The organism is Streptomyces sp. NBC_00887 (genome assembly GCF_045207585.1).
Window position 1 is genome coordinate 5260828 of record NZ_CP108788.1, and the last position, 111475, is coordinate 5372302.

The window sequence follows — 111475 nt, forward strand, 5'->3', positions numbered from 1 at the left end:
ACCGGGGAAGCCGATGATCGCGAGGTAGCCGAGGCCGAAGGTGACGAAGGTGACCGGCATGTACTTCCGCAGGCCGCCGTACTTCCGCATGTCGACCTCGTCGTTCATGCCGTGCATGACCGAACCGGCGCCGAGGAAGAGACCGGCCTTGAAGAAGCCGTGCGTCACCAGGTGCATGATCGCGAAGACGTAGCCGATCGGGCCGAGACCCGCGGCCAGGACCATGTAGCCGATCTGCGACATCGTCGACCCGGCGAGGGCCTTCTTGATGTCGTCCTTGGCGCAACCGACGATCGCACCGAAGAGGAGCGTGACCGCACCGACGACCACGACGACCAGCTGGGCGTCGGGCGCGGCGTTGAAGATCGCGCCGGAGCGGACGATGAGGTAGACACCCGCGGTCACCATGGTGGCGGCGTGGATGAGGGCCGAGACCGGGGTCGGACCCTCCATGGCGTCACCGAGCCAGGACTGCAGCGGCACCTGGGCGGACTTGCCGCAGGCCGCGAGGAGCAGCATGAGGCCGATCGCGGTCAGCTTGCCCTCACTCGTCCCGTCGACCGCGGCGAACACCGGTCCGAAGGCGAAGGTGCCGAAGGTGGTGAACATCAGCATGATCGCGATCGACAGGCCCATGTCGCCGACCCTGTTGACCAGGAAGGCCTTCTTGGCGGCGGTGGCCGCGCTGGGCTTGTGCTGCCAGAAGCCGATGAGCAGGTAGGACGCCAGACCGACGCCCTCCCACCCGACGTACAGGAGCAGGTAGTTGTCGGCGATGACCAGCAGGAGCATCGCCGCGAGGAACAGGTTCAGGTAGCCGAAGAAGCGGCGGCGGCGCTCGTCGTGCTCCATGTAGCCGATCGAGTAGATGTGGATCAGCGTGCCCACACCCGTGATCAGCAGGACGAACGTCATCGACAGCTGGTCGAGCTGGAAGGCCACGTCGGCCTGGAAGCCCTCGACGGGAATCCAGCTGTACAGCATCTGGTGCAGGGCGCGGTCGTCGGCGCCCTTGCCCAGCATGTCGATGAACAGCACCACGCCGACGACGAAGGCCGCGGCGGAGAACAGCGTGCCGAGCCAATGGCCGGCCCGGTCGAGCCGGCGGCCCCCGCACAGCAGGACCACCGCTCCGAGCAGGGGCGCCGCGACCAGCAGCGCAATCAGGTTTTCCACGATTCCGACCCCTTACAGCTTCATCAGGCTGGCGTCGTCGACCGAGGCCGAGTGGCGGGAGCGGAACAGCGACACGATGATCGCGAGCCCGACGACGACCTCAGCGGCGGCGACGACCATCGTGAAGAAGGCGATGATCTGGCCGTCGAGGTTTCCGTGCATCCGGGAGAACGCGACGAACGCGAGGTTGCAGGCGTTGAGCATCAGCTCCACGCACATGAACACCACGATGGCGTTCCGCCTGATCAGGACTCCGGAGGCACCGATCGTGAACAAAAGGGCCGCGAGGTAGAGGTAGTTGACCGGATTCACTTGGCGACCTCCTCCCCTTCTTCTTCGTGGTCACGGCCCAGCCGCTCCCCGGAGCGCTGTTCCAGCGCCTTGAGGTCGGCGAGCGACTCGGTCGACACGTCCCGGATCTGGCCGCGCCGGCGCAGCGTCTGCATGACGGTGAGCTCGGAGGCGGTGCCGTCCGGGAGCAGTCCGGCGATGTCCACCCCGTTGTGCCGGGCGTAGACGCCCGGGGCGGGGAGCGGCGGAAGGTGGTTGCTGCGCACCCGGTCCTCGGACATCTCCCGCTGCGTCTTGGCGCGTTCGGTGCGCTCGCGGTGCGTCAGGAGCATCGCGCCGACCGTCGCCGTGATCAGCAGGGCGCCCGTGATCTCGAACGCGAAGACGTACTTGGTGAAGATGAGGTTGGCGAGGCCCTCGACGTTTCCGCCGTGCTGGGCGTTCGCCGCGCCGAGGCCGTTGAAGCTGGCCAGGGAGGCCTGGCCGATACCGGCGATCAGCAGGACACCGAAGCCGAGGCCGCAGCCGGCGGCCAGCCAGCGCTGGCCCTTGATGGTCTCCTTCAGCGAGTCGGCCGCCGTGACACCGACGAGCATGACCACGAAGAGGAACAGCATCATGATCGCGCCCGTGTAGACGACGACCTGGACGATGCCCAGGAAGTACGCGCCGTTGGCGAGGTAGAAGACCGCCAGCACGATCATGGTGCCGGCGAGCGACAGTGCGCTGTGCACCGCCTTCTTCATCAGGACGGTGGAGAGCGCGCCGATGACGGCGACGGTGCCGAGCAGCCAGAACTGGACGGCCTCGGGGGTGGAGGTCATGGAGGCCGCGACGGCCGGACCGGAGGTCATACGTCCACCTCCTTGTCGGCTTCGCCCTTGGAGACGGCGGTCTGACGCTCCGTGCCGGGCGCGGCCTCGCTCACCAGACCGCGGTAGTAGTCCTGCTCGTCCATACCGGGGTAGATCGCGTGCGGGCTGTCGACCATGCCTTCCTCCAGCCCCGCGAGCAGCTCGTCCTTGGTGTAGATGAGGCTCTCGCGGGTGGTGTTGGCGAGCTCGAACTCGTTCGTCATCGTGAGCGCCCGGGTGGGGCACGCCTCGATGCAGAGCCCGCACAGGATGCAGCGCGCGTAGTTGATCTGGTAGACGCGGCCGTAGCGCTCCCCCGGGGAGTAGCGCTCCTCCTCGGTGTTGTCCGCGCCCTCCACGTAGATGGCGTCCGCCGGACACGCCCAGGCGCACAGCTCGCAGCCGACGCACTTCTCCAGGCCGTCGGGGTGACGGTTGAGCTGGTGCCGGCCGTGGAAGCGCGGCGCCGTCACCTTCGGCGTCTCCGGGTACTGCTCGGTCAGCCGCTTCTTGAACATGGCCTTGAAGGTCACGCCGAAGCCGGCCACAGGATTCTGGAACTTCTCCCCTGAGGGTTCTGATGACTCAGACACCGTCAGCCTCCTTTCCGTCACTCGCGTGCTCGTCACTCTGAGTATCGGGTCCGCCACTGACAATGAGCTCCCGCTCACGGCGCGGCCTGCGGCGCGGTACCGGCGGCAGGCTCTGGCCGGGCAGCGGCGGCACCGGGAATCCGCCGGCCATCGGGTCGAACGCCGGCTCCGGCTCGGCAGCCGCTTCGGTTTCCTTCGCCTTGCGGTCGCGGAAGATGTCGACGACGAAGGAGATCAGCAGGATCGCGATCACGGCCCCCGCGACGTACAGCACGATCTTCGAGAAGTCGTAACCCTCGTTGCGCAGCGCCCTGACCGTGGCCACCAGCATCAGCCAGACCACGGAGACCGGGATCAGGACCTTCCAGCCGAGCTTCATCAGCTGGTCGTAGCGGACCCTGGGCAGGGTGCCGCGCAGCCAGATGAAGAAGAACAGCAGCAGTTGGACCTTGATGACGAACCAGAGCATCGGCCACCAGCCGTGGTTCGCACCCTCCCAGAAGGTGCTGATCGGGTACGGAGCCCGCCAGCCGCCCAGGAACAGGGTCACGGAGACCGCGGAGACGGTGACCATGTTGACGTACTCGGCGAGCATGAACATCGCGAACTTGATCGAGGAGTACTCGGTGTTGAAGCCGCCCACGAGGTCGCCCTCGGACTCAGGCATGTCGAACGGCGCGCGGTTGGTCTCCCCGACCATCGTGACGACGTAGATGATGAAGGAGACCGGCAGCAGGATGATGAACCAGCGGTCCTCCTGCGCCTCCACGATCTTCGAGGTCGACATCGACCCGGAGTAGAGGAACACCGAGGCGAAGGCGGCGCCCATCGCGATCTCGTAGCTGATCATCTGCGCGCAGGAGCGCAGACCGCCGAGCAGCGGGTACGTCGATCCGGACGACCAGCCGGCCAGCACGATGCCGTAGATGCCGACGGAGGCGACCGCGAGGATGTACAGCATCGCGATCGGCAGGTCGGTCAGCTGCATCGTCGTGCGCTGGCCGAAGATCGAGACCTCGTTGCCCGACGGGCCGAACGGGATCACCGCGATCGCCATGAACGCCGGTGCGGCGGCGATGATCGGGGCCAGGACGTAGACGACCTTGTCGGCCCGCTTGACGATGACGTCTTCCTTCAGCATCAGCTTGATGCCGTCGGCGAGCGACTGGAGCATGCCCCAGGGGCCGTGCCGGTTCGGGCCGATGCGCAGCTGCATCCAGGCGACGACCTTGCGCTCCCACACGATGGAGAAGAGCACGGTCACCATCAGGAACGCGAAGCAGAAGACCGCCTTGACGACGACGAGCCACCACGGGTCCGTGCCGAACATCGAGAGGTCCTCGGCGGCGAGTACGGCGCCGTTCGGTGCCGCGGCGAGTTGAGCGAGGCCAGTCACGCTCGCACCTCCGGTGTCTCTGCGGGGCTTCCGGCGGCCGGACCGATCCGGACCAGTCCGCCCGGCTGTACTCCGGTGTCGGCGGGAACGCCCCGGCCGACGGAGTTGAGCGGCACCCACACCACCCGGTCCGGCATGTCGGTGACCGCCAGCGGGAGTTCGGTGGTGCCGGCGGGTCCGGTGACGGCCAGCAGGTCGCCGTCCTTCACCCCGGTCTCGGCCGCGGTGGCGGCGGAGAGCCGTGCGACGGCCGCGTGCCGGGTTCCGGCCAGCGCCTCGTCGCCCTCCTGCAGCCGGCCCCGGTCGAGCAGCATCCGGTGGCCCGCGAGTACGGCTTCGCCGTCACCGGCGCCGGGCACCGGCCGGGAGGTCGCCCGCGGGTCCTCGGCGTGGGTGCCCTGCCAGCCGCCGAGGCGGTCGAGCTCGCGCCGCGCCGCCCTCAGGTCCGGCAGTGCGAGGTGCACGTCGAGCGCGTCGGCGAGCATGTGCAGGACCCGTGCGTCGGTCGGGCAGAGGGTGCGCGGCAGCTGCTCGGGCTTCAGCGCGGCTTCGAACATCCGCGCCCTGCCTTCCCAGTTGAGGAACGTGCCGGGCTTCTCCGCGACCGCGGCGACGGGAAGGACCACGTCGGCCCGCTCGGTGACCGCGCCGGGGCGCAGCTCCAGCGAGACCAGGAAGCCGACCTCGTCCAGCGCCCGGAGGGCACGGGCCGGGTCGGGCAGGTCCTCGGGGTCCACGCCGGCGACCAGCAGAGCGGCCAGTTCGCCGGTGGCCGCGGCTTCGACGATCTGGCCGGTGTCGCGGCCGAAACGGGACGGCAGTTCGGCGACGCCCCATACGGACGCCACCTCCTCCCTGGCCCGCGGGTCGGTCGCCGGACGGCCGCCGGGCAGCAGCGACGGGAGCGCGCCCGCCTCCACCGCGCCGCGTTCGCCGGCCCGCCGCGGAATCCACACGAGCGTGGCACCGGTGGCGGCGGCGGTCCGTACGACGGCGGTCAGTGCTCCGGGGACGCCGGAGAGCCGTTCGCCCACCACGATCAGGGAGCCTTCACCGCGCAGCGCCTCGGCGGCGAGGGCACCGTCACCCTCCAGTCCGACTCCGCCCGCGAGCGCGTCAAGCCAGTCGGTCTCGGTGCCGGGGGCGGCGGGGAGCAGGGTGCCGCCCGCCTTCTCCAGTCCGCGCGTGGCGTGCGAGGCGAGCGCGAACGTCCGCTGCCCGTGCTTGCGGTGGGCCTTGCGCAGCCGCAGGAAGACGCCGGGCGCCTCCTCCTCGGACTCGAAGCCGGCCAGCAGGACCGCCGGAGCCTTCTCCAGCGAGGTGTACGTGACTCCGCTGCCGTCCAGGTCGCGCCCGCGTCCGGCCACCCGCGCGGCCAGGAAGTCGGCTTCCTCGCTGCTGTGGATCCGGGCGCGGAAGTCGATGTCGTTCGTGCCGAGGGCGATCCGCGCGAACTTGCTGTAGGCGTAGGCGTCCTCGACGGTGAGCCGGCCGCCGGTGAGGACACCGGTCCGGCCGCGGGCGGCCGAGAGTCCGGTTGCCGCGGCCGCCAGTGCCTCGGGCCAGCTCGCCGCTTCGAGCACACCGTCCGCGTTGCGTACGAGCGGAGTGGTGAGCCGGTCACGCTGCTGGGCGTAGCGGAATCCGAAGCGGCCCTTGTCGCAGAGCCACTCCTCGTTGACCTCGGGGTCGTTGGAGGCGAGCCGCCGCATGACCTTGCCACGGCGGTGGTCGGTGCGGGTCGCGCAGCCGCCCGCGCAGTGCTCGCACACCGACGGCGTCGACACGAGGTCGAAGGGCCGGGAGCGGAAGCGGTACGCCGCCGAGGTGAGCGCTCCGACGGGGCAGATCTGGATGGTGTTCCCGGAGAAGTACGACTCGAAGGGGTCGCCCTGCCCGGTGCCGACCTGCTGGAGCGCGCCACGCTCGATGAGTTCGATCATCGGGTCGCCCGCCACCTGGTTGGAGAACCGGGTGCACCGCGCGCAGAGCACGCACCGCTCGCGGTCCAGCAGCACCTGGGTGGAGATAGGGACGGGCTTCTCGAAGGTGCGCTTCTTCCCGTCGAAGCGGGAGTCGGCGCCGCCGTGCGACATCGCCTGGTTCTGCAGGGGGCATTCGCCGCCCTTGTCGCAGACCGGGCAGTCCAGCGGGTGGTTGATGAGCAGGAGCTCCATCACACCCTTCTGGGCCTTCTCCGCGACCGGCGAGGTGATCTGCGACTTCACGACCATGCCGTCGGTGCACGTGATGGTGCAGGACGCCATCGGCTTGCGCTGGCCCTCGACCTCGACGATGCACTGCCTGCAGGCGCCGGCCGGGTCGAGGAGCGGGTGGTCGCAGAAGCGCGGGATCTCGATGCCGAGGAGTTCGGCGGCCCGGATGACCAGGGTGCCCTTGGGGACGCTGATCTCGATGCCGTCGATGGTCAGCGTGACCAGGTCCTCGGGCGGGATGGCCGCCTCGCCGCCCCCGGAGGGCGCACTCGTGGTGACTGTCATGCGTTCACCCCCCGGTGAGCGTTCTTGTCGTCTTCGTCGTCGGCCCAGAGGGTCGACCTGGCGGGATCGAAGGGGCAGCCATTGCCCGTGATGTGCTGCTCGTACTCCTCGCGGAAGTACTTCAGCGAGGAGAAGATCGGCGAGGCGGCGCCGTCACCGAGGGCGCAGAAGGACTTGCCGTTGATGTTGTCGGCGATGTCGTTCAGCTTGTCGAGGTCGGACATCTCGCCCTTGCCGGCCTCGATGTCGCGGAGCAGCTGGACGAGCCAGTAGGTGCCCTCACGGCACGGCGTGCACTTGCCGCACGACTCGTGGGCGTAGAACTCGGTCCAGCGGGTGACGGCCCGCACCACGCAGGTGGTCTCGTCGAAGCACTGCAGCGCCTTGGTGCCGAGCATGGAGCCGGCGGCGCCGACGCCCTCGTAGTCCAGCGGGACGTCGAGGTGTTCCTCGGTGAACATCGGGGTGGAGGAGCCGCCGGGGGTCCAGAACTTCAGGCGGTGTCCGGCCCTGATGCCGCCGCTCATGTCGAGCAGCTGGCGCAGGGTGATGCCGAGCGGGGCCTCGTACTGGCCGGGGCTGGTGACGTGCCCGCTGAGCGAATACAGCGTGAAGCCCGGGGACTTCTCGCTGCCCATCGACTTGAACCAGTCCTTGCCCTTGTTCAGGATCGCGGGAACCGAGGCGATGGACTCGACGTTGTTCACCACAGTGGGACAGGCGTACAGACCGGCGACCGCGGGGAAGGGCGGACGCAGCCGGGGCTGGCCGCGGCGTCCTTCGAGCGAGTCGAGCAGCGCGGTCTCCTCACCGCAGATGTACGCGCCGGCACCGGCGTGCACGGTCAGTTCCAGGTCGAGCCCGGGGCCGAGGGCGTCCTTCCCCAGGTACCCCGCCTCGTACGCCTCGCGCACGGCCTCGTGCAGGCGTCGCAGTACGGGGACGACTTCGCCGCGCAGATAGATGAAGGCGTGGGACGAGCGGATCGCGTAGCAGGCGATCACGATGCCCTCGATGAGGCTGTGCGGGTTCGCGAAGAGCAGCGGGATGTCCTTGCAGGTCCCCGGTTCCGACTCGTCGGCGTTGACGACCAGGTAGTGCGGCTTGCCGTCGCCCTGCGGGATGAACTGCCACTTCATCCCGGTGGGGAAGCCGGCGCCGCCGCGCCCGCGCAGACCGGAGTCCTTGACGTACGCGATGAGGTCGTCCGGCGACATGGCCAGCGCCTTGCGCAGACCCTCGTAGCCCTCGTGACGCCGGTAGGTCTCCAGCGTCCAGGACTCCGGCTCGTCCCAGAAGGCGGAGAGGACCGGTGCCAGGAGCTTCTCCGGGCTGGTCCCGTTCTTGTCGATCTCGGCTGCCAAGGTCATCACTCCCCCTCCTCGGCTGCGGGCCCGGCCGGGTGCTCCGGGTCGGAGGCCGAGGTCTGCTGCGGCGCGTCGTGCGAGCTGAGGTGCTCGGCACCCTTCTGCGGCTGGTCGCTCGGGGCCTCGCCCCGCGGGGCGACGACGCGCGGCTGCGGGGCGGCCTCGCCCTTGGCCAGCTTCAGCCCGACGAGTGAGGCGGCCCCCGCTCCGCCGGTCGCCGCGACGGCACCGGGGCGCTCGTCGGGGAAACCGGCCAGGATGCGGGCGGTCTCCTTGTACGTACACAGGGGGGCGCCGCGGGTGGGTTCGACGGTCCGGCCGGCGATCAGGTCGTCGACGAGCTGCGTCGCGCTCTCCGGCGTCTGGTTGTCGAAGAACTCCCAGTTGACCATCACGACGGGCGCGAAATCGCAGGCCGCGTTGCACTCGATGTGCTCGAGGGTGACCTTGCCGTCCTCGGTCGTCTCGTTGTTGCCGACACCGAGGTGGTCCTTGAGCCGGTCGAAGATGGCGTCGCCGCCCATGACCGCGCACAGGGTGTTGGTGCAGACCCCGACCTGGTAGTCGCCGCTCGGCCGGCGCCGGTACATCGAGTAGAAGGTGGCGACCGCGGTGACCTCGGCGGTGGTGAGGCCGAGCAGTTCGGCGCAGAACGCCATGCCCGTACGGGAGACGTGCCCCTCCTCGGACTGGACGAGGTGCAGCAGCGGCAGCAGCGCGGAGCGGCTGCCGGGGTAGCGGGCGATCACCTCCTTCGCGTCCGCTTCGAGCCGGGTGCGCACCTCGGCCGGGTACGCGGGGGCGGGGAGCTGCGGCATCCCCAGGCTGACTTCTTGGTTGGATGCGGTCACCGGTCGACGCCTCCCATCACGGGGTCGATGGACGCGACAGCGACGATGACGTCGGCGACCTGGCCGCCCTCGCACATCGCCGCCATGGCCTGCAGGTTGGTGAAGGACGGGTCGCGGAAGTGGACCCGGAAGGGGCGGGTGCCCCCGTCCGAGACGGCGTGCACGCCGAGCTCGCCCTTGGGGGACTCTATGGCGGTGTACGTCTGCCCGGCCGGGACCCGGAAGCCCTCGGTCACCAGCTTGAAGTGGTGGATCAGGGCCTCCATGGAGGTGCCCATGATCTTCTTGATGTGGTCGAGCGAGTTGCCGAGTCCGTCGGGTCCGAGCGCGAGCTGCGCGGGCCAGGCGATCTTCTTGTCGGCGACCATGACGGGGCCCGGCTCCAGCCGGTCCAGGCACTGCTCGACGATCCTGAGCGACTGGCGCATCTCCTCCAGACGGATGAGGAAGCGGCCGTAGGCGTCGCAGGTGTCCGCGGTGGGCACGTCGAACTCGTAGTTCTCGTAGCCGCAGTACGGGTCGCTCTTGCGCAGGTCGTGCGGGAGTCCGGCGGACCTCAGGACCGGGCCGGTGGCGCCGAGCGCCATGCAGCCGGTCAGGTCGAGGTAGCCGACGTCCTGCATGCGGGCCTTGAAGATGGGGTTGCCGGTCGCGAGCTTGTCGTACTCCGGCAGGTTCTTCTTCATGGTCTTCACGAACTCGCGGATCTGGTCGACCGCGCCCGGGGGCAGGTCCTGCGCCAGGCCGCCGGGCCGGATGAACGCGTGGTTCATCCGGAGGCCGGTGATCAGCTCGAAGAGATCGAGAACGAGTTCACGATCGCGGAAGCCGTAGATCATGATCGTCGTGGCGCCGAGTTCCATGCCACCGGTGGCGATGCACACCAGGTGCGAGGAGATCCGGTTGAGCTCCATCAGGAGCACGCGCAGGACGGTGGCCCGGTCGGGGATCTGGTCCTCGATGCCGAGGAGCTTCTCCGTCCCGAGGCAGTACGCCGCCTCGTTGAAGAACGGGGTCAGGTAGTCCATGCGCGTGACGAAGGTGGTGCCCTGTGTCCAGTTCCGGAACTCGAGGTTCTTCTCGATGCCGGTGTGGAGATAGCCGATGCCGCAGCGGGCCTCTTTGACGGTCTCGCCGTCGATCTCCAGGATCAGCCGCAGCACGCCGTGCGTGGACGGGTGCTGGGGGCCCATGTTGACGATGATGCGTTCGTCGTCCGCCTTGGCCGCGGACTCGACGACCTCGTCCCAGTCGCCGCCGGTGACCGTATATACAGTCCCCTCGGTCGTGGCACGGGGTGTTGCATGGGGAGTGGTCATCAGCTGTACGACCTCCGCTGGTCCGGAGCCGGGATCTGGGCGCCCTTGTACTCGACGGCGATGCCGCCGAGCGGATAGTCCTTGCGTTGCGGGAAGCCCTGCCAGTCGTCCGGCATCATGATCCGGGTGAGGGCGGGGTGCCCGTCGAAGACCAGCCCGAAGAAGTCGTAGGTCTCACGCTCGTGCCAGTCGTTGGTCGGGTAGACCGCGACGAGGGACGGGATGTGCGGATCACTGTCCGGGGCGGACACCTCGAGGCGGATCAGCCGCCCGTGGGTGAGCGACCTCAGGTGGTAGACCGCGTGCAGCTCGCGGCCCTTGTCCCCGAGGTAGTGCACGCCGCTGACGCCCGTACAGAGCTCGAACCTCAGGGCGGGGTCGTCGCGCAGGGTGCGTGCCACGGTGAGCAGATGCTCGCGGGCGATGTGGAAGGTGAGTTCGCCCCGGTCGACGACCGTCTTCTCGATGGCGTTGGCGGGCAGCAGGTCCTGTTCCTCCAGGGCCCCTTCCAGCTCGTCGGCCACTTCGTCGAACCAGCCGCCGTAGGGGCGGGACGAGGCACCCGGCAGGGTCACGGTGCGGACGAGTCCGCCGTAGCCCGAGGTGTCGCCGCCGTTGTCGGCACCGAACATGCCCTTGCGTACGCCGATGACGTCACCGGTGTCCTCGCGCGGTGCGGGCACGCCGTTGCTCTTCTGCTCGTCGCTCACCGCAGCAGCCCCTTCATCTCGATCAGGGGCAGTGCCTTGAGGGCCGCCTCCTCCGCCTCGCGGGCGGCCTCCTCCGCGTTGACCCCGAGCTTGGAGCCCTGGATCTTCTGGTGGAGTTTGAGGATGGCGTCGATCAGCATCTCGGGACGCGGCGGGCATCCCGGCAAATAGATATCAACCGGCACAATGTGATCAACACCCTGCACAATGGCGTAATTGTTGAACATGCCGCCCGATGATGCGCAAACCCCCATGGAGATGACCCACTTGGGGCTCGGCATCTGGTCGTAGACCTGCCTCAGGACGGGCGCCATCTTCTGGCTGACCCGTCCCGCGACGATCATCAGATCCGCCTGCCGCGGCGATCCGCGGAAGACCTCCATCCCGAAACGGGCCAGGTCGTACCGCCCGGCTCCGGTCGTCATCATCTCGATGGCGCAGCAGGCGAGGCCGAAGGTGGCAGGGAAGACGGACGACTTCCGTACCCAGCCGGCGGCCTGCTCGACAGTGGTCAGCACAAAGCCGCTTGGCAGCTTCTCTTCGAGTCCCATGGTGTGCCCCTCAGCCCCTCAGTCCCATTCCAGGCCGCCCCGGCGCCACACATACGCGTAGGCGACGAAGACGGTGAGCACGAAGAGCAGCATCTCGACGAGCCCGAAGATCCCCAGGGCGTCGAAGGTGACCGCCCAGGGATAGAGGAAGACGATCTCGATGTCGAAGACGATGAACAGCATCGCCGTCAGGTAGTACTTGATCGGGAACCGGCCGCCTCCAGCTGGAGTGGGGGTGGGTTCGATACCGCACTCGTACGCTTCCAGCTTTGCTCGGTTGTATCGCTTTGGCCCGATAAGCGTGGCCATGACCACGGAGAAGATCGCAAAGCCTGCCCCGAGGGCGCCGAGCACGAGGATGGGCGCGTAGGCATTCACGCTCCTCGCTCCTTCCAGTCGTCCTTGACCGTTGGACCGCATCGGGCGACCGGCTCGCCACCTCACCAAGATCGTGCACATGTGAGGCAGTTCACAAGCCCGACTGCCCCGCATCCTATGCCTGCCGTCCTGTGATCTGCGACACGGGGTGCGTCACCGTCTTTGTGATCTCCACCACCTGGCGAACGATCATGAAGTCGGATGAGCGGTGATCTTCGTACGCGAAGCGGCCGAGTAGCTACCAGACGTGACATTCAGTGGCGTTACCGCTGGTCAAAGGCGCGCGGCTCTATCAATCGACAGCCACTACAAGCAAATTGGCGATGGACGCTCCGCCGGTGATAGGGGAATGGGCCGCATCCGGAAGCCACCCGGACGTGGGGTCCGGGGTACCGATGTGGACAATGCGCACGCATTCACGAACTTCCGGACGCACGGCCCCCGAACAGAGTGCTGACCGCGGACGGGACGCCGGCGACCCCGCGCCGAACACCGCCGACCGAGGCGCGGGCGCCGTCATCGCGAGCGGGCACCGCGGATCGCGGGCGCGACATCGGGGATCACGAGCGGACCGCCGACGAGCCGCCCCCGGTTGGGGCCACCGGACGCCGACCGGACCCGGATCAACCGGACATGACTCTCCAATAGGTCATGGAGCCGGGAAGGGTCGGCCGATTCCGCCCCCCACTCGGGACGCGGTCGCGCGGTTGCCTCTCACGCAGGAGTCACGCTGTGACCTGTGTCACTCCACCAACGCTTCAACAAAAGCGGGCTTGGCCATCGGTGTGAACGGATGGTAAGCGACGGGCAATTCGGGCGTATTACTGAAACTCGGTGATCACGGCCGTGATGACGGGTGCCCGTTTTGCCCGTTACGGCGTCAATAAAGGCCTCAAATAAGCGGATTCACAGATTCCGAACGTAACTGTGTCGCAACACACGTTTCTTGATGGGACCCCTACAGCCCTGATAGCGCTAGTACCCATGTCCCACACCGCTCACATACCCAGCCACCGGAAGCCCCGCCAAAGCGCCTCCAAGACGGCGCTGCGCGCCGGAGTTGCCGGTGGCGTCCTCAGCACCATCGCGGTCGCAGGTGCCGCCGGCCCGGCGCAGGCCGAGCCGGTGACCCAGACCATCGAGATGCCCACCATCACCGCCGGGCTCTCCACCGCCGTCGCCGCGTCCGCCCAGGCCACGCAACAGGTCGCCCTCGACCTCGAGACGCAGGCCAACGAGGACGCGGCAGCGGCCACCGCGGCCAAGACCGCCAAGAAGGCCAAGGCCGAGGCGATCCGCAAGGCAGAGGCCGAGAAGAAGGCCGAGGCTGCCGCCAAGGCCAAGGCGGAGGCCGCCGAGCGCGCCTCCCGTACCTCCGAGCGCACGACGCTCAGCGCCTCCTCGGGCTCCTCGGAGACCCCCTCCTACTCGTCGAACGCCACGGGCTCCGCGGCGTCCGTCGTCGCGTTCGCACAGTCGCAGATCGGTGACGCGTACGTCTCCGGCGGCACCGGCCCGAACTCGTGGGACTGCTCGGGCCTCGTCCAGGCCGCGTTCCGCACGGTGGGCGTCGACCTGCCGCGTGTCTCGCAGAGCCAGTCGACGGCCGGTACCCAGGTCTCGCTCAGCAACCTGCAGCCCGGCGACATCCTGTACTGGGGCGGCGCGGGCAGCGCGTACCACGTCGGGATCTACGTGGGCGGCGGCCAGTTCGTCGGTGCGCAGAACTCCAGCACCGGTGTGGTGCAGAAGTCCCTGGACTACGACCCGCCGTCGGGCGCGGTCCGCGTTCTCTGATTCACAAGCTCCGGTAGACCGGACGCCTGAGTACGGCCGCGGGCCGTCACTCCCCCGCTCGGGAGTGGCGGCCCGTCGGTGTGCGGCGGTGCCCGTCAGTGCGAGGCGGCCGGGATGTCCGCCCCCGCGTCCGTCACGGCGTCCTCGGGCCTGCGCTGCAACGGCACCCGGGGCAAGTCCCGCACGGCGGCCTCACGGCGCAGGAGCCACACCCCGGCCACGCACGTGAGGGCCGCCAGCACGAAGCCGTACACGGGCGTCGAGCCGGAGGGCTGCGTCTCGTACACGAGCGCCGCCGACAGCACGGTCACCACGTTCCGGATCCGGCCCTCGCACGCGGTGGCGGCGAGCACGGCCGTACCCCACAGCAGGTACCACGGCTGCACCATCGGGGAGAGGGCCACGAGGGTCACCAGGGCGACCCCCAGGGCGTGGACCGGTTCCGTACGGCCGGCGGCTGCGCGCCACGCGAGGCGGGCGATCAGTACGAGGGCCACCAGCAGACCCAGGTTCTGCACGGCGGACTTCACCGGGTCCGGGTCGGTGCCGACGGTGAGCCGCAGCAGTTCACCGAGCCCGAGGCCGAGGTCGCTGCTGGCCGACAGCGCGGTGTGGATGCGCCCGGCGACGCCCTGGGTGCCCAGCCAGCCGAAGCCCGTGCCGCCCAGGAGCGTCACCAGGGCCACGACCGCCCCGGCGACGAGTCCGGGCGCCAGCAGCCCCTTCGCGGCCCGGCGTACGAAGGATCCGGTCGCCGCCCGGCCCACGACGACGCCGACGAACAACAGCGCCACGGCCGCCGGGGACTTCACCATCATGGCGAGTCCGATGAGCGCGGCGCCGGTGATCCATCTCCCGCGCAGGGCGAGCACCGCGCCGGCCAGCATGAGGCCGATCATCAGTCCGTCGTTGTGCATGCCGCCGACGACGTGCACGAGCAGCAGCGGGTTGAGCGCCCCGAGCCGCAGGGCCGCGCTCTCGCTGCGGCCGTGCTCCCGGGCGAGGTGCCGCAGGCTCCATACGATCAGCGCCAGCGCGCCCAGGGCGATGATCCGCATGCCCAGCACGGCGGGGACGATCGTTCCGCCCGTCGCCCATGCGACGCCCCGCGCGAGGACGAGGAAGAACGGACCGTACGGGGCCGGGGTGTCGGTCCAGTGGCCGCCGACGCTCGCCGCGGCGTCGCCGCCCGGCCCGGCGGGGTCGAGTACCGACGGCCCGGCGCTGTAGACGTCGTGGCCTTCGAGGACCATCGCACCCTGGGCTATGTAGCTGTACACATCGGCACTGTGGAGCGGTGGGGCCAGAACGAGCGGGGCAGCCCAGCAGACGAGGGTGCGGAGCGTGTCGCGTACCGAGGCGCCGGCCCTGCCGTACCGCCACCAGGCGACGACGAGCAGGGTGAGCCCGCCGTACGCCAGGAAGTGGCCCACGGCGCCGACCGCGGCCCCGTGAGGCACCCACAGCCCCCACGGGTCGCGGGCCGGCAGTGTGCCGACGGCCCAGCCGCCGAGGGCGACCCCCGCCGATCCGGCCGTACCCAGCCGACGGCACGCGTCGGCGCTCCACTCCCCCATGGCACGCATGGTGCGCAACCTACACCGGGCCGGCGGCCGGTCGCAGGGTCCGGGTCACACCCTCCGGCGCACCCCGGTTCAGGCCTTCGGTGCGACCTTCGAGAGGCCGTTGATGATGCGGTCCATCGCGTCGCCGCCCGTCGGGTCGGTGAGGTTGGCGAGCATCTTCAGCGTGAACTTCATCAGGAGGGGGTGGGTCAGCCCCCGCTGGGTCGCGATCTTCATGATCTTCGGGTTGCCGATCAGCTTCACGAAGGCGCGGCCCATCGTGTAGTAGCCGCCGTAGGTCTCCTTGAGCACCTTCGGGTAGTTGTTCAGGGCCAGTTCGCGCTGGGCGGGGGTCGCACGGGCGTGGGCCTGGACGATGACGTCCGCGGCGATCTGGCCCGACTCCATGGCGTACGCGATGCCCTCGCCGTTGAACGGGTTGATCATGCCGCCCGCGTCACCGACGAGCAGCAAGCCCTTGGTGTAGTGCGGCTGGCGGTTGAAGGCCATCGGGAGCGCGGCCCCGCGGATCGGCATCGTCATGTTCTCCGGGGTGTAGCCCCAGTCCTCCGGCATGGAGGCGCACCAGGCCTTGAGGACCTCGCGCCAGTCGAGCTCCTTGAACGCAGAGGAGGAGTTGAGGATGCCGAGGCCGACGTTGGACGTGCCGTCGCCCATGCCGAAGATCCAGCCGTAGCCGGGCAGCAGACGGTCCTCGGCGCCGCGCCGGTCCCACAACTCCAGCCAGGACTCCAGGTAGTCGTCGTCGTGGCGGGGCGAGGTGAAGTACGTACGGACCGCGACGCCCATCGGGCGGTCCTCACGGCGGTGCAGGCCCATGGCGAGGGAGAGCCGGGTGGAGTTGCCGTCGGCGGCGACGACGAGGGGGGCGTGGAAGGTGACCGGGGTCTTCTCCTCGCCGACCTTGGCGGTCACGCCGGTGATGCGTCCGGTGCGCTCGTCGAGGATGGGCGCGCCGACGTTGCAGCGCTCGTGCAGCCGCGCGCCGGCCTTCTGCGCCTGGCGGGCCAGCGTCTCGTCGAAGTCGTCGCGCTTGCGGACCAGTCCGTAGTCCGGGAAGGAGGCCAGTTCCGGCCAGTCCAGCTGGAGGCGGACACCGCCGCCGATGATGCGCAGGCCCTTGTTGCGCAGCCAGCCGGCTTCTTCGGAGATGTCGATGCCCATGGACACGAGCTGCTTGGTGGCGCGCGGGGTGAGGCCGTCGCCGCAGACCTTCTCCCTCGGGAACGCCGTCTTCTCCAGGAGGAGTACGTCGAGTCCGGCCTTGGCGAGGTAGTACGCGGTCGTGGAGCCGGCTGGGCCCGCCCCGACGACGATCACGTCCGCGCTGTGTTCGGAGAGGGGCTGCTCGGTCACGGTCGGATCTCCCGAAGACTCGAAATCGCGTGCCGCGCGGCACCGGTCGCGTGCAGTCTATGGGTGCCCGGCCGGGACGGTCCCGGCGGCCGGGCCGGGCCGTCCGGAGCCCGATCCGTACGTACCGGGGTTCAGTCGCGCACACCCCGGTGCAGTGCCACCACACCACCGGTGAGGTTGCGCCAGGCGACCTTCGACCAGCCGGCCTTCTGCAGCCGGGCGGCGAGACCCGCCTGGTCGGGCCAGGCGCGGATCGACTCGGCGAGATACACGTACGCGTCCGGGTTGGTGCACACGGTGCGGGCGACCGGCGGCAGTGCCCGCATCAGGTACTCGCTGTAGACCCTGCGGAACGGCGCCCACGTCGGTTGCGAGAACTCGCAGATCACCACCCGGCCGCCGGGCTTGGTCACCCGGTACAGCTCGCGCAGCGCCTGGTCGGTGTCCTGGATGTTGCGCAGCCCGAAGGAGATCGTGACGGCGTCGAACGTCTCGTCCTTGAAGGGGAGTTTCGTACCGTCGCCCGCGGTGAACGGCATCCACGGGTGACGCTCCTTGCCGACCCGCAGCATCCCGAGCGAGAAGTCGCAGGGCACCACGTAGGCGCCCGCCCGGGCGAAGGGCTGCGAGGAGGTGGCGGTTCCGGCGGCCAGGTCGAGGATCTTCTGCGCCGGGCGGGCGTCCACCGCCTTGGCGACCTCCTTGCGCCAGAGCCTGGCCTGCCCGAGGGAGATCACGTCGTTGGTGAGGTCGTAGTTCGCCGCCACGTCGTCGAACATCGAGGCGACTTCGTGCGGCTGCTTGTCCAGGGATGCTCGGGTCACCCTCCCATTCAAGCAGCCCCGGTGCCGACGTCTCACGGCGGCGTGAGCCGCTTCAACCTTTTGGGCCCGGCGGCACTCAGTAACAGGGTGAGACCACCGACAACCGGAGAGAGGAGGCAGATGTCAACCGTCCACAGCCGGGATTCCACCGGCCCCACGAGCTTCGAGGAATTCGCCCGGGCGAGCCAGCGCCGTCTGTACCGGACGGCGTATCTGCTGTGCGGTGACGCGGAGAGTGCCCGCGATCTGACCCAGACGACGCTGGCGAAGCTGTTCCAGCACTGGCGGCGGGCGGGCACCGCCCAGTACCCGGAGGCCTATGCGCGCACCGTGCTGACGCGCACCTACCTCGCGGAGCGCCGACGCCGGCTCCGCGATCTTCTCGCCCACACCCGCGTCGACACCCCGCGTGCCGCCGTCCGTCCCGAACTGACGGTGACGCTGCTGACCGCACTGGCCGAACTCCCGCCCCGGGCAAGGGCGATGGTCGTGCTGCGCTACTGGGAGGACCTGAGCGTCGAGTCCGTCGCCGAACTCCTGAGGTGCAGCGAGTCCACGGTCAAGAGCCAGTGTTCGCGATCACTGGCTCGGCTGCGGGAGCAGCTGGGACCGGCCCATGTCTACACCACCGAGAGTTGAGGACCCGCGATGAGCAACGATGTCTCCCTGCTCAGGGAAGCGATGGAGCGTACGGTCGACGATCTGCCGCCGCTGCCCGACCTGGTTCCGGCCGCCGCCCTGTCGGGGCGACGGCGCCGGGCACGGGCGCGGCTGACGGTCGCGGCGAGCGCCCTGGGGGTGGCCGGGCTGGCGGCGCTCGGGGCGGTCGTGCTGCCGGGCGGCGGTACGGAGGCCGGTGTCGCGGCCACCGGTACGGTCCCTCCGGCCCCGTACCGCACGCCGGTCCATGTGGAGGCCACCCCCGGCGAGACGGAGGAGGGAAGCCTGAACGGCCTGTCCGGTGCCGAGCGGAAGCGGTTCGAGGAGTTCCAGCAGTGGACGGCACACGTGCTGGACGGGGCGCTGCCGGACGCGGTCGGGACGATCCGTCCGCTCGACTCCTCCGTCGTCTCCTACCAGGGGGAGAAGGACGGGGACGTGTTCCGTGTGACGTTCACGGTGCGGCCGGACGACGGTGTGGCCGCCGGGCCCTGCACGAGTATTCCGGAGAAGGGGATGACGTGCGGGACGGCGGAACTGGAAGCCGGTACCGAGACGACGATCCGGGTCGGCGCCTCGGGCTCGATGGAAACGAATGCCACCTCGATGGCGTTCACCTACGGGGGCAGTGACGTCCGGCTGGAGATCTCCCCGGACGAGCGGACAGGGAGGTCCGCACCGGTGACCGCGCAGCAACTCCTCGAGGGGGTACGGGAGAGCGGGCTGCTGGACGTCGTGCGGTACGCGGACGAGCACCCGCTGCTCGAGAAGCAGGTGAGTGTCCGGGGCGGCTGATCTCCGGCCTGCGGGGCGCGGCCGCGATCCCGCGGGCATTCCCCGACGACCACCCGGCACGGACAGACGAACAGACGGACGAACGCCCTGTGGACACGCACACAGATCACCGCATACGGGGCGCCGGCGCCCCCCGCCGCCCGCCGGGAGCGGCGGCTCCCGGCGGGCCCCGACGGTCCCGGCAGCAGGCCCGCGCTCGACGAAGACGCAGACAGAAGCGCTCGCTGGTCCTTCTGGCTGCCTTCGCCGGCGCCGTCACTTCGGTGTTCCTCCACCTGAACCACCCATGGCAGCAGCCCGCCCCGCCGACCGCTGCTCCGGCCCCGCCGCCTGCGGTCACGCCGGCCCCGTCCCTCCTCGCGAGGACTCCCGAGGCCTCGGACGGCCCCCGGGCCGCGGCTTCCCCCTCCCCCCGTCCCCCCGGGCCCTCCCCGCGCGCGAAGAAGCCCGGTCCGCCGAAGGTGCCCGAGTCCGGCCCCGGCACCTTCACGGTCGCCCAGGAGGGTGCCACGGCCGCGGGCAGCGGCCACCCCTACCGTGTCGAGGTGGAGAACGGCAGCGGAGTCGATCCCGACCGGGCCGCCGAGGACATCGCCGCGGTCCTCGCCGACCCGCGCGGCTGGAGCAGAGGAGGAACCCGCTCCTTCCGTCAGGTGGCCGGCAGTTCGGCCGGGCTGGTGATCCGCATCGGGACCCCGGACACGACCGACCGGCTGTGCGGCGCCTTCGACCTCAACACCGGCGGCGAGCTCAACTGCCGCGGCGACAAGGACGTCATGGTCAACCTGCGGCGCTGGCAGCTCGGTTCACCGACGTTCGACGGCTCGCCGGCCGAGTACCGCGCGCTGATCATCAACCATGAGGTCGGCCACTGGCTGGGCCACGGCCATGAGACCTGCCCGGGCCCCGGGCGCCCGGCCCCGGCGATGATGCAGCAGATCAAGGGCCTGAAGGGGTGCGTGTCGAATGCCTGGCCCTACACCTCCGACGGAAAGTACCTGGGCGGCCCGTCCGCGCGCTGACCTCCACGTACGGAGCGGAGGGGGCAGGCCGTCATGAGCTGCGGAAGACCAGGCGCCCGCCGAGAACGGTCGCGACACAGCTGCCCGCGCCCACCCTGGCCAGTTCCGCCGCGTCCCGCACGTCGAACACCGCCAGGTCAGCGGCGCCGCCGATGACCGGCGGCCCGCCGAACGCACTCGCCGGCTCCCGTGCCCCCGCGAGCGGATCGAGGGACACGGGCCGGTCCGCGTCCCCCTCGGCCGGTGCGTGGACGCGGAGTCCTGAGCGCATGACCGCTGTGCGCACCGCGGGCCGAATGAAGTGTCCGGCGACGGCGGTCGTTCCGTGCCGGAGCATCCGCTGCAGCCCACGCCGGGCACTCGCGCCCCACCGGGCGTCATCCATCCCGAGTGCGGCGACCGCGTCGCCGGTCAGCGGGACGGTGCCCAGTTCGTCCGCCTCGCGCGGGTCGGGGTGGTAGGCCGCCTCCAGCAGGGCGGACGCCGTGACGTTCACCAGTCCCGGCGTGATGAGCCCGGACCAGCGCCGCACCCTGGCCTGCGGGAAGGCTGCGGTGACGTCCCCGTACGCGCCCACGGAGACGACGAAGCCGCCGTCCACGGCCACGGAATCCGCCCCTTCCGGGGCGCCGAGGACCGCGTCGGCGGCATGAATCGTCAGCACGGCAGGATCAGTTGGCGTCGAGGAGCTTCAGCTCCGGGTGGGCGGTGCCGCCCACGATCGCCGTGGACGAGATGTGCGAGACGACCCGCTCGTCGACCGGGTCGTTCGCCGGGTCGTCGTGGACGACGAGGTGCTCGTACGTCGTGGCGCGCTGAGCCGGGACCCGGCCCGCCTTGCGGATCAGGTCGATGATCTCCAGGCGGTTCGAGCGGTGCTTGGCGCCGGCCGAGGAGACGACGTTCTCCTCCAGCATGATCGAGCCGAGGTCGTCCGCGCCGTAGTGCAGCGACAGCTGGCCGACCTCCTTGCCGGTGGTCAGCCAGGAGCCCTGGATGTGGGCGACGTTGTCGAGGAAGAGCCGGGCGATGGCGATCATCCGCAGGTACTCGAAGAGCGTGGCCTGCGTCTGGCCCTTCAGCTTGTTGTTCTCCGGCTGGTACGTGTACGGGATGAAGGCGCGGAAGCCGCCCGTACGGTCCTGCACGTCACGGATCATCCGCAGGTGCTCGATGCGCTCGGCGTTGGTCTCGCCGGTGCCCATCAGCATGGTGGAGGTGGACTCGACGCCCAGGCCGTGGGCGATCTCCATGATCTCCAGCCAGCGCTCGCCCGACTCCTTGAGCGGAGCGATCGCGGTGCGCGGCCGTGCGGGCAGCAGCTCGGCGCCGGCGCCGGCGAAGGAGTCGAGGCCGGCGGCGTGGATGCGCTGGATGGCCTCCTTCGCGGAGACTCCGGAGATGCGCGCCATGTGCTCGATCTCGGAGGCACCGAGCGAGTGGATGACCAGCTGCGGGAACGCCTTCTTGATCGCGGCGAAGTGCTCCTCGTAGTACTCGACGCCGTAGTCCGGGTGGTGACCGCCCTGGAACATGATCTGCGTACCGCCCAGCTCGACGGTCTCCGCGCAGCGGCGCAGGATGTCGTCGAGATCGCGGGACCAGCCCTTGGCGGTGTCCTTGGGCGCTGCGTAGAAGGCGCAGAACTTGCAGGCCGTGACACACACGTTGGTGTAGTTGATGTTGCGCTCGATGATGTACGTCGCGATGTGCTCCGTACCCGCGTAGCGACGGCGGCGCACGGTGTCGGCAGCCACCCCCAGCGCGTGCAGCGGTGCCGACCGGTACAGGTCGAGCGCCTCCTCCGGGGAGATCCGCCCGCCTTCGGCGGCGCGGTCGAGGACGGGCTGAAGGTCGGCCTTCTCGGTCACCGGGCTGTCACCTTTCGGCGGTTTCTCTGCGGATCCACGGACCGATCCAGCCTACGCCAGCCCCTGCCGAGGTCAGGCGCCGGACCGGGTCAGCGTGCCCTTCGGGGTGCCGGCGGCCTCCTCCTGCGAGCGATAGCCGAGCGTGTCGCCGGTGAGGGTGAAGACCAGATCGGCGTCGCCGCCGGTGCACAGGGCACTGTCGGCGTTGTCCGGGTCGGTGCGCTCCCGGATCCTCACCTCCGTGGCCGTACCGGAGACGAGCCGGCCGATGCCCTTGCACTCGACGGTCGTTCCGAGCACATCGAGCCGGTGCGCGAGGCGGACCACGTCCTGGCCCTTCCTCCCTTCGGTGAAGACGGCCGTGACCGTGCCGTGCGGCAGACCGTTGCGTTCGGTGGTGGGCCCCTGCCAGGTGCCGGCGAACTCCTTGGGCAGCGTGCTCACCGAACCGCCGCCCGGCGCGGTCGGTTCCGGTTCCGGGGCGGTCGTTCCCGGGCTCTTCGACCCGGTGGCGGCAGGGGGCTTCGCGGCCCCGTCGTTGTGGCTGTCGGCGCCGCCGCCCGGCAGCAGGTCCTGGAGCATCCCCGTGCCGAGCATCACCGCGGCGAGTGCTCCGGCCACGGCCAGCGCGACGGTGCAGCTCACCCGTCGTCCCCGTCCCGCCCCGGGCCGCGAGTCGGCGCTCATGCCGACGGCGACGCGGCCGCCGGATCCGCGCTGCCCCGGCACGCCGGTCCTGTCACCGCTGTCCGTACCGGCCGGACTCTCCCTGCCGGCCGAGCCGTCGGACCCGCCGGTGCGCGGCGGCAGGGACGGCGGGGGCGGCGCGAGGGGCGGGCCGAACGTGCCGAGCGCCGCGTTCCCCAGTGACGCGTTGCTGAACGGCACCGGGCCGGACTGGACCGGGGCCTCCTGCGGCTCCAGGTCGAGCAGTGCCACCGCGGCCCTGCTGACCTCGCGCACCAGGGAGTTCGGCAGCCAGCCCGCCGTCACCAGCGCTGCGGCACCGCCCGGCGCGAGCCTGCGGGCCAGCTCCGCCGGGGCCGGCCGGTCACCGGGGTTCTTCGCGAGACACCCGGCCACCAGTGCGCGCAGTTCGCCCTCCAGGTCGCCCAGTTCGGGTTCCTCGTGCACCACCTTGTAGAGGAGTACGGCGGAGGAGTCGCCCGCGAAGGGGGCGTTGCCGGTCGCCGCGTACGCGAGGACCGCCCCGAGCGAGAAGACGTCGGCCGCGCCGGAGATGTCCAGGCCCCGGATCTGTTCCGGCGCCATGTATCCGGGCGAGCCGACTGAGACCCCGGTGGAGGTGAGGGAGACGGTCGCGCCGAGGGCACGGGCGATACCGAAGTCGATCAGTCGTGGGCCGTCGAGTGCCAGAAGGACGTTGGACGGTTTCACGTCGCGGTGGATGAGGCCGTGGGCGTGCACGGCGTCGAGCGCCTCACCGAGGCCGGCTCCCAGGGTCCGTACCGCGTACTCGGGCAGCGGGCCGTGCCGGGTGACCGCGTCCGAGAGCGGCGGCCCGGCGACGTAACCGGTGGCCACCCAGGGAACCGGCGCGTCCGGGTCGGCGTCCAGGACCGGTGCCGTCCACTGGGCTCCGAGCCGTCGGGCCGCTTCGACCTCACGCCGGAATCGGGCACGGAACTGTTCGTCGAGGGCGAAGTGGGGGTGGACGACCTTGACCGCCACGGTTCGTCCGCCCGCGCTGCGGCCCAGATAGACGCGGCCCATGCCGCCGGCCCCGAGCCGGCCGAGCAGCCGGTAGGCGCCGATGCTGTGCGGTTCGCCGGCTTCCAGCGGCTGCATACGGTCTCCCCCTGTGGACCTTTGGGACCTCCGAACGCAGCCTAGGGCGCACAGGTCATGCGGTCACTGAGAACCCTTCTGCCGATTTCGCCCCTAAGGGCACGAAGGGCGGTTTTCGCCACAGCGAAAGGCGCGAATACGCCGTTCATCCGCGCGATACCGGGAGGCGGCCCGGATACGTTCCGGGGTATGTCCGCTATTCGGCTTCGGACGCACAGGGCGGGCACCGCCCATTCGTCCCTTTATCCGGAACGGAATGCCGGTGGCGGCCGCCGCGCAGGGAGACCGATAAACGGCCCTCCGGTCCCGGGGAAGGTACGGGATTCACCTATTCACGCACCATTCCCGTCGCGTCCGGGTCAGCCGCCGAACAGCTCGACCGTCACGTCCGCGGGGAAGCCGGTCGTCGGCCCCGTCCTTCGAGCGAACTCACGCACCCCGGCCAGCTGGTCCGGGCCGAAGCGGAAGTCCAGGGTCGTGAAGTAGCGCTCCAGCACCTCGGCGTCGAAGGCCTCCCAGCGCGCCGCCTGCTCGGCCACCTTCGCGACCTCCTCCAGCGAGACGTCACGCGAGGCCAGGAACGCCTCGTGCACCTTCCCCACGAACAGGGGGTGCGCGGCCAGGTAGTCCTTGCGGACCGCCCAGACCGCGAAGACGAACGGCAGCCCCGTCCACTCCTTCCACATCTTGCCCAGGTCGTGGACCTGCAGCCCGAGCCGCGGGGCGTCGTGCAGGTTGGCGCGCAGCGCGGCGTCGCCGATCAGCACGGCCGCGTCGGCCTCCTGCATCATCAGACCGAGATCGGGCGGGCAGGTGTAGTAGTCGGGCGTGACCCCGAAGCGCTCCGCGAGCAGCAGCTGGGCGAGCCGTACGGAGGTGCGGGAGGTCGAGCCGAGCGCCACCCGGGCCCCGTCGAGCCGGTCGAGCGGAAGCTGCGAGACGATCACGCACGACATCACGGGCCCGTCGCAGCCGACCGCGATGTCGGGGAGGGCGACCAGGTCATCGGCGTTGCGCAGGAACTCGACCAGGGTGACGGGACCGATGTCGAGGTCGCCCCTGATCAGCTGTTCACTGAGTCTCTCCGGGGTGTCCTTCGAGAGCTCCAGATCGAGCAGGGTTCCCGTCCGTGCCAGGCCCCAGTAGAGGGGCAGGCAGTTGAGGAACTGGATGTGGCCGACGCGCGGCCTGCTGCGACGGTCGTCGCCTTCTACGGGAGAGACGGTTGAATTGTCCACATCGCGAGGCTAGACCTGCGCCCCCGCGCGGGCACCAGCGGGGCGCCCGGACGACTCCCCGAGCCTCCTCCGGCACCCCTTCGGACCCCTCTCAGTCACCTCGAGCACACGCCCGCCAAACATCCGAGTGAAGTGATCTTTCCCTCTACCGCTCCCCGCAGACTGCGTGCTAGGCTCGCCCGCAAGTTGCAGTTTGGTTTCCCTTGCAGTACAGAGCCTGCGGAGCATGTAACCCGCAGGCTTTTGTAGTTTTCAGACTTGTTTGCAGGTTCTGGAGCAGGGCAACCCTTTGGCCCAAGGAGGGCTTATGGCTACCGGAACCGTCAAGTGGTTCAACGCTGAAAAGGGCTTCGGCTTCATCGCCCAGGACGGCGGCGGCCCGGATGTCTTCGTTCACTATTCCGCGATCAACGCGTCCGGGTTCCGCTCTCTCGAGGAGAACCAGGTCGTGAACTTCGACGTCACTCAGGGACCCAAGGGTCCGCAGGCTGAGAACGTCACCCCGGCCTAGTTGCCCGGGTCGGCCGATCGCGGCTGGCTAGCAGTACCCAAGGAGCCCCGCTCCCCCGCCCCGGCGGAGGAGCGGGGCTCCTGCCTTTTGCCCGGCGGACCGTTGCCGCGCATCTACGACGCCCTCGGTTCCACGCCCCGGCCGGCCTCCGCGGGAGCTCCACCCGACACGGTGTCACTTGTCCGAAAAGGCCGTCGCCCCCGAATCGTTGTCGAGGCCTTGTGCAGAGCGTCACCCAATGCTGACGAGTCCGCCCGTAACAAGGCAGACTGTTGAGCGCGATACCAGCGCCACGGAACAGAGCACGATCGGCAGGACCGGCGGGGCAAGCAGGACAGGGGGCATCAATGGACCGCGACGACGGACCTCGTGTGCGCGTTCCGGAGCAGCGTGCTCCGCAAGGACGGACGACCGGCACCGGTCTGCGCTTCGCCGTGCTGGGTCCCGTGCGTGCCTGGAGCGACGGAGAGGCTCTGGCGTCCGGGTCGCCCCAGCAACGGGCCCTGCTGGTCGCGCTGCTCCTGCGCGACGGCCGCACGGCCACCGCCGCCGAGCTCATCGACGCCCTCTGGGGCGACGACCCTCCCTCGCAGGCCCTCGCCGCGGTACGGACGTACGCGTCCCGGCTCCGCAAGATCCTGGGCCAGGACACCCTGGTCAGTGAGTCGGGCGGCTATGCGATCCGGATCAGCCGCGAGGCGCTCGACCTCACGCTCGCGCAGGACCTGGCCGCCGAGGCGGAGAAGGCGCGCGGCGGCGGGGACCGCTGCCAGGCACGCACCCTGATCAACAAGCTGCTCGGCCTGTGGGACGGTGAGGCGCTCGCTTCGGTGCCCGGCCCGTACGCGGAGAACCAGCGCACGAGTCTGGAGGAGTGGCGTCTCCAGCTCACCGAGACCCGGCTCGACCTGGACCTGGAGGTCGGCTGCCACGCCGAGGCGGTCTCGGAGCTGACCGCGCTCACCGCCGCGCACCCGCTGCGCGAGCGGCTGCGCGAGCTGCTGATGGTCGCCCTGTACCGCAGCGGCCGCCAGGCCGAGGCGCTCGCGGTGTACGCCGACACCCGTCGGCTGCTCGCCGATGAACTGGGCGTCGACCCGCGCCCCGAGCTGGCCCAGCTCCAGCAGCGCATCCTCCAGGCCGACGAGGAACTGGCCCGCCCGGCCGACGAGCCCGCCCCGGCCGCCGTCCCGGTCCGCCCGGCCCAGCTCCCGGCCACCGTCCCGGACTTCACGGGCCGCGCCCCCTTCGTTGCCGAGCTGGGCGGCCGGCTCGCCACCGCCGAGGGCTCCGTCATGGCTGTCTCCGCACTGGCCGGTATCGGCGGCGTCGGCAAGACGACGCTGGCCGTGCACGTCGCCCACCAGGCCCGCCCGCACTTCCCCGACGGCCAGCTGTACGTGGACCTCCAGGGCGCGGGCGCGAGAGCCGCCGAACCCGAGACGGTCCTGGGGGCGTTCCTGCGCGCCCTGGGCACCCCCGATTCCGCGATCCCGGACTCCCTGGACGAGCGTGCCGCCCTGTACCGCTCCACCCTGGACGGCCGGCGCATCCTGGTCCTCCTGGACAACGCCCACGACGCGGCCCAGATCCGTCCCCTGCTCCCCGGCACGGCGGGCTGCGCAGCGCTGGTCACCAGCCGGGTCCGCATGGTCGACCTGGCGGGCGCGCACCTGGTGGACCTGGACGTGATGTCCCCCGAGGAGGCCCTGCAGCTCTTCACCCGCATCGTCGGCAACGAACGCGTCACCTCCGAGCGCGAGGCCGCCCTCGACGTGGTCGCCGCGTGCGGGTTCCTGCCCCTGGCCATCCGTATCGCCGCGTCCCGGCTGGCGGCCCGCCGCACCTGGACGGTCTCGGTGCTGGCCTCGAAGCTCGCCGACGAACGCCGCAGGCTGGACGAGCTCCAGGCCGGCGACCTCGCGGTGAAGGCCACCTTCGAACTCGGCTACGGCCAGCTGGAACCCCAGCAGGCCCGCGCCTTCCGCCTCCTGGGCCTGGCGGACGGCCCGGACATCTCGCTCGCGGCCGCCGCGGCCCTGCTGAACCTGGAGACCCACACGGCTGAGGACCTCCTGGAGGCCCTGGTCGACACGAGCCTCCTGGAGTCGGCGGCCCCTGGCCGCTACCGCTACCACGACCTGGTACGCCTCTACGCGCGTGCGTGCGCGGAACGCGACGAACAGCCGCCGGTGGAAAGGGAACTGGCGCTGTCGCGGCTGCTGGACTTCTATCTGGCGACTGCGGCGGGGGTGTACGCGCTGGAGCGGCCGGGGGAGCGGGTGCTCGACCACTTCTCGCGCACCGAGTACCCCGGTCTCACCTTCCGGGTCCGCGAGACCGCACTGGACTGGCTCTTCTCGGAATCCAGCGGACTGCTGGCCTGCGCACGCCAGTCGGCAGGATCCAGCATGCCCCGGCGGGCTTCCGACCTGCTCATGGCCGTGGTCGATCTGGGTGAATCCGGGGCGAACTCCCATCAGTTCGCCACGACGGCCAAAGCGGTGAGCGAAGCCGCCCAGGCGGCGGGAGACGCGATGGCCGAAGGCCGTGCCCGCACGATGCTCACCCATGTCCTCAGCGTCTCGGGACGGTTCGCCGAGGCGGAGACCGAGGCAAGGCGCGCTCTCGATCTCGGCCGGCTGGCGGACGACCCGGTGTCCCTGGCGCAGGTCCCGAACCAACGAGGCATCATCGCCCTCTACGAGAACCGGCACACCGATGCCGAGGCCCACCTGACGCAGGCGCTGGCCGCCTTCCGTGCCGACGGCAACAAGCCGGGCGAGGCGTCGGCCCTGTGCAACCTGTCCCGGGTCCACCTGGCCACGGGGCGAACGGCGAGTGCGGTGGACCTCGCCCAGCAGGGCGTCGGTATCTACGAGGCGGACACCTCGGGTCTGGCCCTGCGCCTGGCCAACGGGAAGTACGCCCTGGGACTGGCGCTCACCGGCACGGGCAGGACGAGCCTCGCGCAGCAGGTGCTCACCGAAGCCATGGCCGTGTTCCGCGACAGCCGTCAGCAGCTGTGGCACGGAATGACCCTGTTCCGGCTGGCCGAGCTGCACCTCGCCATCCGTCAGCCGGCCCACGCGGCATCACACGCGGAGCAGGCACTGGCGATCCTGCGGGGCATCGGCGGCGAATGGCGGCGCGCGAACGTCCTCACCGCGCTGGGACGCGGGCTGGCGGGCATAGGGCAGACCGACCGTGCGCAGGTCTGCTGGAGCGAGGCCCTCTCCCTCTTCGACGACCTGGGGTCCCCGGAAGCCGATTCGGTACGCGCCCTGCTGGCCCCGGCCCCGGTCGCCAGGGCTTCCTGACCGGCGTTCATCAATCGTTTATCGCGTCACGGCACTCTCTTACTCATCGATCCGTCGCATCGGGGGGCAGACGGATTGCCGAGTGGCCACACCACTAAGGTGAACGGCCCTGGAAGGCCCGCCCGGCGATCCACGGGGGAATCGCCGGGCGGGCCCATCCATCCGCTGTCAGACTTTTCAGGAGTTGAACCTCATGGCCGACAAGAGCGACATCCTCAAGCCGACGGACGCGCACGCCACCGGCGAGGAGATCACCACTCTGGACGCCCACGCGACCGGCTCGCCGCTCAAGCCGACGGACGCCCACGCCACCGGCGAGGAGATCACCACTCTGGACGCCCACGCGACCGGCTCGCCGCTCAAGCCGGCGGACGCCCACGCCACCGGCGAGCCGGCCAACTAGACCTCACGACGCACGGGGAGCGGCCGCGGCGGCGCGGAGGGGGCGCCGTCGCGGCCGCTGCATGTCCGCGAACAGAATCAGTGGCGCAGTTCCGCAGTGACCAGGCAGCGCTTCACCCGGGAGACGGTCCGCGGGCTGTCCATGCGGACCGTCAGGGTCTCCACCTGGTCGTAGTCGAGTTCGACCGCGGTCTCACCGGTGTCCACGGTGTTGCCGCTCGCGTCGAGGAACGTCACATCGACGTCGTACGTGTGTGTGCCCGTCGCCGTCGACCGGATCTCCACCGTCGACGTGGTGACCGCCTTCCGCTTGCCCTTGCGGGGCTGTGCGCAGCGGACGACCCGGACGTCAGGGGCGTCGGTCGCGGTCGCGGTGGGGGTCGGCGTGGAATAGGTGGAGCCGCCGGACGAGCCGCTCGACGAGTCGTAGTCATCGTCGTCGTAGTCGTGGTAACCGCCGTTGCTCTTCTTCGAGTTGGAGCAGCCACCGCCCGAGCTGCTGCTCTTGCCGCTGCGGCTCTTCCCTCCCTTGCCGCCGCTGCTGGAGGTCGAGAATCCGGTGAGTGCGAGCACCACCACGACCAGTACCGCCGCGAACCTCATACGTCGCCGCATCATCGATGCCGCCCCCCTTTGCCCGTTGTCGGCCGCACCTGTCCGTCGCACCGCCGCGCGACACCGTAACGCACAGCATTTCCGCCGCAGACCCTCGGTCGGTCATGAGCCTGTCACGGTCTGGCAATGGTCTCCGATGGCACGGGTGAGGGGCCGGGCGTAGCGTCGAGCCCGAGAGCGGTGTGCCTGCGCACAGGCCCGGGAGGCTGACGATGATCCGCAATGTTCTCGGCTCCGTCCTTGCTCTCCTAGGAGCGGCGGCCGCCGTCCAGAGCCCCTTCCAGAGCTGGTACGACGGCCGCCTCGGGCGGGACTACCGCGTCCAGGACCTGTTCGACGGCATCGGCACGACGTCGTCGGCCGTCCTCGGTTCGATCCTGCTGCCGTTCCTCTTCGCCGCCCTGGTGACCCTGGTGGGCGTGGTGCTCCGCTCGCGCTGGGTGGTCGCCGTGGCGGGCCTGATCGTTCTCGGCTTCACCGTGCTGTGGATGGTCCGCCTGGGGCAGGCGACGGGCAGCCTGACCGTGGGCGGCGACGGGTCCGTGCTGCGGATGGGTGTGGCGCAGGCGGCGGCGGGCGGTGTGCTGCTCCTGCTGGGCGCCCTGGTGATGTCGGGGCGGCCGCGGGCGGTGCGGGCACGGCGCGAGGACCCCGACCCCTATCCCGTACCGCCGGACGACCGCCCGGACACCTGGCCCCCGACCCAGGAGCCGGGGATGTCGGCGCAGACGACGCCGTGGCCGGAGCCGGAGGCGCACCCCTACACGGGCCCGGGGCCCGGCCAGCACCGGGGCCGGTCCGAAGAGGACACCGCCCCGTATCCGGTCCAGGACGAGGACGACGGCCGCCACCCCCCGCCGCGCCCGTGAGACGTCCACGGGGTTACGTCCGTGTCGCCCTGCTCCCCGTCCCCGTTCCCTTCAGCGCGTCCAGCGCGTAGACGCACCGGTCCTTGCTGCACGCATAGACGACACCCGCCTGCGCGACCGGTGAACCCGTGATCTCACCGCCCGTGGCGAGCTTCCAGCGCAGCTGGCCGCCGGCCGCGTCCAGGGTGTAGAGCACGTGGTCCGCCGAGCCGAAGTGGACCCGGCCGTCCGCGACCACCGGTGCGCCGACCACCTCGCCGCCCGCCGCGAACCGCCACTTCGGCGTACCGGTCACCGCGTCCAGCGTGTACAGCGCGCTGCCGCTGCCGACGTGCACGTTCCCCGCCGTGACCAGCACGGGTTCGATGGTCTGCCGGGCCTCCGTCGCAATCCGCCACCGGTCCTTGCCGGTCGACGCGTCGAGCGCGTACACGGTGCCGAGATAGTCGGCGAGATACACCCCGCCCCCGGTGACCGCGGGGCCGGGCGCGAAGGCGGGCGGCGACAGGAAGGCGGCCGGGGACTCGAAGTGCCAGCGCACCCGGCCCGAGACCGTGTCCACGGCCAGCACCCGGGTTCCCGCGGCCACGTACACGAAGCCGTCCGGCGCCGGGGTCACCCGCACGGGAACACCGCCGCAGGAGGCCGCGTCGCCGATGGGGTAGGACCACCGCTCCGCGCCGGTCCGGGCGTCGACGGCCCGCAGCCGCGCGTCCTGCCAGAGGTAGACCGTGCCGTCGTGGATCACCGGACCGGCCTCGGGCGTCTCGAAGTCGCTCTGGACGCCCCGGGCCTCCCACAGCTTCTCGCCGCTGGACGCCTCCCACGCCTGCACGCCACCGCCGCGCGTCCCGGTCAGGACGGTGCCGCGGTCGGCCTTCAGCGAGTACACCCACGCGTCCGTCTGCAGCCGCCACCGCTCGGCGCCGGTCGCCGCGTCCAGCGCGTACAGGGACGGGCCGTCCGAGGCATGGATCCTGCCCCCGTCGACGGCCATGGCCCAGGCCACGTCCCGGGTCTTGAACTGACGGCGCCCGTTGCCCACGTCCAGCGCGTGGACCTCGAAGGACGTCACGTACAGCAGATCGCCGACCACGACGGGCGTGCCCCACACATCGTTCGACATGCGGAAGCGCCACGGCCGCCAGCGGTCCGGCGCCGCGTCCGGGGCGGGCGACGGGGCGGGCACCGGCGCCGTGGGGGCGGCCCCGCCGGCCGCTCCGTTCAGCCCGGCGGGCGGGCGCACCCAGCCGGTGGCCGGGTCGGCGTGCGCGGCGGCCGCACCCCGTACGTCCACCGGGCGCGGGCCCGGACCGATCGGCACCTTCGCGCCGGGCAGCCGCACCGGGCCGCCGTCGGGCGCGGGCGTCACCGGGGACGGCGCGGGCGCGGTGCGTACGTCGCCGCCGCGCCAGGCACCGTCCCAGTCGGCGCCCGGCGGACGCGGGCCGGGCTGCTGGGGCGGCGCGACCACCGGAGCGGGCACGGCGGCGGTGCGGCCGCCGCCCCTCCGCTGCTCGATCATCGCGGTCGCCCGGGCCGGCAGCCACGCCGACGCCGTACCGCTGTCGTCACTGCCGGAGGCGAACAGGTGCGGGGCGAGCTGGGCCTGCAGATCGGCCGGGCTGGGCCGCCGCGTCGCGTCCATCTGCATGCAGGACTCGATCAGCGGACGCAGGTCGTCGGGCAGCCCTTCCGTGTCGGGCCCCTCCCGCAGCAGCATGAACACGGTCTCGACGGGATTCGCGCCGTGGAAGGGCGCATGCCCCGTCGCCGCGAAGACCAGCGTCGAACCGAGCGAGAACACGTCGCTGGCCCCCGTCACGCTGCGCGAGTCGCGGGCCTGTTCCGGAGACATGTACGCGGGAGTGCCCACCGCGACGTTGGTCATGGTCAGCCGGGTGTTGGAGACACCGGACGCGATACCGAAGTCGATCACCCGCGGCCCGTCCTCGACCACGAGCACATTGGACGGCTTCAGGTCGCGGTGGACCAGTCCGGCCCCGTGGATCGACTGCAGGGCCTCCGCGATCCCCGCGGCCAGCCACCGCACGGCCTGCGTCGGCATCGGCCCGCACTCACTCACTATCTCCTCGAGCGAGGGGGCGGGGACGTAGGCGGTGGCCAGCCAAGGCACTGCCGCACGCGGATCGGCGTCGACGACGGCGGCGGTGTAGAAACCGCTCACCGCGCGGGCGGCCTCCACCTCACGCGTGAAACGGACCCGGAACAGCTGGTCCTCGGCCAGTTCCGTGCGCACCGTCTTGATCGCCACCCGCCGGCCCGACGCCGAGCGCGCGAGATAGACCAGCCCCATGCCGCCGGCCCCGAGTCGTCCCAGTACCTCGAACGGGCCGATCCGCCTCGGGTCATGCTGCGTCAGCTGCTCCACCACTTGCCTGCCACCTCCCCGTACGGACCTCAGGAACAGAAGCCCGCGAAATCCCGCCCTGTGCAGCGTCTCACCACTGGGCACCACCTGGCGGTGCGCACCCTGATTCTTCCTGGCTCCGGCCCCGGTTGCGAACCCGGGGGCGGATCGGGGTGTCCTGTGGCACTCCACCCCTTTCAGGACAGCCGGGGCAACGACTAGGGCAACAGCTCGGTCGGCTGCAGTACGGCGAACGCGGCGCCCTGGTCGTCCTGGAGAACGGCCATTCGCCCGTACGGGATGTCGAAGGGCGGAGCCGAGATCCGGCCACCCAGGCGGGTGGCGGTCTCGACGGTACGGACGCAGTCGGCTACGGCGAAGTAGTTGAGGAAGTAACTGGGCATCATCTCGGGAAACGCGTCCGTGATGACGCTCCGTCCGCCGATCGCCGTGTCCGGCCCCGGATCGCTGCCGGCCGGGGACCACATGCGGAAGTCCGTGCCGAGTACGCCGCTGTCGTCGCCCCCGCCCTCGGGCTCGTCGAGGTCCGTGCCCCGGAAGCCGAAGACCTCCTCGTAGAAGGCGTCCACACGCTGCGGCTGCCGGGTGTAGACCTCGGTCCAGCAGAAGGATCCCGGTTCGTTCTGCTTCTCGAAGCCGGCCCGGTCCCCCGCCTGCCACAGCCCGAAGACCCCGCCGCCCGGGTCGGCCGCCTGGGCGAGCACACCGGCCCGTCCCGCCCGCACGGGTTCGGTGATCACCTGGCCGCCCGCCTCACGGATCCCTGCGACGGTGGCGAGGATGTCGTCGGTGGCGAAGTAGACGCCCCAGGCGGTCGGCATGCGGCCGTCCTGCTTGGCGGCGAGCGCGGCGACGAGCTTGCCGTCGCTGAAGGCGTCGGCGAAGGGCATGCCGTCGCCCGCCCGGAAGGTCCAGCCGAAGAGCCCGCCGTAGAAGCGCTTGCCGGCTTCGAGGTCGGAGAGCTGCACATCCACCCAGCACGGCGCGGATTGCGCGAATGCGGCCATGGGCCCGGGTCCCTTCCGTAGCGGTGACGCCCGTCACAGTCAACGTAACGTCGGGCGCCGCGCGGCGCGCCCCGAGCGTCCCGACACGTCCAAATAGAACATTCGCCCGAATCGTGAAGGTTCTGCGCCCCTCGTGGACGAAAGTTGTCCACCGAAGTTATCCACAGGCTGTTGATAAGACCGTCGCACCGGAACATCCACCGCGCCGGCGTCTGCGGATCCACCTGTGTCCGGCACCCCCGCACCCACCCCGGATCACCTCCTCCGAAACGGCCCCGCCCCCGCGAAAAAGCGCCGTGCACCCCGTCCGCACTGGGGCGTTCCCCATTTGCAGTCGGTCAAATCGCGCTCCGATCACCCCTCGGTAAGCTGACGGCATGACAGGACAAGTACGCACCGTCGACGGCCGCGTGGCTGGTCGGCGCGGTCAGGCGACGCGGCAGAAGCTGCTCGACTGCCTCAGCGAGATGCTCAGCTCCTCGCCGTACCGGGACGTCAAAGTCATCGACGTGGCCCGCAAGGCTGGGACTTCACCCGCGACCTTCTACCAGTATTTCCCCGACGTCGAGGGTGCCGTCCTCGAAGTCGCCGAGGAAATGGCCAAGGAGGGCGCCGGCCTGACCGAACTGGTCGCGGGCCGCTCCTGGATCGGCAAGGCCGGCTGGCAGACGTCCGAAGAACTCGTCGAGGGATTCCTCGACTTCTGGCGGCGCAACGACGCGATCCTCCGTGTCGTCGACCTCGGCGCGGCCGAGGGCGACAAACGGTTCAACAAGATCCGCATGAAGATCCTGAACTCGGTCACCAACTCCCTGACGGATTCGGTCAAGGAGCTCCAGTCCAAGGGCAAGGTCGACAAGGACGTCAGCCCCGCCGCGGTGGCGGGCTCCATGGTCGTGATGCTGGCCGCGGTCGCCTCGCACCAGAAGGGCTTCACCACCTGGGGCGTGAAGCAGGCCGAACTCCGGCCGAACCTCGCCCTGTTGGTACATCTCGGTATCACCGGCAAGAAGCCGGTCAGGTAGGCGCCGGCCAGGACCCCCCACACACGCCGGGCACCCGTGGTCACTCCGTGGCGCCCCACGTCCTGTCTCACCGACGGCGGACCACTCCCCACGTGGTCCGCCGTCGGCGTTCCCGCACCCACTGGGCGGACGACCCCGCGAGGCGGTGGAATGGACCCATGAGCGATGCACAGAAGACCTTCCTCGACCTGCTCCACGCCCAGCGCGTCTGGGACGTCACCCTCCCCCGCTTCGACCCGTCCACCGCACCCGCCGACCCCCTCGCCCTCTTCCACGCCTGGTTCGCCGAGGCCGTGGCCGCCGGGCAGGCGGAGCCGCACACCCTGACGCTGGCGACCGTGGACGCCGAGGGCCGGCCCGACGTGCGGACGCTGATGCTGCACGACGCGGACGAGCGCGGCTGGCACTTCGCCACCCACTCCACCAGCGAGAAGGGCCGCCAGCTCGCGGCACGCCCGCACGCGGCCCTCAACTTCTACTGGCCCGCACAGGGGCGCCAGATCCGGGTACGCGGCACGGTCACCCCCGTGGGCCGCGCGGAGAGCCTGGCCGATCTGCACGCCCGGTCGACCGGCGCGCTGGCTGCCGCGCTGACCGGTTCGCAGAGCGAGGTGCTCGCCTCGTACGAGGACCTCGTCAAGGCCTCCGAGGCCGCCTGGGAACGCGCCCGCGCCGAGCCGGACGCGGACGCGGAGACCTGGACGCGCTACGTGGTCGAGCCCAAGGAGGCGGAGTTCTTCCAGGGCGACGCGCAGCGGCGGCACGTACGGCTGCGCTACCGCCGGGAGGCCGGCGGCACCTGGACCCGCGAACTGCTCTGGCCGTAGTCACCGCACCCGCACTGTGAACGCTTGTGTGCGGCCGCAGCCGGAATCGGCCCCTGAGCGCACGGCAACCACGCATCCGTGATCAATTCGCAACCGATTCCGGTCTTGACCGAGACCCATCAAATGAACGCCGGATTACGCTCCGGAACATGTCAGACAGCACATCCACCGCCGGTGGCCCCGTCCTCCCCTCCTCCATCGACCGCACCGACGACCGGCCGGTCTACGTGATCGGCGGCGGGCCGGGCGGCCTCGCCGTCGCAGCGACCCTGCGGGAACAGGGCGTGCGGGCCGTGGTGCTGGAGAAGTCCGGCGGCGTCGGGGCGTCCTGGCGCCGCCACTACGACCGGCTGCACCTCCACACCACCCGGCGCTGGTCGGCCCTGCCGGGGCTGGCGATGCCGCGCCGGTTCGGACGCTGGGTCTCGCGCGAGGACATGGTGCGCTACCTGGAGAAGTACGCCGAGCACCACGAGCTGGAGGTCGTGACCGGCGTCGAGGTGAACCGGATCGACCCGGCCGCCGACGGAACCGGCTGGCAGCTGACCGCGACCGGCGGCCGCGTACTGACCGGACGGGCCGTCGTCGTGGCCACCGGCTTCAACCACACCCCGCGGACACCGGACTGGCCCGGCACGGACACCTTCACCGGCGAACTGACGCACGCCGCGGAGTACCGCAACCCGGCCCCGTACGCGGGCCGGGACGTCCTCGTCGCCGGCATCGGCAACACGGGGGCGGAGATCGCCGTGGACCTCGTGGAGGGCGGCGCCTCCCGGGTACGGATCGCGGTGCGCACCACGCCGCACATCGTGCGCCGCTCGACGGCGGGCTGGCCCGCGCAGGCGACCGCCGTACTGGTCCGCAGGCTGCCGGTCCGGCTGGTCGACCGCGCCGGGCGCCTGATGTGCCGCATCTCCGTCCCCGACCTCTCCGGGCAGGGTCTGCCCCGCCCGGACACGGGCCTGTACTCCCGGGTCAAGGAGGGCGCGATCCCGGTCCAGGACGTCGGCCTGATCGACGCGGTGAAGCGCGGCCGGGTGGTCCCCGTGGCGGCCGTCGAGTCCTTCGACGAGGACACGGTGGTGCTGGCCGACGGAACCCGGATCACCCCGGACGCGGTGATCGCGGCGACCGGGTACCGGCGGGCCCTGGAGGACCTGGTGGGCCACCTCGGCGTACTGGACGCCCGCGGCCGGCCCGTGGCGCACGGCGCCCGCACCCCGCGGCAGGCACCCGGCCTCTACTTCACCGGGTTCACCAATCCGATCAGCGGCAACCTCCGCGAAATGGCCCTGGACGCCCGGAAGATCGCCGGGCGACTGGCCCGCACGCGCTGACCCGGGCAGCCGGCCCGGCCACGGGCCCCCGCCTCAGCCGACGGCCGCGCCCTTCGGCGCGCCGTCGGCCGGCTTCCGCCGGAGCACCAGCGCCATCAGTGCCGCCGACGCGCACAGCGCCCCCGACGCGAACCAGACCACGTCGTACGAACCGAACGCATCCCGTGCGACGCCGCCCAGGAACGCCACCAGCGCGGCGCCCACCTGGTGCGAGGCCAGGACCCAGCCGAAGACGATCGCGCTGTCCTCGCCGTAGTGCTCGCGGCACAGGGCAAGGGTCGGCGGGACCGTCGCGACCCAGTCCAGACCGTAGAAGACGATGAAGAAGATCATCGGCGGGTGCACGGCCGGTGCCATCAGCATCGGCAGGAACAGCAGCGAGATGCCCCGCAGCGCGTAGTAGACGGCGAGCAGCCTGCGGGCGTCGAAGCGGTCCGTGAGCCAGCCGCTGAAGATCGTGCCGATGATGTCGAAGATCCCGATGACCGCCAGCAGCGAGGCCGCCGCGGTGATCTCCATGCCGTGGTCGTGGGCCGAGGGCACGAAGTGGGTGCGGATCAGGCCGTTGGTGGAGGCACCGCAGATCGCGAACGAGCCGGCCAGCAGCCAGAACGGCCCCGTGCGGGCCGCGTCGAGCAGGACCCGCACGGTACGGGTCGCCGCACCCACCGCGGGAGCCGGCTTCTCCACGTACGAACCGCCGTACGGGGCGAGGCCGACGTCGGCCGGGTGGTCCCGCATCAGCAGCCAGACGAACGGGACGACGACGAGCGCGGCGAGGGCGACCGTCACCGAGGCCGGCCGCCAGCCGTGCACGTCGACGATCCAGGCGCACAGCGGGAGGAAGACCAGCTGGCCGGAGGCGCCGGCCGCCGTGAGGATGCCGGTGACCAGGCCCCGGCGGGCGACGAACCAGCGGTTGGTGACGGTGGCCGAGAAGGCCATGGCCATCGAGCCGGTGCCCAGGCCGACGAGCAGGCCCCAGTAGATCATCAGCTGCCAGGACGCCGTCATCCAGACGCTCGCCAGCGCCCCGGCGGCCACCGCGCTCAGCGCGGCCACCACGACCCGGCGGATGCCGAACCGGTCCATGAGGGCTGCGGCGAACGGCGCGGTCAGCCCGTACAGCGCCATGTCGATCGAGACGGCGAGTCCGATCTCCCCGCGCGACCAGCCGAACTCCGTGTGGAGGGGGTCGATGAGGAGGCCGGGCAGGGAGTTGAAGGCAGCCCCGCCGATGATCGTCACGAAGGTGACGGCGGCCACGATCCATGCCCGGTGGACGCGCGGGCGGGTGGAACGGCGGCGCGCGTCGGCGGGAGCGGTCCGACGGTCGTCGTCCCTGGCGGCGCTTTCGGTTGTCTGTGTCACGCAGTCAGCATCCTGGGGCCGCGGCCCCCGTACGAGTGGCTGGGCAGCCACCCTTCGCAGGGATCGGGCCACCGAGATCGGGCCACCCTCTCCGACGGTCAGGCGCCGGACCTGTTCCGGTACGTGGTGTGCACGGCCCACGCCAGGACGGCTCCCGCCAGGTACCAGAACAGGTCCGGGGCGTTGAACGTCGAGCCCAGCACCAGCCGGGCCACCGTGCTCCGTTCGGACAGCTCCGCCGGCACCCCCGTCAGCTGCGCCGCTTCGACCGCCCAGCTGAACGCGAGGGCCGCCCCCGCGGCCGTCAGCGGCCGCACCCGGGGCACGAGGAACAGGACGAGGGCGTGGGCCAGCACGGTGTACAGCGCGTCCCCCGCGTACTTGGCGAGCTCGCCGCCCGCCACGGACCGCACACCGAGCCCCGCGGCCACCGTCAGGAGAGCTGCCGCAGCCGCCACCGCCCGGGGACGGGCCACCGAGGGAATGAACGCGGGGCCCGCCGACTTTTCCTTCACGTCGAGGAGACCTATCAGCTTAAGGTCGCAGCAAGCCAGCCCGTGGGAGAGGAATCCGTATGCCGCACCGCGTCGTCGTACTCGCCCTCGACGGGCTGCTCCCTTTCGAACTGGGCATTCCCCAGCGGATCTTCGGCCGTTCACTGAGCTCCGAGCCCCTCAACAGGGGCAAGATGCTGTACGACGTGGTGACCTGTTCCGTCCGCCCGCCCGGCCCGGTCGCCACCGACGCGGACTTCAGCATCGTCGTCGAGCACGGCCCCGAGGCCCTGGCCACCGCGGACACGGTCGTCGTCCCCGCCTCGTACGAGCTCGGCCCGGTGTACTCGGAGGGCAGGCTCACCGACGAGCTCGCCGCCGCGTTCGCGTACATCAGGCCGGGTACGCGGATGGTCTCCATCTGCACGGGGGGCTACGTCCTGGCCGCCGCCGGATACCTCGACGGCCGCCCCGCCACCACGCACTGGTCGGCCGCCGACCACTTCCAGCGGCTCTTCCCGAACGTCCGTGTCGATCCGGACGTCCTGTTCATCGACGACGGCGACGTCCTGACCTCCGCCGGGGTCGCCGCCGGCATCGACCTCTGCCTGCACATCGTGCGCCGCGACCACGGCAGCGCCGTCGCCAACGACGTCGCCCGCCGCACCGTCGTCCCCCCGCACCGCGACGGAGGCCAGGCCCAGTACATCCAGCGGCCCGTCCCCGAGACACAGCTCGCGACGACGACCGGTGCGCGCGCCTGGGCGCTCGGTCGGCTCGAGCAGCCGATCCTGCTCCGCGACCTGGCACACCAGGAGTCGATGAGCGTACGGACGTTCACCCGCCGCTTCCGTGAGGAGGTCGGCATCAGTCCGGGGCAGTGGCTCACCCAGCAGCGGGTGGAGCGGGCGCGGCAGTTGCTGGAGTCCACGGACCTGTCGGTCGACCAGGTGGCACGGGACGCGGGGTTCGGTACGGCCACGTCCCTGCGGCAGCACGTGCAGGCGGCGCTGGGGGTGTCACCGACGGTGTACCGGCGGACGTTCCGCTCGACGGTCCCCGGGCAGGGGCGCTAGAACACGCCGCCGTCCTCAGAGACGTGCCCCTCGTGCGAGGTCGCCCGACTGTTCCTGGATCACCGGGATCATCACGGGGCCGCCCCGGTCGACCTCGCACCAGATCCGCTTCCCGGCGCCCTCCGGCAGCCAGCCCCATCGGTCCGCCAGGCCGTCGACGAGCTCCAGACCGCGGCCGTTGGTGTCCTCGCCCTCGGCGTGACGCGGCTGAGGAGGACAGCAGCTGGTGTCGGCCACCTCGACCCGCACCGTCCCGGTCGATCCCGAGAAGCCGAACAGCATCCGCAGCACGGCCGGGCAGCCCGTGTGGACCACCGCGTTCGTGACGAGCTCCGAGATCAGCAGGATGAGCGTCTCGGCGAGCGGCTCGTCGTCCTCCATTCCGGACCCGACCAGCCGCGACCGCGCCCATCTGCGGGCCCGCCCCACCTCTGCGGGATCCGGCCCGACCTCCAGCTGAACCTGAAGCACCTGCACCGCTCACACCATCCGAACCGGCGGACACATCGCCTCGCGCCTCCTCAGGGTCACGGAACGTGACTCCCCTGCGAGACAGCATGGTTGACGTACAGTCACCGCAACAAGCGCTTCGGGCATATTCCAGCGCGAAGGAGTACGCGTGGTGCATACTGTGCGACGCACGCTGCGGAGAGTCGAACAGGAGCGCGTCGGCGCCGCGGGAGCTGACTCCCCGGCAGGCCCGGCACATCTCCGTGGGTCACGAGCAGGGCACCGCCCCCGGCCCGGAGCAGCCGCACAGGCCACATCCGGATCCCTTGGTTCCAAAACCACTCGCATCCAACGGAGCGTACCCGAGCCGGGTTGCCGACTCCGCCCGGTGACGAGTCGGACCAGGACACAACCCGGTATCGGCTGCGCTGCGTCACACCGCGCCCGCCGCCCGCACACTCCCGCTCCGTCCCCCCACCAGCCCGGGACCCCCGGCCGGCCCCCCGCGGTCGTTGCGGCGGGACCGGCGCGAACTGCTTGTGCCGTTGGGCGTGTTGAGCGAGGTCCTACGCGTCCGGCTCGATCACGGTGAAGTACGCCGACAGCGCGGCGACCGCGTCCGATTCGGCGATCCGGCCGTCCCCGTCGGCGTCCAGGCTCCGGGCCGCGACGCCCGCGACCGCGTCCTCCGCACCGAGGACCCGCAGGGCCCGCTCCACGGCCGCCACGGGGGCGGACGCCGAGCCGGTGGACTCCACGCCGTCGGCGACGGCGATCGCCGCGCGCAGGAACGGGCGGGCGATCTCCGCGAAGCGCTCGGGGTTGTCACGCAGCCGCTTCACGGCCCCGCCCACGAACTCCTCACGGGTGACACGCTGGTCCCCGTCCACATCGGCGATGCCCGCCATGCCCTGCCAGAAGGCCTCGGCGCCCGTATAGAGGGCCTGCCCCTTGTCGCAACGTGCCGTCGTACCGAATTCGGTGAGCAGACGGGATGCCGCGGCGTTGAAATCGGCGCGATCGATGTAGCCGTTGCCGTCCTGGTCAAAGGCGGCGAAGCGGTGCGCGATCTTGCGCTCGTACTCTGCGCTGTCCATGCGGGGAGCGTACGACGCCGAACGGCGTCACGTGTCACTAAAGCCCCCAGCCGGTGTTACAACCTGGTCTTAACTCGAAAGGTCACGCCGTGAGGGGCCGGGATTCCTCGTCCGTGGCGGCCTCGGCGTCGGGGTAGACCTCGAAGAGGCGGCGCACCCCCAGAGCGCCGAGCACCTTGTTGACGTGCGAGCCGTCCTCGGCGCCCCTGGCAGGGAGGATGAGCCGCAGCCGGCCGCCGCAGGACTTCATCAGGCGGCGGGAGGCGATCAGCACGCCGACACCGCTGGAGTCGCAGAAGAGGACGCCCGAGAGGTCGAGGACCACGTCGTGCTGCCCCTCGGCCACCGCCCCGTGGACGGACTGGCGTACGACGGGTGAGGTCACCAGATCGAGTTCGCCCCGGATCCGCAGCACGGTCCACTCGCCCTGCTCGGTCTCGTCCACCTTCAGCGTCACGCGACTGGACCTCTCGTTCCTGGGGATCCCGAGGATGCGGAAGTTTCCGTTCCTCCTCGCGGCTGCCCCCGTACCACGCCCGTGAAACACCGGCCTGCTCACGGGGCCGGTGCGGGTTTCATCCAGAAGTGATCACTTGAAGTCCGTTTACCCTGCCGGGAAACGGCAACGCGTGACGTATTCCCCATCATCCGGCGCCACTCGAGGGACGTACTTGGCGGAAAGGTGCGTGCGCGGCCGACGGCGCCCACTACATTCGACGTGACGAGGGGCACAGGGCTGGGGGCTCGATGGCGAAGGACGCACCACCCCGCTGGGACCGCCGGATGCAACAGCGGCTGGCGCGCGGCGAGGCGGCGGCTCTCGGCGAGCTCTACGACCGGTTCGCGGCGCTCATCCACAGCCAGGCCCACCGGATGCTCGACGACGAGGACGCCGCGGACGTGGTGACCCGCGAGGTGTTCGGCTACGTCTGGGAGAACCCCGACGCGTACGACCCCAAACAGGGCTCGATGAGGTCCTGGGTGACGCGCCTGACCCGCAACCGTTCCGTGCAGTGGCTGCGCAGGGCGCACGACGTCGACGACGACGGGACCGGTTCCGACGGCGAGGACGGCACCCTGTCCGCGGACGAGCTGGAGCAGCGGGTGCGCAGGGCCACGGCCGCGGCCCGCGCCGACTACATCGTCGCGTCGATGCCCGCGTCGTTGCGCGCCGCGCTGGAGCTCGCGTACATCCAGCGCCGGGACTACCGCCAGACCGCGGCCGACCTCGGTGTCACCGGGGACGAGGCCCGGCGCCGGCTGCGCCTGGGGCTGCAGCTGCTCTCCACCGCGAACACCCGCCCGCTGGAAGGCTTCTCGCCGCCCGGATACGGGCGGGCGCTGTGACCGGGGACGGCGGCGGGAACGGCCGGGACGGGGAGAACCCGGGCGCGCGGCGCATACCCGGACCACGGGCCGCCGCGGACGACAGCGAGGGCCTCACCTCGATGACCCCTGAGCCCGCTCCCCCGGTCCTCTCCCACAAGGTGCTCAAGTCCCTTCTCGGCGCCTGGGCCCTGGCCGCCTGTTCGGCCGAGGAGACCGCGGCGGTCGAGGACCACCTCACCGCGTGCGCCCCCTGCGCGGAGGAGGCGCTGCGGCTGCGCGACGCCGTGGGGCTCCTGCACAGCGACGTGAGTCTGGACCTGGACCCGATGCTCCGGGCGAGGGTCCTGGAGGGCTGTCTGGGCCGTCGCCCGGCGAAGATCGCGGTCCCTGCCTGGGCCGCTCCCTACGACTCGGAGACCGCCAGGCTCGACGCCCTGCTCCGGGACATCGGCGACTCCGAGTGGCATGCGCCGGTCCGGCTGAAGTGGTTCGAGGGTGAGCGTCAGGTCAACCGCAAGACGACGGTCGCCGGGGTGATCGCCCATCTGATGGCCGTGGACGGTCTGGTCTCCACGGCTCTCGGGCTCGACGACCCGCTCGGAACCGGTGTGAAGCCCCTGTCGCCGACCGAGCGCACAGAAACATATTGGTCAGCCGCTTTCAGGCCTCCCACACGGGCCGTCCGGGAACCCTGGCGCGACCAGAGCCACACCCTCATCCGTACGGTGTCCTTCGCCGGCCGCGGTGTCGCGGAGCAGTCCGTTCCGTACGGGGACTTCGCCCTTCCGCTGCAGGACTCGCTCCTGGAGCGGGCCTTCGAGTGCTGGGTACACGGTGGCGACATCGCGGACGCGGTGGACTACCCGTACGAGCCGCCCGCCGCCGCCCATCTCCACCGGATGATCGACCTGGCGGCCCGGCTGCTGCCCGCCACCCTCGCGGGCCGCCGCCGCGCCGGGCTGGCCGCGCCCGCCCGGCAGCTGGTCACGGCAGGATCGCCGGGCCGGTCCCTCCACCTGGAGGTCGAGGGCCGGGGCGGTGGCAACTGGTACATCGCGCTGGACTCCCCTGCCGCCGTCGGCTCCCCCGACCACACGGTCGCGCAGGTCGCGCTCGACGGCGTGGAGTTCTGCCGGCTGGTCGCCGGACATGTCCCGCCGGTGGAGGCAGCGGCAGGACAGGAGGGCGACCGCGAGGCGATCCGCGACGTCCTGTTCGCTGCGGCGTCCCTCAGCCGGCTGTGAAACCGGGGCATGATCCAGACGAGAGGCCCTAAGCGAAGACCACCGTACGGCGGCCGTTGAGCAGGATGCGCCGTTCGGCGTGCCACTTGACCGCGCGTGCCAGCGCCTGGCACTCCACATCGCGCCCGACGGCGACGAGCTCGTCCGGCGTGACACCGTGCCCCACGCGCTCCACCTCCTGCTCGATGATCGGCCCCTCGTCGAGGTCGGCCGTCACGTAGTGAGCCGTCGCACCGATCAGCTTCACACCGCGCGCATGGGCCTGGTGGTACGGCTTCGCGCCCTTGAAGCTCGGCAGGAAGGAGTGGTGGATGTTGATGATCCGGCCGCTCAGCTGCTTGCAGAGGTCGTCGGAGAGCACCTGCATGTAGCGGGCCAGGACGACCAGCTCGACGTTCTCACCGCGTACGAGCTCGAGGAGCTGCGCCTCGGCGTCCGCCTTGTTCTCCCTGGACACGGGGATGTGCCGGAACGGGATGCCGTACGAGGCGACGAGCTCGGCGAAGTCCGTGTGGTTGGAGACGACGGCCACGATCTCGACGGGAAGCGCCCCGATACCGGACCGGAAGAGCAGGTCGTTGAGGCAGTGCCCGAACTTGCTGACCATCAGCACGACCCGCATGCGGTCGGAGGAGCGGTGTATCTGCCAGTCCATCCGGAACGAGTCGCCGATAGCGGCGAAGCTGGCCCGCAGCTTGTCCACGTTCACCGTGACGTCCGCGGAGAAGTGGACCCGCATGAAGAAGAGACCGGTGTCGTGGTCACCGAACTGCTGGCTGTCCTCGATGTTGCAGCCGGTCATGAAGAGATAGCTCGACACGGCGTGCACGATGCCCTGTTTGTCGGGGCACGAGAGCGTGAGGACGTACTGCTCGGCAAAGGCGTCCGAGGCAGCGGCGGGGACGGGTTCGGCAGGCTGCGGCGCGGTCATTCCCGTAGGGTGCCACACCATTCGCGGGTCAGGCCGCTCTGGTCATGATGCGGAGCACGTCCAGGGAACGCGGCGGAATGTCCGGGTCCTCGGCGTCGTTCGTGGCGAGCATCACATGGGCTTCGCGAGCGGCCGCGACGGCGTCGGGCCAGCCCTGGTGCTCCAGGTAGACGGAGACGGGAGCGTCCGCGCCGACCTGGTGCATGATGCGCAGCACCCGTAGCGCTGCGACGTCCACGAGGGCGGCCTCGGCCGAGTCGCGGAAGATCGTCCCGATGTACTTCTCGGCGGACCAGTTGTCCAGCCAGGTGTCCTCGACCAGGCGGTACACGGCGTCGGTGACGTCGCCGTACCCCTCCCGGCCGGCCAGCCAGCACTCGTGGTGGAAGACGGGGTCGGAAAGCATGTGCAGCGCCGAGCGCACATTGCTGCGCCAGCGCCACCACGGCATGTCGTTGAGCGGCATGTCGCCCATGGTGGAGGAGCGACGGCCGCGACGGGAAGTGTTCTCCGAACCTTGCTGCACGGTTGTCGATCGTACGTTCCCTTCGGTTGTGTGCACACCGCCCCCTGCAATTCACCGTTACGTCACCGAGCGTTGAACGGAGCACACTGCGGCGTTACCCCGGGCGCGGAAAAGTTCATGCCCATGACCGGATGGCGACGCCTCACCTCCCCCCGCCCCTACAAAACCCTCACCTGTACGGCGGCGGCAGGGGCGCTGCTGATATCCGGCTGCGGTGTGATCCCTGGAGTCTCGGGGGGCTCCAGGGATCCCGTCACCGTCATGACCTGGGCGCCCGACGCGACCGGGGCCGACTCGGTGAACATGGCGGGCATGCCGGCCATGGCGAGGACCTACGGCCGCTGGATCAACGAGCAGGGCGGCATAGACGGGCACGAGCTGCGGGTGATCACCTGCAACGAGGAAGACACCTCGCGAGGCGCGGCGAAGTGCGCCCGCCGAGCGGTCGACGAGAACGCGGCCGCGGTCGTCGGCTCGTACAGCAGGTACGGCCGGTCCTTCCTGGCTCCCCTGGAGGCCGCCGGGATCCCGTACATCGGCGGTTACGGTGCCTCGGCCGACGAGTTCGTCAGCTATCTCTCCTACCCGGTCAACGGCGGCCAGTCGGCCCTGCTCGCGGGCAACGGGCAGCAGTTGGCGGCCACGTGCGACAAGGTGTCGCTCGTACGGCCCGACTCGCTGGTCGGTGACGGCATGCCCTCGCTCGTCGACTCGAGCCTCACCAGGGCCGACCGGGCCGCGTCCTACGACATCAGGGCTCCCGAGGGGGCCACCTCGTACGACTCGCAGGCGTCCAAGGCCCTCCAGCAGGCGGGCGACGGCTGTGTGACCGCGGTGCTGGGCGAGCGCACGGAGACGTTCTTCGACTCGTTCCGCCGCCTCGAGCCGGAGGACAGCGAGGTCCGCATCTCCTCCGTGCTCGGCAGCATCGGGCAGCCGCTCATCGACCGTACGGGCGGCCGGAACAGCCCCTTCGAGGGCGCGTACGTCACCGGCTGGTACCCGGACTCGGGCGACGGCCGCTGGGACGAGATGCGGGGAGTGATCGAGAAGTACGCCTTCGGCGACAACCGGATCGACCCCGAGGACACCGGTGTGCAGACGACGTGGATCGCGTACACCGCGCTCAGGAAGGTCATCGAGGCGATGGACCGGCCGGAGATCACGGCGAGCAGCCTCGCGGTCGCCCTCAACCGGGGCGCCGAAGTGGACACCGGCGGTCTGACACCGGTCCTGCGCTGGCGCTGGGCGGACACGATCGGCTCGCCCGGGTATCCGCGCATCGTCAACAGGCAGGTGACGTTCCAGGTGGTACGTGAGGGGCGCCTGGTCGCGCAGAAGAAGGGCTTCGTGGACGTCACGGAGACCCTGATGGATGCGCGCCGGAGGTTCTGACACACGGCCTGCGGGCCCCCGGCCGAGGAGCCGAGGGCAGAGGTACCGCCCGTCAGAGCTGGGTGGGCGCGCGCTCGGTCAGGCCGTACTTCCGGGCGATGGAGTTCCACAGCCCGGAGGCCTCGCGCTTCGCGAGGGTGGCCTCACCGCTGGACGCGTTGGCCTTGGCCGTCTCATCGGTGGGCCTGGCCTTGCCGCCCTTGCAGACCTTCTTGTTCTTCGCCTGGCCGGCCCACGCGGCGTAGTGGTCATCGGCCTCCGCGGACGCCTGCCAGGCCTTCGTCAGCGAGGACTTCAGCTCCGCGTTGCCCGGCAGCTGGTCGACGGAGAGCCCCTCGAGCCGGGTCACCAGATCGCGGCGCTGCGCCGCGGCGCCCCTGAGATCGGCGGCCGCCTGGTCCAGTGCCCGGCAGCTCTTGATCTTCTCCACCGCGCCGATCACCGCCGCACGGCTGTTGTTGCTGTCGGCGAGCAGCTTGTCCAGCGCCTGGGCCTGCGGCTCCGCCGGGTCGGCCGCCTTCGCGGTCGGGTCCCCGGCGGCGGGTGAACTCTGCGCGGCCAACGGCTGTTTGTCGTCCTTGCCGCCCTCGTCGCCGCCGCTCATCAGCGCACCCGCACCGAGCCCGATGACGGCACAGCCGACGACGACTGCGGCGATCAGCTTGATGTGCGAGGACCGCCCGCCCTGCCCTCCGCGCCCCTGGTGCTCCGGCGGCTCCGGCGGCTCCGGCGGGCCCTGCACGCCCGGCTGGAAGGCCTGCTGGGCCTGCGGCGGCTGCGGCTGCCCGTGCGCGCCCTGGTAGGGCCGGCCGGGCTGCTGGTGACGCGGCTGCTGCCCGGCGTCGAAGCGGGGCATCTGCTGCGTGGCGCCCGCGGGCTCCTCGCTGCGGAACAGGCTGTCGAACTCCGCGGGCGGCTGCCGGTCGCCCGGAACCCCGGGCCGTATGCCGTACGGCGCTCCGCCGGGAACCGGCGGTATGTACTGGGTCGCGTCCGCGTCGCCCGCCTGGGCGGGCTGGGACGTCTGTCCCAGGTACTGGGTGGACTCGGCGGGACGCTCGGGCGGCAGACCGCCGGGACCGGGTCCCCCGGGGACGGGCGCGATGTACTGCGTGGCGTCCGCGTCCCCGCCCGCTCCCATTCCGGGTACGGCCTCCGGCGGCAGGGGCTGGGCGTACGGCTGCTGGTACGGGTCCTGCTGGTACGGGTCCTGCCGGTACGGGTCCTGCCGGTGCGCGTACGGGTCCTGCGGGGCGGCGTACGGCTGCTGCTGGGCCTGGTACTGCCCGTGCTGCGGTGCGTACGCGCCCGGCTGGTGCTGCTCCGGCGGGAGCTGCCCCGGGACCTGGCCGTCCTGGTGCGCGTCCTGCGGCCCCCAGGGCTGGCCCCACGGCTGCCCGCCCGCGGGGGCGACCCGGTCGGCCGCCGGGCCTCCTGCGGGCCCTCCCGCGGTCCAGGGGGCACCGCCCTCTGCGGGCAGCACGACACCTTCGTGCGCGGGCCGTACAGCAGGGAGCTGCCGTTCGTCACCCTGTCCGCTCTGCGTCACCGGGACTCCTACGTGTGAACCTATGGAATCGTCGGCTCACGCTATCGGGTGGCTGCCACCCCGTGCCAAGCGCCCAGGAGCGCTCACCACCCCTTCACACAGCCGGTAACACGCAGCCCGCCTCCGGCGCTGTTCATGGCCGACTCGAAGAATCGGCAGCTCAGGCGGCCTGAAGCTCCATCCGGGCGCCGAACTCCCGGACCGCGGGCGTCTCCCCGTACGGCAGAAGCCGCTGCTTGAGGTCATCGAGATATTCAGCACCCCGGCTGGAGCGCACGGTGCCCAGCAGCTCCATCGCCCGCAACCCCGTGTGGCACGCCTGCTCCACCTCCCGCTGCTGCACCTGCGCGGTGGCCAGCAGCACCAGCCCGATCCCCCGGCGGCGGGTACGGGACGCGGGGAGGGCCGCGAGAGCCTCCTTCGCCCTGCGGGCGGCCGGCTCCGCCTGCCCGAGGTCGCGGTGGCAGTGCGCCAACTCGTCGGCGAGGTAGGCGGCGTCGAAGTGGACGATCCAGGACGGGTCGTCGCCGGTGCCGGGGTCCGCCTGCTCCAGCGCCGTCAACGCCCGCCCCGCCACCACCTGGCAGGTACGGGCGTCCCCCATCAGCGCGTGCCCCCGGGCCTCCGCCGCGTGGAACATCGCCTCCGCGCGCGGCGTCACCCGGCCCCGCGCCCCCTCCTGCGCCGCCCGTGCCAGCTGCGCGATCTCGCGCGGATTGCCGAGCTGGGCCGCGAGATGACTCATCGACGCGGCCAGCACATAGCCGCCGTACGCCCGGTCGCCCGCGGCCTGGGCGAGGCGCAGCGCCTGGATGTAGTACCGCTGGGCAAGCCCCGGCTGGCCGGTGTCGACCGCCATGTACCCGGCGAGTTCGGTGAGCCGGGCGGCCGCCCCGAACAGCTCCCGGCCGACGGACTCGCGGTACGCCCCCGAAAGGAGCCCCGACACCACGCTGTTGAGGTAGTGCACGAGGACGGGCCGCACATGTCCGCTGCCGAAGCGGTGGTCCAGGTCGACGAGCGCGGCCGTCATCGCCCGGACCGCCGCCACGTCCGGCATGCCCACCCGGGCCCCCGCCGTCCGCGCCACCTGGGGGTCGGCGCCCGTGATCAGCCAGTCGCGGCTGGGCTCGACCAGCGCAGAGGCGGCCACGGCCGACCCGGACAGCATGTCGCGGCGCCCCACGTCGCTGCGCCACAGCTCGCAGACCTGCTCGATCGCACCGAGCACGGTGGGCGCGAACTGCAGGCCGACACCGGAGGCCAGGTTCTTGCCGTTGGCCATGCCGATCTCGTCGATCGTGACCGTACGGCCCAGCTTGCGGCCGAGCGCCTCGGCGATGATTCCCGGAGCCCTGCCACGCGGTTGCTGCCCGCGCAGCCACCGGGCCACGGAGGTCTTGTCGTAGCGGAGGTCGAGTCCGCGCTCCGTCCCGACCATGTTGACGCGGCGTGCGAGGCCCGCGTTGGAACAGGCGGCTTCCTGGATGAGCGTCTGGAGCCGTTCGTTCGGCTGACGGGCGACGAGAGGCCTGGCTGCCATTTTTCCCCCTGAGACCGCAGTGATCAATGAAGGGATCACTGCCCGGCACATACACAAGAAATGCGCATATTCATCTGCATTGGGTATGAGCAGTTGCGAGTTGCCACAGTCCTGCAGTGGTTACCCGCACATCGGTGCACTGCCTCACGCGCGCCCCCGTCCATGCCTCCGTGCGCCCCATATGCAGGATCGATCTGCCGTGTCCCACCGCGCCACGCCCGTAACCCCAGGTGGCGGCGGTAGTTGTGTTCTTCGTGGAAGAGCCCATCGGAGTGACGGAAGCCGCACAGGTGCCCCAACAGCGAGGTGAACAGCTGCTCGACGCCGCAGCACGGTATGCGGAGGAGCGGCATTGGGACGTGTTTCCCGGCACCTGGCTCGAAGCGGTGGAGGGAATGGAACGCTGCTCGTGCGGCGACGCCGCCTGCCCCTCCCCCGGAGCCCATCCCACCCGGCCCGACTGGGCCGGGCAGGCCACCGGCAGCGCCGCGGCCGCACGCCGGATGTGGTCCGAGCACCCGAAGTCCTCGGTGCTCCTGCCGACGGGGCGCGCCTTCGACGCACTCGACGTCCCGGAGTCCGCCGGTTTCCTGGCCCTGGCCCGGATGGAGCGGATGGACGTCACGCTCGGCCCGGTGACCTGTACCCCCGACCGGCGCATGCTGTTCTTCGTGCTGCCCGGCGCCGCCGCCAAGGCGCCCGATCTCGTGGGTCACCTGGGCTGGGACGCCGCGGCGATCGACCTCGTGGGCCGGGGCGAGGGCCATTACGTGGCCGGGCCGCCGACCCGTGTCGGCGGGCGCGGTGCCGTGCAGTGGGCCCGCCGCCCGACCCACACCAACCGGTGGCTGCCCGACGCGTCGGAGCTCATCAGCCCCCTCGCCTACGCCTGTGCACGGGAGGCCGCCGACGCCCGGACGCGCCTTTCGTAGGGTGTCCCCACGAGCGGGGATACCGAAAGGCAGTGCCATGCCGGAGCAGGCGGACGCGGACAGCGGAACCGTAACGGACAACGTGGACATCTCTGACGCGTTGGTGAGTGCGCCCGCTGTGCGGGTGCAGGGGCTGTGGAAGCGGTTCGGCGAACAGATCGCGGTCGCCGGGATCGATCTGGAGCTGCCCGCAGGCAAGTTCGTCGGCCTGGTGGGCCCCAACGGCGCAGGCAAGACCACGACGCTCTCGATGGTGACCGGGCTGCTCAGGCCGGACATGGGGAGGATCGAGGTCGGCGGGCACGACGTCTGGCGGGACCCGGTCGCGGTGAAGGCCAGGATCGGGGTGCTCCCGGAGGGGCTGCGGCTCTTCGAGCGGCTCTCGGGGCGCGAACTCCTCGCGTACACCGGGCGGTTGCGCGGCCTGCCGGGCGTCGAGGTCGACAAGCGGGCCACCCAGCTGCTCGACGTGCTCGATCTGGCGGGCGCCCAGCACAAGCTGGTCGTGGACTACTCGACCGGGATGCGCAAGAAGATCGGGCTGGCGGCCGCGCTGCTGCACAACCCCGAAGTCCTCTTCCTCGACGAGCCGTTCGAGGGCGTCGACCCGGTGTCGGCGCAGACCATCCGCGGGGTGCTGGAGCGCTACACGCGCTCCGGCGCGACCGTCGTCTTCTCCAGCCATGTGATGGAGCTCGTCGAGTCGCTCTGCGACTGGGTGGCCGTCATGGCTGCGGGCCGGATCCGGGCCCACGGCACGCTGGCCGAGGTGCGCGGCGACGCGCCCTCGCTGCAGGACGCGTTCCTCGAACTGGTCGGCGCGGGCAGCCGGGACACCGGGGAGTCCCTGGACTGGCTGGGCGGTACCCGATGACCGTGCTCGACGCACCCGTTGGGTCCACCGTCCCGGCCGTCGGGGGCCACGGCCTCGTACCCGTCTTCGTGCGGCTCAAGCTGACGCTGCTGCGCAACGGCCTGCGCCAGTCGTCCGGGCGGCGGGCCGCCTTTGTCGCGTCCCTCGTCGTCACCGTGCTGCTCGCCGTGGGCCAGGTGATCGGACTGGTCGCGCTGCGCGGCCACGCCCAGGCGACGACCCTCGTGGTGCTGATGACCGCGGTGGTGGCGCTCGGCTGGGCGGTGATGCCGCTGTTCTTCCCGAGCGGTGACGAGACCCTCGACCCGAGCCGGCTGGTCATGCTTCCGCTGCGGCCCCGCCCGCTGATCGGGGCGCTGCTCATGGCCTCGCTGATCGGAATCGGGCCGCTCTTCACGCTCGCCCTGGCCCTCGGCTCGGTGATCGCCGTGGCCCGGGGCGCCGCCGCCGTGGTGACGGCGGTCGTCGCCGTACCGCTGATGCTGTTGGTCTGCGTGGCGCTGGCCCGGTCCGTCGCCACGGCGAACATCCGGTTGCTGACCTCCCGCAAGGGTCGCGATCTCGCGGTGCTCAGCGGGCTGGTGATCGGGGTGGGCATCCAGTTCGTCAACTTCGGTGCGCAGCGCCTGGGCCGGGCCGGCGGGCTGTCCTCGCTCGAACCGCTCGCGGACGTGGTGCGCTGGCTGCCGCCGGCCTCGGCACTCGGCGCGGTGGGGTCCGCGTCCGAGGGGGCGTACGGGACGGCTGTCGCGCAGCTGCTGCTCTCCGTGCTCGCCCTGGGTGCGCTGGGGTGGCTGTGGCAGCGGAGCCTGGTGAAGCTGATGACCTCACCGGACGGTTCCACGATCGCCGCCGCCGAGCCGGCCTCCAAGCGGTCCGGAGCCGGCCGCTCCGGACTCCTCGCACTGCTTCCCGAGGGGCGTACGGGGACGGTGATGGAGCGGAGTCTGCGGTACATCGCGCGGGACCCGAAGACGAAGGCGACCTGGGTGACGGCATTGGCGATCGGCCTGATCGTGCCGGTGCTCAACGCGGTCCAGGGGACCGGCTCGGTGTACCTCGCGTCGTTCGCGGCGGGCATGCTCGGCATGCAGATGTACAACCAGTTCGGGCAGGACACCTCCGCCTTCTGGATGGTGGCGCAGACGATCTCCTCGACCCGGGACGCCTACCTCGAACTGCGGGCGCGGGCGCTGGCGCTGCTGCTGATCACCCTGCCGTACACGGCTCTGGTGACCGTCGTGAACGCGGCGGTGCTCGGGGACTGGGCGACGCTGCCGGCGGGGCTGGGGCTGTCGTTCGCCCTGCTGGGCGGGATGCTGGCGACGGGTGCCATGGCCTCGGTGCTGTTCCCGTACTCGATCCCGCAGGACGGTGCGTTCAAGAACGTGGCGCCGGGCCAGGGAGGGCTGGCCTGGATCTCCATCCTCGGCGGGATGGTGACGGCCGGTCTGCTCTGCGGTCCCGTGATCGGGCTGACGATCTGGCTGCACACGGCCGGGCTGCGGGACTGGCTGTGGCTGGTGCTGCCGGTGGGCACGGTGTACGGCGCGTTCATCGGGTGGCTGGGGGTACGGCTGGCCGCGCCCCGTGCGGCGGACCGGCTCCCGGAGATCCTGACCGCGGTCAGCAAGGGCTGAGGGGCCGGGCCCGCCGGAGCGGTCGGCCGTCAGGGGCTGACGTGCTCCCTGTCGTCCCGGAAGTCCTCGGCGAGCTGCTCCAGGAACGGCTCCACCGCCGTGCGCCAGCCCTCCGGCTGGTCGTAGTGGACGAGGTGGCCGGCATCGGCCACCTCCGCGTACTGCCCGCGCGGCAGGACGCGGACCATTTCCTGGGCCTCGGCCCGGCCGAGCTCGCCGTCCAGGCCGCGCAGCACCAGGGCGGGGCACTGGACCTGCGCCAGCTCCTCCCAGTGGGCGTCGTAGACCCAGGTCGCCCGGGACCGGAGCATCTGGCGGCGGGAGAAGACGGGGCGCCAGCCGTCGGACCGCTCGGCCATCACCTCGGCGAAGAACTCACCGCGGGACGGGTTGGGCCGCTCCACCCAGGGATCGTCCTCGCCGAACCACTTCCGCACGTCGGCGAGGGTCGCGAAGGGGACCGGCCACGCGTCGAACCAGTCCTCCCATTCCCGTTGCGAGGCGGCTCCGAGTGCGGAGGCCCGCATGTCGCAGATGATCAGGGCCTTGACCAGATCGGGGCGCTTGGCCGCGAGCTGCCACGCGGTGAGGGCGCCCATGGAATGTCCGATGAGGGTGACGGGCCCGAGACCCAGCTGTTCGATCGCCGCCTCGGCGTCGGCGACGTACGCGTCACGGGTGTACGGGCCCTCGGCCGGCTTCTCACTGCGGCCGTGCCCGCGCTGGTCGAGGCCGACGGGCCGGTGCCTCTCGGAGAGCCAGCGGGCTGTGGAGGCCCAGTGCGTGGCGCGTCCCATCAGGCCGTGGAGCAATAAGATCCCGGGGGCGCGCTCGGCCTCCGCACCCCCTTTGGGCGGATCGGCGAAATCCCAGGCGGCAAGGCGTACGCCGTCGGTTCCGGTCACATCAATGCGCCGCACCATAGGTTCTGGCACCCCCTTCTGGTCCTCGATCACCGTGTGGTCGCCTCCGCCAGACTATCGAACCTTTATTCGAAAATCGGGTTCCGACTCGTAACACCCCACGTTCGAGTGACAGCCCTCCAGGATTGACGCCTGCCGCTGCGGGGAGACCCTCTGCGGGAAGCGGACCGCTCGGGGACGGGGGTCCGTGGGGACTGACCTTGAGAGCTCGGGGCTCCAGGTCAGCGCAGGGGAGGACCGGCCCCGGCGCCCTCGGGCGCCGGGGCCTTCCGCTGTTCCGGAACAGATCGGTCCGCGCTCACTCGGAGCCATCGGGGCACGCCACCCGTGCCGTCCGGCCGTCAGGGCGTCCGGGAGCGCGGCAGCCACCTCCCGGTGCACATGCCAGTACGACGGGCGCATTCCCTGCTCCCTCCCCGACCGCGCGGCAGGGGCTCTGCCGACACCCTCAGGTCATATGCCTGGCCACAGCCTGGCACGCGATTCGCCCGGGCGCTGCGATTCCGGACGGAAAACAGAAAGCGGGCTTTAGTGGTCCACTTCTGCACGTGCATCTGCATCCGCGACTGCAATCGCAAGGCCGCAGCGACCCTGCCCGCCGAGGCCTCGACGAGGCCCCGGCGAAGCCTTGGCCAGGCCTTTAGCGCTTGGCGACGAAGACGTGCGAGGCGACCTCGGAGTCCAGCTCCGCCGCCTCACCACTGGAACCGACCAGCACACCGCCGGGCGACTCCGTCACGCTGACCACCGAGCCGGGTTGCACGCCCGCCCGTCGCAGCGTGTACATCAGCTGGGCGTCCGTCTGGATCGGCTCACCGATCCGGCGCACCACCACGGTCTTGCCCTCCGTGCCCGGGTCGAGCTCGGACAGGCTCACCATGCCCTCGTCCAGGAACGGATCGGCCTCCGCCTGCTCGCCCAGCTCCTCCAGGCCCGGGATCGGATTCCCGTACGGAGACTCCGTCGGGTGCCGCAGCAGCTCCAGCACCCGGCGCTCCACGGCCTCGCTCATCACGTGCTCCCAGCGACAGGCCTCGGCGTGGACCTGCTCCCACTCCAGGCCGATCACGTCGACGAGCAGGCACTCGGCGAGCCGGTGCTTGCGCATCACGCGCGTCGCGAGTCGGCGCCCCTCGTCGGTCAGTTCCAGGTGGCGGTCGCCCGCGACCTGGACGAGCCCGTCCCGCTCCATGCGCGCCACCGTCTGGCTGACCGTCGGACCGCTCTGGTCCAGCCGCTCCGCGATCCGGGCGCGCATCGGGACCACGCCTTCCTCTTCGAGCTCGAGGATGGTGCGGAGATACATCTCCGTCGTATCGATCAGTCCGGACATACGTGCCCCTCGATGCTGTGACCTGAAGTCGTCGTGCGATGGCCCTGCACCAATTCTGACGCATAGGACCGACAACCGTGTCGCCGCGGCGACAGCCGGTGCACCGGAGCGGTATTGACAGCCCACTGGTCCAGACCGCAACGTGATCCGCGGCACGGACACCCAACCCGTAGGAAAGGCCTCCTCGATGAGCGACGACAAGCTCGCCGGTCAGTTCTTCGACGCAGCGATCGGCCTGTTGGCGCGGGTGCGCGACGAGGAGTCCGCCGCCATCGCGGCTGCCGGTGCCGCGATCGCCGACACGGTCGCAGCGGGCGGTCGGCTCTTCGCCTTCGGAGCGGGGCACTCCTCCCTCGCCGCGCAGGACGTCGTCTACCGGGCGGGCGGATTCGCCCTGATGAACCTGCTGGCCGTCCCCGGCACCGTCGGCGTCGACGTCATGCCGGCCACGCTCGGCTCCGCGCTGGAGCGTGTGGACGGTCTCGCGGGTGCCGTGCTCGACTCCAGCCCCGCGACGTCAGGCGACCTCCTCGTGATCATCTCCCTGTCCGGGCGCAACGCCCTGCCCGTGGAGATGGCGCAGAACGCCCGGGCGCTCGGGCTGACGGTCATCGGCGTCACTTCGGTCGCGTACGCGACGGGCACCCGGTCGCGGCACACCTCGGGGGGATTCCTGCGGGACCACTGCGACATCGTGCTCGACAGCAAGATCTCGATCGGCGACGCGGAACTGACGACGGACGGGATCGAGGCGCCGTTCGCGCCCGCGTCGACGGTCGTCACCAGTGCGCTGATGCAGGCGATGATGGCCACCGCCGCGGAGGAGCTGGTCGCCCGGGGGATCGAGCCGCCGCTTCTGCGGTCGGGGAACGTGGACGGCGGGCACGAGTGGAACGGGCGCGTGATGCGGGAGTACGGGGACCGGATCTTCTACCGGCACTGAGGGGCGCCTCGCACCGAGCGCACCTCGGATTGAGCGGCACCTCGCACCGAGCGGCACCTCGGGCCAAGCGGCACGGAGCGGCACCCCGGACCGCGGTGCACGGTTCCGTGCTCAGACGCCGGACGGGCCGGCATGACCCGCGCCGTCCGGGCCGGCGGTCAGGTGGGCGAGGTCCACCGCCGAGGCGACCCGGACCGCCACGCTCTCCGCGTACATCGCGTCCGGGCGTTCGAACGCGCTGCGGCTACCCGAGCGCAGGAACGTCACCACCCCGAGCGTCCGCCCCCGGCTCCGCAGCACCGCGCACAGCGCGTGCACCGAGTCACGCGGCCACTGCCGCTCCACCGCCCACTCCTCGCCCGCCCCGGCCCGCGCGCCGACCCGTACCGAGCCCGTACGCTCCACCGCCTGCAGGGCAGGGTGCCCCGGCCCGTACCGCACCGGGATCGAGCCGCCCGACACCGGCAGGCACGGCCCCGGCGCGTCGGCCGGCGTCGCCGCGGCCCGCACCAGCCGCTCCCCCGCCAGGAGATCGACCACCACGTGGTCGGCGAACCCGGCCAGGGCGTAGTCCAGCGAGGAGGTCGCCGCCTCCATGGGGTCCTCGCACTCGGCCGCCTGGCGGGCCGCCCGGTGCAGCTGGTTCGACCGGAAGCGCACCCGGTCCGCCTCCTGCTCCGCGAGCTTCGCCGCCGTCACGTCCCGGAACAGCCAGCCGACCCCCAGCGGGACCGGTTCCTCGGCGAGGGGCGACGCGAGGCGCAGGAACCCGCTGCGCCAGCAGCGCCGCCGGTCGCCCTCGGCCGTCCTGAGCGTCACCCACAGCTCCGCGGGCGCGGGCGGCGCCCCTTCGGCGAGCACGTGCTGCAGCGCGCCCTCCAGGTCCTCCACCCCCTGGACGACCAGCTCGCCCAGCGGACGTCCCAGCAGCGCCGTACGTCCGCCTCCCAGCGCCCGCGCGGCGTAGGAGTTGACGACGGTCGGCCGCAGATCGACATCGACGAGGACGACACCCCAGGACGCGTCCTCGAACAACGCCTCGCTCAGCGCGATGGACCGCTCCAGATCGATCTGCGCGTGCACCTCGCTGAACGCGCAGTACACCCCGGCCGGCTTCCCGCCGTCGCCGCGCACCCCGGAGGACTGCGTCCGTACGAGCACCCGCCCGCCGTCCTTGCGCAGCAGCGCGAACTCGTGCACCTGCCGCCCGGGGGCGTCCATGGCGGACATCAGCCGCCCCTGCACGTCCCCCGCGTCCGCGCTGCGCACCGCCCATCCGGCGAATCCGCTCCGTCCCACGGCTTCCCCGGCGGACCAGCCGAGGATGCGCTCGGCCTCACGGTTCCAGTGGGTGACCGTGCCGTGCGCGTCGAACGCGCAGAGCGCGGCGTCCATCCCGTCGAGCAGTGCAGCGAGCAGCTGGGACCCGGGGATCGCACCTGTGCGGGGCTCACGCCCGGGGTCCGGCTCGGGGTCCTCGTCGGGTCCGAGCGCGTCGGTGGTTCCACTGCTCCTGGAAGCACTCACTCCGTACCCCCCGCAGGACGCGTTCCGCATTGCCGCACGTCAGACCATTGAACTCGAACGTGAGCCACCGCACAGCCACTTCCGCGAAATCCGGCGGCCATCCGATCCCCGATAAATGGCTTGTGTCTCCCGGGAGGGGTTCCTAGGCTGTGGTCACACGTCGAAAGGAGGTGATCCGAAAAGTGCAGTCTTATCGGATTCGTGAGGTGGCTGCGGGCTGACAGCCCGTCGTCGCACACAGTGCACCTCGGCAGGCTGTCTGCCGAAACCCAAGCAGTCACCGACCCGCAGGCTCGCCGGTAAGTCCGGCCGGCTCCTCCGCAAGGAGGGACCAGAGCCTGCGGGTTTCTGCGTGTACGGACCCGGGTGGGCCCCGGATCCTACGGGCAGAGCCGCTCCACGGTCCAGTCCTCGCCCTCGCGTACGTACCGCAGCCGGTCGTGCAGCCGGTTCTCGCGCCCCTGCCAGAACTCGATGGTGTCCGGTACGACGCGGAAGCCGCCCCACTGCGGGGGTGCCGGGACCTTCTCGCCCTCCGGGTAGCGGGCGGCCAGCTCCTCGTAGCGCCTCACCAGCTCCTCACGGGAGCCGATCACCGTGGACTGCTCGCTCGCCCAGGCGCCGAGCTGGGAGCCGTGCGGGCGGGTGCGGAAGTAGCCGACCGTCTCCTCGCGGCCGACGCGGACCGCGGTGCCGGTGACGATGACCTGGCGGGCGAGTGGGTGCCAGGGGAAGAGCAGCGAGACGTAGTGGTTCGCGGTCAGCTCCCTGCCCTTGCGGGAGCCGTAATGGGTGAAGAAGACGAAACCGCGGTCGTCGTAGTGCTTCAGCAGCACCGTGCGGGAGGACGGCCGCCCCTCGGGCGTGGCCGTGGAGACCACCATCGCGTTCGGCTCGTGGAGTGCACCGCCCCCGGCGACCTGGCGGAACCACCGGGCGAACTGGTCCATCGGATCGGCGGCGAGGTCCTTCTCGGTGAAGTCCTCGGAACGGTACTGCTCGCGCATCGCGGCCGGATCGGTGGTGCAATCGGAGGCAGAGGCGCGAGAGGAGGCGGAAGCGGAAGACGGAGTGGCATCAGCTGTGGGCACGGGGCCATCCTGCACCAGCGGGCGGGTGTGCCCGGCCGGGAGGGGGCGACCGCCCACCGGACCGGCCGGAGGCTGTGCCGGATGTCACCCTTCCCCGCAACGTGGGTACCCGCCAGTATCGAGAGCGGGCCTCCGTGGCCTGCAGACAGCCGCCGAGCCGAGGGAGCCGCCCGATGTCCGACTTCGTACCCGGACTTGAAGGAGTCGTCGCGTTCGAGACGGAGATCGCCGAGCCCGACAAGGAAGGCGGTTCGCTCCGCTACCGCGGCGTCGACATCGAGGACCTCGTCGGCCATGTGTCGTTCGGCAACGTCTGGGGTCTGCTGGTCGACGGGGCGTTCAACCCCGGCCTGCCGCCCGCCGAACCGTTCCCGATCCCCGTGCACTCCGGCGACATCCGTGTCGACGTGCAGTCCGCGCTCGCCATGCTGGCGCCCGTGTGGGGGCTCAAGCCGCTGCTCGACATCGACGAGGAGACCGCGCGCAACGACCTGGCGCGGGCCGCCGTGATGGCCCTGTCGTACGTGGCCCAGTCGGCGCGCGGCCAGGGGCTGCCGATGGTTCCGCAGAGCGAGATCGACAAGGCGCAGTCCGTGGTGGAACGGTTCATGATCCGCTGGCGCGGTGAGCCGGACCCCAAGCACGTGAAGGCGGTCGACGCCTACTGGACCTCGGCGGCCGAGCACGGCATGAACGCCTCGACGTTCACCGCCCGTGTCATCGCGTCGACCGGCGCGGACGTGTCGGCCGCGCTGTCGGGTGCGGTGGGCGCGATGTCGGGTCCGCTGCACGGTGGTGCCCCGTCCCGGGTCCTCGGCATGATCGAGGAGATCGAGCGGACCGGCGACGCCACGGCGTACGTGAGGAAGGCCCTGGACAAGGGCGAACGGCTGATGGGCTTCGGACACCGCGTCTACCGCGCCGAGGACCCGCGGGCCCGCGTCCTGCGGCGTACGGCACGGGAGCTGGCGGCGCCGCGCTTCGAGGTGGCGGAGGCGCTGGAGAAGGCCGCCCTGGAGGAGCTGCACGCCAGGCGCCCGGACCGGGTGCTGGCGACGAACGTCGAGTTCTGGGCGGCGATCGTGCTGGACTTCGCGGAGGTCCCGGCGCACATGTTCACGTCGATGTTCAGCTGCGCCCGTACGGCGGGCTGGTCGGCGCACATCCTGGAGCAGAAGCGGACGGGCCGGCTGGTGCGCCCCTCGGCGACGTACGTCGGTCCCGGCACGCGCAATCCGCGGGAGATCCCGGGGTACGAGCAGCTCGCGGACCTGGGGAACTGACCGGCACCGGCACGCCGTCGGGGCCCTCCGCACCGGGAGGGCCCCTCAACCGCCGCACGCGCCATGACAGTTGCTCGACGGACCCACCGCTGATCACGACGCTAAGGTGGCCGGTATGAGCCACGTAGCGCTGAACGACGCCACATTGCACTACGATGACGAGGGGCCGTCGGACGGCCTGCCGGTCGTCCTCGTTCACGGCCATCCGTTCAACCGCACCCTGTGGGCACCGTCCGTCGAGGCGCTGACGGCGGCCGGATACCGGGTGATCGCCCCGGATCTGCGCGGTTACGGCGAAAGCAGCGTCACCCCCGGCAAGGTCTTCCTCTCGGGCTTCGCGGACGACATCGCCGCCCTCCTGGACCACCTGGGCGTGGAACGTGCGGTCATCGGCGGGGTGTCCATGGGCGGCCAGATCGCCATGGAGTTCCAGCTCCGCCACCCCCGACGGACGCTGGCCCTGGTGCTGTCCGACACGTCCGCGCCCGCCGAGACCGAGGAGGGCAAGGAGTTCCGCAACCGCCTGGCCGACCGGCTGTCGGCCGAGGGCATGGACGGGTACGCGGCCGAAGTGATCGACAAGATGCTCGCCGCGTACAACGTCACCGCCCTGCCTGACGTGGCCGCACACGTCCTGGGCATGATGCGGGCCACCGACCCGGAGGGCGCCGCTGCCGCTCTCCGGGGGCGGGCCGAACGCCCCGACTACCGCGACAGTCTCGGCGCCGTCGAGGTGCCGGTCCTGATCGTGGTGGGCGCGGACGACGTCTACACCCCGGTCAGCAGCGCCGAGGACATCCACCGCCTCGTCCCCCACGCCACGCTGACCGTCATCGACGGGGCCGGCCACCTGCCGGGGGCCGAGCAGCCCGGACTGTTCAACGCGTCGCTACTGGACTTCCTCGGCTCGCGGGTCGCCGGCGGCGCGTGACCGCCCCAGCGCCTCGTCCAGCAGGCCGGCCCACTGGTCCACGACCCTGCGGCGGCGGGCCGTGTCGTCGGTGAGGAGGTTGGCGAGGCCCAGCCCGCGGGCCATGTCGAGGAGGCCCTGGACCGTTTCGCGGACTCCGGGGCGGCTCTCGTCGGCTCCGAGGAGCTCGACCGCGATGCGGTGGGTCTCGCGACCGACGCGGGCCTCGAGTTCGGTGACACGGGGGCGGAGCTGCTCCTCGTTGGACGCGGCGACCCAGAGCTGCAGCGCGGCGCGGAAGAGCGGCCCCGTGTAGAGGTCGACGACGGCGGCGAGCACCGCCGGGCGGCCCTGGACGGGCAGGGCGCGCAGGGCGGCCGAGCGTTCCTCGGCGACGTACTCGACGGCGCCGGTGAACAGGTCCTCGCGGGTGGGGAAGTGGTGCTGGGCGGCGCCGCGCGACACCCCGGCGCGTTCGGCGACGACGGAGACGGTGGACCCTGCCCAGCCGTGTTCGGCGAGGCAGGCGACCGCCGCTTCCAGGAGCCGTTGGCGGGTGGCCCGGCTCCTGTCCTGCTTGGGGGATTTCGGGTTCGGGGGCGTTACCACACCCATGTGGGGTCCCGTCGTTCGAGGAAGGCCGTCATCCCCTCCCGTGCCTCGGCGGAGGCGAACAGGGCCGCCGAGCGGGCGATGAGGTCTTCTGCGTGCTGGTCGAAACTCCTCCGCACAGTAGCCGTGGCCAGCTCCTTCGAGGCGGCCAGCCCCTGGGGGGACGCCCTGCGCAGTCCGTCCAGTACCGGTACGAGCTCCTTGTCCACATCCTCGGCGGCGAGGCTCACGAGACCGATCCGCGCGGCTTCCGCCGCGTCGAAGCGTTCCCCGGTCAGGTAGTAGCGGGATGCCGCGCGGGGGTCCAGGCGGGGCAGCAGGGGCAGGGAGATGACGGCCGGGGCGAGGCCGAGGCGGGATTCGGTGAGCGCGAAGGAGGAGTCGGGGCCCGCGACGGAGATGTCGCAGGCGCCGAGCAGCCCGAGCCCGCCGGCCCTGACGTGCCCGGTGACCCGGGCGACGACCGGTTTGGGCAGGGTGACGATGCGCCGCATGAGGGCGACGAAGGCGTGCGGGTCGGCCGGTGCGGTGAGGTCGGCGCCCGCGCAGAACGTGTTGCCGGTGTGGGTGAGGATCACCGCCCGTACGGTGTCGTCCGCCGCGCAGTCGTCGAGTGCCCCGGCCAGTTCGGACACGAGCCCTGCGCTCAGGGCGTTGCGGTTGGCCGGGGAGTCGAGCGTGAGGGTGGTGATGCCCCGCTCGTGGGCACGTTCCGCAAGGGTCATCGCTGCTTCTCCCTGTCGCGCAGTTCCCGTCGGAGGATCTTGCCGGAGGCCGCGCGGGGTACGGCCTCGATGAATTCCACCCGCCGGACCTTCTTGTACGGGGCGACGTGCCCGGCGACGTACGCCATGACGTCGTCGGCGGTGAGGTCCGGGGCGGCCGGCTGGCGTACGACGTAGGCCTTGGGGACCTCGTTGCCCTCGGCGTCGTACACCCCGATGACGGCGGCGTCCGCGACGGACTCGTGGGTCAGGAGCAGGGCTTCCAGGTCGGCGGGCGCGACCTGGTAGCCCTTGTACTTGATCAGTTCCTTCACCCGGTCGACGACGTGCAGCCAGCCGTCCGCGTCGACACGGCCGATGTCCCCGGTGTGGACCCAGCCGTCCGCGTCGATCATCTCGGCGGTGGCTTCAGGGCGTCCGAGGTAGCCCTTCATCACCTGGGGGCCGCGGATGAGGATCTCGCCGTCGGTGCCGGTACCGACGTCCTTGCCGGGGTCCTCGATCGACACGATCCGCATCTCGGTATTGGGCAGCAGCTTCCCGACGGCGCCGGGCGGCGGGTTCTCGGCGTCCAGCGGCACGACGTGGGTGCCGGGCGAGAGTTCCGTCATTCCGTAGGCCTGGCGTACGGGCGGCAGGCCGAGTCGGGCCGAGCACGCGGCGGCGAGTTCGGCGTCCAGGGGGGCGGCGGCGCTGACGATGTACCGCAGCGAGGACAGGTCGTAGTTGCCGACGGCCGGGTGCTTGGCGAGTGCAAGGACGATGGGCGGCGCCACGTACAGCCCGCTGATGCGGTGCTCCTGGATGGCGCCGAGGAACTGGTCGAGGTCGAAGCGGGGCAGGACGACGACCGTGGCCCCGCAGCGCAGCGGGGCGTTCATCAGGGCGGTCAGACCGTAGATATGGAAGAACGGGAGGACGGCCAGGATGCTGTCGCCGGGGCCCATGGGGATGAAGGGGCGCAACTGCTCCAGGTTGGTGCCGATGGAGCGGTGGGTGAGCATGACGCCCTTGGGGGTGCCGGTGGTCCCGGAGGAGTACGGGAGGGCCGCGATGTCCTCGGCGGGGTCGAACGCGATCTCGGGTTCCGGGGCGGTGGAGCCCAGCATGTCCAGTACGGAGGTGTGTCCCTCGGCCTGGTCGCAGACGAAGATCTCCTGGATGCCGCCCGCGAGTTCGGCCGCCCGGCGGGCCACGTCGAGGAACATGGACACGGTGACGATCCACCGGGCTGCGGAGTCCTTCAGCTGCTTGGCGAACTCCTCGGCCGTGGCCAGCGGGTGCACGGTGGTGACGGAGGCCCCGGCGCGCGTCGCCCCGTAGAACACCGGGGGGTAGGCGATCGTGTTGGGGCTGTGCAGGGCGAGGACGTCGCCCTTGCGGAGTCCCGCTCCGGCGAGGTGGGCGGCGATGCGGCGGTGGAACGTGTCGAGCTGGCCGTAGGTGACGGAGAGGCCGTTCGTACCGTCGATCAGGGCGACGGTGTCGCCGAAAGCGGCGGCCTCGCCCAGGACCGCTTCGTGGATGGGTGTGTCGAGGGCCGGAACATCTGCGTACTCGCTGCGGAACACCATGGCGGTCCCCTGTCGTCGCGGTGCGGCGGGCACGGCGCCCCGCTCCGAGGAGCGGAGGGCGCCGCGCGGGTGTGAAGAGCCAGAATCGCCCCTGCCGTGCGGAATGGGGAGACCCTGGACCGAAACGTCCTCAGTACGACTTCGGCAGTCCCAGCGACTGGTGGGAGACGTAGTTCAGGATCATCTCGCGGCTGACGGGCGCGATGCGGGCCACACGTGCCGCCGTGATCAGGGAGGCGAGGCCGTACTCGCGGGTGAGGCCGTTGCCGCCGAGGGTGTGGACGGCCTGGTCGACGGCCTTCACACACGCTTCGCCGGCCGCGTACTTGGCCATGTTGGCGGCCTCGCCGGCGCCGATGTCGTCGCCCTCGTCGTACAGCCTGGCCGCTTTCTGCATCATGAGGCGGGCCAGTTCCAGCTCGATGTGGGCGATGGCGAGCGGGTGGGCTATGGCCTGGTGGGCGCCGATGGGCGCCTTCCACACCTGGCGGGTGCGCGCGTACTCGACGGCTTTGCCGAGCGCGTACCGCCCCATCCCGATGCCGAACGCGGCCGTCATGATCCGCTCGGGGTTGAGCCCGGCGAACAGCTGGAGCAGTCCGGCGTCCTCATCGCCGACCAGCGCGTCGGCGGGCAGCCGTACGTCGTCGAGGGTCAGCTCGAACTGCTTCTCCGGCGCGTGGAGTTCCATGTCGATCTGCGAGCGTCCGAAGCCGGGGGTTTCGCGCGGGACGATGAAGAGGCAGGGCTTGAGCGTGCCCGACCGGGCGTCCTCGGTGCGCCCGACGATGAGGGTGGCGTCCGCGATGTCGACGCCGGAGACGAAGACCTTGCGGCCGGTGAGGACCCAGTCTCCCCCGCTCTCGCGACGGGCGGTGGTGGTGATGCGGTGGGAGTTGGACCCGGCGTCGGGTTCGGTGATGCCGAAGGCCATCGTGAGGCTGCCGTCGGCGAGGCCGGGCAGCCACTGCTGCTTCTGGCTCCCGGTGCCGAAGCGGGCGATGACGGTGCCGCAGATGGCGGGCGAGACGACCATCATCAGCAGGGGCGATCCGGCGGCGCCGAGCTCCTCCAGGACTATGGAGAGTTCGGCCATGCCGCCGCCTCCGCCGCCGTACTCCTCGGGGAGGTTGACGCCGAGGTAGCCGAGTTTGGCGGCGTCGCTCCACAGCTCGTGGGGGTGGGAGCCCTCACGGATCACGGAGGTCATGTAGTCGCGCCCGTAACGCGTGCCGAGTGCGGCGACGGCGGCGCGCAGCGCCTTGTGCTCTTCGTTTTCGAGGACGGTGCTCATGCGTTCTCCTCCGGTGCGGCGGAATCCGGTGCGGCTGGTCCCGAATCTGCGGGTCCCGAATCTGCGGGTCCCATGACTGCGGGTCCCGTGACAGCGGGTCCCGTGACAGCGGGTTCGGTGACGACGGCGAGCAGGGCGCCGACCTCGACCTGGTGGCCGGGGACGGCGTGGAGCACGGTGAGGGTGCCGGAGGCCGGGGCGAGGATGCGGTGCTCCATCTTCATCGCCTCCAGCCAGATCAGCGGCTGTCCGGCCTCGACGGCCACGCCCGGTGCGAGCCCGTCCGCGAGGCGGACGACGGTGCCGGGCATGGGCGCGAGCAGGGAGCCGGGTTCGGTGCGTTCGGTGGGGTCGGTGAAGCGGGGCAGGGCGGTGAAGGTGTACGAGCCGCGGTCGCCGTCCACGTACACGCGCCCGTCGTGTTCGGCGACGGCGAAGTGCCGGGTGACGCCGCCGGCTTCGAGACGGACGCGGTCGGGTTCGGCGGAGACGACGCGTTCGCCGGATTCCGGCCGGAGTCCGCCACGCCCGGCCCGGTAGGTGATCTCGTGCTCGCTGCCGTCGGGTTCGCCGCGGTAGCACCTGGCCTGGGGCTGCGAGGCGAGGTTGCGCCAGGCACCGAAGCGGGCGGGGCCCGAGGCGGGCCGGTCGACGGCCCGGGCGAGGGCGGCGGCGGTCGCGGCGAGGCGCTGCTCCCCGGCGTCGGGCCCGGGGGTGAGGGCGGCGAGGTGCCGGTCGTAGAAGCCGGTGTCCGGCCGGGCGCCGGTGAAGTCCGGGTGGCGCAGGGACCGTACGAGCAGGTCCCGGTTGGTGACCGGTCCGTGGATGCGGGCGCGTTCGAGCGCGCGGGCGAGGAGGCGTACGGCTTCGGCACGGGTGGGCGCGTGCGCGATGACCTTGGCGAGCATCGGGTCGTAGTGCACCCCGACGGTGTCGCCGCCGGTGTATCCCGTGTCGAGGCGCAGTCCGGGCTCGTCCGGCACCTCCAGGGTGTGCAGGGTCCCGGTCTGCGGCTGCCAGCCGGCGGCGGGGTCCTCGGCGTACAGGCGGGCCTCGACGGCGTGCCCGTGCGGATCGGGAGGTGTGGCGGCGGGCAGCGGTGCGCCCTCCGCGACCCGGAGCTGCAGGGCGACGAGGTCGAGCCCGTACACCGCTTCCGTGACGGGGTGTTCGACCTGGAGGCGGGTGTTCATCTCCAGGAAGTACGGGCGCCCCTCGGCCGATACGAGGAACTCGACGGTTCCCGCGCCCCGGTAGCCCACCGTCTGCGCGGCGGCGACCGCGGCGTCGTGCAGCCGCTGCCGCAGCGCGTCGTCGAGGCCGGGCGCGGGGGCCTCCTCGACGACCTTCTGGTGGCGGCGCTGGAGCGAGCAGTCGCGGGTGCCGAGCGCCCAGACCGTTCCCCGGTCGTCCGCCATGACCTGGACCTCGACGTGCCGGCCGCGTTCGACGTACGGCTCGGCGAAGACCTCGCCGTCCCCGAAGGCCGAGGCGGCCTCCGCGGAAGCCGCGGTCAGCTCACCGGGCAGGTCGTCGAGTTCCCGTACGATCCGCATCCCGCGTCCGCCGCCGCCCGCCGCCGCCTTGAGCAGCAGCGGAAGGTCCTCGGCGGTGGCGCTGCCCGGGTCGACGGGGGCGAGGAGGGGCACCTCGGCGGCGGCCATCAGCTCCTTGGCCCGGGTCTTGGACGCCATCAGCTCGATGGCCTTCACCGGCGGCCCCACCCACACGAGGCCCGCGTCCTGCACGGCCTGGGCGAATCCGGCGTTCTCGGAGAGGAAGCCGTACCCGGGGTGCACGGCGTCGGCGCCCGCGGCGAGGGCCGCGGCGACGACGAGGTCGCCGCGCAGGTACGTGTCGGCGGGTGCGGCCCCCGGGAGGCGCACGGCGGTGTCGGCCTCCCGCACGTGCTGGGCTCCGGCGTCCGCGTCCGAGTACACGGCGACGGTGGAGATGCCCAGTTCACGGCACGTGCGGAAGATCCGGCAGGCGATCTCGCCGCGGTTGGCGACAAGGAGAGTGGTGATCATCTGTGCCTCACATCCGGAAGATGCCGAAGCCGCCGCGGGCGCCCTCGACCGGTGCCGTGTGGATCGCGGACAGGCACATCCCGAGGACGGTCCTGGTGTCGCGCGGGTCGATGACCCCGTCGTCGTACAGCCGCCCCGAGAGGAACATGGGCAGCGACTCCGACTCGATCTGCTGCTCCACCATGGCGCGCAGTCCCGCGTCGGCCTCGTCGTCGTAGGGCAGGCCCTTCGCGGCGGAGGAGGCGCGGGCGACGATCGACAGGACGCCGGCGAGCTGCTGGGGGCCCATGACGGCGGACTTGCTGCTGGGCCAGGCGAACAGGAAGCGCGGGTCGTAGGCCCGGCCGCACATGCCGTAGTGGCCGGCGCCGTAGGAGGCTCCCATCAGCACGGACAGGTGCGGGACCTTCGAGTTCGACACCGCGTTGATCATCATCGCGCCGTGCTTGATGATGCCGCCCTGCTCGTACTCCTTGCCGACCATGTAGCCGGTGGTGTTGTGCAGGAACAGGAGCGGGATGTCGCGTTGGTTGGCGAGCTGGATGAACTGCGCGGCCTTCTGCGATTCCTCGCTGAACAGCACGCCCTGGGCATTGGCGAGGATGCCGACCGGATAGCCGTGCAGCCGCGCCCAACCGGTGACCAGACTCGTCCCGTAGAGCGGCTTGAACGCGTCGAAGTCCGATCCGTCGACGAGCCGGGCGATGACCTCGCGCGGGTCGAAGGGGACCTTGAGGTCACCCGGGACGATCCCGACGAGTTCGTCCTCGTCGTACTTGGGCGGCTCCGCGATCCCGGGATCGGCGTGCGCCTTGCGCCAGTTGAGCCGGGCGACGATCCGCCGGGCCTGGCGCAGCGCGTCGTGCTCGTCGAGCGCGAAGTGGTCGGCGAGCCCGGACGTGCGGGCGTGCATCTCGGCGCCGCCGAGCGACTCGTCGTCGCTCTCCTCGCCGGTGGCCATCTTCACCAGCGGCGGGCCGCCGAGGAAGACCTTCGACTGCTCCTTGATCATGACCGTGTGGTCGGACATGCCGGGGACGTACGCGCCGCCTGCGGTGGAGTTCCCGAAGACGACGGCGACGGTGGGGATCCCGGCCGCCGACAGCCGGGTGAGGTCGCGGAACAGTGCGCCGCCCGGGATGAAGATCTCCTTCTGCGAGGGCAGGTCCGCCCCGCCCGACTCGACCAGGCTGATGCAGGGCAGCCGGTTGGCGAAGGCGATCTCGTTCGCCCGCAGGGCCTTCTTGAGCGTCCACGGGTTGGAGGCGCCGCCGCGTACGGTCGGGTCGTTGGCGGTGATCAGGCACTCGACCCCCTCCACCACCCCGATCCCGGTGACGAGGGAGGCGCCGACCGCGTAGTCGCTGCCCCAGGCGGCGAGCGGGGACAGTTCCAGGAACGGGGTGTCCGGGTCGACCAGCAGCTCGATCCGTTCGCGGGCCAGGAGCTTGCCGCGCTTGCGGTGCCGTGCCACGTACTTCTCGCCGCCGCCCGCCAGGGCCTTGGCGTGCTCCGCGTCGAGCTCGGTGAGCTTCGCGAGCATGGCCTCGCGGTGGGCGGCGTATTCGGGTCCGGCGGTGTCGAGTGCGGTGGGCAGGACGGTCATGCGGTCACCTCCGGTTCTTCCAGGAGCGCTACGGGGACGGGGAGACGGCGGGACCGCAGCCACTCCCCCACCGCCTTGGCCTGCGGATCGAATCGGGCCTGCGCGGCGACGCCCTCGCCGAGGAGGCCGTGGACGACGAAGTTCAGGGCCCGCAGGTTCGGCAGGACATGGCGTACGACGGTGAGCCCGGCGGTCTCCGGGAGCAGCTCCTGGAAGCGGGCGACGGTCAGCTCGTGAGCCAGCCACCGCCACGCGTCCTCGCTCCGCACCCAGACGCCCACGTTGGCGTCACCGCCCTTGTCGCCGCTGCGGGCTCCGGCGACGCGGCCGAGCGGCGCGGAGCGGGTGGGGCCGGAGGGCAGCGGCTCCGGGAGCCCGGGCTCCTCGACCGCTTCGAGCGCCCGGCACCGTGAGGCCGGGGGCACGGCCTCCCGCTCCCCGTCCGGCAGGACGGCCACGTGCCCGACCTCCTCGGCCGGTACGTAGGCGGCCTCGAACACCCCGTAGGGCGCGCCCTTCCCGGGCGGGGCGGTCACGTGGAAGCCGGGGTAGCTGCCGAGCGCCAGCTCGACGGCCGCCCCGGACACCGCGCGCCCGACCGCTTCCGCGTCCGGGTCCCGGACGACGAGCCGCAGCAGGGCGCTGGCGGTCTCCTCGCTCGCGGCGTCGGCCCGGTCGGTACGGGCCAGCTCCCACCGCACCTCGGCGGGCCGCCGCACGCCGCGGGCCAGGGCGTCGGCGAACTGGTCCTGCACGAGCTGCGCCTTGGCCTCGATGTCGAGCCCGGTCAGCACGAAGACGACCTCGTTGCGCCAGCCGCCGATCCGGTTGAGCCCGACCTTGAGCGTGGGTGGCGGTGCCTCGCCCCGCACCCCGGAGATCCGGACCCGGTCCGGCCCGTCCTGCGTCAGCCGTACGGTGTCGAGCCGGGCGGTGACGTCGGGTCCGGCGTACCGGGCCCCGCCGGTCTCGTACAGCAGCTGGGCGGTGACGGTGCCGAGGTCGACGACACCGCCCGTACCGTCGTGCTTGGTGATGACGCTCGACCCGTCCTCGTGGATCTCGGCGAGCGGAAAGCCGGGCCTGCGGACGTCGTGATCACCGAAGAACGCGTAGTTCCCGCCGGTGGCCTGGGTTCCGCACTCCAGAACGTGCCCGGCGACGACGGCCCCGGCGAGGGCGTCGTGGTCCTCTTCGCCCCATCCGAAGTGGGCGGCGGCGGGCCCCGTGACGAGGGCGGCGTCGGTGACGCGTCCGGTGACGACGATGTCGGCCCCGGCCCGCAGACAGGCGGCGATCCCGGCGCCGCCGAGGTAGGCGTTGGCGGTGAGGAAGCCGTCGGGCACGGGCCGGCTGTCGCCCTCGACGTGCGCGACGCGTACGGGCACGCCCACCTTGTCGGCCAACTCCCTGACGGCGTCGGCGAGTCCGGCCGGATTGAGCCCCCCGGCGTTGGCGACGATCCGCACGCCGCGCTCGTGGGCGAGCCCGAGGTTCTCCTCCAACTGCCGCAGGAAGGTGGACGCGTACCCGCGTCCGGGGTCCTTGAGCCGGCTGCGCCCCAGGATCAGCATGGTGAGCTCGGCGAGGTAGTCCCCGGTCAGGACGTCGAGGGGACCGCCGGTGAGCATCTCGCGTACGGCGTCGAAACGGTCGCCGTAGAAGCCGGAGGCGTTGCCGATGCGCAGCGGCCTCGTCATCGGTCCCCCTGCCGGGGGCGCCCGGGGCCGGCGGGCCCGGCGAAGGCCTGCGCGATGTCCAGCCACCGATCGGCGTCGGCTCCCACGGCATGCAGGGCGAGGTCGTCGCGGTGGGCGCGCTGGGTGACGAGCAGGCAGAAGTCGAGCAGGGGGCCGGTGACGCGCTGCGCGGCATCCTCGGGTCCGTAGGCGGCCGACTCGCCGTCCGGTCCCTCCAGTTCCACCCGGAAGGGCTCCCCGGGCGGCTGTTCGCCGCGCACGAAGTAGGCGTAGTCCCGGGCCCGCACCCCGATCCTGGCCACGTGCCGCAGCCGCGGGGTCGGCTTCCTCGTCACACCGAGGGCGTCGGCGACGTCCTGCCCGTGCGCCCAGGTCTCCATGAGCCGCGCGGTCGCCATCGAGGCGACGCTCATGGGCGGCCCGTACCAGGGGAACCTGGCCCCGGCGGGGGCATCGAGCAGCGCCGTGTGGAGCCGGGCCCTGTCCTCCCGCCACTGCACGAGCAGGGCGTCGGGCGGCAGGAGCGCCACTCTCTCGGCGGCGGCCTGATCGACGAAGGTCTCGGGGTCGGCGACCGCCCTGTCGACCTCGGCGGCGAAGGCGTCGGGCTCGGTGACGGCGATCAGCGCGACCTCGTCGGTCCAGTTCAGGTGAGCGATCTGGTGGGCGACGGTCCACCCGTCGGCGGGCGTCGGCCCGGCCCACCCCTCCGCGCTCAGTCCGGCTACCAGTAGGTCGAGTTCGTCGCTCTCCTGACGCAGATCGTCGAGTACGGCGACGGTCACGGCCGATGCATCGGACACGGTGCGCTCCCTGGGGCGTGGCGGTGTGCCCCGGAGCATGCCAGCGCCCCAGAAAACAAGCAAGCATGCTTGCATTGTTTTTCCGCGGACCCGGTCCCGGGATCGGGTCCCGGATCCGGGAGGGCGCACGGGCGCGTCAGGTGCCCCCGTCCACCCGGTAGCCGGGGACGGACGGCCAGCGGACGGTCAGCACCACGGACTCCTCCTCCGCGTACCAGGAGTGGTCGACGCCCCGGCCCCAGACGACGTAGTCACCCTGCTGGGCGAGCACCGCGCTTCGCCCGGGAAGCTCCACGCGGAACCGGCCGCTGATGAGCACCAGCAGGGCCGTGCGCACCTCGTCGGTCACCCAGTGGGCCCGCTCGTCGCCGCGCGGGTGCACACCCCATTTGATCTCCAGGTCCTCACTTCGCCGGGGGTCGCCGGCGTCCTTGAAATGCCCGAGGATCCACCCATGGTCGAGTGCGGCGTCCCGGCCGGCGTTGCCCACGTACACGCTGTCGCTCATGGCCCCGGAACGTAGCCGACGGCCGAAAGGGCCGGACGCACGGGCCCGTCCGGTCTACCTTGGGCTTCGATGCGGGGACGCGGAACGGGGGCCGACGGTCTTGGAGCGGTCGGGTGGAGTGAGCCGGCGGGCATGGCTCGCGCTGGGTATCGGGGCCTGTGCCGCCGTCGCGGTCGGCGGCACCGTGTACGCCTTCGGCGGCCCGACACAGGCGCAACAGGACGCCGAGCGGGTGCTCACGGATGTGGTCCCGCTGCAGGAGCAGTTCGGCGAGGCGGGGCGGCTGTCGGACCCGCACTGGCTGGTGTACGACCCGGACGAGGCCGAGCGGAGCCGGGAGTTTCTGCCGAGCCCGGATGCGCGTTACCGGGTGGTGGGCGTCGCACGGCTGCCCGCCGGAACGGCGGCGTCGATCGTGGCGACGCCTGCGTACGCCTTCGCGCCCGCCGATCCGGTGGACGTGCCGGACGTGCTGACGGAGTTCCTGCCCGCGCAGGCGCGGTGGATGAGCAGTGCGGCCTTCGACCGGCGCCTGCTGGCTCCCGGCACGGGGGACGTCACCGGTGGCCGGTTCTTCCTCGACCCGTCGACGGACAGCCTGTATTTCGACGCGGTCGAACAGACGTAGGTCCGCGGCAGGACGGCCGGGCCGGCGGGCCACCGCCGGACGACGTGATCAGGTGCCCTACGTATGGCAGGTGGTAATCTGCGAGCATGATAAAGACGACGGTGTACCTCCCGGAGGATCTGGAAGTACGACTGGAAGCCGAGTCGTCCGCCACCGGGATCAGCAAGGCCGAGCTCATCAGGCGGGGCATCGCGCTGCTCCTCAAGAACGCCGAGCGCCCCAAGGGGACCCGGAGGCTTCCGGTCTTCGACAGCGGTCGCCCGCTGAGCCCCGAGGCGATGGACGACGCCGTCTACGAGCACATCAAGGAACGAGCGGCACGCCGTTGATCATCGTCGCCGACACGTCCGCTCTGTACGCCGCCTTCGATGCGGCGCAGCCTGAGCATTCCGAGGCTGCCGGGATCCTCGAGCACGAGAGGCTCGCCATCTCACCTCTCGTCGTCACCGAACTGGATCACCTGGTGCACCGGGATCTGGGCTTCCCGGCCGCGATGCAGGTGATGGAGGCGTTGAACTCCCGCATGGCTGACGGACAGTACAGGCTGGCCGAGCTGAAGCCCGCAGACCTCGGAGCAGCCCATCAGGTACGTCAGAAGTACGAGGGGCTGAGGCTGGATCTCGCGGACGCGGTGGGTGTCGTCCTCGCGGACCGGTACAGGACCGACCGCATCTTCACTCTCGACCAGCGGGACTTCCGGGCCATCACCCCTCTGACACCCGGTCTCACCGCGTTCCGAATCCTGCCCGTCGACGCCTGAGCCCGGGCCTACTCCATGCGGTCACCCTCGGCCTGCGAGGGTTCGGTCCGTGGAACGTCCGGGTGGACCTCGGCGGCCCGGCTGTTCTCGGCGGGTTCGTCGCGATCACCCTCGGCCTGCGAGGGAGTGTGCGCGTACAGCCCGTCGTACTCATCGGTTCCCTTCGCGGATCCCATGGGCGGGCCCCCTTCCTCAGCTCCCTTCCATGGTCCCTCTGCGCGACGCGGCGCGCACCGCACCCATGCTGGCGCCGATGACCAGGGCGATGGCCAGGGCGTCGGTCGTGGAGAGCGCCTGGTCGAGGATGAGGAAGCCCGCCGTGGCGGCGATGGCGGGTTCCAGGCTCATCAGGATCGCGAAGGTCGGGGCGGGCAGGCGGCGCAGGGCCATGAGTTCCAGGGTGTACGGGAGGACCGAGCTCAGCAGGGCCACGGCCGCGCCCAGGGCCAGCGTGGACGGCACCAGGAGTTTCGAGCCGGCCTCCATGATCCCGAGCGGGAGCGAGAGGACCGCCGCGACGACCATGGCCAGGGCCAGGCCGTCCGCCTGCGGGAAGCGGCGGCCGGTGCGTGCGCTGAAGACGATGTACGCCGCCCACATCGCGCCCGCCCCCAGGGCGTACGCCGCCCCGACCGGGTCCAGGCGGTCGAAGCCTCCGCCGCTCAGCAGGAAGACGCCGCACAGGGCCAGGCCCGCCCAGACGAAGTTGACCAGGCGGCGGGACGCGACGACGGAGAGCACCAGGGGACCCAGCACCTCGAGGGTGACGGCGGCGCCCAGGGGGATGCGGTCGGCGGCCTGGTAGAAGAGCGTGTTCATGCCGCCCATCGCGATGCCGAACGCCACGACCGTGCCCCAGTCCGCCCGGGAGTGCCCGCGCAGTTTCGGACGGCAGACGACGAGCAGGACGAGCGCGGCGGCTGCCAGGCGCAGTGTGACCACGCCGAGCGCGCCCGCCTTCGGCATCAGCAGGACCGCGACCGCCGCGCCGAACTGCACGGAGAGCCCGCCCGCGACCACCAGCGCGACCGGCCCCAGGGCCGCCCGGCGGGCGCCGGGGCGGCCGTGGCCGGGCTCGTCGAGCGCGGACACCGCCTCCGGCAGGGCGACGGCTGCGGCCGGCTCTGCGGCACTGCGCTGGTCGTTCACCTGGGAGACCTTTCGAAAGTTCAATGGAGTGCACTAACAGGTCCACAGTAAAGCACTGCCCGCGTAGGCCTCGCCCCTTCACCGTAGAGACGCGCGCGCCTCGCGTGAAATGCCGATTGCGCTCCCGTTATGCTCCCCACGCATGAGCACAGGACAGGGCAGTGGCGGGGCCGGCGGACGCGGAATCGAGCTCCGGCACCTCCGGGCCTTCCTCGCGATCGCGGAGGAGGGAAGCGTCACCCGGGCCGCCTCCAGGCTCCGGCTCACCCAGCCCGTCGTCTCCCGGACGCTCGCGGCCCTGGAGAAGCACCTGGGCGCCCGGCTCGTCGACCGGTCCACACACCATCTCGCCCTCACCGCCGAGGGTGTCCTCTTCAGGGACAAGGCCGCCGCCGCGGTCTGCGCCTTCGACGAGGCCGTCGACGCCGGACGGCTGCGCCACTGGCCGCTGCGGCTCGGGCACGCGTGGTCCGCGTTCGGCCGCTACACCACACCCCTGCTGCGGACCTGGCAGCAGCGCCACCCGCAGACCCCCCTCGAACTGCTGCGGATCGACGACCGTACGGCCGGTCTGACCCGTGGCGAGGTCGACGCGGCGCTCCTGCGCGGGCCGGTGGACGCGCCGGGGCTCGTCACCGAGCTGCTGTTCACCGAGGACCGGGTCGCGGCCGTCGCCGCCGACGGACCGCTCGCCGCCCGCCGGTCGCTGTCACTCACCGACCTGGCCGGCGGTGCCGTCGTCCTGAACACCGTCTCCGGCACCACCACGCTCGGCCTGTGGCCCCCGCACGCGCGGCCCGTCTCCACGCTCACCGTCGCCAACACCGACGACTGGCTCACCGCCATCGCCGCGGGACGCGGGGCCGGGGTCTCCGCCGCGTCCACCGCCGACATGCACCCCCACGCAGGGGTCGCGTACCGGCCGCTCGACGACGCCCCGCCGCTGCCCGTCCTGCTGGCACGGCGGGACGGTCCCGGCCACCCGGCCCTGCCCCACCTGGTCGCGCTCGCACGGGAAATCGTCGACCGCGGGGAATGAAGCCCCGGTGTGCGGCAGTTGGCTGCTGAGCACAGTCCAACCGAACCGATCACTCCGGGGGCACGTCATGTCGGACGAGGACTGGACCATAACCGTGCACGGCACGGTCGCGGACGGGTTCGAGAACGTACGGGAGGAGTTCGCCGCCGTACTCGCCGAGGACCACACCGAGCCGGGCAGCCAGCTCGCCGTTCACCACCACGGCCGCCGGGTGGTGGACCTGTGGGCAGGGGAGGGGATCGCCGGGGATTCGCTGCCCGCGGTGTACTCCTCCACCAAGGGCGCCGCGCACCTCGTCCTCGCCCTGCTCGTCCAGGACGGCGTCCTGGACCTGGACCGGACGGTCGCCTCGTACTGGCCGGAGTTCGCCGCCGAGGGCAAGGGCGAACTGACCCTGCACGAGCTGGTCTCGCACCGCTCCGGGGTGGTCTGGGCGGACGGCGGCCTCGGCGTCGCGGAGCTGGCCGACGACCGGATACTCGCCGAGCGGCTGGCGGGCCAGCGGCCGTTCTGGGAACCCGGAACGGCTTACGGCTACCACGCGCTGGTGATCGGCGCCCTCACCGGTGAGGTCGTGCGCAGGGCCACCGGGCAGTCGATCCAGGAACTGTTCGAGGAGCGGGTACGCGCCCCGTACGGGCTGGACTTCCACCTGGGGCTGCCCGAGGCGCTCGAACCGCGGTACGTGGCCATCCGGCCCGGCGTGCCCACGCCCGAGCAGGCCGCGGAGGCCGAGGCGAACCCGGTGGACCCGGAGGGTCTGATGGCGCTCGCGTTCGGCTGGACGTCGGACCCGCCGCTCGACCTGGTCGAATTCGCCGACACCCGTGCCGTGCGCGCCCTCGGCCAGGCCTCGGCGGGCGGGGTGGCGTCCGCGCGCGGGCTGGCCGGGATGTACGCGGCGGCGATCTCGGAGGTGGACGGCCGGGCGCCGCTGCTCAAGCCGGACATGGTGGCCGAGGTCGGCCGGGTGCGGTGGGCGGGCGACGACGTGGTGACCGGAGAGCCGAACCCCTTCACCGTCGGCTTCGAGGCGTCGCGGGTGCCCTACCCGTTCCTGGGCGAGGGGGCGTTCGGGCACGCGGGGGCCGCGGGGTCGCAGGCGTTCGCCGACCCGGTCCACGGTGTGGCCTACGGCTACACGCGTCGCCGGTTCGCGCTTCCGGGTGGAGCCGCGCCGGAGAACGAGCGGCTGGCCGCGGCGGTGATCCGGGCGGCGGACCGGGTACGGGTGCACGCGTAGCGCGGAGTGCGCGTGCGGTGCGCGGAGTGCGCGCGTGCCGGCCGGTCAGGTGTGGGCAAGGCCCCGACGGGCGGCCCGGTCCGACGCGCCGGATCCTTCCTCGAACGCCGGACGGGCCGCGGTGGGACTACTTGGCGCAGACCGCCTTGTCCGCCTGGACCTGCTGGATGTCCTTCGGGGCCTTCTGCGGGGCCGCGAGCGGGGTGCCCGCTTCCTTGAAGTCCGGGCCCAGCGTCAGCACCATCGGGTCCGTCGCGCCCGCGTCCGTCGTCGTCGGCTTCAGGGCCGAGGCCGACAGGCCCATCAGGTCGGCCAGCCGGCGTGCCTGGTCGGCCTGGTTGGGGGCGTAGACCAGCTGGGTCTTCGCCACCTTCTCGGGGGCGTTGGCCTGGTTGGCGGACTTGAGTACGCCCTCTTCGTTCTGCAGCCAGTCCAGCGCCTCCTGCGCGGAACCTGCCGGGGCTCCGCCGTTGAAGACGTCGACCCGCACATCCGCCGGGTCGGCCATCTCGCCCTTGAGCTTGGCGGCGTCCTCGGCCTTGGCCGCGGCCTTCTCCTGCTTCTCCACCGCGGTGAAGGAGACGTCCTCGCGCATCATCGAGAACACCTGCGGAGCCTTCGACTCGTCGAGGATCACGGTGGCCTTGTCGTCCGGGTTGTCCAGCACCGGCACCGTGGTGAAGGTGATGTTCTTCGGGTCGACCGAGGCCAGCTCCATGCCCAGTTTGCGCAGCTGGTTTATGTCGTCGATCTTGTCGTCGACGGTGAGCGCCTTGGTGGCCGCCTCGGCGAGGGTCCACATCTTGGTGGGGCTGGTCAGGGTGTCGTTGGACTTCAGCTTGCGCATGAGCGAACCGAGGAACTGCTGCTGGAGCTCGATACGGCTCAGGTCGCTGCCGAAGCCGACGGAGTACCGGGTGCGCAGGAAGGACAACGCCTCCTCGCCCTGAAGGGTGTGCTCGCCCTTCTTGAGGTTCAGGTGGGACTTCTCGTCCTTGATGTCCTTGGCGAGGCAGATGTCCACGCCGTCGACGGCGGTGGTCAGGGACTTGACCGCGTTGAAGTCGGCCACCATGAAGTGGTCGGCCTTCATGCCGGTGAGCTCGGTGACCGTGCGCATGGTGCAACTGGGCGTCCGGTCGGACTGCCCGAGGCTCGTGTTGAAGCGGGCTCCGTCGGCCCCGGTCCCGGGGATGTCCTTCGTCGAGCCGTCGGCCTGCTCCGTCGGGCAGTCCGGGATGGCCGTTATCAGGTCACGCGGGATGCTCAGCGCGGTGGCGTTCGTACGGTCCTTGGAGACGTGGAAGAGGATCGTCGTGTCGGCGTGGCCGACGCTCTCCTTGTCGCCGTAGCCCTCGTTCCCCGCACCGGTCCGCTTGTCGGTCCCGATCACCAGGATGTTGATGGGGCGGTCCTTGCTGAAGCCGCCGGTCCCGGCCCCGTCGCTGGAGACGGACGAGATGTTGCCGTTGAAGTGCTGGTACACGAGGTAACCCGCGGTACCGACGCCGACCAGCAGGAACGCCAGCACACCGCCCGTCCAGACCAGCGCCTTCTTCTTGCCGGACTTCTTCGGCTTCGGCCTGCGGCGTCCCGTCGACGGCCCGGCCGCCCGGCCCGCGGCGCGACCGCCGGGCTGCCGTGCGTCGTCCCGGTCCCCGCGGCCGGACCTGCGTCCGCCGCGCTGCCCGGGTACGGAGGTCCGCCCGTCGTCCGGCGGCGTCGCCGGGCCGGAACGGCGGCGCGGGGAGGGCGCGGCTGCGGCGCCTCCGGATGTACCGCCTCCGGATGTGCCGCTTCCGGATCTGCCGCTCCGGGGGGAAGCCTGTGCGGCTGATCGCCCTTTGGAGGGGGTCAGTCGCAGTTCGTAATCACCGGTGTCCGGGTTGAGTACCCACTGGTCTGCGGGGTCGATGCCCTCGTCCCGCCCACGGCCTTGCGCGTCCACGGTTGCCTGCGTCCTCCGTCGGGGCCCACGCGGCGCCTCCCCCTCAAGGCGCTCGGTGTGTCTTACGGCGGTGCGCCCGACCTCGCAGGTCGGGCTGCACCGGAGCGCTCACCCTAGCTCCCCGTTCGCCTGCGAGCGACGATCGTGACAAATCAAGCTCCCCGCAGGGGACATAACGCCACATTCACCACTCTTCCCCCGCCCGCCACACCGTTTCATCCGGCGAGCGGGATCGGGAGCGCTCGGGCGAGGCACCTTCCGGGTCAGATTTCAAACAGAAGTGACCACAAGGAATCCCCAAACAACTCGTCAATTCTCCTATAGTTGCCGTGACTTGATCAGGAACAATCAGCTCCAGTTGTGGCCCTTTCACCACAGCCACACCGAAGCGTCCGTATTGTCCCTGCCCCCGAACCGTCCGCCCCGAGGACTCCGATTGCGCCCTTCACTCCGGCCAACCGCACTCGCCCTGCTGATCTCGGCAGCCGTCACCGGTTCCCTGTGCCTGTGGGCGGCCGCCGCCTCACCCACCTCGGTACGGACCCCCGTCATCTGGGGGGCGACCGCGGCTGCCGTGCTGCTGTGCGCCGCGGCGACCGTCACGGTCCGTACGCTCGCCACCGCGCGCAACCTGCGCGCCCTGCGGGCCGCCGACGCCGAACGCTTCACCGCCGAGACCTCCCGCCTCGTCTCGACCTCCGCATCGGAGGCCCAGCGCTTCACCGCGGAGACCGCCCGCATCAGAGCCGCGGCCGCCGCCGAGACCGCCCGGGTCACCAATGAGGCGCACGACCGGGTCGCCCGGGTCACCGCGGACGCCTCCGAGCAGAACGCCCGCCTCACCGCCGAGGCCGAGCGGCTCACCGCCCGTGCCCGGCGCAGTGAGACCGAGCGCTCGGCGGCGATCGCCGCCTGCGCCAACGCCGCCGGCCGGATGCAGGCCCTGGCCACGAGCATGCTGGCCGACCTGCGCGAGATGGAGCACCGCCACACCGCCGAGGACGTCCTCGGCGATCTGCTGCACCTGGACCACCGCACCGCCCAGGCGGGCCGTCTCGCCGACTCCATCGCCGTGCTCACCGGCGCGCGCTCCGGGCGCCGCTGGGCGAAGCCGATCGTCATGGAGTCGATCCTGCGCGGCTCGATGGGCCGGATCGGCAGCTACCAGCGCATCCGCCTGCACTCCACGAGTGACGTCGCGATCGCCGGCCACGCCGCCGAGGGCGTCATGCACGCACTCGCGGAACTCCTCGACAACGCGACCAACTTCTCGCCGCCCACGGCCGAGGTGCACGTGTACGTCGAGGAGGTCCCGGCCGGCATCGTCGTCACAGTCGAGGACAGCGGCCTGGTGATGAGCGACGTGCAGCTGCGCCGTGCGGAGCGTGCCGTGTCCGCCGAGAACCAGGACCTCACGGCCCTGTCCGGCACCCGGCTCGGCCTCGCCGTCGTCGGCCGGCTGGCCCGCAAGCACGGCCTCACCGTCTCCTTCCGGCCGTCCGCGCGCGGCGGCACCGGCGCGCTGATGATGCTGCCGCAGGAGCTCATCTCCCGTACGCCCTTGCCCGCACCGGCCTCCGTGCCCGCCGGCCGCCCGGAACCGGAGCCCGACCACGCGACGGCGTCGACGCCGTCCGCCGCCCCCGCGGCGGACGCGCGGGACCAGGGCTCCCCCAGGCCCGTACCCGGGTCCTCGACGGATTCCGATTCCGAATCCACCGGTGCAGTCCCCCAGTTCGGTGACAGCGGCCTGCCCAAGCGCCGACGTGGCCGTACCCTGGCCGCCGCCGAATCCCGTACCGGCAATGCCACCCCCGGCGGAGCCGATTCCCCCAGGCCCCGTACCACCGACCCGAAGGTCCAGGCAGCACGCTTCAGCACCTTCAGCCAGGCGGTACGAGCCAACTCCCCGCACCCGGAAGGCAACACCCGATGACCGCGACCACCGACGAGAAGCTCAACTGGCTGCTGGAGGGGCTGCTCGACCGCACGCCCGGCGCCCGGCACGCCCTCGTCCTGTCCCGGGACGGCCTCAAGCTGTGCCGTACCCCCGAGCTCTCCGTCGACCAGGCCGACCAGCTGGCCGCGATCTCCGCCGGTATCCAGAGCCTGTCGCACGGAGCGTCCATCGAGTTCGGTGACGGCACGGGTGGCGTGCGGTCCGCGATGGCCGAGTTCTACGGCGGTGTGCTGTTCATCGTCGAGGCGGGCGCCGGCGCCCATCTCGCGGTCGTGGCCGCCGAGGACTCCGATGTCGGCCTCGTCGGCCACAACATGAGCGAACTCGTCGAGCAGCTCGGCGAGTACCTCGTCGCCCCGCCCCGCACCCCCGCAGAAGTGGTGGACGACGCAGCGGCCACGGCCGCGGAAACCGCGGACGTATGACGTCGGCGCCGCGCCCCCGCCCCGGACGCGACGACGACCCGGACCGGCTGTACACCCTCACCGGTGGCCGCAGCCGGTCCGACTCGGCCGCGTTCGACCTCGTGACGCTCGTGGTCGCCGAGTGCGACCCGAACCCCGGTATGCAGTCGGAGCACGTCGCGATCCTGCGGATGTGCCGGCGCCCCACCGCGGTCGTCGAAATCTCGGCAACCCTGAATCTGCCCGTCAGCATCGTCCGCATCATGCTCTGCGACCTGCTCGACACCGGCCGGATCAGCGCCCGCCATCCCCGTACTGCCCGTGTCGAGGACCGGCTCCCCGACACCGACACCCTGGAACAGGTGCTCGTTGGACTCCGCAACCTCTGACCGTGCCGCCCTGCAGGCGACAGCCGACAACGGACTGAAGATCGTCGTTGTGGGCGGCTTCGGGGTCGGCAAGACCACCATGGTCCGTTCGGTGAGCGAGATCCGTCCGCTCAACACCGAAGAGACCATGACCCGCGCGGGCGAGGCCGTCGACCACCTCGACGGTGTGCAGTCCAAGACGTCCACCACGGTCGCCTTCGACTTCGGCCGGATCACGCTCGACGCGCGCTCGGTCCTCTATCTCTTCGGCGCGCCCGGGCAGGAACGCTTCTGGTTCCTGTGGGACCGCCTCTTCTCCGGGACCCTGGGTGCCGTCGTGCTCGTCGACACCCGGCGGCTCGCCGACTCCTGGTACGCGATCGACCGGCTGGAGCACCACGGCACGCCGTTCATCGTCGCGTGCAACGACTTCGGCGGCCCGCTCCACACCGAGCAGCAGATCCGCGAGGCGCTGGACCTCTCCCCCGACGTTCCGCTCGTCGAGTGCGACGCCCGGGACCGGTCCTCCAGCAAGTACGTCCTGATCACGCTCGTCGAGCACCTCCACGCACTCTCCGTCGCCCGTTCCCGGACCGCCGAGGCGGCCCTGGCAGGAAGCACGGCCTCGGCGGCGCCCGCAAAGACCCCGGAGCCCACGCAGTGACCCAGTGCCCCGTGTCCCATGGTTCCGTCCCGCTGTCCGGAGAGCGGTTCCAGACCGATCCCGTGCGGCTGTACCGGGACATGCGGCGCGACCACGGCGCCGTGGCGCCGGTCGTGCTCGACGGCGACGTACCCGCCTGGCTGATCCTCGGCTACCGCGAGCTGCACCAGGTCACCACCGACCCGGTGCTCTTCAGCCGGGACTCCGACCTGTGGAACCAGTGGGACAACATCCCCGACACCTGGCCCCTGCTCCCGATGATCGGCCGCAAGCAGCCCTCGATCCTCTACACGGTCGGCGAACGGCACAGCGTCCGGGCCGCGATGATCAGCAACGCGCTGGAGGGCGTCGACCCGTTCGAGCTGAAGCGGTACGCGGAGGAGTTCGCCGACGGCCTCATCGACCGGTTCTGCTCCACCGGCCGGACCGACATCATCGCCGAGTACGCCATGCTGCTGCCCGCCCTGATCCTCACGAAGCTCTACGGCTTCGGCAACGAGGTCGGCTTCGCCCTCGTCGGCGCGCTCAACGACATGATCGACGGGCGTGAGCGGGCCCTCGCCGGCCAGCAGCTCCTCGGCGCGTCCATGTTCCAGCTCCTGGCCGACAAGCACGCCGAGCCCGGCGACGACGTCGCGACCAGGATGCTGAACGACCCCGGCGGCTTCACCGACGAGGAGGTCGCCCAGGACCTCATGGTCATGATGGCGGCGGGCCACCAGGCGACCGCCGACTGGATGGGCAACTCGCTGCGGCTGATGCTGACCGACGACCGCTTCGCCGCTTCGCTGTCCGGCGGACGTCACAGCGTCGCCGAGGCCATGAACGAAGTGCTCTGGGAGGACACCCCCACCCAGAACGTGGCAGGCCGCTGGGCCTCCCGCGACACCCACCTCGGCGGACGTCACATCCGCTCCGGTGACCTGCTGATCCTCGGCATCGCCGCCGCGAACGGCGACCCGCAGGTGCGCACCGACGGCTCCACGCTCACCGGCGGCAACAACGCGTTCCTCTCCTTCGGGCACGGGGAGCACCGCTGCCCCTTCCCCGCGCAGGAAACGGCCGAGGTCATCGCCCGTACGGGGATCGAGGTGCTCCTGGACCGGCTTCCGGACGTGGACCTCGCCGTCCCCGCGGACCAGCTCACCCGGCGCCCGTCCCCGTGGCTGCGTGGGCTGACGGACCTGCCGGTGCAGTTCACGCCCACTCCCGCCCTTGGAGGCCAGAAATGACCCGGATCGTCCTCGATCCCTTTGTCGCCGACCTCGATTCGGAGAGCTCGGCACTGCGCGCCGCCGGACCGCTGGCCGAGGTGGAGCTGCCCGGCGGGGTGCACTGCTACGCGGTGACGCATCACGCCGAGGCGCGCCAGCTGCTCACCGACAGCCGGGTGGTCAAGGACATCAACGTCTGGAACGCGTGGCAGCGCGGCGAGATACCGATGGACTGGCCGCTGATCGGTCTCGCCAACCCGGGCCGCTCGATGCTCACGGTGGACGGCACCGAGCACCGCAGGCTGCGTGCTCTCGTCGCGCAGGCCCTGACCGTGAAGCGGGTGGAGCGGCTGCGGGCGGGCATCGAGGCGCTGACGAACGCGAGTCTGGACCGGCTGGCCGCACTGCCGAAGGGTGAGCCTGTCGACCTGAAGGCGGAGTTCGCCTACCCCCTGCCGATGAACGTCATCAGCGAGCTGATGGGCGTGGACGCGGCCGACCACCCCCGGCTCAAGGAGCTGTTCGAGAAGTTCTTCTCGACGCAGACGCCGCCGGAGGAGGTCCCGCAGATGATGGCGGACCTCGGCGCCCTGTTCACGAAGATCGTCGACGACAAGCGGACGAACCCGGGCGACGATCTGACGAGCGCCCTGATCGCGGCCTCCGAGGAGGGCGACCACCTCACCAACGAGGAGATCGTCAACACCCTGCAGCTGATCATCGCGGCCGGTCACGAGACCACGATCAGCCTGGTCGTCAACGTCGTCGAGGCGCTCCAGACGCACCCCGAGCAGCGCAAGCGGGTGCTGAGCGGGGAGATCCCGTGGGAGAACGTGATCGAGGAGACCCTGCGCTGGAACACACCCACGTCGCACGTCCTGATCCGGTTCGCCACGGAGGACGTCCAGGTCGGCGACAAGGTGCTGCCCAAGGGCGAGGCGCTGATCGTCTCCTTCGGCGCGCTGGGCCGGGACGAGAAGCAGTACGGGCCGACCGCGGGGGACTTCGACGCCACCCGCTCCCCGAACCGCCACATCGCCTTCGGCCACGGCCCGCACGTCTGCCCGGGTGCGGCGCTGTCCCGGCTGGAGGCCGGGGTGGCACTCCCGGCGCTGTACGAGCGCTTCCCCGACCTGGACCTCGCGGTACCGGCCTCGGAGCTCCGCAACAAGCCCATCGTGACCCAGAACGACCTGTTCGAGCTCCCGGTCGACCTGGGCTGATCTTCCCCACCGCATCGGCCGTCGACGGGCCGGAGCGTGCGTCTCATCCGACGGACACGGTCCCTGGCCGTGTCCCCGAGGGACTACGCTCCGGACCGTGGCCGATATCCAGATTCCCGCTGACATCAAGCCCGCCGACGGACGTTTCGGCGCCGGACCCTCCAAGGTGCGGACGGAGGCGGTCGACGCGCTTGCCGCCACCGGCACCTCTCTGCTCGGTACGTCCCATCGCCAGGCCCCGGTCAAGAACCTGGTCGGCGAGGTACGTGACGGCGTACGCAGCCTCTTCTCCCTCCCCGAGGGGTACGAGGTCATCCTGGGCAACGGCGGCTCCACCGCCTTCTGGGACGTGGCGACGCACGGGCTCATCGAGAACAAGTCCCAGCACCTGAACTTCGGCGAGTTCTCGTCGAAGTTCGCGAAGGCGGCCAAGCTCGCCCCGTGGCTGGCCGACCCCACCGTCATCGCCTCCGACCCGGGCACGCACCCGGACCCGAAGGCCGAGGCGGGCGTCGACGTCTACGCCTTCACCCACAACGAGACCTCCACCGGTGTCGCCGCGCCGGTCAAGCGGGTCGCGGGCGCCGACGAGGGTTCACTCGTCCTGGTGGACGCCACCTCCGGTGCGGGCGGCCTGCCGGTCGACATCACCGAGACGGACGTCTACTACTTCGCCCCGCAGAAGTCCTTCGCCTCCGACGGCGGTCTGTGGATCGGTGTGTTCTCCCCGGCCGCTCTGGAGCGCGCCGCCCGGATCCACGCCTCCGGCCGGCACATCCCGGAGTTCTTCTCGCTGCCCACGGCGATCGACAACTCCCTGAAGAACCAGACGTACAACACCCCGGCGCTCGCCACCCTCTTCCTGCTGAACGAGCAGCTGAAGTGGATGAACACCCAGGGCGGCCTGGACTTCACCACCGGCCGCACGGCCGCCTCCTCACAGAACCTGTACGGCTGGGCCGAGGAGTCCAAGTACGCGGCCCCGTTCGTCACCGACCCCGCGAAGCGCTCGCAGGTCATCGGCACGATCGACTTCGACGACGAGATCGACGCGGCGGCGGTCGCCAAGGTGCTGCGCGCCAACGGGATCGTCGACACGGAGCCGTACCGCAAGCTGGGCCGCAACCAGCTGCGCGTGGCGATGTTCCCGGCGATCGACCCGGCGGACGTCCAGGCACTGACGGCCTGCATCGACTACGTGATCGAGAAGCTGTAGCGGTTACGCGTACGGAAACGGCCTGCACACGTGATGAGTGCAGGGCCGTTTCTGCTTCACTCGACCGGGTGACGCACCGCCTGCGGGACGAACCGGGGCGCACCGCCCTACGATGATGGTCTCGACACCAGCCATTCCAGGAGGCCCGCAATGTCTGCAGCAGCAGTCGAGCACCCCTGTGACGATGAGCCGGAACCCATGCTCGTGACGGCGAACCACCTCATGGGGCACCTTCCGGGTTATCGCGTCGAGATCATCGGAGGCGTCATCACCGTGGCCCCACCCCCGGACGGCCCGCACGCCAATGCGCTGACCACACTCATGATCCCCTTCCTGGCCGCAGGTCTCCACGGCGACGAGGCCCGGGTCCTCCAGGCGATCGGCCTGTGGCTGCCCGGCGGGCCCGAGGACTACGCCATTCCCGACCTGGCCGTCGTCGATGCCGATTACGACGAGCACGTGATCGAGAACAACTGCTACGACCCGGCGGTGTTCCGCCTCGTGCTGGAGGTGACCTCCAGCAACTACAAGAACGACCTGCGCAACAAGGTCGCCGCGTATGCCGAGGCCAATATCCCGGTCTATGTGATCGTCGACCGCAAGCACAGCCGGGTGCACGTCCTGACCGAGCCGGTCGGTGGCGAGTACAACAGCCACGAGGTGTACGCACCTGGCCGGGTGGCCGTGCTCCCCGACTCCATCGGCGCCAAGGTGACGCTCGACGTGGCGGAGCTGGTGGCGGCCGGCCGGCCCCGCGCGTAACACCTGTCGCTACCTGGGCTTGCGGGCCAGCAGGAAGGCCTGGGGAGTCGGCTCGGGGAAGGCACTCTCCTCGTCGATCTCCCGCACCGTCCGGGCCTTCATCGTCAGGCCGGCCGTGACCAACAGCTCCGCCATCTGCTCCGGTCGGCGACGGATGAAGTCGAGTTCGATGTCGCGCCCCCACGCATCCGTCCGGCGCACCACCTCCTCGCCTGCCTGGAACCCGAGCAGGAGGTGACCGCCGGGGGCGAGGACCCGGTAGAACTCGGCGAAGACCTGCGGCAGTTGCTCGTCCGGTACGTGGATCGTGGAGTACCAGGCCAGCAGCCCGCCCAGCCCGCCGTCCGGCAGGTCCAGATCGAGCATCGACCCTTCCTCGAACCGCAGATCCGGGTAGTGCCGCCGTGCCTCCGCGAGCATCCCCGGAGACAGGTCGATGCCGAACACATCGACACCCAGAGCGTGCAGATGCTCCGTCACCCGTCCGGTTCCGCAGCCCACGTCGGCCACGGGCCCACCGCCCTCGGCAGTGACGAGTTCAGCGAAGCCCGCCAGTACGGCTCGGTCGATGGGCTTGGCGGCGAGCTCGTCCTGGAAGTGTGCGGCGTATTCGTCGGCGAAGGCGTCGTACGACGCGCGGGTGGTCGTCAGGAAGGCGGGTTCGGTCATGGCCGGACACCCTACTCCGCGGGGTGACCGGCGTCAGGGTGACAGTGCGACGCCCAGCGAATCGGCACCCATCACCTTCGGGGCGCCCTTCTCGTAGAAGACGTCGAGTTCCATCACCTTGAATCCGGCGGTCGTCAGCAGGTCGACGATCGGCCGGGTGAGGTGGCAACCGCCGAAGATCCGTTGCTCCAGCGGATCGAGGCGTCGCTGCCACCGGCGGACGTTGTCGTCCGCCTCCGGGGCCAGCCCGTGCTCCACGAAGTGCAGTTCCCCGCCGGGTTCGAGGACGCGCCGCACCTCGCGCAGGGCGGCGGCGGCGTCGGGGATGGTGCACAGCGTCCAGGTGGACAGGGCGGCGTCGAAACTGCCGTCCTCGAACGGCAGCGACTGACCGTCCAGACCGGCGCGCCGCACGGGGACGCCCGACGCCTTGATGCGTTTGCCGGCGAGTTCCCACGCGACCGATGACGGCTCGACCGCGTCCACACCGGCGACGGCCTCCGGGTAGAAGGGAACGTTGTGGCCCGAGCCGAAGCCGATCTCGACGACGGTGCCGCTCAGGCCCTCGCAGACCCGTTGCCGCAGAGGTGCTGCTGTCTTCATCCCGCAGGCGACGTTGACGATCCTCGGCACGACCTGCTCCGTGTAGAAGCCCATCGTGACCTCCGTACCTCCTCTCCAGCATGGCACCGGAGCAGGCAGGACGCACCGACCCGGAGCGCTCACCCCGCCTGTTCGGCCTGCGGGGCGCCGCCGCCGGTGAGGTCCCTGTGCCAGCGCACCTCGCCGTCCTCCCACACGTCGGTCGGGGCGAGCCCCGCCGCGGTGGCCACCGCGGCCGATGCCGCGTGGCCGGGGTGGATGTGCGCGACAACGGTTCGGACGCCCTCGTCCCGCAGGTGCTCGACGAGTCCGGCCGCCGCCTCCTTCGCGTACCCCCGGCCCTGCCACGCGCCCCCGACCACCCAAGCGATCTCGGCCCGCGAACCGCGCACGGTCGCCTGTACGTAGCCGGCCAGGCAGCCGTCGGCACGCACCCGGAGCACCCAGTTCCACCACAGCTCGGCGGGGTCCGGGGAGCCGGCACTCTGGCGGGCGTAGCGGGCCCGCAGGGTGTCCGTGTCCTCCGGGGCACCGCCCGTGTACGTGTACAGGGCGGGGCCGGCGAGGACGGCGGTCATCTCGTCCGCGTGCGTGACATCGAGCGGCAGCGCGTCGAGTCGGCTGGTGGAGAAGGCTTCGGGCCCGTTGTCCGGCATGGGGCCCGACCCTACGCGGGCCCGTGCCGGCCGGTCAGCGGCTGAGCCGCTGGAACCTGCGTACGGCCAGCGGCAGGAACACCAGCGTGATCACGAGGGGCCACACCGTCGCCATCAGGAGCGCGTGCTCCTCGACCCATGTGCCCCCGCTCGCCACCGGGTTGCCGAACAGTTCCCGGGACGCGGTCACCGTCGAGGACACCGGGTTCCATGCGGCGACCGTGCCCAGCCAGCCGGGCATCAGCGAGGGTGCGACCAGGGCGCTGGAGATCATCGTGACGGGGAAGGCGACGGCGTACAGCCCGCCCGCCGACTCCGCGTTCGGGACGAGCAGGCCCAGCCAGACGCCCACCCAGATCAGGCTGAAGCGCAGCAGCAGGAGCAGTCCGAACGCGCCGACGGCCGCCGGCGGGCTGCCGCCCGCGCGCCAGCCGATGGCCAGTGCGGTGAGGGCGAGGATCGTCAGTTCGGCGCAGGCCACCACGAGGTCGGCGACCCCGCGTCCGGCGGAGACGGCGGACGGGGACATCGGCATCGACCGGAAACGGTCGATGACGCCCTTGCCGGAGTCGGTCACCACGGCCATCGCGGTGTTCATGAAGCCCATGGTCATGGTCGTGGCGAACATGCCCGGCATCAGGAACTCCCGGTAGTCGCCGCCGCCGGGCACCTTCATCGCGCTGCCGAAGACGTACCCGTACAGCAGGACGGACACGACGGGGAAGCCGAGTTGCCAGATGATCGCGACGGGCTGGCGCCGGTAGTGGGTGAGGCTGCGCCTCGTGACGTTCCAGGTGTCGACGAGCGCCCACAGGGCCCGGCTCCGCTCGGGGCCTGTGCGGACGGGCAGTTCGAGCGCGGTCATGCCGCGACCTCCATCTTCGTGCCGTTGGCGTTGCCGGCCCCGGTGTCCGCCTCTGCCCCGTGCCCCGTCAGGCGCAGGAACACGTCGTCCAGGCTGGGTCTGCGCAGCCCGATGTCCTCGACCGCGATCCCCTCGTCCTGGAGGGCCCGCGCCACTTCGGTCAGTGCGGCCACCCGGTCCGTGACCTGGGCGTGCACCCGGCGGTCCGCCTCGTCGGTCACGACCAGCCCGCCGCCTGCCACCCGGTCCACGGCCTTCACCACGGCCGGGATGTCGGCCGCCTCGGCGGCGACGACTTCGATCCGGTCGCCGCCGACCCGGTTCTTCAGCCCGTCCGGGGTGTCGTCGGCGATGGACCGGCCCCGGTCGATGACGGTGATGTGCGAGGCGAGCTTGTCGGCCTCGTCCAGGTACTGCGTGGTCAGCAGGACCGTCGTACCGCCGGCCACCATCGCCCGTACCGCGTCCCACACCTCGCCCCGGCTGCGCGGGTCGAGCCCGGTCGTCGGCTCGTCCAGGAACAGCACCGTGGGCGCGAGGATCATCGAGGCGGCCAGATCGAGTCGCCGCCGCATGCCGCCGCTGTAGGCCTTGACGCCCTGGTCGGCGGCGTCCACGAGGTCGAACCGCTCCAGCAGTTCACCGGCCCGCTGCCGCGCCCCGGTCCCGCCCAGGTGGAAGAGGCGGCCGAACATCTCCAGGTTCTGCCGGCCCGTGAGCACCTCGTCAACGGCGGCGTACTGCCCGGTGAGCCCGATCCTGCTCCGTACGAGCCGGGGCTCGCGCGCCACGTCCAGGCCCGCGACCTCGGCCCGGCCCCCGTCGCACCGCAGGAGGGTGGCGAGCACCCTGACGGCGGTGGTCTTGCCGGCCCCGTTCGGTCCGAGCAGGCCGTGGACGGTGCCGGGGCGGACGGCCAGGTCGAAGCCGTCGAGCGCCCGTTTCTCCGCCACCCCCTTCTTCGCCCCGTAGCGCTTCACGACTCCTTCGGCCAGCACGGCGTATCCGGACGCGGACATGGCTCACTCCCCTCACCACACAGAACTGAGTACGGCGTACCCAGATGAGAGTACACCGTACTCAATTTCTGTCCAGGGGATTACCCTGAGCCCATGACGAAGAGCGGACCGACGGCTGCGGCAGACGGCACGACCACCGGAAGCGGCGACATCGGACGCAGCCTCGAGCTCCTGTGGGGCACCGGCGAACGCCCCAGCCGCGGCCCCAGGCCGGGCCTCACGCTCGACCGGATCGTCGCCACCGCCGTCGAGGTCGCCGACGCGGAGGGCCTCGCGGCCCTCTCGATGCGCCGGCTCTCCACGGAGCTCGGCACCGGCACGATGTCGCTCTACCGGTACGTCCCCGGCAAGGCCGAACTGCTCGACCTCATGCTCGACCGGGTCCTGGGCGAACCGCTCTCGGCGGACGCCTCACAGGTGCCGTCGGACTGGCGGGTGGCCGTCCAGGCGATGGCCCACACCTACCGGGCCAACCTCCGCACCCACCCCTGGCTCCTCAAGATCAACCAGGCCCGCACGGTCCTCGGCCCCAGCGCCCTGCGCGGCCTGGAGCTCGCCCTGACCGGACTCAGGGGGATGGGCCTGCGCGACCCCGAGCTGATCGGGGTGATCATCACGGTCAACAGCTTCGTCGAGGGCCTCGCCCGGACGGAGAACCACGCCACGGAGGCCGCCCGGCAGACGGGCCTCAGCGACGCCGCCTTCTGGGAGGGCCAGCGCCCCTACCTGGAACGCGCGATGCTCAGCGGCGAGTACCCGCACATGGCCGCACTGTCCGAGGACGCGTTCGGGGCCGACTTCGACCACTTCGCGTTCGGCCTCGGCCGCCTCATCGACGGCTTCGAAGTCCTCGTGGAGCAGCGCGCACGCGGATGACACGGCGCCCGATCCGTGGACCATGGGACGTATGGACACGATCCACGAGCTGGAGCCCTTCGTGAAGCAGTACACGGTCCTGCTGAGCAGCCGCCGGCCGGACGGATCGCTCGCCCGTACACCCGTCAGCATCGCCGTCGAGGGCGACCACGCCTACATCCGTACGTTCTCCTCGGCGTGGAAGGTCGACCGGATGCGCAACCACCCGGTGGTGGAGATCGCCCCGTGCACCGTGCGGGGAGCGCCGACGGGACCGCCGATCAGCGCCTCGGCGCGCCTCCTGGCCCAGGGGTCGAAGGAGAACACCCACGCCGCCCGGACCCTCTCCCGCAAGTACCCGGCGCTGCACGGTGTGTTCGTCCCCCTCACCCACCGGCTGAAGAGGGACCGGACCCTGCACTACGAGCTCCGCCCGCTCCAGCCGGAGTACTGAACGGCCCGTCGCCCGCCCGTTCTATCCGCGCCGCCGCCTGAAGCCGAACACGGCCAGCGCGATGACCGCGAGCACCACGGCTCCCCCGGTCACGGTGCCCTTCCCGGTCCCGTCACCGGTCCCGCCGCCTCCCGCACCGGAGGAGGACGCCCCGCCGTCCCGGGAGGGCGCCTTGCTCCCGCCCCCACCGCTCCCGCCGCCCTCGACGTCGACCCGCACCACTTCGCTCTGCTCGCCCTCGGAGCCGAACATCATCGCCGAGCCGTCCGCCGTGTACGTCACCGACTCGGACTGTCCCTGGAGCGGCACGCTCACCGCGTGGTCGTCACCGAGCCTGCCCCCCTCGAAGGCGTACGCCCTGGTGCTGAAGTACGAGCGCAGGACCAGCTCCCGCCCGTCCGGCGAGAACGCCCCGTCCGTCACCCACGGCACCTCGCCGACCCGCCGGAACACGTTGGCCCCGCCGGTCGACAGCTTCGCGGGCCCTTCGTAGAGCCCGCCGCCGTCCTCGTTCTTCGACGCGATGTAGACCCTGCCCGTCTTCGGGTGGACCATCAGCGCCTCGGCGTTGCGGGCCCCGTCGGCGTACTTCACGTCGAACTGGGTGGCCCGCACGGTGGCGTCCGCGAGCCGCTTCGGCTCGGGGAAGCGGTAGATCCAGACGTGGTCCCACGACCCGTCGAGGTTGTCGCCGATGTCACCGACGTACAGGTTCCCGTCCGGCCCGAGCGAGATCGCCTCCACGTCGCGGGGTGCCCCCACCCCCTGCATGGTGATCCTCGCGACGGTCTTCCCGGTCCGGGAGTCGACGGCGTAGACGTACGGGCCGTCCTCGCTGTCGTTGTGCGTCCAGTAGATGCCCGGGTGGGCGCGGCTGGCGGCGAGGCCGCTGGACTCGGTGATCCGGGAGTCCTCGATCGTGAAGGTCCGATCGGCCCCGTCCCCGTCGTCCGCCACAGCGGGCGCCGCACCCGTGAGGAACAGGAGGGTGGCGGCGGCGGAAACAGTCAGCAGCGATCTCATGGCACAAGTGTCCACTGTCACGTCGCAGGCGGGAGCGGTGATCCGCGATGATGTCGCCATGCGTTTTCTCTTCGTCGGTGACTCGATGACCATCGGCAGCGCCGGCGACTTCACCTGGCGCTACCGCATGTGGCAGCACCTCGAAGCGACCCTCGGCGCCGACGGCTACGCGATCACCGGTCCGCGCACCGAGCTGTACGACATCGCGGCGAACGCCCCGCACTCCTGCGCATACGGCGATCCGGCCTTCCCCGCCGACGCCCGGCGGCACCTGGCCGGCTGGGGCGAGGGCTGGCTCCACATGGCCCCGGTCATCGGCGACACGGTCACGGCGACCCGCGCCGACGTCCTGCTCGTCTCCCTGGGCCTGATAGACCTCGGCTTCTACACGGACAGCGACCAGACGGCCCTGAACGTACGGGAGTTCATTGCCGCGGCCCGCGCGGCGAACCCGAACATCAAGATGGTCCTGCTCCCCGTGATACCGAACATACGGGCGGAGTCGGACGCGACCTTCGCCGCCGAGTGCGACCGCTTCAACCTGCTCATCGGGAAGGCCGTCGCCGACCTGGACAACCCGTCGTCCCCGATCCTGCTGGCCTCGCACCCGGAGGGCTACGACATCCACACGGACACGTACGACGGCACCCACCCCGGACCCACCGGCGAGCACAGGCTGGCCGGAGCCTTCGCGGACGCGATGCACCAGGCCTGGGGCGTGGGCGGACCGTACGCGGGAGCCCTGGCCTCGGCGTGAGCCCGCCGGAACCGCGGCCGGTGATCATGACGTCGTACCGTGCGACGCCGTGCCGTGCGGCCACAGCGTCAGGGCTATCGACGGAACCGGGCAGGCGATGACGAAGCCGGTGAGCAGCAGGACCCCATGGAGCCGGCAGCGGGGGCGGGTCCTCGGGCTGCTCGCCGTCCTGGTCGCCCTCCTCCTGGTCTTCCCCTCCGTGGTCCCCCAGCTGCCCGGCCACGCGGGCAGCCTCCTCGAAACGTTCCTGCCCTGGCTGGGCCTGGCCGTCCCCGTCCTGCTCGTCCTGGCCCTGCTGCGCCGTTCGTACGTCGCCCTGGCCGCGCTGCTGCTGCCGGCCGTCGCGTGGGGCGCGGTCTTCGGCGGACTGCTGTTCTCCGGTCACGACCCCGGGGACGACGCGATCACGGCGCTCCAGCACAACGTCAGCGACGTGAACCAGGACCCTTCCGGCACCGCACGCGCGCTGCTCGGGGCCCGGCCCGACCTCATCGCCCTGGAGGAGCTGACGCCGTCCGCGCTTCCGGCATTCCATGCGGTCCTGGAGGCGGACTACCCGCACCACACGACCCGGGGCACGATCGGGCTCTGGTCGAAGTACCCCCTGTCCGACGTACGCCGGGTGGACATCAAGCCGAAGACCGTCGGCGACGGCTGGGACCGGGGGCTGCGGGCGACGGCCACGACGCCTCGGGGCAGGGTCGCCGTGTACGTCGCCCACCTGCCTTCGGTCCGGCTGGGCCTGAGCGGCTTCGGTTCCGGGTGGCGGGACGAGAGTGCCGTGCTCCTCGGCAGGGCCGTCGCCGCCGAGCCGCTGGACCGGGTGATCCTCCTCGGAGACCTCAACAGCACGCTGGACGACCGGGGTCTGGAGCCGGTCACCTCGCGGATGAGGCGGCCGGACACGGACTTCGCGTTCAGCTGGCCCGCGAAGCTTCCCCTGGCGCGGATCGACCAGATCCTGACCCGGTCCGCCGAGGTCACCGAGCTCCGGTCACTGCCCGCGACGGGGAGCGACCACCTGCCGATCGCCGCGCGCATCAGGTTCTGACTCGCCCCGCGCCGAAAGGTCCGGACTCGTGGACCAGATGTACATCTGTTACTTTGAATACATGAGCGAACCGGTTACGGAGTCCATGGCGGAAGTCCGTAGGCACCTCGCGGACGTGATAGACCGAGCTCGCCGCGACGCCACGCCGACCATCATCACGCGACGCGGAAAGAGCGAAGCGGTACTGGTCGACATCGACGAATACCGCCGCCTGCGCGAGGCTGCGGATCGGCTCGAGGACGCATGGTTGAACCGGCTCGCGGACGAAGCCGAGGCCGAGGGCACCGAAGGCTCACTCTCCTTGGAGGAGATGGCCGCACTCATCCGCTCGGCACCCTGACCCATGGGGTACGTCACGCGCTTCACACCTCACGCGCAGCGGGATCTGCTCAAGATCACTCGCCAGGACGCCTTGCGCATCCTCATGCGCCTCAGTGACCTCCAGAAGGCCCTTGATGCCGGAGACACCAGCGCCTTCGACCTCAAGGCCCTTCAAGGTCACCCGGGGCGGTGGCGACTGCGCATCGGCGAATACCGTGCCGTTTACACCGTCGAGAACGGGCAGCTGATCCTCTGGGTCCTGACGGTGGGCAATCGGCGCGAGGTCTACCGCGACCTCTGAGCAGCACGCACTACTCACCCGCCCCCTGGATCCCCAGCATCGCCAGCCCCAGCTCCGTCAGCTCCGCCGACACGTCCTCCGGCCGGGCCCTGCGGGGGCGGCGGCTGTGGTGGGCCATCAGTTCGTGGACCGTGCCGACCATCACCATCACCACCACCCGGTGGTCCCGCTCCTCCGCCTCGCCGCGCACCGCCGCCCGCTCGGCCTCGCCGGTCAGGAAGTCGGCCCACAGGTCCCGCCACCGCTTGCAGTGCTCGTCCACCGCGGGGCTCACCCCGAGCACCTCGACGAACGTCACCCGCGCCTCACGCAGGTCCCGGGTCACCGCGGTCACGTACGCGTCGAAGAGGATCCGGAACCGTTGCGCCACCGGACAGTCGTCCATGCCCTCCGAGAGCAGGGCACTCTCCGCCGCCCGCAGCCCGTTGGTCGTCACCTGGTTGTGCAGGGCGATCAGCACGCCCTCCCGGGAGCCGTACTCCTCCCAGAGCACCTCCTCCGGCACCCCGGCGACCTCGCACAGCGCCTGCTCCGACGTCTCCGCGTAGCCGTAGACGCCGAAGAGCTCCCGCCCCGCGTCGAGGAGCTGCCCACGCGCCCGTGTACGCGCTCTGTCGACCGTACCGGTCAGCTGATCCATCGAGACATCCATCACGGGTCCTCCTTCGTCTGCCACATCTCCGGCTGTCGCGGCGGCGGCTGAGCGGGGTCGCGAGCGCGGGAGAGGGCTTCGTCACCTCTCCATGGCGCCACCGCCATTCTTCTCACCCCACCGGCCGGGTGAGCCTTTCGCCGCGCCATTGCCGACTAAATCAGCTTAAGAACAGGGCCGTTGATCATACGTTCGAACTCGGGGGCGCAGCCGCGAAGCGTTCACGCCAGGGCTGCGGGTCCGGGATCGATTCCGCCCACACCCTCCGTGACGCCCACTCCTTCCGCGCCTGTTCCCGCCGGCACTCGCCGCAGTGCGTCTCGCCCTCCACCGACCGGAAGACGTGCTCATCACCGGGCCCGGCACAGGCGACGAGAGCAGCGACCGGCGGTACTGCCGCCCGCACTTCGGCCTGGGGACGCCCCTCCGGCATCTTGTGCACGAGCCGGTACCGCAGGAAACCGACCGCCGACCGCACTCCGCCCTGGGGCAGTTCACTGGTCAGCACCTGCCGCAGCTGCGCGGCGGTGATCCCGCGCAGCAGCCACTTCGCGGCCAGCCCTGCGAGAGCCCTGGCCTCCCTGACGCCGAGGTACAGCTCCCGGCGTACGTGCCGCAGCGAGAGCAACACGCTTTCCCCCTCCGCCACTTCCGGTGACTCCGGCCCCGGTTTCGGCTCCGGCTCCGCTTCGGTGGGTGGGTGGGGATAGTTCTTCTCTTGTTCTTCATCTACCGGTAGTTGGCGACCGACCGTCCGATCCGCCGGCACACCGACCATCGGAGGCTGCGCAGCCGGAGGCTCCTCGTCGGGATCACCTACTGCGCAGAGCCCGGACGCCTCCTCCGGGGTGAGCGGAACGTTGGACAGCAGCTGCGCCGTGCTCCAGAGCCCGCGCACACCCTGCTCCCGCTTCTCGTGCAGGAAGCCGTGCACGACCAGCAGTTCCTTGGATTTCTGGTACGCCCGACCCGTGATCCCGAGCTGCCGCGCGAGCTCGCTCAGCGGCTTCTCGGCCTGCTCGTCGGGAAGGCCCTGCACGTAGAGGAGAAGGATCTTCGCGTCGCTGGTGAGACGCGGATGGCGCACGACATCGTGCGCAGCCTTCGTGAAGCGCCGGGAGGGCGCGATAGCATGCCGGATCATCTCGGTGACCGTTCCACTCGTAGGTGAAGGCCCTCGGGCTGGTGTTCACAGCACCGCCGGGGGCCGCCCTGCGCACGCGTGCGCACAGAGCGTAATGACACGATCACGTTACTGCAGGGCGCGAATGGCTCGTACGCATATGCCGCGGGCACGTATTTTCGATCAACCACCCTTCAGGGCAAGGCCCGCCAGTTCGTGCAGCAGCCCGGCATCCACGAACGGCGCCTCCCGGGTGGGCAGGGACCTCCAGTCCAGCGGCCACGTCCGCCCGTCCAGCGCGGGCACCCCGACGAACGCGTCGCACCGCACGCCCCGCCCCATCAACCGCACCCCGGCCGGCCACCCGTACGCGGCTCCACTTTGCGGCGGCAACAGGAAGTACATGCGCCGCTCCCCGATCCCGGACCGCACGATCGGGCCCGCCCGGAAGTCCGTGAACTGCATCAGCTCGTAGGCCACTTGCTCGCCCAGCAACCCGGCGATGCGTACGGCGTCGAAGTGGACGCCCGTGAGCCGGAGCGCGTGCCCCCGCGCGGGAACCCAGGAAGGCACCGGGCCGATCGGTGAACTTTTCTGTTCCATGGGAAAAGCCTGACCGTCGGCACGTACCGTGACCAGCACCGCAGAACGACTGTGCACTTCTGTGCACTTGGGGGGTGGAGCTGTGCACTCCGGTGAACAAGGAAGCGGTAACGCTGAGATGTTCGGCGCGTTGCTGCGTTTCTTCCGCGAACGGCTGGGGCTGTCCCAGGAGGCACTGGGGACGAAGATTGGTTTCTCCAAGTCCCAGGTGGCGATGGTGGAACGGGGAGCGAGGCCGCCCAAGGGGAATTTCGTCCCGCTCGCGGATGAGGCACTGGGTGCACAAGGTGCACTGATCGCGGCCGGGTCGAAGCTGCGGTTCAGCCATTTGCCTTCATGGACCGAGGAGTACACGGAGCGGGAAGCCAAAGCCGTCGCACTCCACCGATACGAGAACCACGTCATTCCGGGGCTGCTCCAAACAACGGCGTATGCCCAGAACGTGTTCAGCTGCCACTGCCCCCCGCTGGAGGACGACGAGATCGAAGCGCGCGTGCAGACTCGCCTGGCGAGGCAAGCCCTCCTCAAGCGCCGACCTGCTCCCGTCATCAGCTTCGTACTGGAACAGATCGCCCTCACTCGCCCCATCGGTGGGGAGAAAGTCCTGAAGGAGCAGCTGTTCCGCGTACTTGAGGTCTCGCAGTTGCGAAACGTCGAGGTTCAGGTCATGCCGCCGGACCGGCGCTCCCACCCCGCACTGAACGGCCCCATGGTCCTGTTGGAGAGTCCGGCACGCGACCAACTCGCCTACATTGAAGGACAGAGTGGCGGCTTCTTCGTCACCGAGCAGCCCGAGCTGAGCAACCTGTTCGCTCGGTACGGCATTCTCCGGGCGCAAGCACTCAGCCCGGAGGAATCCGTGGCACTGATCGAGCAGATGGCGGAGGCCCTGTGAGCAGCGATCTCAGGTGGTTCAAAAGCAGCTACAGCGGGGACCAGGGAGAGTGCGTCGAGGTCGCCGCCTCCCCCCACGCCGTCCACGTCCGGGACTCCAAGGACCTCACCGTCCCGCCCCTCGCCCTCTCCCCCGCCGCCTGGTCCGCTTTCCTCGGGCGCGTGAGCAGCAGTTCGCTCTGACCGCTCGGACGGAGACAGCGACCAGGGCGTAAATCGGTGGGCACCGCCGATGCCCCGCGTTACGTTCGCGCGATGGATGACGAGGACGGCTACTTCGGCGACCAGGTCGCCGCGACCTACGACGACCCGACGGACGACATGTTCCAGCCACATGCCGTGAACACCGCGGTCGACTTCCTGGCGGGGCTCGCGAGTGGCGGGCGGGCGCTCGAACTCGGCATCGGGACGGGGCGCATCGCCCTGCCGTTGTCGGAGCGCGGGGTTCCGGTCCACGGGATCGACATGTCGCGGGCGATGGTGGCGCGCATGCGGGAGAAGCCCGGCGGTGACGCGGAATCCATCGGCGTGACGATCGGCGACTTCGCGACGACGAAGGTGGACGGGACGTTCTCCGTCGCCTACCTGGTCTTCAACACGATCATGAACCTGACGTCTCAGCGGGCCCAGGTGGACTGCTTCCGCAACGTCGCCGCGCACCTCTCGCCCGGCGGCGCCTTCGTCATCGAGGTCATGGTGCCCGAGCTGAGGAAACTGCCCGCGGGGCAGAGCGTCGTACCGTTCCATGTGAGCCCGACGCGGTGGGCGTTCGACTCCTACGACATCGCCACACAGGCGGTGAGCTCGAACTACGTCAGCGTGGAGGGCGGCCGCGGCGCGTACCGCTCCATCCCGTTCCGGTACGTGTGGCCCGCGGAGCTCGACCTGATGGCGCAGCTCGCCGGGCTGCGTCTGCGTGAGCGGTGGGAGGGCTGGGCGCGGGAACCGTTCACGAGCGAGAGCGGCCGGCACGTCTCGGTGTGGGAGAAGCCCGCCGGCTGACGGAGGATGAGGCATGGAACTCGGCATGGCGGCCGACGAGCTCACGTCGGTCCTCAACCGGCTGCGCCGGCCCAGGGCCAGATCGCCGGGATCATCAGGATGATCGAGGAGGGCCGGGACTGCGAGGACGTGATCACCCAGCTCGCGGCCGCGTCCCGCGCCCTGGACCGGGCCGGATTCGCGATCATCGCCACAGGCCTCGAACAGTGCCTGCCCGAGGACGGGCCGACGGGCACCGACAGGGAGCGGATGCGCGCCCGCCTCGAGAAGCTGTTCCTCTCCCTGGCCTGAGACCGTCGGCCGAGTCGAGGGGCAGGTGAAGGGGCCCGGACCACAAGGCGGTTGCGCCGAGTACGGCCCTGCCCTGATCATCCGCCCTGTGACGAACATCGACGAGAACCGGACCGCCACCCGCCCACTCGCGCTGATCACCGGCGTGGGCCGCACCGTCGGCATCGGTGCGGGCATCGCCCGGCGACTGGCGGCATCGGGCTGGGACATCGCCTGCACCTACTGGACACCGTACGACCGCCGCATGGCCTGGGGCGCCGAGAGCGGAGCCACCGAGGCGATCGCCGCGGAGCTCGCAGCGCACGGGGCGGCCTCCGCGGCGATCGAGGCGGACCTCACGGATCCGGACGCCCCTTCGCGCATCTACGACGAGACGGAACGCCGGATGGGCCCCGTCACCGCCCTCGTGATGTGCCACGCCGAGTCCGTCGACTCCGGGCTGCTCGACACCACCCTCGAGAGCTTCGACCGGCACTTCGCAGTGAACGCACGCGCCACCTGGCTGCTCATCCGCGAGTACGGGCTGCGCTTCCGCGCCACGCCCGGCACCGGCCGGATCGTCGCCCTCACCAGCGACCACACGGTCGACAACCTGCCCTACGGGGCGAGCAAGGGCGCCCTGGACCGCATCACCCTCGCCGCCGCCCACGAGCTCGCCCACCTCGGCGTGACCGCCAACGTCGTCAACCCCGGTCCGGTGAACACGGGTTGGATGTCCCCCGAGGCGCAGGAGGAAATGGCCGGGGCCACCCCGCTCGGCCGCCTCGGCACCCCGCGGGACACCGCGCACCTGGTGGACTTCCTGTGCTCCCCGCAGGGGCAGTGGGTCAACGGGCAGCTGCTGAAGAGCAACGGGGGCCTCGGCTGAGGCGCGTCGCGGAGGGGCACGTCACCGGTGCACGGGCCGGTCCGGGCCGCTGCCGCGCGCCGCACGGTCACAGGCGGACGACGACCAGAGCGGTGTCGTCCGTGTTGCCACCCGGGGGGATCATTTCCGCCAGCAGGGTGTCCGCGAGGGTGTCCGCATCCGCCTGCCCGTGACGGCCGAGGCAGTCGGCGAGCCGGTGCAGGCCGATGTCGATGTCCTCGTGGCGGCGTTCGATGAGGCCGTCGGTGTAGAGAACGAGGGTCGCGCCCTCGGAGAAGGCCACTTCGGCCTGGATTCTCGGAACGTGCTCGAAGCGGGCGCCGAGCGGCGGGTCGGTGGCCCGGTCGAGGAACTCGACGGTCCCGTCGGCGTGCAGCAGGACGGGCGGGGGGTGGCCGGCGCTGCTGTAGGTCACGGTGCGGCTGTCGCAGTCGATCACCGTCTGCAGAACGGTGGTGGATTCGGCGCCGTCCACCGAGCGGGCGTAGAGGCCGAGTGCGTCGAGGGCTGCCGCGGGGCCGTCGGCCACACGGACTGCCGCACTGAGCGCACTGCGGAGCTGGCCCATGACGCCGGCCGCGGTCAGGCCGTGGCCGACGACGTCGCCCACCGCGACCGCGAAACGACCGCCGGGCAGTTCGGCCAGGTCGTACCAGTCGCCGCACACGTTCAGGGACCCGACTGCGGGCTGGTAGCGCACAGCGCCACGGCGGCCCAGCGGTCCGGGCGCGGGGAGCATGGCGGACTGCAGGCTCAGGGCGACCTCGCGTTCACGGGCGTGGGCCCGGCGCAGCCGCTCGTTGACCTCCTGGAGCTCCCGGGCGCGGGTGTACAGCTCGGCCTCCAGGGCCCTGGTCCGGTCCCCGCCGGACCGCCCGCCACGGGCGCGGATCAGTTCGGTGACCTCCTCCACCCGGTGCAGCACCAGCGCCACCCGGCCGTCCGCGTCGACGACCGGGGCGTTGACCGGGCTCCAGTACCGCTCCTCCCAGTGGCCGGGCCGGTCGGGGTCCTCGACGTCGTAGCGCTGCAGCGCCATGGCGTCGCGCTCCCCGGTGGCAGCCACCCGCAGCAGCGACGCCTGGAGGTTGCGCGTGCCGGACGCGGCGGGATCGTTGGGGTTGTCCGGGAACACTTCGAACATGTAGCGGCCGACGATCTGGCCACGGGTGCGTCCCGACGCGCGCAGATACGCCTCGTTGACGTCTGCGTACATCAGGTCGGTGGTGAGCAGGGCCGCCGCGGCCGGCAAGGCCTGGAAAACCGCCTCGTAGTCGATCCCGGTGTGCTTCACGACGCCCTTCGCCTCTCGTGCACCAGCGGTCCGGCGAAACCTGCCGCACCGGACACCCGCGGGATCCCGACGTGACAGCGGCCGAACGCCCACAGCGTGACCCAGCCCGGCGGCCCAGCGGCTCCATTGCGCCATCGGCGGCATGTCACCTGCCGTCGGTCACCCCCGCGAGCTCATGGGCCTGCGTGCGGCGGGCGTCCGGGGGCCGGGAGGTCCGGAGCATCGGTTCTCCCTGTGGCCTACAACCAAGCGCGGTCGTCAAGAGTCTTGATCTTCCGAGGCAGTCGCACGCTGCCCGATCAAGACCGAAGGAACGCATGAACCGACCCAGAGGAACGACGGTCGCCACCGCGAGCGCCGTCGTACTCGCCACCGCGGGCAGCCTGCTCACCGCGGCAGCCCCCGCGTCCGCCGCCGTGACCTGTGCCTCGCCCGTCTTCACGCGGACGTTCTACGCGAACACCACCTTCACCGGGACCCCCAAGGGCACGGACTGCGACTCCGTGATCGACCAGAACTGGGGCACGGGCGCGCCCGGCTACCAGGGCATGCCCTCCAACGACTTCGGCGTCCGCTGGTCCATGACCCGCGACTTCGGCTCCGGCGGGCCCTTCACCTTCACCGCGTCCTCCCGCGACGGCATCCGCGTGTACGTCGACGGCGTCCGCAAGGTCGACGTGTGGAAGAACGTCGCCGACACCGTCTCCAAGACCGTCAACCTGACCATCCCGTCGGGCAAGCACAGTCTCCGGATCGACTTCGTCAACTGGACGGGCGCCGCGAACGTCAAGTTCGCGTACACGCCGCGCACCACGGCGACCGTCGACAAGGTCAAGCCCCTCGTGCCCACCGGGACCACCGCCGTCTACAGCACGGCGACCACGTCCACGAAGGTCAGCTGGGCGGCGAACAAGGAGATGGACTTCGCCGGGTACCGCGTGTACCGCCGGCTGAAGGGCGCCGACTACCCCGCGAAGCCCCTCGCGACCACGACGGCCACCTCGTGGACCGACACGACCGTCCCGAAGGACGGCAACGTCTACTACTACGAGGTCCGCGCCTACGACAAGGCCGGCAACACCTCCTCGGGTACCGCGGACCTCGGCATCACCACCGTCGACCGCACCGCCCCCGCCGCCCCGAAGGGCGTCGAGGACAACTGGGCCATGGGCAGCCCCACCAAGATCACCCTCTACTGGGACGGCAACACCGAGCCCGACCTCGCCGAGTACCGGGTCTACCGCTCGACCTCCCTGCCGGTCGCCCTCACCCCGGCCAACCGGCTGGCCTCCACGGGCGGCGGGTACAGCGGACCGCTGCCGCAGACCGGTGACGTCTACTACTACGTCGTCACGGCCGTCGACACGCACGGCAACGAGTCCCCGGCCTCGGGCACCGCCATGTACTACAGCGACGACCTGACCGGCCCGGTCGACACCCCGCTCGGCACCCGGGTCACGGAGGGCGAGACCGGCGTCACCGTCTCCTGGGACGCCTCCGAGGGGACCAGCTCCGACTTCGCGGGCTGGTCGGTCTTCCGGTCGCTCAAGCCGCGCGCCTCCGGAATCACGGTGTGGGAGGTCGCCCAGGGGCTGAAGGGCACCACCACCTTCGTCGACAACACCGTGAAGCCCGGCACCACCTACTACTACTGGGTGGTCGCCAAGGACTGGGAGGGCAACCCGGGCACCTCGTCCACCGACCTCCCGGTCTCCGTCGCGGGCAACACGACCTCGCCCGCCGCGATCGAGGGCGTCACCACGGTCCCCACGGAGAACGGCGTCACGGTCTCCTGGAAGGCGAGCGGCGACCCGTCCCTCGACCACTACCGGGTGCTGCGCGGCACGTTCGCCGACGGTCGGTGGGACTGGACGCCGGTGGGCGACCGCACCAACGAGCGCCCGTGGCTCACCGGGACGACCTGGCACGACGTCACCCCCGCCGACGGCCAGCAGGTGCGCTACGCCGTCGTGGGCGTCGACCAGTACGGCAACCAGCTCACCCCGGACAGCGGCGCGACCGTCACCGCTGTCACCGAGCTGGACCTCCGTCCGACCGTGCCGCCCGCCACCGGCTCGCCCTTCACCTGGATCCACCCCAACGGGCCGAGCTACTTCAACCTGTACCTCGAAGACACCACGAACGAGAACGGCAGCGAGGCCACCGGGTTCAACGTCCGCCGCTGGAACCCGGCGACAGGGACGTTCGACCTCCTCGGTACGGGCGAGATCTCCTACCCCATGTCGTGGCACGACGCCGACCAGCCGAAGGCGACCACGCTCTTCTACCGCTTCACCGTCGTGTACGCGGACGGCACGGAGTCGGGCGCGACCCAGATGGCCGGCGCGATCGCCTGAGCCCGTGAGCCGTACCCGGGCCGGTGGTCAACGCTCCGGGTACGGCTCCCCGCAGGCACTGCAGAACCTGGGGTTCCGGTCCGCCGACAGCCGTCCGCACTCCGGGCAGACCAGGTCCAGCATGCACGGGGCCTCGCCGCCCTCGTACGCCGCCGCCGGGGCCCGGACGGCAGGCTCGATCGTCAGCCCCGGACGGCGGCGGTGGACCGTCAGGTACGTCATCCCGTCCGGCCCCGCCTCCAGGGCGCGGCGGGAGGTACGGGGCAGCCAGGTGACCGTGGTCGGGGCGAGGTCCAGGGTGGCGCCGCCCGTGAGCAGGCTCCCGCCGCCCGCGAGGACCACCAGCAGCACGTCCAGCACGTCCTCCTGGTGCTCGCCCACCGTGGCGTCCGGCGGCAGGTGCACGACGTTCGCGTCCAACTCCCGCCCCTGCTCGGCGAGGTGCCACAGGGCGCCGCGTTCACCGGGGGCGGCGGAGGCGAGCAGATCTTCCAGGACGGCAAGCACCCGAGGGGTCGCGTTCACGCCGCGGCCTCCTCGTCGTACCGCTCCCGGGCCTCCTGGACCTGGTCGAAGTTGGTCTCGGCCCAGGTCTTCACCGCGGACAGCAGACCGCTCAGGCTGTGCCCGAGCTCCGTCAGTTCGTAGTCGACGCGGACAGGCACGGACGGTGTCACGGTGCGCGTGAGGAGGCCGTCACGCTCCAGAGAGCGCAGCGACTGGGTCAGCATCTTCTGACTCACCCCCGCGATCCTGCGACCGAGGTCGCTGTAGCGCATCGGGCCCTCGCGCAGGGCGCTGACGATGAGGCTGACCCACTTGTCGCCGAGGCGGCCGAGCAGCTGGTTGGTCGGGCATTCCCTGAGGAAGGCGTCGTACACGGATCGGGCTTCCTCGCGGCGCTGGGCCGCGGTGCGTGTAGCCATGCGTGTGCTGCCTCCGGTCCTACCTGTGGGTGGCCTACGCACCTCGGAGTACGTACTTACCGAAAGAGAGTAACTCTTCCTAGGTTTGTGGGGCGGGAGAAACCCGCACCGTTCACGGGCCCCCGCGCCCGGGGAATCAGGGAGATCGATATGCGTGCAGTGGTGGTCAAGAGGTTCGGCGGACCCGAGGTCGTGGAGATCGTGGAGGCCCCGCTGCCCGAGCCGGGTCCCGGGCAGGTGCGGATCAAGGTGGCCGCGGCAGCCCTCAACCCGGTGGACGCGGCGTACGGCGGTGGATTCCTCGTCCCGCTGCCGGAGGAAGGGCTGCTGGGGCTCGGCTGGGACGTAGCGGGGACCGTGGACGCGGCGGGTGCGGGCGCGCCGTTCGCCGCCGGGGCCGAGGTGGTGGCGCTGGCGTACGGGCCGGCGCCGGCCAAGACCCAGGCCGAGTACGTGGTGGTGGACAGCACCGCGGTCGCGCCCGCCCCGGAATCGGTGGACGCGGCCCATGCGGCGACCGTGCCGCTGAACACCCAGACCGCCGCGCAGGCACTGGAGCTGCTGGACCTGGCCCCCGGGTCCACCCTGCTGGTGACGGGCGCGGCGGGTGCGGTCGGCGGATACGCGGTACAGCTCGCCCACCGGGCCGGGATCACGGTCGTCGGGGTGGCCGGAGCAGCCGACGAGGAGCTCGTACGGTCCCTCGGCGCGGACCGGTTCGTGGAACGCGGTGCGGCGGCGGGCCCGTTCGACGCGGTGCTGGACACGGCCGTGCTGGGGGCCGACGCGCTGGCGTACGTCCGGGACGGCGGGGACTACGTGGGCGTCATCCCGCAGGCGGACCCCCCGGGCGTGCGGGGCATCCGGGTCCAGGTCGTGGAGGTGGCCGCCGACGGCAACCGGCTCGCCGAGCTGGTGAAGCTGGTCGACGCGGGCGTCCTGACGCCGCGGGTGGCGCGCACCTACCCCCTGGAGCAGGCAGCGGACGCGTACCGCCGTCTCGCGGAGGGCGGAGTGCGGGGTCGGCTCGTCCTGGTGCCGCGAAAGGGCTGACTACGCTGTCCCCTTCGCACGCCGTCGAGCCGAGGGGACGCCGCCGTGGACCGCGAGCCGGACGAGAAGTACCCGCCGACCGAGCCGTACGACCAGGGCATGCTCGACGTCGGCGACGGCAACCTCGTGTACTGGGAGGTCTGCGGCAACCCGGCCGGCAGACCGGCCCTGGTCGTCCACGGCGGCCCGGGCTCGGGGTGCGGCCCCCGGCCCCGGCAGTACTTCGACCCGGACCTGTACCGGGTCGTCCTGTTCGACCAGCGCAACTGCGGCCGCTCCACCCCGCACGCGAGCGACCCGGCCGCGGACATGCGGCACAACACGACACCCCACCTGATCGCCGACATGGAGCTCCTGCGCACCCGCCTCGGCATCGGGAAGTGGCTGCTGTACGGGGGCTCCTGGGGCTCCACGCTGATCCTCGCGTACGCCGAGCAGTACCCGGAACGCGTCTCGGAGATCGTGATCGCCGCGGTGACGACGACCCGCCGCAGCGAGATCGACTGGCTGTACCGGGGCGCGGGGCAGATCTTCCCCGAGGCCTGGGACCTGTTCCGGGCCGGTGTCCCGGAGGCGGAGGGGCCCGACGGCCTCGTCGCCGCGTACGCCCGCCGGATGGAGAGCCCGGACCCGGACGTACGGGCGAGGGCGACGGCCGACTGGTGCGCCTGGGAGGACGCGGTGCTGTCCATGGAGGCGTACACCGGCCCGGCCCCGTACAGCGGCCGGCCGGACCGCGCCCGGGAGGCCTTCGTCCGGATCTGTTCGCACTACTTCGCCCACGCGGCGTGGCTGGAGGAGGGCCGGCTCATCCGCGACGCGGGCCGCCTCGCCGGTATCCCCGGGGTCCTGGTGCATGGCCGCTTCGACCTGGGCGGGCCGCTGACCACGGCGTGGGAGCTGGCCAAGGCGTGGCCGGACGCCGAGCTGACGGTGATCGACGCGGCGGGCCACCTGGGCGGCCCGGCGACCGGCCGCGCGGTGCTGGCGGCGCTCGACCGCTTCGCGCGGCGGGGGTGAGCAGAGCGCGCGTACGAAGGCCGTCGCCCACCGGAGCGGGCGACGGCCTCGACGGTGCCTGGTCGATCACCAGGCGAAGGCCTCCGGAGACGGGCCGGGACCCGGGAAGATCTCGTCCAGAGTCGCGAGGAGCTCCTCGCTCAACTCCAGTTCGAGGGCGCGCAGCGCGGAGTCCAGCTGTTCCTGGGTGCGCGGGCCGACGATCGGGCCGGTCACGCCGGGCCGGGTCAGCAGCCACGCGAGGGCGACCTCGCCGGGCTCCAGGCCGTGCTTGTCCAGGAGGTCCTCGTACGCCTTGACCTGCTCACGGACCTCGGTGCGCTCCAGCGCGCCCGCCGAACGGCCGTCCTTGCGGCGCTTGCCCTCGGACTCCTTCTTGAGCACACCGCCGAGCAGGCCGCCGTGCAGCGGCGACCACGGGATGACGCCGAGGCCGTACTCCTGCGCGGCCGGGATGACCTCCATCTCCGCGCGGCGCTCGGCCAGGTTGTACAGGCACTGCTCGCTGACGAGTCCGACGCGGCCGTGCGCCTTCGCCAGCTCGTTGGCCTGGGCGATCTTGTAGCCGGGGAAGTTGGAGGACGCGGCGTAGAGGATCTTGCCCTGCTGGACCAGGACGTCGATCGCCTGCCAGATCTCCTCGAACGGGGTGTGCCGGTCGATGTGGTGGAACTGGTAGATGTCGATGTGGTCGGTCTGCAGGCGCTTGAGGGAAGCGTCCACGGCCCGGCGGATGTTCACCGCGCTGAGCCGGTCGTGGTTGGGCCAGACGGTGGCTCCGTCACCGGCCATGTTCCCGTACACCTTGGTGGCGAGGACCGTCTTGTCGCGGCGTCCTCCGCCCTGCGCGAACCAGGTGCCGACGATCTCCTCGGTACGGCCCTTGTTCTCACCCCACCCGTAGACATTGGCGGTGTCCACGAAGTTCAGGCCTGCGTCGAGGGCGGCGTCCATGATGCCGTGGCTGGTCGGTTCGTCTGTCTGCGGACCGAAGTTCATCGTGCCGAGGACGAGTCGGCTGACTTTGAGTCCGGTGCGTCCGAGCTGCGTGTACTTCATGGGTCACAAGCCAACTGCTTCGAGCCCACTCCAGGCAAGTGCCGCCGTGCGTCGGCATCCGATGGACGCGGCCCGTCCGTGGGGGACGGGCCACCTCGTTCATTCCCGCCCCGGCGGGGCATGTCCCCAGCGCCGAGGGCTACTTCGGCGCGTACGGCGGCAAGTTCATCCCCGAGGCGCTCGTCGCCGCGGTCGACGAGGTCGCCGTCGAGTACGACAAAGCGAAGTCCGACCCGGCGTTCGCCGACGAGCTGAACGACCTGCTGGTCAACTACACGGGCCGGCCGAATCCGCTCACCGAGGTGTCGCGGTTCGCCGAGCACGCGGGCGGGGCGCGGATCTTCCTCAAGCGGGAGGACCTGAACCACACCGGCTCACACAAGATCAACAACGTGCTGGGCCAGGCGCTGCTCACCAAGCGGATGGGCAAGACGCGTGTGATCGCGGAGACCGGCGCCGGTCAGCACGGTGTCGCGACCGCGACCGCGTGCGCCCTCTTCGGCCTCGAGTGCACCATCTACATGGGCGAGATCGACACACAGCGCCAGGCGCTGAACGTGGCCCGGATGCGGATGCTCGGCGCCGAGGTCATCGCCGTGAAGTCCGGCTCCAGGACCCTCAAGGACGCCATCAACGAGGCCTTCCGCGACTGGGTCGCCAACGTCGACCGCACGCACTACCTCTTCGGCACGGTCGCCGGTCCGCACCCCTTCCCGGCGATGGTCCGCGACTTCCACCGGGTCATCGGCGTCGAAGCCCGCCGCCAGATCCTGGAGCGGGCCGGCCGGCTGCCCGACGCGGCCGTCGCCTGCGTCGGCGGCGGCTCCAACGCCATCGGCCTCTTCCACGCCTTCATCCCGGACGACAGCGTCCGGCTGATCGGCTGCGAGCCCGCCGGACACGGCGTCGAGACCGGCGAGCACGCCGCGACCCTGACCGCGGGTGAGCCGGGAATCCTGCACGGCTCACGCAGTTACGTCCTCCAGGACGACGAAGGCCAGATCACCGAGCCCTACTCGATCTCGGCCGGCCTCGACTACCCGGGCATCGGCCCCGAGCACGCCTACCTCAAGGACATCGGCCGCGGCGAGTACCGGGCGATCACCGACGACCAGGCGATGCAGGCCCTGCTCCTGCTGTCGCGCACCGAGGGCATCATCCCGGCGATCGAGTCCGCGCACGCGCTGGCCGGCGCCCTCGACCTGGGCAGGGAACTGGGCAGGGACGGCCTGATCGTCGTCAACCTGTCCGGCCGCGGCGACAAGGACATGGACACGGCCGCCCGCTACTTCGGCCTGTACGACTCCGAGGGGGAGAACACGTGAGTACGGCCTGCGTCACCACGGGACGCATCCAGTTGCTGAGCGACACACTCGCCAGGGCGAGGTCCGAGGACCGGGCAGCCCTCATCGCCTACCTCCCGGCGGGGTACCCGACCGTCGACGGCGGTATCGAGGCGGCCAAGGCGGTCATCGCGGGCGGCGCGGACGTGGTCGAGGTCGGGCTGCCGCACAGCGACCCGGTGCTGGACGGGCCGGTCATCCAGACCGCCGACGACATCGCGCTGCGGGGCGGGGTGAAGATCGCCGACGTGATGCGTACGGTCCGCGAGGCGCACGGGGCGACGGGGGCCCCGGTGCTCGTCATGACGTACTGGAACCCGATCGACCGGTACGGCGTCGAGCGCTTCACGGAAGAGCTGGCCGAGGCCGGCGGCGCGGGCTGCATCCTGCCCGACCTGCCGGTCCAGGAGTCCGCGCTGTGGCGTGCGTGCGCGGAGAAGCACGGTCTCGCGACCGTCTTCGTCGTGGCTCCCAGCAGCAAGGACGAACGTCTGGCGACCATCACCGAGGCCGGTTCCGGCTTCGTGTACGCCGCCTCACTGATGGGCGTCACGGGCACCCGCGCGTCCGTGGGCGCGCAGGCCCAGGAGCTGGTGCGCCGCACCCGCGCCACCACCGAGCTGCCGGTCTGCGTCGGTCTCGGCGTCTCCGACGCCGTCCAGGCCAAGGAGGTCGCGGGCTTCGCGGACGGTGTGATCGTCGGCTCGGCGTTCGTGAAGCTGCTGCTCGACGCGCCGGACCTGCCGGCCGGGCTCGCCGCCGTGCGGTCACTGGCCGGCGAGCTCGCGGAGGGCGTACGCAGGGGCTGACACAGGCGGACGCCGGAGACTCCGCCCGGTGGGGGCGCAGCTCCTACGGCCGTCCTCGCCGGGCTCAGCCCCCGAGGGCGGCCGCCGCCGCGACAACGACGAACATCAGTACGAGCACGGCCGCCATGATGCGGTTTCTGGTCTTCGGGTCCACCCGGAGAGCGTAACCGGCCCGCTCACCTCCCCAGCGGCCAGGCCTGAACCACCTCGTACCTGGGCTGCTCCCCCACCACCCCGTCCACGGGCAGGTTGCTGCGTACGAGACTGAGCTCACCGGCCTCCCAGTGGACGCCCTCGAAGCCGTCGAGCGCCGCGGTGAACGGGGTCAGGTCGGCCTGGACGCGGCTGCGGGCCAGAGTGAGGTGCGGGGTGTAGCGGCGGTGCTCCTCCATCGACACCCCGGCCCGGCGGGCGGCGGCGTCGGCCCGCTCGGCCAGCAGCCGCAGCGTGTCGAGCCCGCCCG

The 111475-nt window shown here is 71.1% G+C and carries 110 protein-coding genes and 1 pseudogene (2 of these 111 running past the window's edge); 50 read left to right on the forward strand and 61 right to left on the reverse strand.

Translation table 11 applies throughout. The annotated features are described in order from the left end of the window. The 12 genes in view from nuoL to OG844_RS24015 are tightly spaced (at most 29 nt apart) and all read right to left on the reverse strand, a layout consistent with a single transcriptional unit that may run on beyond the window. Positions 1-1176 carry the 5' portion of an NADH-quinone oxidoreductase subunit L gene (gene nuoL / locus OG844_RS23960; protein WP_406392949.1) on the reverse strand. 720 nt of this gene lie to the left of the window's left edge, so only the first 1176 of its 1896 coding nucleotides appear in the window; it begins with the start codon at positions 1174-1176; the stop codon falls past the left edge of the window. Between the two features lie 12 nt (positions 1177-1188). Next, on the reverse strand, positions 1189-1488 hold the full coding sequence (nuoK, locus tag OG844_RS23965; RefSeq protein WP_307539564.1) for an NADH-quinone oxidoreductase subunit NuoK: 300 nt from the start codon (positions 1486-1488) through the stop codon (positions 1189-1191). After that, positions 1485-2321, reverse strand: a complete 837-nt coding sequence (locus tag OG844_RS23970) for an NADH-quinone oxidoreductase subunit J (protein WP_406392950.1) — start codon at positions 2319-2321, stop codon at positions 1485-1487. Before OG844_RS23970 ends, nuoK begins: the two co-directional genes overlap by 4 nt. Continuing rightward, complete coding sequence (gene nuoI, locus OG844_RS23975) at positions 2318-2914, reverse strand: NADH-quinone oxidoreductase subunit NuoI (protein WP_406392952.1); 597 nt, start codon at positions 2912-2914, stop codon at positions 2318-2320. Before nuoI ends, OG844_RS23970 begins: the two co-directional genes overlap by 4 nt. Beyond that, positions 2907-4310 (reverse strand): NADH-quinone oxidoreductase subunit NuoH, encoded by a 1404-nt coding sequence (gene nuoH, locus OG844_RS23980; RefSeq protein ID WP_406392954.1) that lies wholly within the window; start codon positions 4308-4310, stop codon positions 2907-2909. Before nuoH ends, nuoI begins: the two co-directional genes overlap by 8 nt. Next, complete coding sequence (locus tag OG844_RS23985) at positions 4307-6811, reverse strand: NADH-quinone oxidoreductase subunit G (protein WP_406392955.1); 2505 nt, start codon at positions 6809-6811, stop codon at positions 4307-4309. Before OG844_RS23985 ends, nuoH begins: the two co-directional genes overlap by 4 nt. Then, positions 6808-8181, reverse strand: a complete 1374-nt coding sequence (nuoF, locus tag OG844_RS23990) for an NADH-quinone oxidoreductase subunit NuoF (protein WP_406392957.1) — start codon at positions 8179-8181, stop codon at positions 6808-6810. The genes OG844_RS23985 and nuoF overlap by 4 nt, the downstream gene beginning before the upstream one ends. Further along, positions 8181-8996 (reverse strand): NADH-quinone oxidoreductase subunit NuoE, encoded by an 816-nt coding sequence (gene nuoE / locus OG844_RS23995; protein ID WP_351165565.1) that lies wholly within the window; start codon positions 8994-8996, stop codon positions 8181-8183. Before nuoE ends, nuoF begins: the two co-directional genes overlap by 1 nt. A gap of 29 nt (positions 8997-9025) precedes the next feature. Then, a complete protein-coding gene (locus tag OG844_RS24000) occupies positions 9026-10348 on the reverse strand; it encodes an NADH-quinone oxidoreductase subunit D (RefSeq protein WP_351165235.1) in 1323 nt (440 codons plus the stop codon). After that, positions 10348-11058, reverse strand: coding sequence for an NADH-quinone oxidoreductase subunit C (locus OG844_RS24005; RefSeq protein ID WP_406392958.1), 711 nt, complete (start codon positions 11056-11058; stop codon positions 10348-10350). Before OG844_RS24005 ends, OG844_RS24000 begins: the two co-directional genes overlap by 1 nt. Then, positions 11055-11609 carry an NADH-quinone oxidoreductase subunit B family protein gene (locus OG844_RS24010; protein WP_014154689.1) on the reverse strand — a complete coding sequence of 185 codons (555 nt, stop codon included), beginning with the start codon at positions 11607-11609 and terminating at the stop codon, positions 11055-11057. Before OG844_RS24010 ends, OG844_RS24005 begins: the two co-directional genes overlap by 4 nt. An 18-nt stretch (positions 11610-11627) precedes the next feature. Continuing rightward, positions 11628-11987, reverse strand: a complete 360-nt coding sequence (locus tag OG844_RS24015; protein ID WP_003992243.1) for an NADH-quinone oxidoreductase subunit A — start codon at positions 11985-11987, stop codon at positions 11628-11630. A gap of 984 nt (positions 11988-12971) precedes the next feature. Here OG844_RS24015 and OG844_RS24020 point away from each other — a divergent pair. Continuing rightward, a complete protein-coding gene (locus OG844_RS24020; RefSeq protein ID WP_406392960.1) occupies positions 12972-13784 on the forward strand; it encodes a C40 family peptidase in 813 nt (270 codons plus the stop codon). 95 nt (positions 13785-13879) lie between these two features. Here the strand turns inward: OG844_RS24020 and mptB are convergent, their stop codons facing one another. The 3 genes from mptB to OG844_RS24035 all read right to left on the reverse strand — a co-directional run bounded on the left by mptB (position 13880) and on the right by OG844_RS24035 (position 17550). Next, on the reverse strand, positions 13880-15370 hold the full coding sequence (gene mptB, locus OG844_RS24025) for a polyprenol phosphomannose-dependent alpha 1,6 mannosyltransferase MptB (RefSeq protein ID WP_406392962.1): 1491 nt from the start codon (positions 15368-15370) through the stop codon (positions 13880-13882). A 69-nt stretch (positions 15371-15439) separates the two neighbouring features. After that, positions 15440-16726, reverse strand: coding sequence for a geranylgeranyl reductase family protein (locus OG844_RS24030; protein WP_329208451.1), 1287 nt, complete (start codon positions 16724-16726; stop codon positions 15440-15442). A 131-nt stretch (positions 16727-16857) separates the two neighbouring features. After that, entirely contained in the window at positions 16858-17550 is a 693-nt protein-coding gene (locus OG844_RS24035) for a demethylmenaquinone methyltransferase (protein ID WP_406392964.1), read from the reverse strand. 120 nt (positions 17551-17670) lie between these two features. On the opposite strand from OG844_RS24035, the gene OG844_RS24040 reads away from it, so the two are divergent. The 3 genes from OG844_RS24040 (at position 17671) to OG844_RS24050 (ending at position 20027) form a co-directional block, all read left to right on the forward strand. Continuing rightward, positions 17671-18189, forward strand: coding sequence for a SigE family RNA polymerase sigma factor (locus tag OG844_RS24040; RefSeq protein WP_406392965.1), 519 nt, complete (start codon positions 17671-17673; stop codon positions 18187-18189). A gap of 9 nt (positions 18190-18198) precedes the next feature. Then, on the forward strand, positions 18199-19005 hold the full coding sequence (locus tag OG844_RS24045; protein ID WP_406392966.1) for a hypothetical protein: 807 nt from the start codon (positions 18199-18201) through the stop codon (positions 19003-19005). 263 nt (positions 19006-19268) lie between these two features. Then, positions 19269-20027: a DUF3152 domain-containing protein gene (locus OG844_RS24050; RefSeq protein ID WP_406392967.1), complete on the forward strand. Its 759-nt coding sequence runs from the start codon at positions 19269-19271 to the stop codon at positions 20025-20027. A gap of 31 nt (positions 20028-20058) precedes the next feature. Here OG844_RS24050 and OG844_RS24055 read toward each other — a convergent pair whose 3' ends face one another. From OG844_RS24055 to OG844_RS24070, 4 genes are all read right to left on the reverse strand, one after another. Continuing rightward, positions 20059-20691, reverse strand: coding sequence for a hypothetical protein (locus OG844_RS24055; RefSeq protein WP_406392969.1), 633 nt, complete (start codon positions 20689-20691; stop codon positions 20059-20061). Between the two features lie 7 nt (positions 20692-20698). Further along, on the reverse strand, positions 20699-21898 hold the full coding sequence (gene mqnC, locus OG844_RS24060; protein ID WP_406392970.1) for a cyclic dehypoxanthinyl futalosine synthase: 1200 nt from the start codon (positions 21896-21898) through the stop codon (positions 20699-20701). Positions 21899-21970: 72 nt separating this feature from the next. Beyond that, a complete protein-coding gene (locus OG844_RS24065; RefSeq protein ID WP_406392971.1) occupies positions 21971-23707 on the reverse strand; it encodes a serine/threonine-protein kinase in 1737 nt (578 codons plus the stop codon). 359 nt (positions 23708-24066) lie between these two features. Then, positions 24067-24945: a menaquinone biosynthetic enzyme MqnA/MqnD family protein gene (locus OG844_RS24070; protein ID WP_406392972.1), complete on the reverse strand. Its 879-nt coding sequence runs from the start codon at positions 24943-24945 to the stop codon at positions 24067-24069. A 307-nt stretch (positions 24946-25252) separates the two neighbouring features. Here OG844_RS24070 and OG844_RS24075 point away from each other — a divergent pair, with 307 nt between their 5' ends. The 3 genes from OG844_RS24075 (at position 25253) to OG844_RS24085 (ending at position 29179) form a co-directional block, all read left to right on the forward strand. Beyond that, entirely contained in the window at positions 25253-25456 is a 204-nt protein-coding gene (locus OG844_RS24075) for a cold-shock protein (protein WP_003967102.1), read from the forward strand. Positions 25457-25803: 347 nt separating this feature from the next. Continuing rightward, on the forward strand, positions 25804-28776 hold the full coding sequence (locus OG844_RS24080) for an AfsR/SARP family transcriptional regulator (RefSeq protein WP_406392973.1): 2973 nt from the start codon (positions 25804-25806) through the stop codon (positions 28774-28776). Positions 28777-28969: 193 nt separating this feature from the next. Then, positions 28970-29179: a hypothetical protein gene (locus tag OG844_RS24085; protein WP_406392975.1), complete on the forward strand. Its 210-nt coding sequence runs from the start codon at positions 28970-28972 to the stop codon at positions 29177-29179. 77 nt (positions 29180-29256) lie between these two features. Here the strand turns inward: OG844_RS24085 and OG844_RS24090 are convergent, their stop codons facing one another. Then, on the reverse strand, positions 29257-29796 hold the full coding sequence (locus tag OG844_RS24090; RefSeq protein WP_406392976.1) for a hypothetical protein: 540 nt from the start codon (positions 29794-29796) through the stop codon (positions 29257-29259). 209 nt (positions 29797-30005) lie between these two features. Between OG844_RS24090 and OG844_RS24095 the strand changes: the two genes are divergently transcribed. Beyond that, positions 30006-30662, forward strand: coding sequence for a hypothetical protein (locus OG844_RS24095; protein ID WP_406392978.1), 657 nt, complete (start codon positions 30006-30008; stop codon positions 30660-30662). 13 nt (positions 30663-30675) lie between these two features. Here the strand turns inward: OG844_RS24095 and OG844_RS24100 are convergent, their stop codons facing one another. Beyond that, a complete protein-coding gene (locus tag OG844_RS24100; protein ID WP_406392979.1) occupies positions 30676-33057 on the reverse strand; it encodes a PQQ-binding-like beta-propeller repeat protein in 2382 nt (793 codons plus the stop codon). A 194-nt stretch (positions 33058-33251) separates the two neighbouring features. Beyond that, positions 33252-34061: a VOC family protein gene (locus tag OG844_RS24105; protein WP_406392980.1), complete on the reverse strand. Its 810-nt coding sequence runs from the start codon at positions 34059-34061 to the stop codon at positions 33252-33254. A gap of 377 nt (positions 34062-34438) precedes the next feature. On the opposite strand from OG844_RS24105, the gene OG844_RS24110 reads away from it, so the two are divergent. The 3 genes from OG844_RS24110 to OG844_RS24120 all read left to right on the forward strand — a co-directional run bounded on the left by OG844_RS24110 (position 34439) and on the right by OG844_RS24120 (position 37253). Continuing rightward, entirely contained in the window at positions 34439-35086 is a 648-nt protein-coding gene (locus tag OG844_RS24110) for a TetR family transcriptional regulator (RefSeq protein ID WP_329208466.1), read from the forward strand. A gap of 158 nt (positions 35087-35244) precedes the next feature. Next, entirely contained in the window at positions 35245-35913 is a 669-nt protein-coding gene (locus tag OG844_RS24115) for a pyridoxal 5'-phosphate synthase (RefSeq protein WP_406392982.1), read from the forward strand. A 149-nt stretch (positions 35914-36062) separates the two neighbouring features. Then, positions 36063-37253: a flavin-containing monooxygenase gene (locus OG844_RS24120; RefSeq protein WP_406392984.1), complete on the forward strand. Its 1191-nt coding sequence runs from the start codon at positions 36063-36065 to the stop codon at positions 37251-37253. 33 nt (positions 37254-37286) lie between these two features. On the opposite strand, the gene OG844_RS24125 is transcribed toward OG844_RS24120, so the two are convergent. Beyond that, positions 37287-38624: an MFS transporter gene (locus tag OG844_RS24125; protein WP_406392985.1), complete on the reverse strand. Its 1338-nt coding sequence runs from the start codon at positions 38622-38624 to the stop codon at positions 37287-37289. Between the two features lie 98 nt (positions 38625-38722). Next, positions 38723-39139, reverse strand: coding sequence for a DUF2809 domain-containing protein (locus tag OG844_RS24130; RefSeq protein WP_406392986.1), 417 nt, complete (start codon positions 39137-39139; stop codon positions 38723-38725). 59 nt (positions 39140-39198) lie between these two features. Here OG844_RS24130 and OG844_RS24135 point away from each other — a divergent pair, with 59 nt between their 5' ends. Next, a complete protein-coding gene (locus OG844_RS24135) occupies positions 39199-40194 on the forward strand; it encodes a GlxA family transcriptional regulator (protein ID WP_406392987.1) in 996 nt (331 codons plus the stop codon). Positions 40195-40209: 15 nt separating this feature from the next. Here the strand turns inward: OG844_RS24135 and OG844_RS24140 are convergent, their stop codons facing one another. From OG844_RS24140 to OG844_RS24150, 3 genes are all read right to left on the reverse strand, one after another. Further along, positions 40210-40671 (reverse strand): ATP-binding protein, encoded by a 462-nt coding sequence (locus OG844_RS24140; RefSeq protein WP_406392988.1) that lies wholly within the window; start codon positions 40669-40671, stop codon positions 40210-40212. Between the two features lie 539 nt (positions 40672-41210). After that, the gene (locus OG844_RS24145; RefSeq protein WP_406392990.1) at positions 41211-41741 is read right to left on the reverse strand and encodes an EF-hand domain-containing protein; all 531 of its coding nucleotides are present in this window, start codon (positions 41739-41741) and stop codon (positions 41211-41213) included. Between the two features lie 82 nt (positions 41742-41823). After that, entirely contained in the window at positions 41824-42198 is a 375-nt protein-coding gene (locus OG844_RS24150) for an STAS domain-containing protein (RefSeq protein ID WP_329208474.1), read from the reverse strand. Positions 42199-42488: 290 nt separating this feature from the next. On the opposite strand from OG844_RS24150, the gene OG844_RS24155 reads away from it, so the two are divergent. Then, positions 42489-43088 (forward strand): RNA polymerase sigma factor, encoded by a 600-nt coding sequence (locus OG844_RS24155; RefSeq protein WP_406392992.1) that lies wholly within the window; start codon positions 42489-42491, stop codon positions 43086-43088. Then, positions 43085-44314 carry a zf-HC2 domain-containing protein gene (locus tag OG844_RS24160; protein WP_406392993.1) on the forward strand — a complete coding sequence of 410 codons (1230 nt, stop codon included), beginning with the start codon at positions 43085-43087 and terminating at the stop codon, positions 44312-44314. Before OG844_RS24155 ends, OG844_RS24160 begins: the two co-directional genes overlap by 4 nt. Positions 44315-44342: 28 nt before the next feature. On the opposite strand, the gene purU is transcribed toward OG844_RS24160, so the two are convergent. Both purU and OG844_RS24170 read right to left on the reverse strand, forming a co-directional pair. Next, on the reverse strand, positions 44343-45245 hold the full coding sequence (purU, locus tag OG844_RS24165) for a formyltetrahydrofolate deformylase (RefSeq protein WP_406392995.1): 903 nt from the start codon (positions 45243-45245) through the stop codon (positions 44343-44345). 28 nt (positions 45246-45273) lie between these two features. Then, entirely contained in the window at positions 45274-45720 is a 447-nt protein-coding gene (locus tag OG844_RS24170; RefSeq protein WP_406396233.1) for an SCO4402 family protein, read from the reverse strand. 174 nt (positions 45721-45894) lie between these two features. Here OG844_RS24170 and OG844_RS24175 point away from each other — a divergent pair, with 174 nt between their 5' ends. Continuing rightward, positions 45895-47166, forward strand: a complete 1272-nt coding sequence (locus OG844_RS24175; RefSeq protein WP_406392997.1) for an ABC transporter substrate-binding protein — start codon at positions 45895-45897, stop codon at positions 47164-47166. Positions 47167-47218: 52 nt separating this feature from the next. Here the strand turns inward: OG844_RS24175 and OG844_RS24180 are convergent, their stop codons facing one another. Both OG844_RS24180 and OG844_RS24185 read right to left on the reverse strand, forming a co-directional pair. Next, on the reverse strand, positions 47219-48715 hold the full coding sequence (locus OG844_RS24180) for a hypothetical protein (protein ID WP_406392999.1): 1497 nt from the start codon (positions 48713-48715) through the stop codon (positions 47219-47221). A 160-nt stretch (positions 48716-48875) separates the two neighbouring features. Then, entirely contained in the window at positions 48876-50258 is a 1383-nt protein-coding gene (locus OG844_RS24185) for a transcriptional regulator (RefSeq protein WP_406393000.1), read from the reverse strand. A 245-nt stretch (positions 50259-50503) separates the two neighbouring features. Between OG844_RS24185 and OG844_RS24190 the strand changes: the two genes are divergently transcribed. The 3 genes from OG844_RS24190 to OG844_RS24200 are packed head-to-tail and all read left to right on the forward strand — an operon-like array spanning position 50504 to position 53704. Continuing rightward, positions 50504-51190 (forward strand): bifunctional DNA primase/polymerase, encoded by a 687-nt coding sequence (locus OG844_RS24190; RefSeq protein WP_406393002.1) that lies wholly within the window; start codon positions 50504-50506, stop codon positions 51188-51190. Between the two features lie 37 nt (positions 51191-51227). Then, on the forward strand, positions 51228-52064 hold the full coding sequence (locus tag OG844_RS24195; protein WP_406393003.1) for an ABC transporter ATP-binding protein: 837 nt from the start codon (positions 51228-51230) through the stop codon (positions 52062-52064). Then, complete coding sequence (locus tag OG844_RS24200) at positions 52061-53704, forward strand: transporter (RefSeq protein WP_406393005.1); 1644 nt, start codon at positions 52061-52063, stop codon at positions 53702-53704. The genes OG844_RS24195 and OG844_RS24200 overlap by 4 nt, the downstream gene beginning before the upstream one ends. Positions 53705-53733: 29 nt before the next feature. Here OG844_RS24200 and OG844_RS24205 read toward each other — a convergent pair whose 3' ends face one another. Both OG844_RS24205 and OG844_RS24210 read right to left on the reverse strand, forming a co-directional pair. Beyond that, a complete protein-coding gene (locus OG844_RS24205; protein WP_406393007.1) occupies positions 53734-54627 on the reverse strand; it encodes an alpha/beta fold hydrolase in 894 nt (297 codons plus the stop codon). A 640-nt stretch (positions 54628-55267) separates the two neighbouring features. Further along, on the reverse strand, positions 55268-55960 hold the full coding sequence (locus OG844_RS24210) for a metal-dependent transcriptional regulator (RefSeq protein ID WP_406393008.1): 693 nt from the start codon (positions 55958-55960) through the stop codon (positions 55268-55270). A gap of 187 nt (positions 55961-56147) precedes the next feature. On the opposite strand from OG844_RS24210, the gene OG844_RS24215 reads away from it, so the two are divergent. After that, complete coding sequence (locus OG844_RS24215) at positions 56148-56903, forward strand: SIS domain-containing protein (RefSeq protein WP_406393010.1); 756 nt, start codon at positions 56148-56150, stop codon at positions 56901-56903. Between the two features lie 111 nt (positions 56904-57014). Here OG844_RS24215 and OG844_RS24220 read toward each other — a convergent pair whose 3' ends face one another. Together OG844_RS24220 and pdxH are read right to left on the reverse strand one after the other, a co-directional pair. Continuing rightward, positions 57015-58430 (reverse strand): PAS domain-containing protein, encoded by a 1416-nt coding sequence (locus OG844_RS24220; protein ID WP_406393012.1) that lies wholly within the window; start codon positions 58428-58430, stop codon positions 57015-57017. Positions 58431-58810: 380 nt separating this feature from the next. Further along, positions 58811-59437: a pyridoxamine 5'-phosphate oxidase gene (gene pdxH / locus OG844_RS24225; protein ID WP_406393013.1), complete on the reverse strand. Its 627-nt coding sequence runs from the start codon at positions 59435-59437 to the stop codon at positions 58811-58813. A gap of 257 nt (positions 59438-59694) precedes the next feature. Here pdxH and OG844_RS24230 point away from each other — a divergent pair, with 257 nt between their 5' ends. Both OG844_RS24230 and OG844_RS24235 read left to right on the forward strand, forming a co-directional pair. After that, positions 59695-60804, forward strand: a complete 1110-nt coding sequence (locus OG844_RS24230) for a citrate synthase 2 (RefSeq protein WP_406393015.1) — start codon at positions 59695-59697, stop codon at positions 60802-60804. Between the two features lie 115 nt (positions 60805-60919). Next, positions 60920-61735, forward strand: a complete 816-nt coding sequence (locus OG844_RS24235; RefSeq protein WP_406393017.1) for an alpha/beta fold hydrolase — start codon at positions 60920-60922, stop codon at positions 61733-61735. Here OG844_RS24235 and OG844_RS24240 read toward each other — a convergent pair. The 9 genes from OG844_RS24240 to OG844_RS24280 form a co-directional block, all read right to left on the reverse strand. Continuing rightward, entirely contained in the window at positions 61694-62329 is a 636-nt protein-coding gene (locus OG844_RS24240; RefSeq protein ID WP_406393018.1) for a TetR/AcrR family transcriptional regulator, read from the reverse strand. The genes OG844_RS24235 and OG844_RS24240 overlap by 42 nt on opposite strands. After that, entirely contained in the window at positions 62317-63051 is a 735-nt protein-coding gene (locus OG844_RS24245) for an enoyl-CoA hydratase family protein (RefSeq protein WP_406393019.1), read from the reverse strand. Before OG844_RS24245 ends, OG844_RS24240 begins: the two co-directional genes overlap by 13 nt. Beyond that, positions 63048-64625, reverse strand: a complete 1578-nt coding sequence (locus tag OG844_RS24250) for a 4-coumarate--CoA ligase family protein (protein WP_406393021.1) — start codon at positions 64623-64625, stop codon at positions 63048-63050. The genes OG844_RS24245 and OG844_RS24250 overlap by 4 nt, the downstream gene beginning before the upstream one ends. A 130-nt stretch (positions 64626-64755) precedes the next feature. Beyond that, the gene (locus OG844_RS24255) at positions 64756-65919 is read right to left on the reverse strand and encodes an acyl-CoA dehydrogenase family protein (protein WP_406393023.1); all 1164 of its coding nucleotides are present in this window, start codon (positions 65917-65919) and stop codon (positions 64756-64758) included. Beyond that, entirely contained in the window at positions 65916-67949 is a 2034-nt protein-coding gene (locus OG844_RS24260; RefSeq protein WP_406393024.1) for an acetyl/propionyl/methylcrotonyl-CoA carboxylase subunit alpha, read from the reverse strand. Before OG844_RS24260 ends, OG844_RS24255 begins: the two co-directional genes overlap by 4 nt. 7 nt (positions 67950-67956) lie before the next feature. Further along, positions 67957-69555, reverse strand: coding sequence for an acyl-CoA carboxylase subunit beta (locus OG844_RS24265; RefSeq protein WP_406393025.1), 1599 nt, complete (start codon positions 69553-69555; stop codon positions 67957-67959). After that, the gene (locus tag OG844_RS24270; protein WP_406393027.1) at positions 69552-71255 is read right to left on the reverse strand and encodes an acyclic terpene utilization AtuA family protein; all 1704 of its coding nucleotides are present in this window, start codon (positions 71253-71255) and stop codon (positions 69552-69554) included. Before OG844_RS24270 ends, OG844_RS24265 begins: the two co-directional genes overlap by 4 nt. After that, complete coding sequence (locus OG844_RS24275) at positions 71252-72058, reverse strand: TIGR03084 family metal-binding protein (protein ID WP_406393028.1); 807 nt, start codon at positions 72056-72058, stop codon at positions 71252-71254. The genes OG844_RS24270 and OG844_RS24275 overlap by 4 nt, the downstream gene beginning before the upstream one ends. Before the next feature lie 136 nt (positions 72059-72194). Then, positions 72195-72566, reverse strand: a complete 372-nt coding sequence (locus OG844_RS24280) for a signal peptidase I (protein ID WP_406393030.1) — start codon at positions 72564-72566, stop codon at positions 72195-72197. Between the two features lie 118 nt (positions 72567-72684). On the opposite strand from OG844_RS24280, the gene OG844_RS24285 reads away from it, so the two are divergent. The 3 genes from OG844_RS24285 (at position 72685) to OG844_RS24295 (ending at position 73954) form a co-directional block, all read left to right on the forward strand. Then, positions 72685-73194, forward strand: a complete 510-nt coding sequence (locus tag OG844_RS24285; RefSeq protein WP_406393031.1) for a hypothetical protein — start codon at positions 72685-72687, stop codon at positions 73192-73194. Between the two features lie 86 nt (positions 73195-73280). Then, a complete protein-coding gene (locus OG844_RS24290) occupies positions 73281-73523 on the forward strand; it encodes a ribbon-helix-helix domain-containing protein (protein ID WP_406393033.1) in 243 nt (80 codons plus the stop codon). Further along, complete coding sequence (locus OG844_RS24295; protein WP_351165349.1) at positions 73520-73954, forward strand: PIN domain-containing protein; 435 nt, start codon at positions 73520-73522, stop codon at positions 73952-73954. The genes OG844_RS24290 and OG844_RS24295 overlap by 4 nt, the downstream gene beginning before the upstream one ends. A gap of 8 nt (positions 73955-73962) precedes the next feature. On the opposite strand, the gene OG844_RS24300 is transcribed toward OG844_RS24295, so the two are convergent. Further along, positions 73963-74130 (reverse strand): hypothetical protein, encoded by a 168-nt coding sequence (locus OG844_RS24300; RefSeq protein ID WP_406393035.1) that lies wholly within the window; start codon positions 74128-74130, stop codon positions 73963-73965. Positions 74131-74146: 16 nt separating this feature from the next. Next, entirely contained in the window at positions 74147-75103 is a 957-nt protein-coding gene (locus tag OG844_RS24305) for an EamA family transporter (RefSeq protein ID WP_406393036.1), read from the reverse strand. 142 nt (positions 75104-75245) lie between these two features. On the opposite strand from OG844_RS24305, the gene OG844_RS24310 reads away from it, so the two are divergent. Continuing rightward, positions 75246-76142, forward strand: a complete 897-nt coding sequence (locus OG844_RS24310; protein WP_406393037.1) for a LysR family transcriptional regulator — start codon at positions 75246-75248, stop codon at positions 76140-76142. A gap of 67 nt (positions 76143-76209) precedes the next feature. Next, on the forward strand, positions 76210-77385 hold the full coding sequence (locus OG844_RS24315; protein WP_406393039.1) for a serine hydrolase domain-containing protein: 1176 nt from the start codon (positions 76210-76212) through the stop codon (positions 77383-77385). Positions 77386-77512: 127 nt separating this feature from the next. Here OG844_RS24315 and OG844_RS24320 read toward each other — a convergent pair whose 3' ends face one another. Further along, the gene (locus OG844_RS24320) at positions 77513-79333 is read right to left on the reverse strand and encodes an LCP family protein (RefSeq protein ID WP_406393040.1); all 1821 of its coding nucleotides are present in this window, start codon (positions 79331-79333) and stop codon (positions 77513-77515) included. A gap of 436 nt (positions 79334-79769) precedes the next feature. Here OG844_RS24320 and OG844_RS24325 point away from each other — a divergent pair, with 436 nt between their 5' ends. From OG844_RS24325 to OG844_RS24360, 8 genes are all read left to right on the forward strand, one after another. After that, complete coding sequence (locus OG844_RS24325; protein ID WP_406393041.1) at positions 79770-81269, forward strand: sensor histidine kinase; 1500 nt, start codon at positions 79770-79772, stop codon at positions 81267-81269. Continuing rightward, complete coding sequence (locus OG844_RS24330) at positions 81266-81718, forward strand: roadblock/LC7 domain-containing protein (protein ID WP_351165365.1); 453 nt, start codon at positions 81266-81268, stop codon at positions 81716-81718. The genes OG844_RS24325 and OG844_RS24330 overlap by 4 nt, the downstream gene beginning before the upstream one ends. Then, the gene (locus tag OG844_RS24335; protein ID WP_329208510.1) at positions 81715-82086 is read left to right on the forward strand and encodes a DUF742 domain-containing protein; all 372 of its coding nucleotides are present in this window, start codon (positions 81715-81717) and stop codon (positions 82084-82086) included. Before OG844_RS24330 ends, OG844_RS24335 begins: the two co-directional genes overlap by 4 nt. Beyond that, the gene (locus OG844_RS24340; RefSeq protein WP_406393043.1) at positions 82067-82729 is read left to right on the forward strand and encodes a GTP-binding protein; all 663 of its coding nucleotides are present in this window, start codon (positions 82067-82069) and stop codon (positions 82727-82729) included. Before OG844_RS24335 ends, OG844_RS24340 begins: the two co-directional genes overlap by 20 nt. Continuing rightward, positions 82726-83961 carry a cytochrome P450 gene (locus OG844_RS24345; RefSeq protein WP_406393044.1) on the forward strand — a complete coding sequence of 412 codons (1236 nt, stop codon included), beginning with the start codon at positions 82726-82728 and terminating at the stop codon, positions 83959-83961. The genes OG844_RS24340 and OG844_RS24345 overlap by 4 nt, the downstream gene beginning before the upstream one ends. Continuing rightward, the gene (locus tag OG844_RS24350; protein ID WP_406393045.1) at positions 83958-85166 is read left to right on the forward strand and encodes a cytochrome P450; all 1209 of its coding nucleotides are present in this window, start codon (positions 83958-83960) and stop codon (positions 85164-85166) included. Before OG844_RS24345 ends, OG844_RS24350 begins: the two co-directional genes overlap by 4 nt. Positions 85167-85263: 97 nt before the next feature. Further along, on the forward strand, positions 85264-86382 hold the full coding sequence (gene serC / locus OG844_RS24355; protein ID WP_406393047.1) for a phosphoserine transaminase: 1119 nt from the start codon (positions 85264-85266) through the stop codon (positions 86380-86382). 150 nt (positions 86383-86532) lie between these two features. Further along, entirely contained in the window at positions 86533-87144 is a 612-nt protein-coding gene (locus tag OG844_RS24360) for a Uma2 family endonuclease (protein ID WP_406393048.1), read from the forward strand. A gap of 9 nt (positions 87145-87153) precedes the next feature. On the opposite strand, the gene OG844_RS24365 is transcribed toward OG844_RS24360, so the two are convergent. The 5 genes from OG844_RS24365 to OG844_RS24385 all read right to left on the reverse strand — a co-directional run bounded on the left by OG844_RS24365 (position 87154) and on the right by OG844_RS24385 (position 90956). Then, positions 87154-87813 (reverse strand): class I SAM-dependent DNA methyltransferase, encoded by a 660-nt coding sequence (locus OG844_RS24365; protein WP_406393050.1) that lies wholly within the window; start codon positions 87811-87813, stop codon positions 87154-87156. Positions 87814-87846: 33 nt separating this feature from the next. After that, positions 87847-88470 carry a class I SAM-dependent methyltransferase gene (locus OG844_RS24370; protein ID WP_406393052.1) on the reverse strand — a complete coding sequence of 208 codons (624 nt, stop codon included), beginning with the start codon at positions 88468-88470 and terminating at the stop codon, positions 87847-87849. Positions 88471-88535: 65 nt separating this feature from the next. Beyond that, entirely contained in the window at positions 88536-89072 is a 537-nt protein-coding gene (locus OG844_RS24375) for a GNAT family N-acetyltransferase (RefSeq protein WP_406393053.1), read from the reverse strand. A gap of 34 nt (positions 89073-89106) precedes the next feature. Then, positions 89107-89937 (reverse strand): ABC transporter permease, encoded by an 831-nt coding sequence (locus tag OG844_RS24380; protein WP_406393055.1) that lies wholly within the window; start codon positions 89935-89937, stop codon positions 89107-89109. Next, positions 89934-90956 (reverse strand): ATP-binding cassette domain-containing protein, encoded by a 1023-nt coding sequence (locus tag OG844_RS24385; protein WP_406393056.1) that lies wholly within the window; start codon positions 90954-90956, stop codon positions 89934-89936. The genes OG844_RS24380 and OG844_RS24385 overlap by 4 nt, the downstream gene beginning before the upstream one ends. Positions 90957-91049: 93 nt before the next feature. Here OG844_RS24385 and OG844_RS24390 point away from each other — a divergent pair, with 93 nt between their 5' ends. Together OG844_RS24390 and OG844_RS24395 are read left to right on the forward strand one after the other, a co-directional pair. After that, positions 91050-91832 carry a TetR/AcrR family transcriptional regulator gene (locus OG844_RS24390; protein WP_406393058.1) on the forward strand — a complete coding sequence of 261 codons (783 nt, stop codon included), beginning with the start codon at positions 91050-91052 and terminating at the stop codon, positions 91830-91832. A gap of 31 nt (positions 91833-91863) precedes the next feature. Continuing rightward, positions 91864-92265, forward strand: coding sequence for a PPOX class F420-dependent oxidoreductase (locus OG844_RS24395; RefSeq protein WP_406393059.1), 402 nt, complete (start codon positions 91864-91866; stop codon positions 92263-92265). 21 nt (positions 92266-92286) lie between these two features. Here the strand turns inward: OG844_RS24395 and OG844_RS24400 are convergent, their stop codons facing one another. Then, positions 92287-93288, reverse strand: coding sequence for a WD40 repeat domain-containing protein (locus OG844_RS24400; protein ID WP_406393061.1), 1002 nt, complete (start codon positions 93286-93288; stop codon positions 92287-92289). Between OG844_RS24400 and OG844_RS24405 the strand changes: the two genes are divergently transcribed. From OG844_RS24405 to OG844_RS24420, 4 genes are all read left to right on the forward strand, one after another. Further along, entirely contained in the window at positions 93287-94045 is a 759-nt protein-coding gene (locus OG844_RS24405; protein WP_406393062.1) for a GDSL-type esterase/lipase family protein, read from the forward strand. The two genes, OG844_RS24400 and OG844_RS24405, sit on opposite strands and share 2 nt — an antisense overlap. A 97-nt stretch (positions 94046-94142) precedes the next feature. After that, positions 94143-95096 carry an endonuclease/exonuclease/phosphatase family protein gene (locus OG844_RS24410; RefSeq protein WP_406393063.1) on the forward strand — a complete coding sequence of 318 codons (954 nt, stop codon included), beginning with the start codon at positions 94143-94145 and terminating at the stop codon, positions 95094-95096. Positions 95097-95133: 37 nt separating this feature from the next. Next, positions 95134-95436, forward strand: coding sequence for a type II toxin-antitoxin system Phd/YefM family antitoxin (locus OG844_RS24415; RefSeq protein ID WP_406396235.1), 303 nt, complete (start codon positions 95134-95136; stop codon positions 95434-95436). Positions 95437-95439: 3 nt separating this feature from the next. Further along, complete coding sequence (locus tag OG844_RS24420; RefSeq protein ID WP_406393064.1) at positions 95440-95718, forward strand: type II toxin-antitoxin system RelE/ParE family toxin; 279 nt, start codon at positions 95440-95442, stop codon at positions 95716-95718. A 10-nt stretch (positions 95719-95728) separates the two neighbouring features. On the opposite strand, the gene OG844_RS24425 is transcribed toward OG844_RS24420, so the two are convergent. The 3 genes from OG844_RS24425 to OG844_RS24435 form a co-directional block, all read right to left on the reverse strand. After that, the gene (locus OG844_RS24425) at positions 95729-96370 is read right to left on the reverse strand and encodes a TetR/AcrR family transcriptional regulator (RefSeq protein WP_406393065.1); all 642 of its coding nucleotides are present in this window, start codon (positions 96368-96370) and stop codon (positions 95729-95731) included. A 184-nt stretch (positions 96371-96554) separates the two neighbouring features. Further along, complete coding sequence (locus OG844_RS24430) at positions 96555-97514, reverse strand: hypothetical protein (RefSeq protein WP_406393067.1); 960 nt, start codon at positions 97512-97514, stop codon at positions 96555-96557. A 162-nt stretch (positions 97515-97676) separates the two neighbouring features. Beyond that, the gene (locus tag OG844_RS24435) at positions 97677-98096 is read right to left on the reverse strand and encodes a hypothetical protein (protein WP_406393068.1); all 420 of its coding nucleotides are present in this window, start codon (positions 98094-98096) and stop codon (positions 97677-97679) included. A gap of 118 nt (positions 98097-98214) precedes the next feature. On the opposite strand from OG844_RS24435, the gene OG844_RS24440 reads away from it, so the two are divergent. From OG844_RS24440 to OG844_RS24460, 5 genes and pseudogenes are all read left to right on the forward strand, one after another. Then, the gene (locus tag OG844_RS24440; protein ID WP_406393069.1) at positions 98215-98991 is read left to right on the forward strand and encodes a helix-turn-helix domain-containing protein; all 777 of its coding nucleotides are present in this window, start codon (positions 98215-98217) and stop codon (positions 98989-98991) included. Beyond that, on the forward strand, positions 98988-99173 hold the full coding sequence (locus OG844_RS24445) for a DUF397 domain-containing protein (protein ID WP_406393070.1): 186 nt from the start codon (positions 98988-98990) through the stop codon (positions 99171-99173). Before OG844_RS24440 ends, OG844_RS24445 begins: the two co-directional genes overlap by 4 nt. A 72-nt stretch (positions 99174-99245) precedes the next feature. Then, a complete protein-coding gene (locus tag OG844_RS24450; protein ID WP_406393071.1) occupies positions 99246-99992 on the forward strand; it encodes a class I SAM-dependent DNA methyltransferase in 747 nt (248 codons plus the stop codon). Between the two features lie 13 nt (positions 99993-100005). Next, positions 100006-100283 (forward strand): annotated as a pseudogene (locus OG844_RS24455) (metal-sensitive transcriptional regulator). An 88-nt stretch (positions 100284-100371) separates the two neighbouring features. Next, positions 100372-101151 (forward strand): SDR family oxidoreductase, encoded by a 780-nt coding sequence (locus OG844_RS24460; protein ID WP_406393072.1) that lies wholly within the window; start codon positions 100372-100374, stop codon positions 101149-101151. Positions 101152-101218: 67 nt separating this feature from the next. Here the strand turns inward: OG844_RS24460 and OG844_RS24465 are convergent, their stop codons facing one another. After that, positions 101219-102445, reverse strand: a complete 1227-nt coding sequence (locus OG844_RS24465; protein ID WP_406393074.1) for a PP2C family protein-serine/threonine phosphatase — start codon at positions 102443-102445, stop codon at positions 101219-101221. A 317-nt stretch (positions 102446-102762) separates the two neighbouring features. On the opposite strand from OG844_RS24465, the gene OG844_RS24470 reads away from it, so the two are divergent. After that, positions 102763-104802: a fibronectin type III domain-containing protein gene (locus OG844_RS24470; protein WP_406393076.1), complete on the forward strand. Its 2040-nt coding sequence runs from the start codon at positions 102763-102765 to the stop codon at positions 104800-104802. 27 nt (positions 104803-104829) lie between these two features. On the opposite strand, the gene OG844_RS24475 is transcribed toward OG844_RS24470, so the two are convergent. Continuing rightward, positions 104830-105327, reverse strand: coding sequence for a hypothetical protein (locus OG844_RS24475; protein ID WP_406393078.1), 498 nt, complete (start codon positions 105325-105327; stop codon positions 104830-104832). Then, positions 105324-105728, reverse strand: coding sequence for a winged helix-turn-helix transcriptional regulator (locus OG844_RS24480; RefSeq protein WP_406393079.1), 405 nt, complete (start codon positions 105726-105728; stop codon positions 105324-105326). The genes OG844_RS24475 and OG844_RS24480 overlap by 4 nt, the downstream gene beginning before the upstream one ends. Before the next feature lie 150 nt (positions 105729-105878). Here OG844_RS24480 and OG844_RS24485 point away from each other — a divergent pair, with 150 nt between their 5' ends. Both OG844_RS24485 and pip read left to right on the forward strand, forming a co-directional pair. Then, the gene (locus tag OG844_RS24485; RefSeq protein WP_406393081.1) at positions 105879-106781 is read left to right on the forward strand and encodes an NADP-dependent oxidoreductase; all 903 of its coding nucleotides are present in this window, start codon (positions 105879-105881) and stop codon (positions 106779-106781) included. 45 nt (positions 106782-106826) lie between these two features. Further along, positions 106827-107801, forward strand: a complete 975-nt coding sequence (pip, locus tag OG844_RS24490) for a prolyl aminopeptidase (protein WP_406393082.1) — start codon at positions 106827-106829, stop codon at positions 107799-107801. A gap of 66 nt (positions 107802-107867) precedes the next feature. Here pip and OG844_RS24495 read toward each other — a convergent pair whose 3' ends face one another. Beyond that, the gene (locus OG844_RS24495; protein ID WP_406393084.1) at positions 107868-108860 is read right to left on the reverse strand and encodes an aldo/keto reductase; all 993 of its coding nucleotides are present in this window, start codon (positions 108858-108860) and stop codon (positions 107868-107870) included. A gap of 38 nt (positions 108861-108898) precedes the next feature. Here OG844_RS24495 and trpB point away from each other — a divergent pair, with 38 nt between their 5' ends. Then, positions 108899-110185 (forward strand): tryptophan synthase subunit beta, encoded by a 1287-nt coding sequence (trpB, locus tag OG844_RS24500; protein WP_406393086.1) that lies wholly within the window; start codon positions 108899-108901, stop codon positions 110183-110185. After that, positions 110182-111012, forward strand: a complete 831-nt coding sequence (trpA, locus tag OG844_RS24505) for a tryptophan synthase subunit alpha (RefSeq protein WP_406393088.1) — start codon at positions 110182-110184, stop codon at positions 111010-111012. The genes trpB and trpA overlap by 4 nt, the downstream gene beginning before the upstream one ends. Positions 111013-111188: 176 nt before the next feature. Here the strand turns inward: trpA and thpR are convergent, their stop codons facing one another. Next, positions 111189-111475, reverse strand: partial view of an RNA 2',3'-cyclic phosphodiesterase gene (gene thpR / locus OG844_RS24510; RefSeq protein WP_406393089.1) — the 3' portion only. Its footprint extends 277 nt past the window's final position; only the last 287 of its 564 coding nucleotides appear in the window; the start codon falls outside the window, past its right edge — the gene reads right to left on this strand; the stop codon is at positions 111189-111191.

What these genes read in the sequence shown, in the direction of transcription:
- OG844_RS24480 (WP_406393079.1), bottom strand. Translation starts at nt 105,728, where the DNA reads ATGGCTACACGCACCGCGGCCCAGCGCCGCGAGGAAGCCCGATCCGTG.
- OG844_RS24395 (WP_406393059.1), top strand. Translation starts at nt 91,864, where the DNA reads ATGGACACGATCCACGAGCTGGAGCCCTTCGTGAAGCAGTACACGGTC.
- OG844_RS24410 (WP_406393063.1), top strand. Translation starts at nt 94,143, where the DNA reads ATGACGAAGCCGGTGAGCAGCAGGACCCCATGGAGCCGGCAGCGGGGG.
- OG844_RS24145 (WP_406392990.1), bottom strand. Translation starts at nt 41,741, where the DNA reads ATGGACAGCGCAGAGTACGAGCGCAAGATCGCGCACCGCTTCGCCGCC.
- OG844_RS24430 (WP_406393067.1), bottom strand. Translation starts at nt 97,514, where the DNA reads ATGATCCGGCATGCTATCGCGCCCTCCCGGCGCTTCACGAAGGCTGCG.
- OG844_RS24300 (WP_406393035.1), bottom strand. Translation starts at nt 74,130, where the DNA reads ATGGGATCCGCGAAGGGAACCGATGAGTACGACGGGCTGTACGCGCAC.
- OG844_RS24265 (WP_406393025.1), bottom strand. Translation starts at nt 69,555, where the DNA reads ATGACCGTCCTGCCCACCGCACTCGACACCGCCGGACCCGAATACGCC.
- OG844_RS24335 (WP_329208510.1), top strand. Translation starts at nt 81,715, where the DNA reads ATGACGTCGGCGCCGCGCCCCCGCCCCGGACGCGACGACGACCCGGAC.
- OG844_RS24425 (WP_406393065.1), bottom strand. Translation starts at nt 96,370, where the DNA reads ATGGATGTCTCGATGGATCAGCTGACCGGTACGGTCGACAGAGCGCGT.
- OG844_RS24240 (WP_406393018.1), bottom strand. Translation starts at nt 62,329, where the DNA reads ATGGGTGTGGTAACGCCCCCGAACCCGAAATCCCCCAAGCAGGACAGG.
- pdxH (WP_406393013.1), bottom strand. Translation starts at nt 59,437, where the DNA reads ATGCGCGAGCAGTACCGTTCCGAGGACTTCACCGAGAAGGACCTCGCC.
- OG844_RS24330 (WP_351165365.1), top strand. Translation starts at nt 81,266, where the DNA reads ATGACCGCGACCACCGACGAGAAGCTCAACTGGCTGCTGGAGGGGCTG.
- OG844_RS24040 (WP_406392965.1), top strand. Translation starts at nt 17,671, where the DNA reads ATGTCAACCGTCCACAGCCGGGATTCCACCGGCCCCACGAGCTTCGAG.
- OG844_RS24360 (WP_406393048.1), top strand. Translation starts at nt 86,533, where the DNA reads ATGTCTGCAGCAGCAGTCGAGCACCCCTGTGACGATGAGCCGGAACCC.
- OG844_RS24390 (WP_406393058.1), top strand. Translation starts at nt 91,050, where the DNA reads ATGACGAAGAGCGGACCGACGGCTGCGGCAGACGGCACGACCACCGGA.
- OG844_RS24485 (WP_406393081.1), top strand. Translation starts at nt 105,879, where the DNA reads ATGCGTGCAGTGGTGGTCAAGAGGTTCGGCGGACCCGAGGTCGTGGAG.
- OG844_RS24020 (WP_406392960.1), top strand. Translation starts at nt 12,972, where the DNA reads ATGTCCCACACCGCTCACATACCCAGCCACCGGAAGCCCCGCCAAAGC.
- OG844_RS24085 (WP_406392975.1), top strand. Translation starts at nt 28,970, where the DNA reads ATGGCCGACAAGAGCGACATCCTCAAGCCGACGGACGCGCACGCCACC.
- OG844_RS24245 (WP_406393019.1), bottom strand. Translation starts at nt 63,051, where the DNA reads ATGACCCTTGCGGAACGTGCCCACGAGCGGGGCATCACCACCCTCACG.
- OG844_RS24090 (WP_406392976.1), bottom strand. Translation starts at nt 29,796, where the DNA reads ATGATGCGGCGACGTATGAGGTTCGCGGCGGTACTGGTCGTGGTGGTG.
- OG844_RS24010 (WP_014154689.1), bottom strand. Translation starts at nt 11,609, where the DNA reads ATGGGACTCGAAGAGAAGCTGCCAAGCGGCTTTGTGCTGACCACTGTC.
- OG844_RS24110 (WP_329208466.1), top strand. Translation starts at nt 34,439, where the DNA reads ATGACAGGACAAGTACGCACCGTCGACGGCCGCGTGGCTGGTCGGCGC.
- OG844_RS24215 (WP_406393010.1), top strand. Translation starts at nt 56,148, where the DNA reads ATGAGCGACGACAAGCTCGCCGGTCAGTTCTTCGACGCAGCGATCGGC.
- OG844_RS24270 (WP_406393027.1), bottom strand. Translation starts at nt 71,255, where the DNA reads ATGACGAGGCCGCTGCGCATCGGCAACGCCTCCGGCTTCTACGGCGAC.
- mptB (WP_406392962.1), bottom strand. Translation starts at nt 15,370, where the DNA reads ATGCGTGCCATGGGGGAGTGGAGCGCCGACGCGTGCCGTCGGCTGGGT.
- OG844_RS24375 (WP_406393053.1), bottom strand. Translation starts at nt 89,072, where the DNA reads ATGCCGGACAACGGGCCCGAAGCCTTCTCCACCAGCCGACTCGACGCG.
- OG844_RS24365 (WP_406393050.1), bottom strand. Translation starts at nt 87,813, where the DNA reads ATGACCGAACCCGCCTTCCTGACGACCACCCGCGCGTCGTACGACGCC.
- OG844_RS24470 (WP_406393076.1), top strand. Translation starts at nt 102,763, where the DNA reads ATGAACCGACCCAGAGGAACGACGGTCGCCACCGCGAGCGCCGTCGTA.
- OG844_RS24205 (WP_406393007.1), bottom strand. Translation starts at nt 54,627, where the DNA reads ATGGTGCGGCGCATTGATGTGACCGGAACCGACGGCGTACGCCTTGCC.
- OG844_RS24255 (WP_406393023.1), bottom strand. Translation starts at nt 65,919, where the DNA reads ATGAGCACCGTCCTCGAAAACGAAGAGCACAAGGCGCTGCGCGCCGCC.
- OG844_RS24065 (WP_406392971.1), bottom strand. Translation starts at nt 23,707, where the DNA reads ATGCAGCCGCTGGAAGCCGGCGAACCGCACAGCATCGGCGCCTACCGG.
- OG844_RS24385 (WP_406393056.1), bottom strand. Translation starts at nt 90,956, where the DNA reads ATGTCCGCGTCCGGATACGCCGTGCTGGCCGAAGGAGTCGTGAAGCGC.
- OG844_RS24045 (WP_406392966.1), top strand. Translation starts at nt 18,199, where the DNA reads ATGAGCAACGATGTCTCCCTGCTCAGGGAAGCGATGGAGCGTACGGTC.
- OG844_RS24435 (WP_406393068.1), bottom strand. Translation starts at nt 98,096, where the DNA reads ATGGAACAGAAAAGTTCACCGATCGGCCCGGTGCCTTCCTGGGTTCCC.
- OG844_RS24210 (WP_406393008.1), bottom strand. Translation starts at nt 55,960, where the DNA reads ATGTCCGGACTGATCGATACGACGGAGATGTATCTCCGCACCATCCTC.
- OG844_RS24000 (WP_351165235.1), bottom strand. Translation starts at nt 10,348, where the DNA reads ATGACCACTCCCCATGCAACACCCCGTGCCACGACCGAGGGGACTGTA.
- OG844_RS24230 (WP_406393015.1), top strand. Translation starts at nt 59,695, where the DNA reads ATGTCCGACTTCGTACCCGGACTTGAAGGAGTCGTCGCGTTCGAGACG.
- OG844_RS24405 (WP_406393062.1), top strand. Translation starts at nt 93,287, where the DNA reads ATGGCACAAGTGTCCACTGTCACGTCGCAGGCGGGAGCGGTGATCCGC.
- OG844_RS24120 (WP_406392984.1), top strand. Translation starts at nt 36,063, where the DNA reads ATGTCAGACAGCACATCCACCGCCGGTGGCCCCGTCCTCCCCTCCTCC.
- OG844_RS24080 (WP_406392973.1), top strand. Translation starts at nt 25,804, where the DNA reads ATGGACCGCGACGACGGACCTCGTGTGCGCGTTCCGGAGCAGCGTGCT.
- OG844_RS24310 (WP_406393037.1), top strand. Translation starts at nt 75,246, where the DNA reads ATGAGCACAGGACAGGGCAGTGGCGGGGCCGGCGGACGCGGAATCGAG.
- OG844_RS24095 (WP_406392978.1), top strand. Translation starts at nt 30,006, where the DNA reads ATGATCCGCAATGTTCTCGGCTCCGTCCTTGCTCTCCTAGGAGCGGCG.
- OG844_RS24260 (WP_406393024.1), bottom strand. Translation starts at nt 67,949, where the DNA reads ATGATCACCACTCTCCTTGTCGCCAACCGCGGCGAGATCGCCTGCCGG.
- OG844_RS24170 (WP_406396233.1), bottom strand. Translation starts at nt 45,720, where the DNA reads ATGGGCGACATGCCGCTCAACGACATGCCGTGGTGGCGCTGGCGCAGC.
- purU (WP_406392995.1), bottom strand. Translation starts at nt 45,245, where the DNA reads ATGACCGCGCCGCAGCCTGCCGAACCCGTCCCCGCCGCTGCCTCGGAC.
- OG844_RS24105 (WP_406392980.1), bottom strand. Translation starts at nt 34,061, where the DNA reads ATGGCCGCATTCGCGCAATCCGCGCCGTGCTGGGTGGATGTGCAGCTC.
- OG844_RS24185 (WP_406393000.1), bottom strand. Translation starts at nt 50,258, where the DNA reads ATGGCAGCCAGGCCTCTCGTCGCCCGTCAGCCGAACGAACGGCTCCAG.
- OG844_RS24200 (WP_406393005.1), top strand. Translation starts at nt 52,061, where the DNA reads ATGACCGTGCTCGACGCACCCGTTGGGTCCACCGTCCCGGCCGTCGGG.
- OG844_RS24350 (WP_406393045.1), top strand. Translation starts at nt 83,958, where the DNA reads ATGACCCGGATCGTCCTCGATCCCTTTGTCGCCGACCTCGATTCGGAG.
- OG844_RS24415 (WP_406396235.1), top strand. Translation starts at nt 95,134, where the DNA reads ATGTACATCTGTTACTTTGAATACATGAGCGAACCGGTTACGGAGTCC.
- OG844_RS24495 (WP_406393084.1), bottom strand. Translation starts at nt 108,860, where the DNA reads ATGAAGTACACGCAGCTCGGACGCACCGGACTCAAAGTCAGCCGACTC.
- OG844_RS24250 (WP_406393021.1), bottom strand. Translation starts at nt 64,625, where the DNA reads ATGGTGTTCCGCAGCGAGTACGCAGATGTTCCGGCCCTCGACACACCC.
- OG844_RS24450 (WP_406393071.1), top strand. Translation starts at nt 99,246, where the DNA reads ATGGATGACGAGGACGGCTACTTCGGCGACCAGGTCGCCGCGACCTAC.
- OG844_RS24135 (WP_406392987.1), top strand. Translation starts at nt 39,199, where the DNA reads ATGCCGCACCGCGTCGTCGTACTCGCCCTCGACGGGCTGCTCCCTTTC.
- OG844_RS24370 (WP_406393052.1), bottom strand. Translation starts at nt 88,470, where the DNA reads ATGGGCTTCTACACGGAGCAGGTCGTGCCGAGGATCGTCAACGTCGCC.
- OG844_RS24195 (WP_406393003.1), top strand. Translation starts at nt 51,228, where the DNA reads ATGCCGGAGCAGGCGGACGCGGACAGCGGAACCGTAACGGACAACGTG.
- OG844_RS24115 (WP_406392982.1), top strand. Translation starts at nt 35,245, where the DNA reads ATGAGCGATGCACAGAAGACCTTCCTCGACCTGCTCCACGCCCAGCGC.
- OG844_RS24075 (WP_003967102.1), top strand. Translation starts at nt 25,253, where the DNA reads ATGGCTACCGGAACCGTCAAGTGGTTCAACGCTGAAAAGGGCTTCGGC.
- OG844_RS24315 (WP_406393039.1), top strand. Translation starts at nt 76,210, where the DNA reads ATGTCGGACGAGGACTGGACCATAACCGTGCACGGCACGGTCGCGGAC.
- OG844_RS24380 (WP_406393055.1), bottom strand. Translation starts at nt 89,937, where the DNA reads ATGACCGCGCTCGAACTGCCCGTCCGCACAGGCCCCGAGCGGAGCCGG.
- OG844_RS24420 (WP_406393064.1), top strand. Translation starts at nt 95,440, where the DNA reads ATGGGGTACGTCACGCGCTTCACACCTCACGCGCAGCGGGATCTGCTC.
- nuoF (WP_406392957.1), bottom strand. Translation starts at nt 8,181, where the DNA reads ATGACCTTGGCAGCCGAGATCGACAAGAACGGGACCAGCCCGGAGAAG.
- OG844_RS23985 (WP_406392955.1), bottom strand. Translation starts at nt 6,811, where the DNA reads ATGACAGTCACCACGAGTGCGCCCTCCGGGGGCGGCGAGGCGGCCATC.
- nuoE (WP_351165565.1), bottom strand. Translation starts at nt 8,996, where the DNA reads ATGCCGCAGCTCCCCGCCCCCGCGTACCCGGCCGAGGTGCGCACCCGG.
- OG844_RS24290 (WP_406393033.1), top strand. Translation starts at nt 73,281, where the DNA reads ATGATAAAGACGACGGTGTACCTCCCGGAGGATCTGGAAGTACGACTG.
- OG844_RS24280 (WP_406393030.1), bottom strand. Translation starts at nt 72,566, where the DNA reads ATGAGCGACAGCGTGTACGTGGGCAACGCCGGCCGGGACGCCGCACTC.
- OG844_RS23970 (WP_406392950.1), bottom strand. Translation starts at nt 2,321, where the DNA reads ATGACCTCCGGTCCGGCCGTCGCGGCCTCCATGACCTCCACCCCCGAG.
- OG844_RS24400 (WP_406393061.1), bottom strand. Translation starts at nt 93,288, where the DNA reads ATGAGATCGCTGCTGACTGTTTCCGCCGCCGCCACCCTCCTGTTCCTC.
- OG844_RS24440 (WP_406393069.1), top strand. Translation starts at nt 98,215, where the DNA reads ATGTTCGGCGCGTTGCTGCGTTTCTTCCGCGAACGGCTGGGGCTGTCC.
- OG844_RS24155 (WP_406392992.1), top strand. Translation starts at nt 42,489, where the DNA reads ATGGCGAAGGACGCACCACCCCGCTGGGACCGCCGGATGCAACAGCGG.
- OG844_RS24175 (WP_406392997.1), top strand. Translation starts at nt 45,895, where the DNA reads ATGACCGGATGGCGACGCCTCACCTCCCCCCGCCCCTACAAAACCCTC.
- OG844_RS24235 (WP_406393017.1), top strand. Translation starts at nt 60,920, where the DNA reads ATGAGCCACGTAGCGCTGAACGACGCCACATTGCACTACGATGACGAG.